Origin of the sequence: Paenibacillus radicis (ex Xue et al. 2023), assembly GCF_024722015.1 — a bacterium.
In the GTDB taxonomy this organism is placed as follows: Bacteria; Bacillota; Bacilli; order Paenibacillales; family NBRC-103111; genus Paenibacillus_S.
Genome location: NZ_JANQBD010000009.1, coordinates 115,343 through 230,685 on the forward strand (window position 1 = coordinate 115,343; position 115,343 = coordinate 230,685).

101 protein-coding genes and 2 pseudogenes (2 of these 103 running past the window's edge) are annotated in these 115,343 nt (G+C 41.7%); 102 read left to right on the forward strand and 1 reads right to left on the reverse strand.

Going from position 1 to position 115,343, the window contains the following annotated elements; all coding sequences use genetic code 11:
* The 102 genes and pseudogenes from nuoI to argH all read left to right on the forward strand — a co-directional run.
* Window positions 1-29: the final stretch of an NADH-quinone oxidoreductase subunit NuoI gene (nuoI, locus tag NV381_RS14055; RefSeq protein WP_258213921.1), read on the forward strand. The gene continues 415 nt to the left of window position 1, outside the view; only the last 29 of its 444 coding nucleotides appear in the window; its start codon lies beyond the left edge, outside the window; it ends in the stop codon at window positions 27-29.
* A 1-nt stretch (window position 30) separates the two neighbouring features.
* Entirely contained in the window at window positions 31-555 is a 525-nt protein-coding gene (locus tag NV381_RS14060; RefSeq protein WP_258213922.1) for an NADH-quinone oxidoreductase subunit J, read from the forward strand.
* The gene (nuoK, locus tag NV381_RS14065) at window positions 552-869 is read left to right on the forward strand and encodes an NADH-quinone oxidoreductase subunit NuoK (RefSeq protein ID WP_258213923.1); all 318 of its coding nucleotides are present in this window, start codon (window positions 552-554) and stop codon (window positions 867-869) included. Before NV381_RS14060 ends, nuoK begins: the two co-directional genes overlap by 4 nt.
* Before the next feature lie 35 nt (window positions 870-904).
* Window positions 905-2,788 carry an NADH-quinone oxidoreductase subunit L gene (gene nuoL / locus NV381_RS14070; protein ID WP_258213924.1) on the forward strand — a complete coding sequence of 628 codons (1,884 nt, stop codon included), beginning with the start codon at window positions 905-907 and terminating at the stop codon, window positions 2,786-2,788.
* Window positions 2,778-4,412, forward strand: a complete 1,635-nt coding sequence (locus NV381_RS14075) for a complex I subunit 4 family protein (RefSeq protein WP_258213925.1) — start codon at window positions 2,778-2,780, stop codon at window positions 4,410-4,412. Before nuoL ends, NV381_RS14075 begins: the two co-directional genes overlap by 11 nt.
* 43 nt (window positions 4,413-4,455) lie before the next feature.
* Window positions 4,456-5,931: an NADH-quinone oxidoreductase subunit N gene (locus tag NV381_RS14080; RefSeq protein ID WP_258214058.1), complete on the forward strand. Its 1,476-nt coding sequence runs from the start codon at window positions 4,456-4,458 to the stop codon at window positions 5,929-5,931.
* A gap of 476 nt (window positions 5,932-6,407) precedes the next feature.
* Window positions 6,408-8,942 carry a S8 family peptidase gene (locus NV381_RS14085; RefSeq protein ID WP_258213926.1) on the forward strand — a complete coding sequence of 845 codons (2,535 nt, stop codon included), beginning with the start codon at window positions 6,408-6,410 and terminating at the stop codon, window positions 8,940-8,942.
* 30 nt (window positions 8,943-8,972) lie between these two features.
* On the forward strand, window positions 8,973-9,224 hold the full coding sequence (locus NV381_RS14090) for a DUF1146 family protein (RefSeq protein ID WP_258213927.1): 252 nt from the start codon (window positions 8,973-8,975) through the stop codon (window positions 9,222-9,224).
* 180 nt (window positions 9,225-9,404) lie between these two features.
* Window positions 9,405-10,733 (forward strand): UDP-N-acetylglucosamine 1-carboxyvinyltransferase, encoded by a 1,329-nt coding sequence (gene murA / locus NV381_RS14095; RefSeq protein WP_258214059.1) that lies wholly within the window; start codon window positions 9,405-9,407, stop codon window positions 10,731-10,733.
* A 153-nt stretch (window positions 10,734-10,886) separates the two neighbouring features.
* Window positions 10,887-11,921, forward strand: coding sequence for a stage II sporulation protein D (gene spoIID / locus NV381_RS14100; protein ID WP_258213928.1), 1,035 nt, complete (start codon window positions 10,887-10,889; stop codon window positions 11,919-11,921).
* Between the two features lie 77 nt (window positions 11,922-11,998).
* Window positions 11,999-12,730 (forward strand): M23 family metallopeptidase, encoded by a 732-nt coding sequence (locus tag NV381_RS14105; RefSeq protein ID WP_258213929.1) that lies wholly within the window; start codon window positions 11,999-12,001, stop codon window positions 12,728-12,730.
* Between the two features lie 186 nt (window positions 12,731-12,916).
* Entirely contained in the window at window positions 12,917-13,204 is a 288-nt protein-coding gene (gene spoIIID, locus NV381_RS14110) for a sporulation transcriptional regulator SpoIIID (protein ID WP_133233977.1), read from the forward strand.
* Window positions 13,205-13,393: 189 nt separating this feature from the next.
* Window positions 13,394-14,392: a rod shape-determining protein gene (locus NV381_RS14115; protein WP_171653271.1), complete on the forward strand. Its 999-nt coding sequence runs from the start codon at window positions 13,394-13,396 to the stop codon at window positions 14,390-14,392.
* Between the two features lie 51 nt (window positions 14,393-14,443).
* A complete protein-coding gene (locus NV381_RS14120; protein WP_258213930.1) occupies window positions 14,444-15,343 on the forward strand; it encodes a flagellar hook-basal body protein in 900 nt (299 codons plus the stop codon).
* Between the two features lie 64 nt (window positions 15,344-15,407).
* Window positions 15,408-16,277, forward strand: a complete 870-nt coding sequence (locus NV381_RS14125) for a flagellar hook-basal body protein (protein ID WP_258213931.1) — start codon at window positions 15,408-15,410, stop codon at window positions 16,275-16,277.
* A 28-nt stretch (window positions 16,278-16,305) separates the two neighbouring features.
* Window positions 16,306-16,524 (forward strand): DNA-directed RNA polymerase subunit beta, encoded by a 219-nt coding sequence (locus tag NV381_RS14130; RefSeq protein WP_258213932.1) that lies wholly within the window; start codon window positions 16,306-16,308, stop codon window positions 16,522-16,524.
* 112 nt (window positions 16,525-16,636) lie between these two features.
* Window positions 16,637-17,161, forward strand: coding sequence for a CDP-alcohol phosphatidyltransferase family protein (locus tag NV381_RS14135; RefSeq protein WP_258213933.1), 525 nt, complete (start codon window positions 16,637-16,639; stop codon window positions 17,159-17,161).
* 268 nt (window positions 17,162-17,429) lie between these two features.
* Window positions 17,430-17,861 (forward strand): 3-hydroxyacyl-ACP dehydratase FabZ, encoded by a 432-nt coding sequence (gene fabZ, locus NV381_RS14140; RefSeq protein ID WP_258213934.1) that lies wholly within the window; start codon window positions 17,430-17,432, stop codon window positions 17,859-17,861.
* 82 nt (window positions 17,862-17,943) lie between these two features.
* Window positions 17,944-19,647 (forward strand): phospho-sugar mutase, encoded by a 1,704-nt coding sequence (locus tag NV381_RS14145; RefSeq protein ID WP_258213935.1) that lies wholly within the window; start codon window positions 17,944-17,946, stop codon window positions 19,645-19,647.
* Between the two features lie 18 nt (window positions 19,648-19,665).
* Entirely contained in the window at window positions 19,666-21,729 is a 2,064-nt protein-coding gene (locus NV381_RS14150) for a DUF5693 family protein (RefSeq protein ID WP_258213936.1), read from the forward strand.
* Window positions 21,702-22,814, forward strand: coding sequence for a polysaccharide pyruvyl transferase CsaB (gene csaB / locus NV381_RS14155; protein WP_258213937.1), 1,113 nt, complete (start codon window positions 21,702-21,704; stop codon window positions 22,812-22,814). Before NV381_RS14150 ends, csaB begins: the two co-directional genes overlap by 28 nt.
* 206 nt (window positions 22,815-23,020) lie before the next feature.
* A complete protein-coding gene (locus NV381_RS14160; RefSeq protein WP_258213938.1) occupies window positions 23,021-24,130 on the forward strand; it encodes an MraY family glycosyltransferase in 1,110 nt (369 codons plus the stop codon).
* A 552-nt stretch (window positions 24,131-24,682) separates the two neighbouring features.
* Window positions 24,683-28,120, forward strand: a complete 3,438-nt coding sequence (locus NV381_RS14165; protein ID WP_258213939.1) for an S-layer homology domain-containing protein — start codon at window positions 24,683-24,685, stop codon at window positions 28,118-28,120.
* 77 nt (window positions 28,121-28,197) lie between these two features.
* Complete coding sequence (locus tag NV381_RS14170; RefSeq protein ID WP_258213940.1) at window positions 28,198-28,800, forward strand: hypothetical protein; 603 nt, start codon at window positions 28,198-28,200, stop codon at window positions 28,798-28,800.
* Window positions 28,801-28,887: 87 nt separating this feature from the next.
* Window positions 28,888-29,154: an alpha/beta-type small acid-soluble spore protein gene (locus tag NV381_RS14175; protein ID WP_258213941.1), complete on the forward strand. Its 267-nt coding sequence runs from the start codon at window positions 28,888-28,890 to the stop codon at window positions 29,152-29,154.
* A 349-nt stretch (window positions 29,155-29,503) separates the two neighbouring features.
* Window positions 29,504-30,709 carry a methionine adenosyltransferase gene (gene metK / locus NV381_RS14180; protein ID WP_258213942.1) on the forward strand — a complete coding sequence of 402 codons (1,206 nt, stop codon included), beginning with the start codon at window positions 29,504-29,506 and terminating at the stop codon, window positions 30,707-30,709.
* A gap of 238 nt (window positions 30,710-30,947) precedes the next feature.
* Complete coding sequence (locus tag NV381_RS14185) at window positions 30,948-33,569, forward strand: stalk domain-containing protein (protein ID WP_258213943.1); 2,622 nt, start codon at window positions 30,948-30,950, stop codon at window positions 33,567-33,569.
* Between the two features lie 127 nt (window positions 33,570-33,696).
* Window positions 33,697-34,851, forward strand: coding sequence for a sensor histidine kinase (locus NV381_RS14190; RefSeq protein ID WP_258213944.1), 1,155 nt, complete (start codon window positions 33,697-33,699; stop codon window positions 34,849-34,851).
* 2 nt (window positions 34,852-34,853) lie between these two features.
* Window positions 34,854-35,579 carry a response regulator gene (locus tag NV381_RS14195; RefSeq protein WP_258213945.1) on the forward strand — a complete coding sequence of 242 codons (726 nt, stop codon included), beginning with the start codon at window positions 34,854-34,856 and terminating at the stop codon, window positions 35,577-35,579.
* A 108-nt stretch (window positions 35,580-35,687) separates the two neighbouring features.
* Window positions 35,688-36,086, forward strand: a complete 399-nt coding sequence (locus NV381_RS14200; protein ID WP_258213946.1) for a hypothetical protein — start codon at window positions 35,688-35,690, stop codon at window positions 36,084-36,086.
* 23 nt (window positions 36,087-36,109) lie between these two features.
* A complete protein-coding gene (locus NV381_RS14205) occupies window positions 36,110-38,044 on the forward strand; it encodes a DEAD/DEAH box helicase (RefSeq protein ID WP_258213947.1) in 1,935 nt (644 codons plus the stop codon).
* Between the two features lie 290 nt (window positions 38,045-38,334).
* Window positions 38,335-38,832 (forward strand): ComF family protein, encoded by a 498-nt coding sequence (locus NV381_RS14210; protein WP_258213948.1) that lies wholly within the window; start codon window positions 38,335-38,337, stop codon window positions 38,830-38,832.
* A 109-nt stretch (window positions 38,833-38,941) separates the two neighbouring features.
* Complete coding sequence (locus NV381_RS14215) at window positions 38,942-39,295, forward strand: hypothetical protein (RefSeq protein WP_258213949.1); 354 nt, start codon at window positions 38,942-38,944, stop codon at window positions 39,293-39,295.
* A gap of 74 nt (window positions 39,296-39,369) precedes the next feature.
* Window positions 39,370-39,792 (forward strand): flagellar protein, encoded by a 423-nt coding sequence (locus tag NV381_RS14220; protein ID WP_258213950.1) that lies wholly within the window; start codon window positions 39,370-39,372, stop codon window positions 39,790-39,792.
* 106 nt (window positions 39,793-39,898) lie between these two features.
* Window positions 39,899-40,171: a flagellar biosynthesis anti-sigma factor FlgM gene (gene flgM, locus NV381_RS14225; RefSeq protein WP_258213951.1), complete on the forward strand. Its 273-nt coding sequence runs from the start codon at window positions 39,899-39,901 to the stop codon at window positions 40,169-40,171.
* A 30-nt stretch (window positions 40,172-40,201) separates the two neighbouring features.
* Window positions 40,202-40,702, forward strand: a complete 501-nt coding sequence (locus NV381_RS14230) for a flagellar protein FlgN (RefSeq protein WP_258213952.1) — start codon at window positions 40,202-40,204, stop codon at window positions 40,700-40,702.
* Between the two features lie 39 nt (window positions 40,703-40,741).
* Window positions 40,742-42,325 (forward strand): flagellar hook-associated protein FlgK, encoded by a 1,584-nt coding sequence (flgK, locus tag NV381_RS14235; RefSeq protein ID WP_258213953.1) that lies wholly within the window; start codon window positions 40,742-40,744, stop codon window positions 42,323-42,325.
* A 36-nt stretch (window positions 42,326-42,361) separates the two neighbouring features.
* Entirely contained in the window at window positions 42,362-43,255 is an 894-nt protein-coding gene (gene flgL / locus NV381_RS14240) for a flagellar hook-associated protein FlgL (RefSeq protein WP_258213954.1), read from the forward strand.
* A gap of 21 nt (window positions 43,256-43,276) precedes the next feature.
* Window positions 43,277-43,846 carry a DUF6470 family protein gene (locus NV381_RS14245; RefSeq protein ID WP_258213955.1) on the forward strand — a complete coding sequence of 190 codons (570 nt, stop codon included), beginning with the start codon at window positions 43,277-43,279 and terminating at the stop codon, window positions 43,844-43,846.
* Between the two features lie 46 nt (window positions 43,847-43,892).
* Window positions 43,893-44,348 (forward strand): flagellar assembly protein FliW, encoded by a 456-nt coding sequence (fliW, locus tag NV381_RS14250; protein WP_258213956.1) that lies wholly within the window; start codon window positions 43,893-43,895, stop codon window positions 44,346-44,348.
* Window positions 44,348-44,575 (forward strand): carbon storage regulator CsrA, encoded by a 228-nt coding sequence (gene csrA / locus NV381_RS14255; protein WP_258213957.1) that lies wholly within the window; start codon window positions 44,348-44,350, stop codon window positions 44,573-44,575. Before fliW ends, csrA begins: the two co-directional genes overlap by 1 nt.
* A 295-nt stretch (window positions 44,576-44,870) precedes the next feature.
* Window positions 44,871-45,200, forward strand: a pseudogene (locus NV381_RS38455) (flagellin); the annotation flags it as partial.
* 2,175 nt (window positions 45,201-47,375) lie between these two features.
* A pseudogene (locus NV381_RS38460) lies at window positions 47,376-47,627 on the forward strand (flagellin); the annotation flags it as partial.
* 108 nt (window positions 47,628-47,735) lie between these two features.
* Window positions 47,736-50,555 carry a flagellin gene (locus NV381_RS38465; RefSeq protein WP_419182269.1) on the forward strand — a complete coding sequence of 940 codons (2,820 nt, stop codon included), beginning with the start codon at window positions 47,736-47,738 and terminating at the stop codon, window positions 50,553-50,555.
* A 123-nt stretch (window positions 50,556-50,678) separates the two neighbouring features.
* On the forward strand, window positions 50,679-51,275 hold the full coding sequence (locus NV381_RS14280) for a hypothetical protein (RefSeq protein ID WP_258213958.1): 597 nt from the start codon (window positions 50,679-50,681) through the stop codon (window positions 51,273-51,275).
* Window positions 51,262-53,160: a motility associated factor glycosyltransferase family protein gene (locus NV381_RS14285; protein WP_258213959.1), complete on the forward strand. Its 1,899-nt coding sequence runs from the start codon at window positions 51,262-51,264 to the stop codon at window positions 53,158-53,160. Before NV381_RS14280 ends, NV381_RS14285 begins: the two co-directional genes overlap by 14 nt.
* 5 nt (window positions 53,161-53,165) lie before the next feature.
* Window positions 53,166-53,807, forward strand: a complete 642-nt coding sequence (locus tag NV381_RS14290; protein WP_258213960.1) for a pseudaminic acid biosynthesis-associated methylase — start codon at window positions 53,166-53,168, stop codon at window positions 53,805-53,807.
* Entirely contained in the window at window positions 53,807-54,862 is a 1,056-nt protein-coding gene (locus tag NV381_RS14295; RefSeq protein WP_258213961.1) for a Gfo/Idh/MocA family protein, read from the forward strand. Before NV381_RS14290 ends, NV381_RS14295 begins: the two co-directional genes overlap by 1 nt.
* Window positions 54,859-56,157, forward strand: a complete 1,299-nt coding sequence (locus NV381_RS14300; protein ID WP_258213962.1) for a DegT/DnrJ/EryC1/StrS family aminotransferase — start codon at window positions 54,859-54,861, stop codon at window positions 56,155-56,157. The genes NV381_RS14295 and NV381_RS14300 overlap by 4 nt, the downstream gene beginning before the upstream one ends.
* Complete coding sequence (locus NV381_RS14305; protein ID WP_258213963.1) at window positions 56,129-57,139, forward strand: hypothetical protein; 1,011 nt, start codon at window positions 56,129-56,131, stop codon at window positions 57,137-57,139. Before NV381_RS14300 ends, NV381_RS14305 begins: the two co-directional genes overlap by 29 nt.
* Before the next feature lie 37 nt (window positions 57,140-57,176).
* The gene (locus NV381_RS14310) at window positions 57,177-57,752 is read left to right on the forward strand and encodes a GNAT family N-acetyltransferase (protein WP_258213964.1); all 576 of its coding nucleotides are present in this window, start codon (window positions 57,177-57,179) and stop codon (window positions 57,750-57,752) included.
* Window positions 57,745-58,662, forward strand: coding sequence for a class I SAM-dependent methyltransferase (locus NV381_RS14315; RefSeq protein ID WP_258213965.1), 918 nt, complete (start codon window positions 57,745-57,747; stop codon window positions 58,660-58,662). The genes NV381_RS14310 and NV381_RS14315 overlap by 8 nt, the downstream gene beginning before the upstream one ends.
* Before the next feature lie 19 nt (window positions 58,663-58,681).
* Entirely contained in the window at window positions 58,682-60,430 is a 1,749-nt protein-coding gene (locus tag NV381_RS14320; protein WP_258213966.1) for an HAD-IIIC family phosphatase, read from the forward strand.
* Window positions 60,431-60,432: 2 nt separating this feature from the next.
* Window positions 60,433-60,654: an acyl carrier protein gene (locus NV381_RS14325; protein ID WP_258213967.1), complete on the forward strand. Its 222-nt coding sequence runs from the start codon at window positions 60,433-60,435 to the stop codon at window positions 60,652-60,654.
* A gap of 29 nt (window positions 60,655-60,683) precedes the next feature.
* Window positions 60,684-61,421, forward strand: a complete 738-nt coding sequence (locus NV381_RS14330) for a glycosyltransferase family protein (RefSeq protein ID WP_258213968.1) — start codon at window positions 60,684-60,686, stop codon at window positions 61,419-61,421.
* 19 nt (window positions 61,422-61,440) lie between these two features.
* Window positions 61,441-62,460, forward strand: a complete 1,020-nt coding sequence (locus NV381_RS14335) for a UDP-N-acetylglucosamine 4,6-dehydratase family protein (RefSeq protein WP_258213969.1) — start codon at window positions 61,441-61,443, stop codon at window positions 62,458-62,460.
* Between the two features lie 24 nt (window positions 62,461-62,484).
* Window positions 62,485-63,465: a PseG/SpsG family protein gene (locus NV381_RS14340; RefSeq protein WP_258213970.1), complete on the forward strand. Its 981-nt coding sequence runs from the start codon at window positions 62,485-62,487 to the stop codon at window positions 63,463-63,465.
* A complete protein-coding gene (locus NV381_RS14345; RefSeq protein WP_258213971.1) occupies window positions 63,462-64,550 on the forward strand; it encodes a DegT/DnrJ/EryC1/StrS family aminotransferase in 1,089 nt (362 codons plus the stop codon). Before NV381_RS14340 ends, NV381_RS14345 begins: the two co-directional genes overlap by 4 nt.
* Window positions 64,547-65,272 (forward strand): glycosyltransferase family protein, encoded by a 726-nt coding sequence (locus tag NV381_RS14350; RefSeq protein ID WP_258213972.1) that lies wholly within the window; start codon window positions 64,547-64,549, stop codon window positions 65,270-65,272. The genes NV381_RS14345 and NV381_RS14350 overlap by 4 nt, the downstream gene beginning before the upstream one ends.
* A gap of 17 nt (window positions 65,273-65,289) precedes the next feature.
* Window positions 65,290-65,955 carry a class I SAM-dependent methyltransferase gene (locus NV381_RS14355; protein ID WP_258213973.1) on the forward strand — a complete coding sequence of 222 codons (666 nt, stop codon included), beginning with the start codon at window positions 65,290-65,292 and terminating at the stop codon, window positions 65,953-65,955.
* Between the two features lie 13 nt (window positions 65,956-65,968).
* On the forward strand, window positions 65,969-67,159 hold the full coding sequence (locus tag NV381_RS14360) for an ATP-grasp domain-containing protein (RefSeq protein ID WP_258213974.1): 1,191 nt from the start codon (window positions 65,969-65,971) through the stop codon (window positions 67,157-67,159).
* Window positions 67,160-67,162: 3 nt separating this feature from the next.
* Complete coding sequence (gene pseI / locus NV381_RS14365) at window positions 67,163-68,215, forward strand: pseudaminic acid synthase (protein WP_258213975.1); 1,053 nt, start codon at window positions 67,163-67,165, stop codon at window positions 68,213-68,215.
* Between the two features lie 21 nt (window positions 68,216-68,236).
* On the forward strand, window positions 68,237-69,184 hold the full coding sequence (locus NV381_RS14370) for a dTDP-glucose 4,6-dehydratase (RefSeq protein ID WP_258213976.1): 948 nt from the start codon (window positions 68,237-68,239) through the stop codon (window positions 69,182-69,184).
* Between the two features lie 35 nt (window positions 69,185-69,219).
* Window positions 69,220-70,425 (forward strand): UDP-4-amino-4,6-dideoxy-N-acetyl-beta-L-altrosamine transaminase, encoded by a 1,206-nt coding sequence (gene pseC / locus NV381_RS14375; RefSeq protein WP_258213977.1) that lies wholly within the window; start codon window positions 69,220-69,222, stop codon window positions 70,423-70,425.
* Between the two features lie 55 nt (window positions 70,426-70,480).
* Entirely contained in the window at window positions 70,481-70,864 is a 384-nt protein-coding gene (locus NV381_RS14380) for a flagellar protein FlaG (protein ID WP_258213978.1), read from the forward strand.
* A 21-nt stretch (window positions 70,865-70,885) separates the two neighbouring features.
* The gene (gene fliD / locus NV381_RS14385; protein ID WP_258213979.1) at window positions 70,886-72,394 is read left to right on the forward strand and encodes a flagellar filament capping protein FliD; all 1,509 of its coding nucleotides are present in this window, start codon (window positions 70,886-70,888) and stop codon (window positions 72,392-72,394) included.
* 22 nt (window positions 72,395-72,416) lie between these two features.
* Window positions 72,417-72,818: a flagellar export chaperone FliS gene (gene fliS / locus NV381_RS14390; protein WP_258213980.1), complete on the forward strand. Its 402-nt coding sequence runs from the start codon at window positions 72,417-72,419 to the stop codon at window positions 72,816-72,818.
* On the forward strand, window positions 72,815-73,144 hold the full coding sequence (locus NV381_RS14395; protein WP_258213981.1) for a flagellar protein FliT: 330 nt from the start codon (window positions 72,815-72,817) through the stop codon (window positions 73,142-73,144). The genes fliS and NV381_RS14395 overlap by 4 nt, the downstream gene beginning before the upstream one ends.
* Window positions 73,145-73,167: 23 nt before the next feature.
* On the forward strand, window positions 73,168-73,353 hold the full coding sequence (locus NV381_RS14400) for a hypothetical protein (RefSeq protein WP_258213982.1): 186 nt from the start codon (window positions 73,168-73,170) through the stop codon (window positions 73,351-73,353).
* 398 nt (window positions 73,354-73,751) lie between these two features.
* On the forward strand, window positions 73,752-73,949 hold the full coding sequence (locus NV381_RS14405) for a cold shock domain-containing protein (RefSeq protein ID WP_133233880.1): 198 nt from the start codon (window positions 73,752-73,754) through the stop codon (window positions 73,947-73,949).
* Between the two features lie 197 nt (window positions 73,950-74,146).
* Window positions 74,147-74,689 carry a ribosome hibernation-promoting factor, HPF/YfiA family gene (gene hpf, locus NV381_RS14410; protein ID WP_258213983.1) on the forward strand — a complete coding sequence of 181 codons (543 nt, stop codon included), beginning with the start codon at window positions 74,147-74,149 and terminating at the stop codon, window positions 74,687-74,689.
* Between the two features lie 161 nt (window positions 74,690-74,850).
* Window positions 74,851-77,358: a preprotein translocase subunit SecA gene (secA, locus tag NV381_RS14415; RefSeq protein WP_258213984.1), complete on the forward strand. Its 2,508-nt coding sequence runs from the start codon at window positions 74,851-74,853 to the stop codon at window positions 77,356-77,358.
* Between the two features lie 115 nt (window positions 77,359-77,473).
* Window positions 77,474-78,593, forward strand: a protein-coding gene (gene prfB, locus NV381_RS14420) for a peptide chain release factor 2 (RefSeq protein ID WP_258213985.1) whose coding sequence is annotated in 2 segments (ribosomal slippage) — window positions 77,474-77,545 and window positions 77,547-78,593 — 1,119 coding nt in all. Because the reading frame shifts where the segments join, the coding sequence is not laid out codon by codon here.
* Between the two features lie 293 nt (window positions 78,594-78,886).
* Window positions 78,887-79,744 (forward strand): YitT family protein, encoded by an 858-nt coding sequence (locus NV381_RS14425; protein ID WP_258214061.1) that lies wholly within the window; start codon window positions 78,887-78,889, stop codon window positions 79,742-79,744.
* 204 nt (window positions 79,745-79,948) lie between these two features.
* A complete protein-coding gene (locus tag NV381_RS14430) occupies window positions 79,949-80,710 on the forward strand; it encodes a tyrosine-protein phosphatase (RefSeq protein ID WP_258213986.1) in 762 nt (253 codons plus the stop codon).
* Window positions 80,711-80,952: 242 nt separating this feature from the next.
* Window positions 80,953-83,367, forward strand: coding sequence for an S-layer homology domain-containing protein (locus tag NV381_RS14435; protein ID WP_258213987.1), 2,415 nt, complete (start codon window positions 80,953-80,955; stop codon window positions 83,365-83,367).
* Window positions 83,368-83,478: 111 nt separating this feature from the next.
* The gene (locus NV381_RS14440; RefSeq protein WP_258213988.1) at window positions 83,479-84,240 is read left to right on the forward strand and encodes a YveK family protein; all 762 of its coding nucleotides are present in this window, start codon (window positions 83,479-83,481) and stop codon (window positions 84,238-84,240) included.
* Complete coding sequence (locus NV381_RS14445) at window positions 84,221-84,910, forward strand: CpsD/CapB family tyrosine-protein kinase (protein WP_258213989.1); 690 nt, start codon at window positions 84,221-84,223, stop codon at window positions 84,908-84,910. Before NV381_RS14440 ends, NV381_RS14445 begins: the two co-directional genes overlap by 20 nt.
* Window positions 84,911-84,935: 25 nt before the next feature.
* Window positions 84,936-86,759 carry a polysaccharide biosynthesis protein gene (locus tag NV381_RS14450; RefSeq protein WP_258213990.1) on the forward strand — a complete coding sequence of 608 codons (1,824 nt, stop codon included), beginning with the start codon at window positions 84,936-84,938 and terminating at the stop codon, window positions 86,757-86,759.
* Between the two features lie 143 nt (window positions 86,760-86,902).
* On the forward strand, window positions 86,903-87,364 hold the full coding sequence (locus NV381_RS38205) for a DapH/DapD/GlmU-related protein (protein WP_308861871.1): 462 nt from the start codon (window positions 86,903-86,905) through the stop codon (window positions 87,362-87,364).
* A 6-nt stretch (window positions 87,365-87,370) separates the two neighbouring features.
* Window positions 87,371-88,807: a flippase gene (locus NV381_RS14460; RefSeq protein WP_258213991.1), complete on the forward strand. Its 1,437-nt coding sequence runs from the start codon at window positions 87,371-87,373 to the stop codon at window positions 88,805-88,807.
* Window positions 88,804-89,943, forward strand: coding sequence for a glycosyltransferase family 4 protein (locus tag NV381_RS14465; RefSeq protein ID WP_258213992.1), 1,140 nt, complete (start codon window positions 88,804-88,806; stop codon window positions 89,941-89,943). The genes NV381_RS14460 and NV381_RS14465 overlap by 4 nt, the downstream gene beginning before the upstream one ends.
* 20 nt (window positions 89,944-89,963) lie before the next feature.
* Window positions 89,964-91,358, forward strand: a complete 1,395-nt coding sequence (locus tag NV381_RS14470; RefSeq protein ID WP_258213993.1) for an O-antigen ligase family protein — start codon at window positions 89,964-89,966, stop codon at window positions 91,356-91,358.
* Window positions 91,345-92,376 carry a glycosyltransferase family 4 protein gene (locus NV381_RS14475; RefSeq protein ID WP_258213994.1) on the forward strand — a complete coding sequence of 344 codons (1,032 nt, stop codon included), beginning with the start codon at window positions 91,345-91,347 and terminating at the stop codon, window positions 92,374-92,376. The genes NV381_RS14470 and NV381_RS14475 overlap by 14 nt, the downstream gene beginning before the upstream one ends.
* Window positions 92,377-92,415: 39 nt before the next feature.
* Window positions 92,416-93,609 carry a glycosyltransferase gene (locus NV381_RS14480; protein ID WP_258213995.1) on the forward strand — a complete coding sequence of 398 codons (1,194 nt, stop codon included), beginning with the start codon at window positions 92,416-92,418 and terminating at the stop codon, window positions 93,607-93,609.
* Window positions 93,599-94,411: a PIG-L deacetylase family protein gene (locus NV381_RS14485; protein WP_258213996.1), complete on the forward strand. Its 813-nt coding sequence runs from the start codon at window positions 93,599-93,601 to the stop codon at window positions 94,409-94,411. The genes NV381_RS14480 and NV381_RS14485 overlap by 11 nt, the downstream gene beginning before the upstream one ends.
* A 166-nt stretch (window positions 94,412-94,577) precedes the next feature.
* Window positions 94,578-95,867, forward strand: coding sequence for a nucleotide sugar dehydrogenase (locus NV381_RS14490; RefSeq protein ID WP_258213997.1), 1,290 nt, complete (start codon window positions 94,578-94,580; stop codon window positions 95,865-95,867).
* Window positions 95,851-96,411 carry a sugar transferase gene (locus tag NV381_RS14495; RefSeq protein ID WP_258213998.1) on the forward strand — a complete coding sequence of 187 codons (561 nt, stop codon included), beginning with the start codon at window positions 95,851-95,853 and terminating at the stop codon, window positions 96,409-96,411. Before NV381_RS14490 ends, NV381_RS14495 begins: the two co-directional genes overlap by 17 nt.
* The gene (locus tag NV381_RS14500) at window positions 96,408-98,378 is read left to right on the forward strand and encodes a heparinase II/III family protein (RefSeq protein WP_258213999.1); all 1,971 of its coding nucleotides are present in this window, start codon (window positions 96,408-96,410) and stop codon (window positions 98,376-98,378) included. Before NV381_RS14495 ends, NV381_RS14500 begins: the two co-directional genes overlap by 4 nt.
* Window positions 98,375-99,613 (forward strand): glycosyltransferase family 4 protein, encoded by a 1,239-nt coding sequence (locus NV381_RS14505; protein WP_258214000.1) that lies wholly within the window; start codon window positions 98,375-98,377, stop codon window positions 99,611-99,613. Before NV381_RS14500 ends, NV381_RS14505 begins: the two co-directional genes overlap by 4 nt.
* Window positions 99,614-100,489, forward strand: a complete 876-nt coding sequence (locus tag NV381_RS14510) for an SDR family oxidoreductase (RefSeq protein WP_258214001.1) — start codon at window positions 99,614-99,616, stop codon at window positions 100,487-100,489.
* A 127-nt stretch (window positions 100,490-100,616) separates the two neighbouring features.
* Window positions 100,617-101,297 carry an ABC transporter ATP-binding protein gene (locus NV381_RS14515; protein ID WP_258214002.1) on the forward strand — a complete coding sequence of 227 codons (681 nt, stop codon included), beginning with the start codon at window positions 100,617-100,619 and terminating at the stop codon, window positions 101,295-101,297.
* 1 nt (window position 101,298) lies between these two features.
* Window positions 101,299-102,528: an ABC transporter permease gene (locus tag NV381_RS14520; protein WP_258214003.1), complete on the forward strand. Its 1,230-nt coding sequence runs from the start codon at window positions 101,299-101,301 to the stop codon at window positions 102,526-102,528.
* Between the two features lie 57 nt (window positions 102,529-102,585).
* Complete coding sequence (locus NV381_RS14525; RefSeq protein ID WP_258214004.1) at window positions 102,586-103,341, forward strand: hypothetical protein; 756 nt, start codon at window positions 102,586-102,588, stop codon at window positions 103,339-103,341.
* A gap of 306 nt (window positions 103,342-103,647) precedes the next feature.
* On the forward strand, window positions 103,648-104,625 hold the full coding sequence (locus NV381_RS14530) for a copper amine oxidase N-terminal domain-containing protein (protein ID WP_258214005.1): 978 nt from the start codon (window positions 103,648-103,650) through the stop codon (window positions 104,623-104,625).
* Between the two features lie 244 nt (window positions 104,626-104,869).
* A complete protein-coding gene (gene argC / locus NV381_RS14535; RefSeq protein WP_258214006.1) occupies window positions 104,870-105,919 on the forward strand; it encodes an N-acetyl-gamma-glutamyl-phosphate reductase in 1,050 nt (349 codons plus the stop codon).
* A 90-nt stretch (window positions 105,920-106,009) separates the two neighbouring features.
* Complete coding sequence (gene argJ, locus NV381_RS14540; protein WP_258214007.1) at window positions 106,010-107,236, forward strand: bifunctional glutamate N-acetyltransferase/amino-acid acetyltransferase ArgJ; 1,227 nt, start codon at window positions 106,010-106,012, stop codon at window positions 107,234-107,236.
* A gap of 677 nt (window positions 107,237-107,913) precedes the next feature.
* Window positions 107,914-108,705, forward strand: coding sequence for an acetylglutamate kinase (gene argB / locus NV381_RS14545; RefSeq protein ID WP_258214008.1), 792 nt, complete (start codon window positions 107,914-107,916; stop codon window positions 108,703-108,705).
* Between the two features lie 24 nt (window positions 108,706-108,729).
* Window positions 108,730-109,920 carry an acetylornithine transaminase gene (locus tag NV381_RS14550; protein ID WP_258214009.1) on the forward strand — a complete coding sequence of 397 codons (1,191 nt, stop codon included), beginning with the start codon at window positions 108,730-108,732 and terminating at the stop codon, window positions 109,918-109,920.
* A 139-nt stretch (window positions 109,921-110,059) separates the two neighbouring features.
* Complete coding sequence (gene argF, locus NV381_RS14555) at window positions 110,060-111,019, forward strand: ornithine carbamoyltransferase (protein WP_258214010.1); 960 nt, start codon at window positions 110,060-110,062, stop codon at window positions 111,017-111,019.
* Window positions 111,020-111,059: 40 nt separating this feature from the next.
* Window positions 111,060-112,295 (forward strand): argininosuccinate synthase, encoded by a 1,236-nt coding sequence (locus NV381_RS14560; RefSeq protein WP_258214011.1) that lies wholly within the window; start codon window positions 111,060-111,062, stop codon window positions 112,293-112,295.
* Window positions 112,296-112,441: 146 nt separating this feature from the next.
* Window positions 112,442-113,857 carry an argininosuccinate lyase gene (gene argH / locus NV381_RS14565; protein WP_258214012.1) on the forward strand — a complete coding sequence of 472 codons (1,416 nt, stop codon included), beginning with the start codon at window positions 112,442-112,444 and terminating at the stop codon, window positions 113,855-113,857.
* Window positions 113,858-114,221: 364 nt separating this feature from the next.
* Here the strand turns inward: argH and NV381_RS14570 are convergent, their stop codons facing one another.
* Window positions 114,222-115,343, reverse strand: the 3' portion of a protein-coding gene (locus NV381_RS14570) for a VanW family protein (RefSeq protein WP_258214013.1). 345 nt of this gene lie beyond the right edge of the window; 1,122 of the gene's 1,467 nt are visible here — the last part of the coding sequence; its start codon lies beyond the right edge, outside the window; it ends in the stop codon at window positions 114,222-114,224.

The following is a 115,343-nucleotide window of genomic DNA, read 5'->3' on the forward strand; positions in this document are numbered from 1 at the left end:
CAGCGCTTCCGAAAGGTGGGGCCAAGTAAGATGTTAGCTAATATTGGAGCTTTCATGTCCAGCGGCGAAAATATTGCGTTTTTCGTATTTGCATTACTGGCCATCGGTGGCGCTATCTTTATGTTAAGCTTTACTAAAGTGGTGCACATGGTAGTGGCGTTAGCATTGACGTTTATAAGCATGGCAGGCTTGTACGTAATATTAGACGCTGAATTTGTGGCTTTTGTACAGGTGCTGATTTATGCTGGTGCGATTTCGATTCTGATGATATTCGGGATTATGATGACGAAGCATCAAGGGGAGGAAGAAGAACCTAAGCGTCCCGTGTACAATACACTGCTTTTTATCGGGGCAGCCGGTTTATTCGGAATTATCTTCTACGTGATTCAGACGGCGACTTTGCCTACGGGAGAGTTCAAAGCGCCGGAGGATAATACAATGGAGATCGGTAAGCTGCTGTTTAACCAGCATGTTATTCCATTTGAATTAATGTCGGTTCTGCTGACAGTAGCCTTCATTGGTGCAATTGTTATCGCAAAGAGAGAGGAGGATTGACCTTGTCCGGATTAGCAACTCCTTATTTAACGCTTGCTGCCATTTTATTCTGCATTGGGCTCTATGGAGCATTATCCAAAAAGAATGCGGTTATCGTGCTTCTATCTATTGAATTGATGCTTAACGCAGTAAACTTGAATCTTATAGCTTTCTCCAAGCTCGGTGTTAACCCGGGACTGACAGGTCAGATTTTCTCCTTGTTCAACATTACAGTCGCCGCTGCGGAAGTAGCTGTCGGCATTGCGATTCTAATTACGCTGTACCGGAATAAAGGAACGACTGACGTGAATGAAATGGATTCGTTAAAACGATAGCCAGCTTACGCAAGCTTGAAGGAGGACATAAATTCATGATATCGGCCTACTCGCAGTATGCCTGGCTTATACCTTTATTTCCATTGCTATCGTTCTTGATCCTGACGGCAATGGGACGTCAATTAAAAGAGGCAGGCTCCTACATAAGTATAATCGCTATGTTTGCTTCTTTTATTGTAGCTATGCTCATTTTTATTGAGCGGTTGGGCGGGCATATCGAAGATTATACTTGGAATAAGCTCACTTGGCTCAAGCTGGGCTCGGCTTCCTTGAACTTGGGCTTTGAGATTACCAATTTGAACGCCTTAATGCTCGTAATTGTTACGTTGGTCAGCTTGCTGGTTAATCTGTATTCCAAAGGTTACATGCAAGATGACGAGCGCATTAATGTATTTTTTGCATACATAGCCTTGTTTACCTTCTCGATGCTAGGATTGGTAATATCCGAAAACCTCGTGGAGCTGTACATTTTCTGGGAGCTTGTTGGTGTGTGTTCCTTTTTATTGGTCGGCTTCTGGTATTCGAAGCCGGAGGCGCGCGCAGCTGCGAAGAAAGCTTTTATTGTAACGAGAATTGGAGATGTCGGGCTATTAATCGCTATCTTGCTGTTGTTCTGGGCAATGCCAAACCATGCGATGGATTTCAGTTCCATTCATAATGCGTTTACAACCGGCAAAATTTCAGGAGGCCTTGCAACCTTAATTGCTATTCTTATTTTTGTAGGAGCTGCAGGAAAATCGGGTCAATTCCCACTGCACACATGGCTGCCGGATGCAATGGAAGGCCCGACGCCAATCAGTGCTCTGATCCACGCAGCAACAATGGTTGCGGCTGGTGTGTATTTGGTTGCACGTACATTTGATGTTTTTCAGGCATCACCGACGGCGCTTACTGTTGTAGCTTGTATTGGGGGCTTCACAGCAATCTTTGCGGCAACAATCGGTACTTCACAAAATGATATTAAGCGAATTCTTGCTTATTCTACGGTAAGTCAGCTTGGATATATGATGATGGCTTTGGGAATAGGTACGACGGTTGCTTATACGGCAGGTATATTCCACCTATTTACTCATGCGTTCTTTAAAGCACTGCTGTTCATGGGAGCAGGCAGCGTTATTCATGCTGTACACACTCAGAATATCCACGAAATGGGTGGAGTCGGCAGTAAAATGAAGATTACGGCGTGGACATTCGGAATAGGCACTCTGGCATTATCCGGAATTCCGCCATTTTCAGGCTTTTGGTCCAAGGATGCGATTTTAGCGGAGGCTTATACGCATAATCAATTGTTGTTCTGGGTGGGGCTTGTAGCTGCTTTTTTCACCGCATTCTACATGTCCAGACTGTTTTTCCTGGTTTTCTTCGGAAAGCCACGGCACCAAGCCCATGTTCATGAGTCACCAGCTACGATGACGATTCCGCTTGTGGTATTGGCGGTTCTTGCCGTTGTTGCGGGCTTTGTATTCACACCATTTAGTCCATGGCTAGGTACTTGGCTGACAGGGCATACGCAAGAGGAGCATGCTAATCTAGTCGTGATGATACTGTCAACACTTGCAGGTCTACTGGGCATTGGGCTTGGTTATTTGGTTTACATCAAGCGAACGATTCCAAGCGATTTGGTATCAGGTCCTGCACCATGGCTTTACCGCTTGCTTAATCGTAAATATTATATCGACGAGTTTTATGATGCAGTAATCGTAAAGCCGCTAAAGGGACTAGGCGAAGTGCTTCACCTGTTTGATACCTTCGTTGTAGACGGGGTCGTCCGGCTGATTAGCTTCTCGGTAGTAGGGATTGGACGTCTAGGCTCAAGATTGCAGAACGGCCAAGTGCAAACTTATGGATTAGTCATGCTGCTCGGGCTGCTCATATTGGTGTTGGCTTTAGCGGGAAGGAGATTTATCAATGCCGGATAATATACATATTTTGTCACTGATTGCCTTCTCTCCACTGCTGGGTGTGCTAGTACTGATGTTTATGCCTAAGCATCAAGGACAATGGATTAAAACTATCGCAATCATCGCAACACTGATTCCGTTGGCATTATCAGCATGGCTGTATGTCTCATTCAATCATCAGCTTCCAGGACCGCAGTTCTCCGAGGAACTGGGTTGGATTCAAATACCGCTCAATCATGAAGCTGGCGGATTGAATCAATTGACGTCCTTCTTTTTTGAATTTAAGTATGTGATGGCTGTGGATGGCCTATCCTTGCCGCTTGTATTTCTAACAGCTCTGGTCAGCACTATGGCTGCTCTGGCGTCTGTCTACATCAAGAAGAGATGGAAGTCTTATTATATCTTGTTCTTGCTGTTAGAAACGGGAATGTTCGGCGTGTTCATGGCACAGGATTTATTCTTGTTCTTCGTATTCTTCGAAGTGACGCTTGTTCCGATGTTTTTCCTAATTGGAATTTGGGGCTTCATTGAGCGTGAACGAGCGGCAAACAAATTCTTGATTTATAATGGAATTGGTTCTGCTATTATGCTGGTAGCTTTCTTGATTCTCATTAGTACTGCAGGGTTCGGACAAATTTCCAACGATGCCGGAACATCACTTTATTATAGCGGCAACTTGCATCTGATTATGGAAAATTTATTCCAAGGTCAAGCTTCTTTCGTTAACCAGAGCACTTTGGGAGAGGGGCCTAGCCCATTTTACCTTAGCGATGCTATGAAATGGACGCTGTTCATTATGCTGCTGGTAGCTTTCGGCATTAAGCTTCCGATATTCCCCTTTCACACCTGGATGCTTAAAGTGCATACGGAGGCTCCAACTTCCGTTGTTATGATCCACTCGGGGATTTTGCTGAAAATGGGTGCGTACGGTATGATTCGGTTCGGCATCCTGCTCTTCCCTCAGCAGGCCACGCAGTGGGCTACGGTGCTTGCGATCTTGGGAGTTATTAATATTTTGTACGGAGCTGTACTTGCTTTGGTGCAAAAAGACTTCAAGCTGGTACTAGCTTACTCCAGTATCAGCCATATGGGGATCGTTTTGCTGGGGCTTGCTGCTTTTAACACAGTGGGTATGGAAGGCGCTGTCTTCCAATTGGTATCTCATGGGCTTATCTCAGCGCTTATGTTTTTGTTAGTGGGTGCCATCTATGAAAGAACGCAGACTACGATGCTGGATGAAATTGGCGGTTTGGCCAAGAGCATTCCTTTTATCTCGGGCATCCTGCTCGTATCAGGGATGGCGTCGCTGGGACTCCCAGGCTTGTCTGGCTTTGTGAGTGAGTTCCTGGCCTTCGTTGGTTTGTTCGAAACAGCAAAAGTAATAACGGTCATTGGTACCTTAGGTGTAATTTTAACAGCGATATATGTATTGCGCGGGGTACTCAGCATAACCTATGGACCGCTCAAAGCTCCATCAGAAGTTATGAAGGACGCAAGGCTGATTGAAGCCATACCAATGATAACGTTAGTAGCTTTTATTATCGTGCTTGGGATTTATCCGGCAGTATTGACGGATCCTTTACATCAAACTGTGAGCAGCTTTGATCAATTCATCAAAAGCGTCGCTAAAATAGGAGGTTAGACCGGTGGAACAACTACGTCTCCAATGGAGCGATCTCGGATATATGGCGCCGGAGCTGACTCTGGTTATAGCTGCTGTGGTGTTGTCATTGCTAGACCTGCTGCTGCCGAAGCAAACGAACCGTACTCTGCTAGGCTGGCTTTCGCTGATTAGTATCGTAGTATCCGGACTTTTTGTGGTAAGCTATCTCAACCCGGTGGAAACGAAGCAGCTGCTTAATTTAAGCTATCGAATTGATGATTTCGGAAATATTATTAAGCTTGTCTTGTTGACCGGTGCAGGCTTCGTCACTTTTATGAGCATCGGTTCCTTGAAAAAAGATGAAATTCCGCATATTGGGGAATTTTATTATCTGCTGCTTCCGGCAACGCTAGGCGGTATGATCATGGCTTCTTCGGGAGACTTGATTACTCTCTTCGTTGGCTTGGAACTCTTAAGCATTACCTCCTACATCCTGGTGGCTATGCGTAAGAAAGATCACCGGTCTAACGAGGGAGCGTTCAAGTACATTGTCCTGGGAGGTATTTCCTCGGCAATAATTTTATACGGAATGTCCTTTCTGTACGGTATATCCGGCTCCACTAACATATCAGTAATCAATACAGTCATAGGTCAAAATGCGGAAGCGATATTGCCGTTCATCTACTTGTCTTTCTTCCTATTGTTAGCGGGCTTCTGCTTTAAAATTGCGGCAGCTCCGTTTCACATGTGGGCACCCGATGTGTATCAAGGCTCAGCAACGCCGGTTACTGCGTTTCTAGCTGTCGTCTCCAAGGCTGCTGCATTCGCCGTTATGTTCCGCATCCTTTACGGTGTATTTGGAATCGGACAATTAATGGAGCTTCCTGTTCATAAGGATGTATTGCTCTCTCTAATGGTAGTTGCTGCTTTGGCAATGGTGCTCGGTAACTTTGTAGCGCTGCGCCAAACTAACCTGAAGAGACTTCTGGCCTACTCAGGTATCGCTAATTCTGGATATTTACTTGTACCGATCGCCACTCAATTTTCGATGGTGCATTTCTCCAACTTTTCGGAGTTCGCTTTTTATCTGATTGCTTACTTGTTTATGAACATCGGGATTTTCGCTGTACTGATGATTGTTGAGCATTCTACAGGAGATGAGCAGATAAGCGGGCTGGCAGGTCTTTATTATCGTGCTCCAGGTACTGCGGTAGCTACGGTACTGCTCGTTCTATCGCTTGCGGGACTACCGTTATCGGGTGGCTTTTTCGGAAAGCTGTACATTATGCTCGGAACGCTGCAGACTCACAATTACTGGTTAGCGGCTATCATGATCGGAACAAGCGTAGTCTCCTTCTACTACTACTTTGGTTTTATTAGGCAAATGTTTATGCGCAGCGATTTTGAATCACGTGAGATTAATGTGCCGCTGCCATTGGGAATAACCTTGTGGTTATGTGCGGGGATCAGCGTGCTGCTGGGTATTGTACCGCAGTTGGTGCTGAGTTGGATTGAACGTATCTTCTCCTTAACGCAGGACTTGTTCTTTTTTGGCTAGAAGCCAGACAGAAGAAGCAGAAAGCGAATATGTATTCGCAATTACGGTTATTCGGGAAACTGATGGAACGCCACCTCTTCCCCACCCTACAAAGTGAAAATTAGGTGTTGTAGAGTCATCGGAGAGACTAGGTGGCTAGGTAATGTATGAAAAAAAGCTCAGCGATCTGCATATTGCAGACCGCTGAGCTTTTTTTTATAGATAAGAAATTATAAGTTTGCGGGGTCCCTCTAAACGTACAAATGTAGATCGAACAAGCAGATGAAAAAAGAAATAAAGGGCAGGTTTATGTGTAATGATCTTATAAATGGGTAATAGATAGGGAGAAAATAGAAGATAGCTTCTGTCCACCCGAGTTTGTTCATAAAACTTCCACTTTTTACTACGTACTTTCTATTTATCTTTTGCAGGGAAATGGTAAGGTTTTATCGAACAGTATAAGGCTACTCCTAATTTAGCGTAAAGGATCATGGACAATGCAGTATAAAAAGATCATTCATCATTTCATACGTTATGGGGTTGCAGGAATTATCGTTTTCATGGCTTTTTTAGGGTCTATTTACGCGAAGAGTCCGACCGTTATAGCAGCGGCTGCAGACGATCCGTTTGTCCCCAAGCAAACATATTTAGAGCAAATTCATGTAAATGAAGCTTGGGACGTTGCAACAGGCAACACCAATATAACTATAGCCATTGTAGATACTGGAGTCGATTTAAACCACCCGGATCTTAAGCCGAACCTGGTGAGCGGTGTTAACTTAATTAATCCAAGCCGTCCGCCTCAGGATGATAACGGTCATGGGACGAATGTCGCAGGCGTCGTTGGTGCTGTCGGGAATAACGATAGGGGTGTTTCGGGGATTTTGTGGAAAGCCCGAATTATGCCTGTTAAAGCGTTGGAAGCCGATGGATCCGGAGGAGAAGCTAAGCTAGGCGAAGGCATTCGATATGCTGTTGACCATGGGGCCAAAATTGTTGTTTTGTCACTTGGTTTGAATAAATATTCCAATTACATGAATGATGTGGTGCAGTATGCAGAGGAAAAAGATGTACTGTTAGTTGCTGCAACCGGCAATGAGGGGAACAGAGTGAAATATCCTGCCGCATACCCAACAGTGCTTGCCGTAGGAGGCATGACGACAGGAAATACCGCGGATTCACGTTCCAATACAGGCCCGGAGATTGACCTGGTTGCACCGTGGGATGTGTTTACCACCGCAAGGGGAGGCTCCTATGAATATAAGGATGGCACCTCTATGGCTGCGCCTCAGGTTGCGGCTGTCGCTGCATTGGCTTGGAGCAAATACCCGGGCATGAAAGCTTATCAAATACGCCAGCTTCTAAGGCAAACCGCTGATGATCTGGAGGCGCCCGGCTGGGACAGCTCTACCGGTTATGGCTTGCTGCGGGCAGACCGTGCTTTAAAGGAAATGCCTTTGGCCGATATGTACGAACCTAATAATCGTAAAGATCAAGCCAAATCAATCTCTGTCAGCAAAATGATTTCTGCCTCGTTTACGGATGGCGCAGATCAAGACTGGTACTACTTTGATGCTCCATACAACGGTAAGGTTAACTTCACCTTTGACATTCCGGAAGGGCAGCAAGTAGCCATCCAGCACACCGATGCAAAGGGTACTTTCACCAGTCTAACGGCCAAGCCGGGGCAGCCAGCAACCGTTCAGGTGAGTAAAGGACGAAGCTATGTGCAGCTGCAGCTAGCCAACCGCAATTTTAAGCAAGAGGTACTCTATAAGCTAACCACTTCTTTTGATATTTACCGGGATCAATTCGAGGATAACGACCGTCAATACAGCGCCTATGTATTACCGTCCAGGAGCCAGACCCTCAAGGGGACCTTTCATCAAATAGGTGATCAGGATTGGTTTGAACTGCCTATAAAGCAATCAGGATCTCTTAGCATTAGTTTAAGCGTAGATACTGCCAGGATCGATCCTGTTCTGTTTGTACAAAAGCAGGGGGAGAAATCTTATACAGTAGACGAAGGCGATGATGGGATTACAGAATCGTTGATATTACCTGAAGTGTTTCCAGGAAGCTATTATATTCGCGTATCGAATGTGAAAGAGTATCAGTTCCCGGTGACGGGAGAGTATACATTGACTATAGACTATGACGTTAAACAAATAGACCCGAATGAACCGAATAATCGATCCTATCAAGCTACGACCGTTTCGCTGGAAACAGCGTATTATGGCCTCATAGATAAGTTGGATGATCAGGATTGGTTTCAATTCAGGGTCTTGGAGGATAGTCTGGTTCAAATCAACCTGACGGACATTCCGGATGACGTTACCATGTACATGTACTTGTATGACGGAAGTATGCGGTCTATGACAAATACAGATGGATGGAATGCGGTTCAGCTTCAACAACGGCTGCCGGCAGGCACCTATTACGTAAAGTTAACTGCGAATCAGGCATTTGATCGAAATCTGTATCAATTTAAAGTGAACGCCAAGCCGCTAATGGGTAATTTTACAGATATTCGGGGACACTGGGCGCAGGCCAGCATTCTGGAAATGAGCGGGAATAAAGCTATAGAAGGGTATGACGATTATACATTTCGTCCTAATCAGACGATAACCCGAGCTGAAGCCACTACCATCTTGAGCCGGGCGTTTAACCTTACTAAGCAAAAGAATATCGCTTATACGGATCTTTCACCGAAGCATTGGGCCTTCGTTCACATTGCCAGGGCAGCACAAAGCGGTATTATTGACGGCTATCCAGATCAGTCATTTGCACCCGATCAGCCAGTCAGCCGTATGGAAATGATCTCCATGTTTGCACGCAGCTTGAATAAAACGGGGAAACAACGGGGAGACGTCCCTTTTACGGATGTGGATAATAATTACTGGGGCGTTGGTATTTTGAAGCAGTTGAAGGCCGAAGGTTGGATTGGGGGCTATGCGGATGGAACGTTTCGCCCCGACCAGCAAGCCACGAGGGCTGAGTTTGTAACTATGCTGGCCCAAATGACGCCATAACCTTTTAATAAAGAAAGTAGGGATAAATGAATGGATTATGCAGAACAAATGAGTACTTCCATGGGCATGAATGGATTGTTGAATATAGTCATCGTATTGATATGCATAGGCTGCTCCTGGTGGGCGCTTCAAGAGATTCATCTGGAAAAAATACTGAAACGCCCGAGAAGCGTGCAAAGCAAGCTGCTTCAAATCTTGCTTTCTATTGCCTTGGGGTATCAGGTTGCTCGCTTTGTTATTGATTATTTTCATTGGTCAACTTGGCTTCCAGGGATGTTTTAAGTGATTTCAGAATAACCAAGGTGAATATTGTCAACAATGGATAGTACGACCGTTGTAAATCCTTGTGTTAGCTCCGAATACTATCGTGACCGGTTTTTCACAAATTGAAAATTTACATGCTGAGGGTTCAATGCTAAACTGTTACAGTGTGCAAAGAATACAGCGCGGAGGGGGACCATGATGAGCAAAATTATCGTCCGCGGCGGCCAAAGGTTGTCAGGCAGAGTTAAAATACATGGCGCAAAAAATGCGGTGCTTCCAATTATTGCCGCCTCTATATTGGGTTCAGACGGAGAAAGCATGATTTATGATGCACCTCCATTGGATGACGTCATTGTAATTAATAAAGTTTTAGAAAGCTTAGGTATTGAAGTTGAATATAAGAATGAAACGATACGTGTCAACGCCCAAAATATCCAGACATGCGAGGCGTCATACGAATTAGTCCGGAAAATGAGGGCTTCCTTTCTTGTGATGGGACCTTTATTGACCCGTATGGGTCAGGCTAGAATCTCGCTTCCGGGTGGGTGTGCTATTGGAACTCGCCCTATCGACCAGCATCTCAAAGGTTTTGAGGCAATGGGGGCTGAAATTGAGTTAGGCCACGGTTACATTGAGGCTAGGATCAATGGCAGGCTCAAAGGCGCCAAAATTTATTTGGATGTTGCTAGTGTTGGCGCGACGGAAAATATTATGATGGCTGCGTCGCTCGCAGAAGGAATTACCACCATTGAAAATGCGGCGAAAGAACCGGAAATTGTCGATTTAGCGAATTATTTGAATGCTATGGGTGCCAAAGTTCGCGGGGCTGGAACCGGATTGATTCGCATCGAAGGCGTCGAAAAGCTGGGCGGAACTGTACATACGGTTATACCGGATCGAATCGAAGCAGGTACTTACATGATTGCTGCAGCAATCACTAATAGCGATGTTTATATTGAAGGAGCCATTGGCGATCATTTGCGTCCGGTTATTTCCAAGATGCAGGAAATGGGCGTGCAAATCGAGGAAGATGAGAATGGACTACGTGTATATACAGACAAGCCGCTGCGTACGGTTGATGTGAAGACGTTGCCTTATCCTGGATTTCCTACCGATATGCAGTCTCAGATGATGGCGTTGCTGTTAACGGCAGATGGCACCGGTATTGTAACAGAGACGGTATTCGAAAACCGTTTTATGCATGTCGAGCAGCTGGTCAATATGAATGCTCAAATCAAGGTCGATGGCCGGACGGCCGTTATAAGCGGAGGCAGCAGACTGCGTGGGGCTAAAGTATGCGCAACAGACCTGCGCGCAGGAGCGGCATTGATTTTAGCTGCGCTTGCAGCTGAAGGTGAGACCGAGGTCACGGGTACTCATCATATCGACCGGGGTTACGTGGATATTGCGAACAAGCTTAGATTGCTTGGAGCGGATATTCAACGTATGTCCATGGAGGTAGTTGCCGAGGAAGAAGAAGAGGAAGCAACTATATCAATCTTCGCCGTAAGTCCGAGCATGGCTTAGGAGCTTGATCTTTCCAAACGAAGAGGAGATTCTCTGCATGATAGAGAGTCTCCTCTTTTCTATGTCCGGGTTCTATTCTATCTTTTTGGCTCATATGATGATGTTACCTGTCATTATGGAATCTAGCGCCGACAGAAAGACGGAGGAACCAATATGGACAAAAAGAAAGCAATTCGATGGGCAGCAATATGCCTGTCCAGTTTTGTTGCCGTAGTAGTGATCGTTCCTTCCATTCTTGTAAAAAGCAATACACGTGATCCTTCATCCGCAGGTGTACTGCCCCCGCCAAGCTTGCAGCAGAGCCAACTGGCGGAGCAGCCTGCTTTTCAAATCCCCGTTTATATGTCCAAGCAAAAGAAGGTAGAAATGCTGCTTCTGGAGCAGTATGTCCGAGGCGTGCTCGCGGCAGAAATGCCGATAGAGTTTGAGCTGGAAGCGATGAAGGCTCAGGCGATAGCAGCAAGGACTTATATCATTCGGCGAATGATAGAGCAGGACTCCAGTAATGTACCGGTTGTAGGCGCTTGGGTTACCGATACCGTAGCTCATCAAGCGTATGTAACAAACGAGGACTTGAAGAAACGTTGGGGCCCTGAAGCGTATAAGGCGAATTCGGACAAGCTGGACCATGCAGTGAACGAAACGAAAGATTTGATACTGACCTACAAGGATAAGCCGATCCAAGCCAACTTTTTTTCAACAAGCAATGGATTTACGGAAAATTCCGAGGATTATTGGAATGAATACATTCCTTATTTGCGAAGCGTTCCGAGTCCTTGGGATATTAAGCTTTCTCCAAGATATAAGGAGACAATTACGGTTCCGTTTAAGGATCTGCAGCGGAAGCTAGGGACCACAGGAGTTCTTCCTGTCTCTACAAACAGCAGCAATGGGTTAAAGGTACTGGAGATGACACAAGGCCACCGTATCAAGAAAATGGTTGTTGGAGGTAAAACGTTTACAGGTCGCGAGGTTCGCGAGCGGCTTGGCTTGAATTCCTCTCAGTTTCAATGGAGCTGGAAGGGCTCAGACCTTCAAATTACTACCTTCGGCTACGGGCATGGGGTTGGTATGAGTCAATGGGGAGCCAATGGAATGGCGAAGGAAGGGAAAACCGCGGAGCAGATTGTGAAGTACTATTATACCGGTATTGAAATAGATAGAGCATCAAACCTAGTAAAAAAATAAAAGTTTCTAAAAAAATAAGCTGTTTATGCGTATAAATCTCGTAACCGTGGCAAGAATGGTTAGCGAGGTGATAATCTATGAATGATCAAAAAAGAGATTTACAGAACAATGAAGAGGCTCCTAAATCTAACGAGGGAGTGCAAGGCAGTCCAGCTTTTTCTTGGAAACGATTTTTGGCAAAGAAATGGGTTTTTCCTGCAACGTACATGGCAGCTGCGGCAATTATCTTAACGTTAATGTGGGTATACCAGGATGCCGGCAAGTCGGCTCTTAATGGTGAACTGGGCTTGGATGGCAAGTCTACCACAGTAACGAATAATGTTATGAAGCCGGAGTCAGTAGCTGTTAATACCGTTACAGAGACAATGCAACTGCCGTTTAAGGAAAAAGGTGAGCTGGATGTAATTCTGCCGTACTTCGATAGTAAAGCATCCAATGAAGTGCGCCAAGCTGCAATGGTTGAGTATGGAGATACCTTTACACCGCACATGGGAATGGATTTTGCGAAGCATGACAATTCTGTGTTTGATGTACAGGCTGCGATGAGCGGTAAAGTCACGACCGTGGAGAAAAATCCGGTTGTTGGCAACTTGGTTGAAATTACGCACAGTAACGGTCTCGTAACTGTGTATCAGAGTTTAGCTGAAATAAAGGTTGCTAAAGACGCTGATGTTAAGAAAGGCGACGTTATCGCCAAGGCTGGACGCAATGAACTGGAAAAAGATCAAGGCGTACACCTTCATTTTGAAGTAAGGCAAGGGGAGAACGGAGCATCCGTCAACCCGGAGCAGTTCTTCGCTGAGCATTAAGTTTAAGCAGAGTTACAAGCGGGAGCGTATACGCGCTCCTTCTTTTTTTGTATAAAATCATGCATTTATTGCTTGTCCTTGAAAATAATTGTGGCTTATAAAGCTTGTCACGCTTGGAAACAAAGAATATAAGTAAACGCCCCTCATATAATGTACCAAACTAACTCGAGTAGGGAGGCGAGGGGAGTGCACGATTACATCAAAGAGCGAACCATTAAAATCGGACGTTGCCTGGTGGAAACGAAGCATACGGTTCGCACAATCGCGAAAGAATTCGGTGTTTCCAAAAGTACGGTGCACAAGGACTTAACCGAAAGATTGCCTGAGATAAATCCGGATTTGGCTAATCAAGTGAAGCACATTTTGGAGTATCACAAATCGATTCGCCACCTGCGGGGCGGGGAAGCTACGAAGATTAAGTATCGGAAGACACGCAATCCTAAAGCACAAGAGAAGTTGGTGACAGCTAAGTAAGGTATAAGTTCTGATGGTATTCCCCCTTACCGATCCAAACCGACAGAAGGAAGCGATATTTGTCGAAAAAAAAGGATAAAAAAAGAGGATTTTGCAAATTAATAGCGAATTTACTTAAATAACGATAATAATTGGAGTACCGCTTCTTTTTTTAGGAATGGACGGTTTTGTTTAGGGAGGAACTTTTTAATGTTAAGCAAGGATATAGGCATCGATCTGGGGACAGCGAACGTCCTGATTCATGTGAAGGGGCGCGGAGTTGTTCTGGATGAGCCGTCTGTTGTCGCTATTGAAAGCGATACGAAGCGAGTGTTGGCTGTGGGCGAGGAAGCATTCCGCATGGTGGGAAGAACGCCAGGGAATATCATAGCTACTCGCCCATTGAGGGATGGCGTTATCGCTGATTTTGAAATTACGGAAATTATGCTTAAGCATTTCATAAACAAGGTAGGAGGCAAGCGGTGGTACAGTCACCCGAGAATTTTGATCTGCGCTCCGACTAACATTACGTCCGTGGAACAGAAGGCGATTCGTGAAGCGGCTGAACGGAGCGGGGCGCGCGAGGTGTTTTTGGAAGAGGAGCCTAAGGCTGCTGCCATTGGTGCGGGCATGGATATATTCCAGCCAAGCGGCAATATGGTTGTGGATATTGGTGGAGGTACGACGGATGTAGCCGTATTATCAATGGGCGATATCGTCACCTCCTCTTCTATTAAAGTCGCGGGGGACAAGTTCGACTCGGCCATTATGAAATTCATTAAGAGCAAGTATAAATTGTTGATCGGCGAGCGGACGTCAGAAGATATTAAGGTCAGAATCGGAACTGTATATCCGAATGGCCGCAGAGAAACGATGGATATACGCGGCAGAGATATGGTGAGCGGATTGCCGTTGACAATTAGCATCAATTCAGAAGAGATTTATGAAGCGTTGTGGGATCCCGTTTCCTCGATTGTGGCTTCGGCTAAGACAGTACTGGAACGTACACCTCCGGAATTATCTGCGGATATCATTGATCGCGGCGTCATTCTTACAGGTGGTGGAGCTTTATTGCACGGCATTGATCAACTGCTGGCGGACGAGCTTAAGGTGCCTGTCCTGATCGCAGAGGATCCCATGCATTGTGTAGTTAAAGGAACTGGGATTATGTTGGACAACCTGGATAAGGTTTCGAAGCGCAAGTTTTAATTCGACTACAATACAATTAACCGCCGACCGTCGGGGAGGATTCTATTCTATATGTTAAGAGGCCTATATACTGCTGCATCAGGAATGATTTCACAACAGCGCAAGCATGATATTGTAACGAACAACATTGCTAACGTGAATACACCGGGATTTAAGCAAGGGAACGCATTGAACCGTTCATTTCCGGAAATGCTGATCTCCCGGGTTCGCAGCGGTCAAGGTGAGGGAGCATCCATTCCCGTCGGTCGTCTGAATACCGGTGTTATGGCGGAGGAGAATGTATCCGTCCATGCGCAGGGTGATATACAAGAAACGTATAACCCGTTTGACTTCGCGCTTGTTTCTAACATTCAAGTGCCGGGGGCGACGTTCGATGCTTCCGGAAAGTATATCGATGCCAACGGCCAGCGGATTATTCAGCCTCAAGCTTTTTTTACGGTTGAAAATGCGAATGGCGAACAGCGTTACTCACTGAACGGTAAATTTTCCGTAGATACAAGCGGTGAATTAACTACGGCTGACGGTTATCGGGTAATGGGCAGAGATGGACAGCCTATCTTGCTGTTGGATCCGACGACTAGGACCCCCATCAGTAATTTTCATATTACCAAGCAAGGACAGCTTACGAACTCGGATGGAATTTTTATACTAAATGCCAACAATGAGCCGATGAGCTTGCTTGTCAGCCGTATTGAAAATCCGAATCATCTGGTACGTGAAGGTAATGGACTTTACCGCCTCAATGCGGGTGAAGAAGGCTTGGCGCGTGCGATTGATGTTACGGATCAAGTAGAAGTAAGGCAAGGATTTGTGGAACGGTCGAATGTAGACTCGAGTCAATCGATGGTAGATATGATGTCTGCAATGAGGGCTTATGAAGCCAACCAAAAGGTCGTACAATATTATGATCGAAGTATGGACAAGGTTGCTAACGATGTAGGCCGCGTATAAATAACGGTACGATCTTACGAGTTGGTTTTTGTATGGTAAAACCGCAAGCTCTCAGGAGGCTATTATGAACCATTCGATGATTAATTCATCTGTATCCATGCATGCGTTGCAGCAAAAGCTGGATATGTTATCCAACAATATTTCTAATATTAATACAACAGGCTACAAGCGCAAGGAGGCATCGTTTCAAGACGTGCTAACCAGTGTAAAACAGCAGCCTAGAGGTTTTGAGAAGGAAGGCCGGCTATCTCCACTAGGGTATAACCAAGGCTGGGGTTCTAGGCTCGTGCAGGCTCAGTTGAATATGGCGCAAGGCTCCCTGCAAGCAACGCAAAGTCCTTTGGATCTTGCTATTGAAGGTAACGGCTTGTTTGAAATCAATAGCTTTACACTTGATGCCAATAACAATTTGGTGCCGCATACGATTTGGACAAGGAACGGCTCGTTTCAACTGTCCCCTTCGACAGATCCGGCAAACCGTGATAAGTTTTTAACTACAAAGGATGGTCAATATGTGGTGGACACAGACAACAAACCCATTCGCGTCCCTGTAGATCACCGTGTGCAATTCCAGCCAGATGGCAAAGTTCTTGCCTATAGCGAGATCGACAAGCTAGAGCCACCGATAGATATAGGGCAAATTAAAATGGTACGTGTTATTCGTCCACAAGTATTGCAGCAGATAGGTGATAATCTATATGATTTACCGGATGGTATCGCTAACCGTGAAGAAGTGCTGCAGACCCTTGACGCGAACAATAATATAGTTGACCCGATACTGGTGAGACAGGGCTTCTTGGAAAATTCCAATGTTACACTGGCCGATGAAATGACGGATTTGCTGCAAGTGCAGCGCGCATTTCAGTTAAATTCACGAGCAATTACTTCTTCGGATACGATGATGGGCCTTGCGAATAACTTGCGCAGCGGCTAACGGAACGATTGAAGTGAGGTAGGTAGGTATGGCGGAAACGGAACAGAAAAAGACTAAGGCTCCGTCTTCTAAAAAGCGGAGACGAACGATCTGGCTGATAGCCCAATGGGTAGGTATTCCCCTGCTGTCTATAGCGGCGCTTGCTGTCGGATTAGTAATGGGTTACGTCTATATAGGTAAGCGTCCATTGGAAGATGTGTATGAAATTGAAACGTGGCGTCACTTATATGACTTGGTATTTGCGTAACAGAATAGAAACACTCGAACTCCCTGGGCAGGGAGTTTTATTTTTGCCCTAACAACGCTATAATGTAAGGATGGGATGTATACCCAATTTACATGGGGGGAGACAAAAAGAGATGTGGAACCTGCCCAATTTATTAACGATATGCCGGTTTTTCCTCATTCCCATGTATTTATTTGTATTTGAAGCCGGTTATATTAAGACAGCTTTTTTCATTTTGTTGTTGGCAGGGTTAACAGATGTGCTGGACGGGTATCTTGCACGGAAGCGGAGACAAATAACGCAACTGGGCAGCATGCTGGACCCATTGGCCGATAAGACAATGATGATAGCAGTCATCCTCTCGCTTGTGTTTTCCAAGATGATACCCTGGGAAGCGGCGGCAGCTATGTTTCTGCGTGACGCGGGTATGATAGTTGGCTCGGCCTTCTTTCATTTCCGGGGGAAGCAGACGGTTCCTGCTAATGTAATGGGTAAGTTGACAACTGTACTGTATTATCTGGCTATCCTTCTAATTATCTTCGAATTTCCCTATGCAATTGCGTGCTTATGGATCGTAATCATTATTTCTTTTCTAACTTCGTTTATTTACATTTTTCAATTTAAAAGCCTCAACAAAAACGAGAGTGAAAATGCCTAGTCGTAATGCAAAGATAGTTTGCTTTGACTTAAAAGCCTGCTAAGGAAGAGAGTTTCTCCGACATGAGCCTTAATTTCCAAACAAACGTTGTCCTTGTGATTTAATGTGCTGTTAATTTAAAAAGAGCTTAGGTCCAGTTCGCCACTCTGGGCAATTCTGTACATAAGCTCCCTTATATCAACCTTCTTTACTGCAGATCAGAAGGGATACCCCTAGTGTAAGTTGAATGGACAGATTTTATACTAAACCGCGAAAGGAGCATTTAACAATGTTAGATGCAACACAGATTCAAGAGATAATACCACATCGTCATCCTTTCTTGCTAGTCGATCGAATTTTAGAGGTGGAGGCAGGGGTAAAAGCAACAGGCTTGAAGAATGTAACGATTAACGAGCCGTTCTTTGCAGGACATTTTCCATCCTATCCGGTTATGCCAGGTGTTCTTATAGTCGAGGCTTTAGCTCAAGTGGGTAGCGTTGCTATGCTGTCTCTGGAAGCGAATCGCGGGAAGTTAGGTTTTTTTGCAGGAATTAATGATTTTCGTTTCCGAGGACAAGTTGTTCCAGGGGATACTTTAATTCTTGAGGTGACTATCACTCGTTTGAAAGGCCCAATCGGTAAAGGACAGGCAGTGGCCAAAGTCGGAGATAAAGTAGTGGCAGAAGGCGAATTGATGTTTGCTCTTTCCGATCCTAAATAATAAGTGTTGCAATAATTGCTTGGCATTAATATAGCCGTGTTTGAAAACACCAAAAAATCTAATGGGATAAGGGAGTTAGATCATGACTATAGAGATTCGAGTTCAGGAACAATATCAGCTATGGATGAACGACCCAGCCATCGATGACCACACCAAATTGGAGCTAAAAAATATTGCTGGCGAACCCAAAGAAATTGAGGATCGTTTCTATCGTGACCTTGAGTTTGGTACGGGTGGTCTCCGCGGGGTTATAGGGGCAGGTACGAATCGTATTAATTTATATACGGTTGGAAGAGCGACGCAAGGTCTGGCGCAATTTATTAATAAGTCACAGAAGACCAGCCGCTCTGCGGTTATAGCATACGACTCCCGCAATCAGTCTCCGGAATTCGCTTTAGAAGCCGCCAAGGTATTGGCTGGCAACGGTATTAAAGCCTACCTTTTCGAATCTTTGCGTCCTACACCTGAACTCTCTTTTGCCGTAAGAGCTTTGAAGGCAGATGCAGGTATTGTGGTTACAGCGAGTCATAATCCTCCGGAATATAACGGTTATAAAGTATATGGAGCAGATGGCGGACAATTGGTGCCAGATCAAGCAGAGCAGGTTATAGCTGAAATTCAGAAAGTTCAATCTTTCTCTGACGTGCAGCGGGAAACTCGGTCACAAGCAGAGTCTAGCGGGCTTCTTCAGTGGATTGGTCAAGATCTGGATGATTCATACACCCAAGCTGTTACAGCGGTTAGCCTCAACTCGGATATCGTCAAACAGATGAGCGATAACTTCCGTATTGTATTTACTCCTTTACATGGAGCAGGCAATTTATCGGTAAGGGCAGTGCTGCAAGCAATTGGGTTTGAGCAAGTAAGTGTGGTAGCGGAGCAGGAGCTGCCAGACGCCAAATTTAGCACAGTAAAGTCACCGAATCCGGAAGAAAAGGACGCTTTTGCTCTTGCAATTCGCCTGGCTAGACAGATTGATGCTGACATCATTATCGGGACAGATCCTGATTGCGACCGAATGGGCGCCGTTGTGAAGGACGCTAGTGGGGAGTATTTCGTATTAACCGGTAACCAGTCGGGTGCTATTATGGTCGACTATTTACTAAGCAGCTTAAAGCAGCGCAAAGCATTGCCTCAGAACGGTGTTGTTATAAAAACAATTGTAACAAGTGAGATGGGTGCTGCTGTAGCGAAGCATTATGGTGTTGAAACCTTAAACACGCTGACGGGCTTTAAGTATATCGGAGAGAAAATGACGCAATTCGAAGCAACGAAGGAAGCGGAATTTTTGTTCGGATATGAGGAAAGCTACGGCTATTTGGCAGGCAATTATGCGAGAGATAAGGACGCTGTTATTGCCTCTATGTTAATCTGTGAAGCCGCAGCCTATTATAAGAATCAAGGTAAAACCTTGTATGAGGTATTGCAGGAGTTGTATGAGCGGCATGGCTATTTCCTCGAAAAGCTGGAGTCACGGACTTTGAAAGGTAAAGACGGGGTCGAGCAAATTCAATCGATTATGGAAGATTGGCGCAGTAACCCACCTGTTGAAATTAATGGACAGCAGGTCGTTAAAGTGGAAGATTTCTCGCAGGAGCTGTACGGATTGCCGGTTGAAAATGTATTGAAATATACGCTTGCAGACAACTCGTGGTTCTGCTTGCGACCTTCTGGCACAGAGCCGAAAATTAAAGTATATTTTGCTGTGTGTGGTGCCTCTGCACAAGCAGCAGATGATGCGATTCATGGACTGGTAAACGTAGTAATGAGCCGGGTAGATCAATAATAACAATTAGGAGTGGGCATGTTGAGCGGGCGTTACTTACAATGGAACCGGTTAGGCTTAAAATGGTTATGGTGGCTTGTAATCCTCGGGGTTTTGGCCTCCCTTCCTTTAGCTTATAACAGATATGAAACAGAAGAAGACACAGCGCGTAAAGTAGAGTTCGCATTCGATTATCGGGACTTGCTCGAGATCTCCAATTTTCAAACCGATCCGCGTGCGTTTGTTACGGACCAGTTGAAGCAGCTGCAAAAAGCAGGTGTGCGTTCCATGGCCGTATATGAGGCAACACTCTCAGAACTGAGGTTGTCCCGACGTATTGAGGTGTTCTCCTCTCATGAAGCAATGGCATTAACTCAAATCCCGATTTCGCCTAATGAGAATTTTACTTACATCTTATTTGCTGAAAAGGAATCACAGGACAAGCTGCAGCCGCTAATAATGGAAACCTTCTCTGCATTAAAAGTAAAAACGCGTCCATGGAGCTTTAAGAACCAGGCGGGAATGATTATCGAGATGGGACAGGAAGAAGCCATGCTCCAAACGATGGATCCTGATCCAATTTCTCTTCAAATGTTGAAGCAGCAAGGTTTTCAAATTATCGTTAGGTTATCCAACCGCAGGCCGTTCGATGCCGTACGTATGGACAATCTGTTAGCCCAGCTTCAACAGTATGGAACCAAGAGATTTATTATCGACGGTGAGACGGTTCCAGGTTACATTAACGATAAGAACTTGGATAATATCGATACCATGGCTGAACTAATGAAGAAGCATAATATGGGATTAGCCAATATTGAATTGCAAAAGACGCAGCAAAAAGGATTTAACCGACTTTCGAAAATGCTCGGCTATAACGTGGTCCGTCTGCATTCGTTTACCGAAAGAGACGGCGAGAAGCTTACGGAAAACCTGACCGAGCAGGAATTGAAGGAACGCGTCCAAGGAGTTGCGGACCGGTTTGTATTGGCGGTAAAAGACCGTAACATCCGGATAGTGTTTCTGAATGCAAGAGCGGTAAAAAATCTTGACAAAGGAAAAATTCTTCACCCCATGGAAGCTATTTATGATAGCCTAGATGGGCAAGATGGGGCTATTCCGCGTATTAAGGAAGCTGGGTTCACGATAGGAATTGCTGAGAAATTCGTGCCTATGTATCCAGGCTGGCTCCAAGTTGCCAAAGGCTTCGTATGGCTAGGAGCCGTTGCGCTAGTTGCGCTGACGATTTCTTATTTCATATCGGAAATCACGCTGCTTGTCTTCATATTAGGGATGATTGGATCTGCAGGCTTGTATGTACTTTCGCCCAGCTTGTTTGCGCAAGGTCTTGCGCTTGCCGCGGGGACAAGCGCACCTACTTTAGCAACGATGCTTGCAATTCGAACAGCGAGGCAAAAGTTTAAAGCGAAGAAGACAGGCTCTCAGTTGGGCTTCGCTATCCTACTTTTACTGCGTACCTCTCTTATTTCGGTAATGGGAGCCTGCTTTATCGTAGGCCTGCTCAATCAGATTACTTATTTTCTTGTGCTGGAGCAGTTTAGAGGCGTAAGTGCTTTGCATTTGGCTCCAATCGTTTTAGTCGCAATTTACTGGCTGCTGTTTAGTGATGATTTATCGCATCAAGATAAGCTTGCCAAGGGTAAAAAGCTTCTTTCTTCTTATATTAGTGTGCTTTGGATGATCGGAGCAGTCGTAATAGCGGCTGTAGGCTTCTATTACTTATCCAGAACAGGCAATGAGGGGCAAGCTTCTACATTTGAAAAGCTGTTCCGCTCGTTTTTGGAGAATACGCTCGGCATACGCCCGCGTACCAAAGAATTTTTGATTGCGCACCCGTTATTTTTACTAGGAGCTTACTTATGTGTAAAATACCGCAGTGCTGTGCTTCTTGTATTGGTCGGCGTTATTGGACAAGCCTCTATGGTGGATACATTCGCTCATCTCCACACACCGCTGCAGATTTCTTTTATCCGTGATATTTATGGTCTATTGTTCGGGATACCGATTGGTATTGTTGTTATTTTAGTGTGGGAGATTGTTACAAGGAGTTGGCGTCGTTGGACACCATTGCTACAAAAAGGATAGTATTGTCCGGCTACTACGGTTTTGATAATAGCGGTGACGAAGCCGTTCTTCAATCAATCCTGCTAGCATTGGAGGAGCAAGGGCAGGCCCAGGGCATTCGATTTATTCCTGTGGTGCTGTCCATTGATCCCGCCAAAACGCAGAAAACCTATGGTGTTGAAGCAGTACACAGAATGAAGCCTGGAGAGCTGATTAGGGCGATTCGAGGTGCGGATGGGCTAATTAGCGGTGGTGGGAGCCTGCTGCAGGATGAAACAGGCTTCAAAACTATCCCTTATTACCTAGCCGTACTGAAGCTCGCACAATGGCTGGGCAAACCGACATTTATATACTCGCAGGGGATCGGACCTGTTCATCGGCCTATGTTTTTCAGCTGGATTCGGGGAGTTTTTAATCGGTGCAGATTTGTATCCGTTCGTGATCAGGAGTCAAAGCAGCTGCTGCAGCGAATGAATGTCACCCAAGAGGTGATAGTCGTGCCTGATCCTGTAATGGGAATGCCGTTAGCATCTTCGGGACATCAAGCAGAGGGATTGTCAAAAGAAGCAGCTTCTGTTGTAGGAGTCTCCTTGCGTTTTTGGAATCAGGATCGTTCAGAGCTAAAAGTTCTTTCAGAAGCATTAGCGTCGATTTTGGAGCAGAGTGATGCGCATATTCGTTTTCTGCCGTTTCATCTTCCTTCCGATACAGCGGCTTCGGAGTATGTAATCGGGCTTATGGACTCTAAGCACCATAATCGCATTACGATTGCAAATAATGTGACCCATCCACAGCATATGCTTTCAGAAGTCAGCCGCTGCCACCTGTTGATTGGGATGCGGCTGCATTCCTTAATCTATGCCGCTTCTCAGCAGGTTCCGATGATCGGCATTTCTTATGATCCGAAGATTGACCAATTTTTAAACCGGCTCGATATGAAGGCTGCTGCTGATACTAAGATGATCCGTGCAGAGGCAGTAGTATCGGAAGCATTGCGATTGTTGAAGGACAGAGAAGCGTGGCAGCAGGAGAAACGGCCGCTTATCGACCGTTTGAAGAGCGAAGCGCAGAGGCCGGCCCAGCAAATTGCATCTTTTTTCAAATAAATGCTGTTGGAGAATAAACAAGACCTCGATCCGGCACTCTAAGGTTAGCTACAGAAAGAAAACTTGCAGAAACCTTGAAAATAACTATGAAAACGACCCGAAAGCCCATTTTTTTACTTAAATTGATGGTGGTATTACGGGCTCAAACCGAGTATAATTTGAGATGTTTGGGGCTTTTTATAGAAAAAGGGGCTGTGTTAATAATAATGAACGTATTGTATGGAGTTGGCTTTGTTGCCGCTTGCTTGATTGCCCTCCTGATGACACCTTTAGTTAAACGTTTTGCATTCTGGGTGGGTGCCGTTGACGCGCCTAATCATCGAAAGGTACATAGCCGTATCATGCCTAGGTTGGGTGGGCTTGCTATTTTCATGGCCTTTGTGGGAGCCTATTTTGTAGTTTCACCAGCTATGAGCTCAGTTAATACGGATGTGGCATTAGGTTTATTGGTTGGAGGAACGATCATAGTTATTTTAGGCGCTTTGGATGATCGATTTGATCTGTCCCCCAAAGTAAAGCTGCTCGGACAAATTATCGCGGCCTGTGTTGTTGTATATTCGGGTGTAGTGATTGATCTTGTTAATGTCCCTTTTGGCGACTCGACGATATCTTTGACCTGGCTGGCCGTCCCGCTTACGATTTTCTGGATTGTAGGTGTGACTAACGCAATTAATTTAATTGACGGACTGGATGGATTATCAGCTGGTGTGTCTGGTATAGCTACAACAACAATTCTTATTTTAGCCTTAATGATGGGGAATGTTACGGTTGTGCTGCTGAGCGTTATATTGCTAGGGAGTATTGTTGGATTCCTGTTCTATAATTTTCATCCCGCTAAAATCTTTATGGGTGATTCGGGATCTTTGTTCCTTGGGTTTAGCTTAGCAACCTTATCGATTCTTGGTTTTAAACAAGCTACCGTATTGTCCTTATTAGTTCCAATTATGATACTGGGCGTACCTTTATCTGATACGTTCTTCGCTATCCTAAGACGCTGGGTTAACAAGCTTCCTATTTCTAGGCCTGATAAGAGCCATTTGCATCATTGCTTGCTACAGCTAGGCTTCAGCCATAGGCTGACCGTGTTAATCATATACAGTATCGCTTCTGTTTTCGGAGTTTCAGCTGTCCTCTTGTCTTATATGTCTGACAAAGAAGTTATTTGGGGCGTTGTGCTCTTAATAGTGGTTCTTGTTGCAATTCTGGTTTTGGGAGCAGAGGCTATCGGCATCATCAGTCAGACGAAAAAACCAGTTCTGAGATTTTTACAAAAAGTTCGTGTTATGCTGGGTGCGCGCTCGCGTATGACGAAATAAAATATAAATGAATGAACCCCAAACCGGTTTCGGTTTGGGGTTCATTCATTTATATGACGGTTATATATAGAAGGAGGCCAATCATTAACTGTTTAATTGGAAGCTTCTTCAGAGCTGCAAATGCTTATGTAATGCGGGTTTAACTATTTATTCGTGATGGAAAATAGTGAGTGATGACGGAAGTGATAGATCGGGTGTATACTAAGTCCTGTAAGCGAGCGAGACACACGAAAGTGATAGACAAGGTGAAAGGTACTCGCAAACAGCGTGTTGAAGAAAATTAAAAAAGTTTTTTTCAAAGAGCGCAACTTTTCAAACGACACTGCGTTTAATACATTGAAACACAAACAAAAGGCTAAAGACCAGTTATTGTTGGATAAATTTCACAAAATAACCTCTTTACCTTACTAGTTTCGCAGTGTATAATGTATGAGGGCGCGCTAGTGCCTAGCCTACCATTCTTATTGTTTACTAGTTTCTGTGATCTTATACATCACAGACCTTAAATAATTAATCATTTCGCTCAACTCTGGAAAGGGGGTGAATCGGCTAATGAGGGAATCGAGCTATAATTTATCTAAACAAAACTCTCAACAACCGAAAGATATTCGAGGAGGAGAAAAAAAGGTTATGAAAAAAAGTTTATCTACGATTTTATCCCTTGCTATGGCGTTCTCAATGTTTTCTTCCGTAGCACTTGCTGCTGATGCAGACAAAACTAAGACATCTGCTGATTTCAGCGATTTGAAAGATCTTGATGCAGCAACAAAAGCTAAGTTCGACGCTTTGATCTCTGCTGGCGTATTTGATGGCGTTAAAGAAGGTACATTTGGTCTTAAAGACGAAATGAACCGTGCTCAATTCGCTAAAGTAGCAGCTTTGATCTTCGGTTTGAAAGTCGACACTTCCTTGAAAACTTCCAGCTTCTCCGATGTTAAAGCTGACGATCCAGCTAACGGATACGCTCTTGCTTACATCGAAGCAGTTAAAGCAGCAGGCATCACTGATGGTTATGCTCCTGGTCAATTTAACCCAGCTGGTAAAGTAACTAAAGAACAATTGGCAGCTTTCTTGATTCGCGGAATCAACAAAGACGCTGACGCTAAAGCAACTCCAGGCGTTAACGATGCAACTGTATCCGATTGGGCTAAAGGTTATGTAGCATTGGCTCTTAACTTGAAATTGTTGTCCAATGGCGCTGACGGCAAATTTGGCGGTACTTCCAACGCTACTCGTGACCTTCTAGTATTGGGTGCTTACGAAGGTAAGAACCAATTCAAAGGCGCACCTTTCAACGGTAAATATGCAATCAACTCCTTCAAAGCAACTGACGCTAACGTGTTGACTCTTACACTTAACGGCGCTTTGACTGAAGATGCTGCTAAAAACTTGAAAATCGAAATCAAAAAAGACGGTAATGTTCTTACATCCGGTTACACTACTAAGTGGGATGACAAGAAAACTGTTGCTACTTTGACATTTGAATCCAAGTTCCAAGACAACAGCTTTGATGCTACAATCAGCGGTGTAAGCAATATCGATGATACTGCTAAAACATCTAACGTAAAAACAACACCAGAAAAAATCTCCAAAATTGATTTCTTGACTGCATCGGATACAATTCCTTTGGCAAGAGACAAAAATGATAAACTTCTTCAAAAAGTACGCATTGATTTCAAAGCTACTAACCAATATGGCGTTAAATCTTCATTGAACGCTAGTAACTTTGATATTCGCGTAAGTGGCGGCAGTTCTTTCAACACAATTGCTGGCGAGCAAGCAATTGAGTTGACTCAAGAGGTTGGCACAGAAAGAAATGATAGAATTTCCGTAAGTATTCTTCATACTGACAGTGGTTCCCAAGTAAGCAAAATCTTTGCTGTTGGTGACGAGTCTATGGTTTCCAAAGTAGAAGTTGGCGATTTGATGAACTCAACTGGAACTAAAGTTGATAGCATTGAAGCTCAAGGCGTTGCATACTTGGATATTAAAGCTTATGACCAATATGGTTTCCGCATCCAAGATAAAGAAATCTTGAACAAGGATGTAACAGTTAATCCTTCGGATAGAGATCTTAAAGTTGGCGATGATGACAAAAATGCATTTGTTGATAATGTTATCGGTGATAACGCTGCTGATCTTAAACTTCAATCCACAAACAATGAAGAAAAAGAAATTACAGTTACTGTCTTCGCTCGTGGCGGTCAATCCGTAACTAAAACTATAAAAGTTCTTGCGCAAAAACTGCCAGCTTCCATCGAATTTGGTGCTTATAACTACACATTGGCAGAGAATGACAAACCAACTGGCGACGAAGATATGGATCAAAAGTTCTATGTTCCTTTGATCTTGAAAGACTCCAAAGGTCAAGTGTTGGATGCAACTGATATCGTTAATGCTTTCCAAGGCGCTGGCGACTCCAGAGGCAAAAGCAAGCTTAGAATTGACTCTTACGGTGGTATTGACGTAGCTAGAAATGCTGAAATTGAAGTTACCGGTGCTCATAAAGGTCAAATCAAAATCAGCGGCGTAGGAAGAAAAGGTTCTGCTTATATCAGAGTTAGCTTGGAAGATAAGCCGACTGTAAGTGCACAGCTTAATATTTCCGTTGGTGACCCTCGTACAGTTGAGCAAATTAAGTTCTCGACGACACCTAAGAAATATATGCTTGCAAATACTGATAATGAATTCAAATTAAAGTTCTACGATCAAAATGGATCTGAGATCAAATTTAATACTGATACTGACGCAGACAAATATTATGTTCGTTTAGACTACAGTGGTACGCTTGCTAATAGCGTTAAACCTGTTGCGAACTCATTTGAGGCTGGGAAAAAAGTTGAAGGTAACTTAGTATACGTAGCAACGAAAGAAAAAGCTGCTGCTGGTGTTAATGACGCTTATGATAATAGAAAAGTAGTACTTTCAACGGTTGCTGGCGCAACGTACGCAGATTTTGATCTTAACAAAAATAATGATGAGTATACGTACGCATATCAAAATGTTTATGACAAATCATTCAAGTTCTACTCGCCTTCAACAGCAGTTCCGGGTAGCTACACCTTGAAAGCTACTTTATTCAAAAACCAGAAAAATGGTAAGAATAACCCGATCGAAGTTAGTTCTGTAACAACTACACTGGATTTGATCAATCCTGCTACTCAACCTGAGAACAGATTGACTTATGAAGTGTATCTTGACAAAGGTGTAAACAACAATACAATTCTTGCAACAGATGATTTCCTTTCTGATGGCGCAGGCCTTGGTGTAACAGGCGCAACGTATGTATACGATTATTTCAAAAAAGCAACAAAAGAAATCAAGGTCAGAGCTAAAAGAGCTGGTGGCGAAGAAGTTGCAATTAAAACCGAAGTTGTTAACGCGACTTCCAGCGATCCAAACGTAGTTGCAATTCCTAGTTCTGCTGGTAACTTTGTGGCTGGTCTTAATGAAGGTAAAGCAAGAGTTAGCGTAACATTTAAAGATGGTAAGAAAGAACAATCAACTGGTTATGTTGATGTAACTACTAAAAACGCTGGTCCTGAAGTAGCTAGCATTGCATTGAGAAGAACTTATAAAACAGTTTCAGCTACTGACCTTCTAGCAGGCTTGTACTTGACAGATAACAGACTTGCTGAAAAAATTACTGTTAAAGATCAATACGGCGATGAATTCGTCAATGAGTACAGTCTTCCAGCTGGTCAAAAGAATGAAGAAAGAACCGATCCGGATCAATTCTTGTTCAATTATGGAAAGACAGTGACTGTTGGTGGTTCCGTCAAAGCTGTTAACAATGGTAACACTCTTCTTAACCTGAGCCTGTACATTACTGATGCAGACTCCAGCAAATTTGATAATGAAGCTCTTAAAAAAGGTCAAATCAAATTGCTAGACGCAACATATTCAGGTAGCTTCACAGTTAACGTACTTGCACCTAACGGTAAATCCGCTGCATTTACAGTTACTGTACCAAAAGTAACAACACCTTAATACTTTTCCAAAAGAAGACCCTTCGGGGTCTTTTTTTTTGTTTCTAACCAAGCTATACTAAACGGTGAGGTGAAATCATGAGAACAGCTGCAAAAATTGCTATTAGCGCCTGCCTACTCTGGTCATCAACCATCATCATAGCGGATGCAGATGGAGCTACTAACAACACTCAGGCCGGCACCATTGATGACCCGGTTATTACGAAAAGCTATTTTGAGCAAAATATTAGCTTAAAGGTAGCAGAAGAGATGAACAAGCAAACGATTACGGAAGATAAAGTAAAACAGATCATAGCTGCAGAACTTGGAAACAATAAAGGTGGTTCAAGTGGATCGACAAATCCGCAGCCGCCCCCTGCAGCGATAACAGATTCGGCAAGCACTAGTTTGAGCGTTCTTAAGCTTGAGCCTGGACAAACTTTATATGGTACTACGGGTACAGAAATGATTGTTCGGAGTGGTAAAGTTACCATTATAAGCTCAGATGAAAATGGAGTGCCGGACGTAACATCAGGTAAGGATATTTTGGCTGGATCGACAGTTGAACTTAATCATTTACTTATAATTCCAAGAGAAGGTAGAGGCATCAAGTCAGACCCAAAAATAAAACAAGATATTTATGTGATGGTTCGCGGATCCTTTTTGCAGGTTAATGCAGATGGTTCTAAGGTAACACCATAAATTTTACCCATCTTGACAACAGTTTATACGACTTGTACTGTCAGGCGCGGACATACTATGGTTACATCACTTATGGAGGTGGATTTCATGGCAAAAGGAAAAAAAGTAGTGCCGGAAAGTCATCAGGCCTTGGATGCCCTAAAGTATGAAATTGCTGCAGAGATGGGATTGCCAGTTGGTAAGTCAATATCAAATTCTAATGTTGAATTTGCAACAGAGTTAGGCTCAATACCCGCACAATCTGTTAAGGAAGATTATTGGGGACATATTGCTTCGCGAGATGCTGGTGCAGTAGGTGGTGCTATCTCCAGTCGGCTCATTCGTAAGGCGGAAGAAATTTTATTGAACTTATAATTTAAAACTTTATTAATTTTTCAGTGAACTTAAGCAATTTTATTGACAGCCCTAGACAAATCCAGTAACATATTTAAAAGAAGGTCATGCTAAACCTTTTCCCATGGGAAAAGGTTGATTTTTTTGTATGCGAGCTTTTAACCCTAATGTCATGGCCAAATCTTCATCGAAAGTGCTTCGTTTTGAAGCTTTTCTTATAATATTAGAAAGTATAAGTTTGAACCAGAGGTTCATCTTTCTAATATTGCAAGAAAAGTAACCGCTAAGACACGAATGTATCTTCATCGAGATAGCTTCGAATAGAAGCTTTTCTTAATAAAATCCAACTACTTTTTAGGAGGTCGATAGTATGACAATACCACGCGGTCGACGCTTATTTACATCTGAGTCCGTAACTGAAGGGCATCCCGATAAAATTTGCGATCAGATTTCCGATTCCGTTTTGGATGCGTTTCTTGCAAACGATCCGAACGCTCGTGTAGCATGCGAAGTTTCAGTTGCAACTGGTTTGGTTTTGGTTATTGGTGAAATCTCAAGCCAATCCGAGTATGTAGATATCCAGTCCATTGCTCGCCAAACAATTAAGGAAATTGGTTATACTCGTGCAAAATTTGGTTTTGACTCGGAAACATGCGCAGTATTGGTTTCTCTTAACGAGCAATCAGCTGATATAGCTCAAGGTGTCGACAAAGCTCTTGAAGCAAGAGAAGGTTTAATGACGGACGAGCAGATCGAAGCTATTGGTGCAGGTGACCAAGGGATGATGTTTGGTTTCGCGGTTAACGAGACTCCAGAACTTATGCCACTACCTATTTCCATTGCGCATCAATTATCCCGTCGTTTGACTGAGGTTCGTAAAAATGGAACTCTTCCATACTTACGCCCAGATGGTAAAACTCAAGTAACGGTTGAGTATGAAGGTGATACTCCTGTACGAGTTGATACAATCGTTGTATCTACTCAACACAGCGAAGACGTTACTTTGGAGCAAATCCAAGCAGACATCAAGGAACATGTTATCAAACCAATCGTACCTGAGAAGTTCTTGGGTGAGGATACTAAATATTTCATTAATCCAACAGGCCGTTTTGTTATCGGCGGTCCTCAAGGAGATGCAGGTCTGACTGGCCGTAAAATTATTGTAGATACTTATGGCGGTTACGCTCGTCATGGCGGCGGAGCTTTCTCCGGTAAGGATCCTACAAAAGTCGACAGATCCGGCGCATATGCAGCAAGATATGTAGCTAAGAACATTGTAGCTGCAGGCTTGGCTGATAAATGTGAAGTACAACTTGCTTATGCAATTGGTGTAGCTCAACCGGTTTCGGTTGCTGTTGATACATTTGGAACAGGCAAAGTAAGTGAAGAGAAGCTGGTAGAAGTAGTTCGTAAGCATTTTGATCTACGTCCTGCTGGCATTATTAAAGCATTGGATCTTCGCAAACCAATTTATAGACAAACTGCTGCTTATGGACATTTCGGCCGTACCGATGTGGATCTTCCATGGGAGCGTACAGATAAGGCAGAGCTCTTGAAACGCGATGCTTTAGCATAAGAATAATCATTAGGACAAACCCGGTTCAATTGAATCGGGTTTGTTTTTTGTTGTAAACGTAAAAATTGCTTTGTTCCAATCCAAACGAGCTACTGTTTGAACTTAAGGCATGCCGTTCATTTTGCTCTAATTTTGTCGATTTTGCTACTCTATTAATTTTCGCCATATTATCGTAACTTTTTCAATAGTAATAGAGTCTATAATAGAGGAGAGTGGGATAAGAAGGGAGAAATACAACGTGAGTAAACATAAAGTATGGGTTTCAGTATCATCTTTAGTATTGTCTGCTTTGATCGGTTTATCACCGATATTGTCGACGGCTAATGTTTATGCTGAAACAGCAGAGCCATCAGTTACGATGGTAAGTCAAGATATTTTAACATCAGGCGCAATTTTGAAAAAATATGTTTGGAAGTCGATACGCAATAAAAAAGAAATTATGACTAATGCGAATGTGGTGGAAGTGGATCTTACAAATCCTAATGTTAAACTGGATGTAATGTCGGGCACTGATAATCAGTTCACAAAGAAACAAAGTGTATTGGGCATGGCTACAGAAACTAAAGCGGTGGCAGGGGTTAACGGAGATTTTTACAACACCCAGGCTGAAGGTGTGCCTATGGGGCCAGAGATCGCTAACGGACAGCTTATGGCAACACCACCTTATTTACCAGGCTTTTATTCATTTGCTATATCCCAAAATAATGTTCCTATAGTCGATTTATTTACTTTTGCAGGTTCGGTAACGGCTAAGGATGGTGCCAAATTCACGCTGGGCGGAATTAATAAAACCTACTATTGGTTTGAACCCGGTGGCGAGCACAGTCATGTTGATGCCATGTTTATGTACACCAATGCTTGGGGCCAGGTTGATCGCTCTAACGATGGTGTGACCGTTCCAACCGAAGTGTTGGTCCAGAAGGGAATTATTACGAAAATTGCCGAAAATACAATTATCGATATGATTGCACCGAAAGATGGATATATACTGCGTACTTCAGGATTAGCAGCGGATTTTGTCAAACAACATTTAAAGATTGGCGACCCGCTTGTAGCCGATTATCAAATCCTTCCTCAGGATTCCAGCAAAACGTATGATGCGAAAAATTTTAAAATGATGATAGGCGGCCATACGATTATGGTGGATGAGGGACAGCCTACGGAGTTTTCCAGAGAAGTGGGTAGTTTATGCTGCAACCGTTCTAGAACGGCTCTCGGATACTCTAAGGATCAAAAGACAGCCTATGTCATTACCGTGGATAATAGTGGAGACAGTAAGGGTTTAAGCATGACGGAGTTACAGCAATTTATGATAAAAGTTGGTGTATGGAAAGGTTTAAATCTGGATGGCGGCGGTTCGACACAGATGGTAGCACGTCCTCTCGGGGAATTTAGTCCTGTGTTGATCAACAAAACGGAAACGGGCATTCAACGTAAGGTGGTTAACGGGGTAGGAGTGTTCTCTACAGCACCGCAAGGTGAGGTTAAAGGACTTTTTATCCAGGCTCCAAATGTATTGTTCGTTAATGAGCAGGCTCCCTTACAATTTAAAGCCTATGATGAATACTACAACCCTGTGGTGACAGATAAAGTAGCAGCCAATTGGACAGTGGATAGTCAATCAGGTTCTTTTAAAGATAATATATTCACTCCTATCAAGCCAGGTATCGCCAAAGTTACTGCAGCATCGGGAAAAGGAAGTCAATCAGCTGATGTGGAAGTAGCGGGAAGAGACCAAATTACCGGACTGAAAATAAATGCTGCAAATATTGCTCTAACTGAAGGGGAAAACTACAGACTACCCGTAATAGCAACAACGAAGTCTGGTAAAACAAGAGAAATTCCGGCAGGTCTTATCCAATGGGAAGTTATTGGTATGAAGGCTGAAATAAAGGATGGTATCCTGACGGTTAACAGCTTGCAAGGAACTACTCAAGCCCAACTCATTGCACGTTATGATGGTTACAGCACGATGCTGACGATTGCTGTCGGAAAAGACAAGGTATGGTATGATTTAGACAACTTTGCTGTAATGACAATGTCGAGAGGACTGCCTGAAGGTGTTGCAGCATCCGTATATATCAAACAAAATGAGGTCAAAAATAAATATTTGGAATTGAACTATGATTTTACAAAAGGTACGGGTACCAAGTGGGCTTACGCAGATTTGGATTCAAGCATTCAAATAGATGGTGAGCCGCAGCTTATTAAGCTTAAGGTTAATGGAGACGAGAGTTTAAATACACTAAAAACAGAAATTAAGGATAACAGCGGTAAAGTGTATTATGTTGAAATCGTTCCGAGCATTAATTGGAAGGGCTGGAAGCTGGTATCCGCAGATTTATCCGAGTACAATCTTAAATACCCTATATCGGTGAAAAGTGTATATGTGGTGAATGAGGAAATAGGGCAGGATGAGCGCGCGGCAAAGGGTAAAATCGAGATTGACGACATTACCTTTAGTTACAAGGGTCAGGTAACGGCTCCTGCTAAAAGCTCAGTCAATTTGACGGTTAATAAGACTGCCGTGTCTGTAAACGGGAAGAATATGACATTAGAACAGGCTCCGGTCATTGAAAAAGGGAATACTTTGATCCCGATTCGCTTTGTAACGGATGCATTGGGTGGGACCGTTCGTTGGGATGATAAGGAACGCAAGGTCACAGTTATTCGCGGTGATAAAATGGTAGACCTGTACATCGACAATCCGGATGTAATAGTTAACGGTCAACGGATAACGGCAGAGGTTGCACCTAAAATAATGAAAGATCTTACCGTGGTGCCTCTTCGCATTCTTTCCGAGAATTTGGGCTGGAAAGTGACCTGGGATGGGAAGACCCAGCAAATTACTCTGCAATAATTAGTCCTAATCTCCTCTTACAAACGTGGCGAAATATGTTACTATATTGCATAAGAGCCTATTCCAGTAGGAATAAAGACTGGGTAGGCTTTCTTGGTTGAATCGTTCGAGAAGGAGCCTGACCTGAATGCAAGTGGATGCTTTAGACCGCATTATCAAAAATGCGATTGACGTCATGGAGAGTAGCAAATATCAGATTTTCGAAATCTGTGAAAGTGTTCGGTCAGAACGCAATGCTCTGAATAATGAATTACAGCAAGTTATTGACGCAACAACGCAAACCATTGAGCAAGTTGACCGGGTTGAAATGGAATACCGCAGGGCACGTGTGCGTCTAACGGAAGTAAGTCGCGATTTCAAGCGATTTACTGAGGAAGACATTCGAACGGCCTATGAATTGGCTACTCATTTGCAAACTCAGCTTGCTATGCTTAGGGAGAAAGAAGTTCACTTGAAAGCAAGGCGGGATGATTTACAGAAGCGGATCAAAAATGTGGACAAGCAGTTGGAAAGAGCGGAATCCGTCGTATCCCAAGTAAACGTAGTGCTTGAGTATTTGTCTGGAGACCTGAATCAAGTTACTCGATTGCTGGAATCCGCCAAAAATCGACAGCTTTTGGGCTTGAAAATTATTCTGGCGCAGGAAGAAGAACGCAAACGGATTGCCCGGGAAATACACGATGGTTTGGCACAAACAATGGCCAATGTAGTTTTGCGTACGGAAATTGCTGAGAGGATGCTGTCCAAGCAAGCCTTTTCTTCGGTTAAGGAGGAGCTTATTGATTTAAAGGGGCAGGTAAGAAGCGGCATTGAAGAGGTTCGGAAAATTATTTTTAATCTGAGGCCAATGGCTCTTGATGATCTGGGTCTAATTCCCGCTTTACGTAAGTTTGTCCAAGACTATGAAGAAAAATCGAAGATACGGACGAGGTTCGAATTAGTAGGCAAAGACACCAGGCTTCCTTCCGGAATGGAAGTGGCTATATACAGGCTGGTGCAAGAAGCATTCTCTAATGTTTTAAAGCATGCTCATGCGTCACATATTACTTTAGAAGTAACTTTTCAACAGCAAATGGTTAAAATAGTCGTAACGGATAACGGGATCGGCTTTGCTGTAGAAAATATTGATAAAAAGATTGAAAAAGGCAGTCATTATGGATTAATGGGAATGCGAGAACGTGTGGAACTGCTGGAAGGAAGAATGGAAATCCAGTCAGTTAAGGATACAGGTACTAAAGTATCACTCCTCATTCCAATAAAATCAGAGTCAAAGGAGGATTAATTATGGACATAATAGGAACCTCGAAGCGTAATATTAAGCTAGTTCTTGCTGATGATCATCAATTGTTTCGTGAAGGGGTTAAACGTATCCTCAATATGGAGAATGACCTGGAAGTAGTAGGGGAATGCGGGGACGGCATCCAAGTCATAGAGCTCTGTAATACATTGAATCCTGACATCGTATTAATGGATATTAATATGCCTGTAGAAAATGGTGTTGTTGCAACTGAGAAGCTTAAAGAAATATTTCCCGATATAAAAGTTATTATTTTGTCGATTCACGATGATGAGAGCTATGTATTTGAGACACTTCGTAAAGGTGCTTCCGGTTATTTATTGAAAGATATGGAGGCAGAGTCACTTATCAATGCAATTCGGTCTGTTGTAGCAGGTCACGCGTACATACATCCTAAAGTAACTGGTAAGCTAATCAACCAGCTGCGCCGTATGACTTATTTAGATGAAGTGGGTGTTGCTGGGGCAGGTGCGGCTCCGAAAGAAGCTGGAGTTAAGTATATCCATACGGATACGAGTCCACTGACCAGACGGGAAGCGGAAGTGCTCCGTTTGATGGCTGAAGGAAAGAGTAATAAAATGATTGGTGAATTTTTGTTTATTAGTGAGAAAACGGTCAAAAATCACGTGAGCAGTATTCTTCAAAAAATGGAAGTGGATGACCGTACACAAGCTGTTATTGTTGCTATTAAAAATGGGTGGGTAACGTTGTAATAAACATACCTAGCTAACTCGCGCGAGTCGTCAAAGATCTATTTTACATCAAGAGAGGAACCGACCAACCTGTAGCCGCATATAATGGGTTTAAGGGAGGGAGCCGCGATGGTGTTAGGATTGTTGTGGATCTTTGGCAGCTATGCTGCGAGTATCGCCTTAGTACATTGGTTTTACCGGCGTCACCGGAATGAGGCTAGAGAGGCGACGCATTTCTTATTGATTACCTGTAACAGTCAGATGCAGGTTGAATGGTATATCCGGTCCTTATTTTTTTTCTCGCGGCTGAAGGGCAGGGAAATTCAAGTTACTTTATTCGATGAAGGCTCGACAGATGATACGCTGGCAATAGTTGAGAGAATGCGCAGAGAATATCAAGTGGATATTAGCGGTTTTGAAACAGCCGGTTCTTTAGAGGAATGGATTGAACAGCATGAGGATAAGCAAGTTATTGTTGTGCGGCTTGGACAGCAAGAAGGATTAGTAACCGCTTACAAAATGTTTTGAAAATGGATTATAGGTGGTGAGCGATGAAGGTTGTGTTGTATTCAGTCAGGCAGGATCGCACAAGCTCGTGGCATATCTCTTTGGATATAAGGGCGGATTTGATGCATTGGTTCGGTCAGCATAAAGATTCGTTAAGGATCTGGCTGGTGGAACCTTCCATTTCGTATGGACAAGCTGTTAGTTTGTGTGAAAAACTGAGCTCATTAGAAAGTGGAAGGAAGCTAATACGTTCTGAATCGTTACTCCGTGCCATTGCGCAGCAAGCGGCGGTAATGGGAATCCCTCTGACTAATGGGAATGGAAGTGGATGTGAGTCGCGTATAGTGGAGTGTGATTTTGAACAGTGGGAAGCTTATCGAACCAGCCAGACTGAAGGTCGGCTGCACCTCGAGGAGGACCAGCTATCAGTGCTTGTAGAGGCCATGCAGGGTCGAAGTTTGCTTATGGACGAGGTAACCCAGTTGATGGAGCATTACGGCCTTACAGGAGCAGTAGCTGAACCGATGGCTTATGTGCAGACCGCATACCTACGGGGGTTCCTTCAACTCAATCAGGGAGTTCAAGCTCAAAAACAACAGCACAAGCTCAAGCTGCCATTCTTTCATAAAGAACCGGAGTATCAGTGCCATCGATGTGGCGGCGTGGACAAGCAGTTGGCTTTCACAGATTGTATCTTTTGCGGAACGGCATGTCCTTATTGTGAGCAGTGCTTGACGATGGGGAGATCGCGTTATTGTGCCATAATGGTCAGCGCTTCTTTGCAGGATGTAATGTTTAATAAGTCGAAAGCTGGTAATCAAGGAGAAACGAAGCTAGAGCAGTCATTATTATTAGATACCTATATACAACCCTGGGGTCTCAGTGAGATTCAAGCTGAAGCATCCTTGGAGGCATTGATGTTTTTGAAAGTAAATGATTTACAAACAGCAAAAGCCAATGCAGCAGCTCTTGAGCCACGGAAATTTCTGATCTGGGCGGTGACCGGAGCTGGTAAAACCGAAATGATCTTTCCATTGATTCAATACACCGTTGCCCAAGGCGGCAAGGTTGTGGTTGCTACGCCAAGGCGAGATGTGGTACTGGAGCTGAAACCGCGATTGGAGAAAGCATTTGCGCCAACTCCGGTCGTTACCTTGTATGGAGGAAGCGAGCAGCGATGGGATTCTGGAATGATTACTATTGCAACGACACACCAGCTTATGCGGTTTCGGAATGCTTTTGACCTCGTAATTATTGATGAACTGGATGCTTTCCCTTATCATAACAATCCAATGCTGGAATACGCCGCACGGAATGTATGTAAGACAAATGGCGCTACCATATTATTATCAGCAACACCCCCTAAACATCTTCAGAAGGCGGCTAAGTGTCGTCATTTACCCCATGTAAAAGTAGCAGCAAGGTTCCATCGCCATCCGCTGCCGGTGCCTCTCCTCATGAGCAGCCCTTCACTAGCGCAGCAGCTCAAACAGTCATCCCTATCTATCAAGCTAAAGCATAGAATGATAGCCTCTTTACAAAGAGGTGCACAGGTTTTTGTATTTGTGCCCAAGATCCATCTGGTTGAACCTTTAACGCAGCTTTTAAGTCGGCTATTCCCCGAAATTGTAATACAAGGGACCTCGTCAAAGGATGACAATCGTACGCAAAAAGTAGGAGATTTCCGCAGCAGACAAGTACGAATGCTAGTTACAACAACGATTCTGGAACGTGGAGTTACCATTCCTAAATCGGATGTGTTTATTTTGGATGCAGATGCACCCATTTTCGATTCGGCTGCTTTGGTTCAAATGGCTGGAAGGGCGGGACGTTCGGCGGATGACCCCGCAGGCAGTGTGTTTTTTGCAGCAAAGGAAAGGACGCGCGCACAAGTCGAGGCTGTTCGACAGATTAAAGGGATGAATGCGTTGGCTAGAAAGAAAGGATATTTACGTACAAAGGAAGTGACGAAATCGTAAAAAACTTATCAACCAATCGCCAGCGTTTCTCTATACGCCAGTGGTTTCAACGAACGATATCCAAAGCAGAGCTTATGCTCGCCCCCAGTCGCTTGATCTGCATAGCTTGCAACGGTGCTTATACAAATCCGTGGGAGCTCCCCTTATGCCGTAATTGTGGAGATAAGATCCCTTGGATCCTGCAAGCAAGCTGCGAAACCTGTGGTCGCCCGGAAAAGTGTACCGATTGCGTACGGCGTAAGGACCCTTACTTCGAGCGGAATCGCAGTGCGGTTAGCTACAATCCTCAAATGAAAGAATGGTTAGGCCTATACAAATACCGTGGTCATGAAGGAATACGTCAATTGATCGGCTCGATGCTGATTCATGCTTACAACCTGCATAAACAAGAGTATCCACTCGACACTACTGACTGTTCAGAATATATAACCTACGTCCCGCTAAGTGATAAAAGGCTGTCGGAACGAGGCTTCAATCAATCTCAACAGCTTGCTGAGGAGTTGGGACGTAAGACGGGCCTTCCAGTCATTCAGCTGCTCCAAAGAATGCGTCATACGGATAAGCAGAGCTTTAAGACCAGAGGGGACCGACTGGAGGATTTGCAGGGTGTTTTTGCAGTAGCTCCTTCCGCCAAGGACAAGCATCAAGCTCTGTTTACAAGCTCCAAGGTTACTCTATATGTGGTTGATGATGTCTACACGACAGGCAGCACTTTAAATGAATGTGCTAAAGCGATTAAGAAAGAGTTCCATTCTGTCGATATATGTGGAATAAGCTGGGCGAGATAAACCGCTAGGTTATTTTCATTGTACCTAAACCAGTAAGATACTATAATGAGAGAAACGATAATAGGGGTACGGAAATGACAGATAGTTTGTATAAGAGGGGGGATAGTTAATGAGTGATCAAAAGCTGGATCTAATAATGGACATGCTTGTCGGATTGAAGACAGATGTGGATGGTTTGAGAACGGATTTGCAGGTTGTGAAAACCGATGTGAAGGGGCTGAAAACAGATTTACAAGCTGTGAAAACAGACTTACAAGCAGTAAAAACAGATTTACAGGTTGTAAAAAGGGAGCAGCAGCAGCAAGGAGATATTCTTCATCAGCTTGTCAAAATGGTAGGAGAAAACAATAAGAATCATGTCAAAATAATCGATGAACTGAGTACACACGAGCACAATATTGAAATCTTGAATAAAAATCAATTGAAGCTTGAAACAGAAATTAGCAAATTGAAAAACCGGTAACACGTTATCGATATTCAGCATTTTTTCTTAGACAATCATTTATCTATTTTTTCATTATGTAAGGGGGAAGCATTATGAGTTTAAACGTGGATAATTGTAACCGCTGTGGTAAAGTCTATATAAAAAATACTTATGGGATTTGTGGAAATTGTATTAAGAGTATAGATTTGCAGTATGAGAAATGTTTAAAGTATTTGCGCGAATATCGTTCTTGCTCTATTAATGAATTAAGTGAAGCGACTGAGGTTTCGGTTAGTCAGATCACCAAGTTTATTCGCGAAGGCCGGATTTCCATTAAAGGAAATGCGAATATGAGTTATGACTGTGAAGTATGTGGCACACAAATTCGTGAACATACGATGTGTGAGCCTTGCAGGTCTAGATTGGCCAAGGAAACGAATCAAATGCGCGAGGACGAGACTCGTAAAAAGATCCAGGAAGTTCAGAGCAACAAAGCTACGTATAACATAAGGGATCGTCTGAACGATCGTCTTTAATTAAGGGTTCACCAAATTTAATATAAACTTTTCCTATAACTTCACCGATAAAAGTAATAACGCTTTTACGGTGGAGTTATTTTTAGTTGAAAACGAGGTGTTTAATATGAAGATAAATGGAACGAACAGGGTCGGTGCGGTGAACCAATATCAGAAGAATCACGATGCCATGTCTACTTCAGCAGCTGGGAAAACCGGTAAGAAGAAGGACCAGGTCCAGATCTCAAGTGAAGCCAAGGAACTTTTAGGCTCGAACAACTCAGCAGCGGCAGAACATTCGAAAGAACAGATAGATTCGCTAAAATCATCGGTTGCAGCAGGCACCTATAAGGTTGATTCCAGGTCGCTGGCAGAAAAGCTGTTTCCTTTTATAAAGTAACACTCAATCTGGATAATTAGGTGGATGAGCATGGCATTTCAAGCTTTGATTCAAACGATGACGGAACTAAATGAGATACACGACACTTTGTTCGAATTAGCTGAGCTGAAGAAGCAGGTGCTCATCCGCAATGATGTGGAGCAATTGACGCAGATTGTATCCAAAGAAAACAAGCTAGTGAAACACATTGGCGAGTTGGATCGGCAGCGGGTTGAAGTGATCGGACAATTTTTAATTGAGAAGGGCTACAAGCCCAATCCCAAAGTAACGGTAAGTGATTTGACTAAAATTATTTTCAATATTGACGATAAGAAAACCCTTTTGGGGCTGCAAAAGCAGCTTCTTGCAACAATTCGTAAGCTAAGAGAGCTGAATCAATTGAATCAACAGCTTATTGAGCATTCTTTATCGTTTATTGATTATTCATTGGATCTTTATGTCGGACCTCCAGAAGATGACATTATCTACAGTAAGCCCAGGCAGAATACTAATGGAAACAAAAGACTGGGTATATTCGACACAAGAGCATAGACGATGTAAATAAACAGGTTAGGGGAGGAGACTTTATATATGCGTTCGACATTCAGTGGCATAGAAATATCGAAGCGTGCCTTATTTACACAACAGGAGGCACTGGCTACAACTGGTCATAACGTGGCTAATGCCAACACTCGCGGCTATTCCAGACAGGTAGTGAATATGGTTGCAGCGAAGCCGACAGAAGCTCTAGGACTACAGAGAAGCACGGTTCCAGGTCAGATGGGACAGAGCGTTGAGTTCACTTCGATCACGAGGGTTCGTGAGAGCTTCTTGGACTCACAGTTCTATAATGAGAATAAAGCCTCAGGTGAATGGAATATACGTCAGGATACGCTTGATAAGCTTCAGGCTATCATTAATGAGCCGTCCGACACAGGTGTAAGACAAGTCGTTCAGAATTTCTGGAATGCGTGGCAAGAGCTTAGTAAAGCTCCGGACAATCTTACGGCACGCGCAGTTGTCAAAGAAAGTGCACTTGCTATGGCTGATGCATTTAATCACACGTCCAAACAATTAAGCGATCTTACCAGTGACTTAACAGACAATATCAATGTAAAAACCACTTATATCAATTCTACTACACAACAGATTGCGGCTTTAAACAACGAAATTTATCGGGTTGAAGGCTTTGGGAATAACGCTAATGATCTTCGCGATCAACGGAATGTTCTTTTGGACGATCTATCGAAAACCATTAATGTTACAGTTCAAGAAGATGCTAATGGATATAGAGTTTCAATGGGAGGCCAAGTACTAGTAGATGGCTTTAATGTTGCGTCGACAGTAACCCCTGAATCGCTTGAGGGCAGCTTTGGTGGAGATCTCGCTAGCGGAGAAATTTACGGCATGATCTACTCCCGTGATAAATTGGTTGCGTCTTACCGCAATGAGATTGATACCATGGTTAAAACGATGGTTGAGGGCGATATTAAGATTACACTGCCTGTAGGCTCGGTTTTGCCAGAAGGAACTGTTGTTGGAAACAAAACCTTCACAGGATCAGTGGCGAATAGAACCTTGCAAGATACCGATACCAAAGAAATTACGGTTAAAGGCTTTAATGGACTGCATAAGTTGGGCTATGTTCTTAACAATGATCAATTTGCATTAGGCACTGACTTCTTTGTAAGCGATGGAGCCACTCTTTCTGCCGCAACACTTAAGGTGAATCCAACCATTCAGAACGATGTTTCCAAAATTGCAGCTTCTCTTAGAACCTATGTGGACCCTGTTGATAACGTGGAGAAGGTTGTTCGCGGTAACAATGATATGTCATTGCTCATCGCTGGATTGAGAGATAAGCCTTTTAACTTTGACCCAACTGGTTCAGGCGCTGTGGTGTTGAAAGATGGAACGATTGATGAGTTCTTCCGTGCTGTAGTTGGACAGTTAGGTGTTCAAAGTCAAGAAGCGCAGAGACAGGCTACGAACCAGCAGGTGTTGGTTGAACAGGTGGAAGCCAGAAGGCAGTCGGTTAGCGGTGTTTCGATGGATGAAGAAATGGCGAATATGATCAAGTTCCAGCATGCATACAATGCAGCGGCAAGAGCAATGACCTCATATGATGAGATATTGGATAAAGTCATTAATAGCATGGGCATAGTTGGAAGATAGTAGGCACATAATTCCTTGAAGATATGAGGTGTACACATGCAAAGAATTACTCAAGGGATGCTCGGTACCCAATTCTTGCGCAATTTGAATAATAACTTGAAGGGCATGGACAATCTGCAGAACCAGATGTCAACCGGTCGTAGATTGAACAAGCCATCGGATGATCCGGTCGGCATCAGCTTTTCAATGCGTTACCGAAGTGAGATCTCCGCTAATGAGCAGTACCAAACCAACACGAACTCTGCTACTTCCTGGATGTCTTTTACAGATACGGTAATGGGTCAGGCAGGGGACGTTATTCAGAAGCTTCGCGAGATGGCAGTTAAAGCTTCCAATGGTACGAATCCTCAGGCTGCGTTAGATACAATGAAAGCAGAAGCTGCCCAATTGTACGAGCAAATGGTCGATATTGGCAACAGTCAATTCAATGGCAAATATGTTTTTAATGGTGAACAAACCAATATTAGGCCTTACACATTGGAGAATGCAGTAACAGAAGAAGCTGATACAGGACTCATTGATTTTGAGATTGGTGTTGGTGTTAAAATGTCAGTTAATGTACCTGGAAATCGGGTGTTTGGTGAGCAGACGGATACTGATAACATCTTTAAAATCACTCAAGATTTTATTAAGGCTCTAGGCGATGGCGATTTCCAAGCAATTAATAAGGGAATTGGAGATTTTGATTCACGGATGAACAAGTTTTTGGATGTACGTGCGGATATCGGAGCTAAAATGAATCGTATCGAGCTTATGGACGAGAGGCTGAAAGACATCAATGTGAATGTGACGAGTCTACAGTCCAAGACGGAAGATGCGGATATGGCCGCTGTTATTACGAATTTGAAGGTTGCGGAGAATGTTTATCAAGCTTCGCTGTCAACTGGGGCCAAAATCATACAGCCTACTTTGGTTGATTTCTTGAGATAATGATGACAAAGGAGGCCTGACATGTCACCTGTTCCTCAAATTCAATATCGACAAGAGCATGCAAGCTTCCGCATAGACGCTGATTTAGGGCAATACCAGATCAAGCAGCCTCGTCCGACACAGGAAATTAGGCAAGTAGCTGCTCAAATGGATATTAAGCAGCCCAAGGGAGATCTGGATATAGATCAGAGTAAAGCATGGGATGCCCTAGGTAAGGCTAATAATCTGGAAGTAATGCAGCGGATTTATTCTCAAGCCAAAGATATCGCATTGCAAGGCATTGGCCGAAGAGTGGAAGAAGGTAACCGGATGGCGCAGATCAAGAATCCGGGGAATGCTTTTGCTGAAATTGCGCAAAATATACGAGTTAGCTTTCCTGAGATGAAATTTGAGGGAGAAGCCTCTTATGATAATGTGGATATCCACTACACCGCGGGGAAACCGGATATTCAGGTTCAAGAAGGCGGAGCTGAGATTACGGCACAAGTAAATCCACCGGAGATAAACTACGAACGGGGTAAATTTGACTTCCAAATGTTAAGTTACGCCAAGATAGAGTTTACTCCGCCGCAACTTGATACTAGACTATAGATCAGAGGATCTATAGTTTTTTAATTTTTAGGAGGGATCATTGAAGATGTTAATAAGTACTGTTCGTTTTGGGGAGATTGAGATTCAGGAGTCGGAAATTATCGCATTTCCTGATGGGATTCCAGGTTTTGAACAACTCAATCAATTTATCATTATAAAGCCTAACCAGGAGCTGCCCTTTTCATTTCTACAATCGGTGGAAGAGGGGGCAGTAGCTTTTATCATCTCAAATCCCTTCGTATTCTATCCGGAGTATGAGTTTGAGATTTCTGAGGAAACGAAGCATGAGCTGTCTATCGAGGCCGAGCAAGATGTGCTTGTGTGGAACATTATATCCATACGAGATGATTTGGAGAATGCCACCATTAATCTGCTTGCACCTGTAATAGTTAATATTAAGGAACAGGTAGGCAAACAAATTGTACTTCAGGGGACTGATTATACAGTTAAGCATAAGCTAATCCTAACTCAACAGGTTGCCGCGGAAGGGGGAGATATGTAATGCTCGTTCTTGCTAGAAAAAAAGGTGAATCTATCATCATTGGAGATCAGATCGAATTAGTTGTGCTGGGTGTAGAGGGCGACGTTGTTAAGCTTGGTATTCAGGCGCCTAAGAAGGTGCAGGTTTATCGTAAAGAAATATATGATGCGATCAAGGAGAATAACAGGGAGGCGTCTTCGCAGTCGCTGGATATGGAGAGTTTGAATAAGCTGTATAAGAAGGAATGAGATAATTGGGGGGGGATTTTTAGTCGAATTTTGCGGACGGAAAGAAACAAAAAACTATTTAATACTCAACGGAGCCGCGGAAATGTGGCTTTTTTGTCTTTTCTAATAAAATTAGATAAAAATTTGAAAAATGCTATTAATTTTTATTGTCGAATATTCGATATAGTCTATAGGCACTATTTCTGCTCAGGAACGGCCGACCTGATCGGATAGTATGTCAGACAACCCCACATGGATGTGGGTAAACCTTTCAAGGAGTGAAAAAACAATGAGAATTAATCACAACTTAGCAGCAATGAACACTCACCGTCAGTTGACTAACAACACTGCAGGTACTAACAAATCCTTAGAGAAATTATCCTCCGGTTACCGTATTAACCGTGCAGGCGATGACGCTGCCGGCTTGGCAATTTCCGAAAAAATGCGCGGCCAAATCCGTGGTTTGGATCAAGCATCCCGTAATGCTCAAGATGCTATCTCCCTAGTTCAAACAGCTGAGGGTGCAATGAGCACTACTCATAACATTTTGCAACGTATGCGTGAACTTTCCGTACAATCTGCGAATGATACTTCCACTGACTCCGATCGTGCTCAACTTCAAAAAGAAGTTGAACAGTTGAAATCCGAAGTAGACCGTATTGCTTACACTACTGAGTTCAATACTAAGAAATTGTTGAACGGCAGCTTAACAGCGACTAAAGCATTGCAAGGAACGGTTGCTAATTCAGCTAAAGTTGATGTCCAGGATCTTGCTGCAAGCGCAGGAACGGCAGTTGGCGGTGCTTCCATTACTGAGCGCGGTGCAGTTCAAACCGTTACAGGTAAAGGATACTCCGAAACAGCGTTTAACGAGTTGAGTGAGACAACTGTTATTAAAGCAGGTATCAATGATAGGTTCACATTCTCGGTTAATGGTGTTACCCACTCTTCAGGTACAATTGCAGCAGGCAGCTATAGTCAGGATCAATTTGCAAAGGCTGTGGAAGCTGCAGCGAACGCTGTTCTTACAGCTTCGGGGGTTGCCACCGAAAGACATAGTCTGAAAGTAGACGTGGTTGATAACAAATTGAGATTTTCAACTTCAGAAGCAGGTAGAGACACAACACTAGCAATTACTGTGGCTTCAGGTGCTGGTAGTGCATTAGCTACTTTTGGTACCGCAGGAAATCAAGATTCTATAAAGAGTTCTGCAGCTGTAGGGAATGTTACCTTTGCTAGCGCGGCTTCAGGTGCGTTTGATGTGGTACTAGGAAATGTAACCCAAACGATTCAACTCACTACTGGTAAAGCTTATAATGCTGATACACTTGTTACAGATATTCAAGCACAATTGGATGCGAAATTTGGCACGGGAGTAGCATCTGTTACTAACAATGGTGGCAAGATAGAGCTTAAGAGTAATTTGCGTGTTGACACTTTCTTAGTATCCGGTCTAGCATCAAGTCAAGCAATGAATATAGCAAATGGATCCACGGGGGGAATTATTAATCCGGGTTCAACAGTTAAAACTGCTGGAACCAATACAGTTCTAGGATATAGCAATGGCATCAACATAGCTAAAGGTGTTAATGACCAATTGAGTCTTACAGTTGACGGCGCCAATACTGACACGTTAACACTTTCCGCAAAGCTTTATGCAACTAAAGAAGATTTGGTGAATGAACTTAACAACCAAATCGGCAGTTCATCAGCTCTTACTGGTAAAGTTCAAGCAAAACTGGACGATAGTGGGAAAGTTGTATTTACTTCTGTTGCAACAGGTTCCAGTTCATCGGTAACTGTAGGCAATCCGGGGACACTAGCTCAATCAGCTCTAGGAGCTATTGGTTATGGAGCGACTGCTGGAAATATCAGTGGTGTTAACATTTCTGCAGGTGTAAGCATTGATAATACTAATCTCGCTAACTTTAAGTTGAATGTTACATTAGGCGCCAAAACAGCTACACTTAACCTTTTGGATCAACCAAATATTAATAATGTTGGCACTTTTGCGAACAATCCAAGCACAAAAGATGCCGTAGTTAAAGCGTTACAAGCCGAACTGGATAAAGCATTTGGCAAAGATGCTGTAAACGTAAGTACAATTGCCAATGCAGCAGGTAATGATACAATAAGGTTCACGACCAAGTCTGCGACAGATGTTTTTGCAATTTCCGGGGCAACTGGTGCTACTGTTAATCTAGCAAACACATTGTTAGGAGCAACGTCAGTAGTCGCAACTCCTGGTACAAACCCAACGAATGTAACAACAACAGGTAAGGATGCAGTGGATAATAAACTTGCTACTAATTCATTGTTGAAAGATATCACCGATTCCGATAATAGAAACCTTGGGTTAAGTAAAGGGAATGTTATCTCAATTTCAACAACTCAAGACGGCAAAGAGTATAAGGCAAGTCTTACAGTAACCGAGAATTCGACTATTGGTGACTTGCTTGGAGCGGTTCGCTCTATCGATGCATTTGCCGGTGCATCTGTTGCTCTTGATATTGAAAAAGGCCAAATCAATGTCGTTGGTAAAAACGGAGAGAAGTACGATATCAGCAACATGAAATTCTCCGCTCAAAAATCCGCTACTGATACAACGGCTATTGGTGATTTCAACAGAACATTCGGAGACTTCAAGGTAACGCAAAAAGCACAAGATGCTGCAAGTGATGCTTCCTTGTCGATGCAAATCGGTGCAAATCAAGGTCAAACTGTAGCTGTTGACATCAACAACGTCAGCGCCTCTTCCTTGAAAATTTCCAACATTGATGTAAGCACAAAAGACGGTGCACAGTCCGCTATCAGCGTAGTGAACAATGCACTTGAAGTTGTTTCTCAAGAGCGCTCTAAGCTTGGTGCTATCCAAAACCGTTTGGAATACACAATCAACAACTTGGGAACATCTTCGGAAAACTTGACTGCTTCCGAATCCCGTATCCGCGATGTAGACATGGCGAAAGAAATGATGGACTTCACGAAGAACAATATTCTTTCCCAAGCAGCCCAAGCGATGTTGGCGCAAGCGAACCAACAGCCACAAGGCGTACTGCAATTGCTCAGATAATCATCCTTTTCATCATGGAAAAGACTCTAGTAAATCTAGAGTCTTTTCTTTTATGAGCCTAAGGGCAGTTTAAATTCCAAAGGGCTGATTGAATGAAGGGGGGATTATGTGAGAATTAATCATAATATGTCGGCAATTAATACGCATCGACAGTTAACGGATAATAACACGACCATGTACAAGTCCGTTGAGAAGCTATCCTCCGGACTGCGTATTAACCGTGCTGGAGATGATGCTGCAGGATTGGCAATTTCCGAGAAAATGCGAGGTCAAATTCGTGGCTTAGATCAAGCATCAAGAAATGCGCAGGATGGCATATCGCTTATTCAGACTGCTGAGGCCGCTTTAAGTACAACCCATAATATTTTAGGACGAATGCGAGAGCTTGCGGTGCAGGCGTCTAATGACTCTTATACTGATTCCGATCGGCAGCAGTTGCAGAAGGAAGTGCAGCAGCTTAAAGCGGAAATTGACCGTGTCGCATATACGACCGAATACAATACTAAGAAACTATTAAACGGCAGTCTGACCGCGGCCAAAGAATTACAAGGAACCAAGGCTGTTTCCAATGTGGTTGCTGCAGCCGATCTTATGGGTTTGGCCGGTAAAGCGATAGGCGGCAGTGCAATTACGGAAAGAGGCTCATTGCAGACGATTACCGGTTATGGATATTCGGAAACCGCGTTTAATGCTCTGGATGAGAAAATTGCCATTGTAGCCGGTGTGAATGACAACTTTTCATTTAATATTAACGGTACAACAACTGTTTCAGGCGCGTTTCTTGCAGCCAGTACAGGAAGCGGATACACACAGGATCAATTTGCCAATGCTGTAGAAGAAGCGATTAATTCGTCTTTGAAAGCTTCCGGTTTTTTCGTTGAAAAGAATCAGGTACAAGTATCCGTAGAAGATGGTAAGCTTAAAGTTACAACGAAGGAAGCAGGAGACCAAACTCAGTTTTCATTCGGATCCGGCGCGTACAACCGTTCTGCACTTTCTGCGATGGGATTCAGAGGATATCAGGATAAGATTGCAGGGGCACTCGATATGAGTAACGGCATCAATATTACAAACGGTGCAGCTTCTGGGCAATTTGTTGTGAATCTGGGCAGTGGAAGCGCAACGGTCACTTTGAATAATAATACCAGCTATACATTAATCACACTGAAGAGTGAAATTCAGAATCAATTGGATAGCGCATTTGGAGGCGGTGTTGTAAAAGTAGATGATAGAGCAGGAAAGTTGGGGTTAACATCAACTGTTAAGACCAACTCGTTTAACGTGACTTTATCAGCTGGGTTAAGCAATTTATTCGGACTAGCCGCTAGTACTTCCGGAGGGATCATTCATTCTGGTTCTACGATCACAGCTAATGGTGTTAATAGCATTATGGGATTTGCAAAGGGCATCAACATTGCTTATGGAGTTAACGACCAATTTCGGCTGGCGGTAGATGGCGGTGAACAGAGAACAATAACACTATCATCTAAGCTCTATGCTACAAAAAGTGATCTTGTTAATGAGATTAATAATCAAATTGGTAGTGATGCTGTTGTTACTGGAAAGGTTCAAGCTCGACTTACAGTCGATAACAAAATTGAATTTGAGTCTGTGACCACCGGATCGGCATCTTCTGTTGCTGTGCTAGCACCCGATGCTTCCGATCAAAGTGCTTTAGGGGTTTTAGGCTTCAGTGCTGTAGTAGGAGGTATCTTAGGTGCTAATGATATAGCTGCCGGAATAAATATAAGTGGTGTTGCGAATAACCCAGATCAATACAAGCTTACAGTTGTTCTGGGCAACAGATCGGCTATGATCAATTTATTGGACCAACCTAATATTGAAAGAGCTACTAATATAGGATCAGGACTAACTACACGTGATGCAGTCGTGAAAGGTTTACAGGCAGAACTGGATAAAGCGTTTGGTATAGGCGCACTACAAGTGGTTTTACACGTCAGCGGAGCGATCGAGACTTTGCTATTGAATACTTTAACTGCGACATCGAAGTTTTCAATCAGTTCTATTACAGGTGCTTCAGGCGTCAGTACGATGTTCGATAGTTCAGTGGCCGCTGGTGGGACGCTTAAAGCTATTCTTGGAACAACACCGACAAATGTTCGAACGACAGGTATAGACGCACAGAATCGTTCTCTTGCCGGCAACACGTTGCTGTTAGACTTAACTGATCGCGATCACAACAATCTTGGATTGACCGTAGGTAACATCATTGCCTTTAATGGTACTCAGGACGGAAAAGGCTTCAGCACTTCTGTGGAAGTGAAGCAAGATACGACAGTGGGGGATCTCATGGCCCTTATGCGATCAGTTGAAGCGTTTAATGGAGCTTCAGTTGGATTGGATCTGATGAAAGGAACTATCAGTATCGAAGGAAAAAAGGGTGCCCGGTACGATTTAAGCAACCTTTCTCTTTCCGCTCAGCAATCCTTTACAGATTCCACTCCTGTAGGTGGGTTCAATCGCCCGCTTGGGCAATTCCATATAGTACGACAGGCACAAGATTCTTCAAGAGACTCGTCCGTGCTTGTACAGGTTGGAGCGAACCAATGGATAACCGATTCTATCGATGTGAATAGTGCCGATACGGGCTCGTTACGGTTGACAAACATTGATATCAGCACATCCTCACAGGCTCGTTGGGCTACGTCAGTAATCGATAATGCTATGGATCGAATATCGGATGAACGTGCAAAGCTCGGAGCTATACAAAACCGTTTGGAGAATACAATTTACGATCTAAGTATATTCTCTGAGAATTTGACTGCATCGGAATCACGAATTCGGGATGTTGATATAGCAAGAGAGACGATGTCCTACGCCAAAAGCAGCATTCTTTCCAATGGTGCTGGTACTATACTGGCAAAGGCTAATCTACAATCTATGCAAGTTCTTCTCTTAATAAGGTAGTTTATTTCGATTAACAGACCCTGATCGAGAAATCAATCAGGGTCTGTTAATATTCTCCCTACAAAAAGACAAAGACAAAGCCGATAATAAAGTAGAACAGTATACTTTGATGGGGGTTTGCGTATGATTTTGGAACTGATAGGAAAGCAATATGAATTTGAAAATAACACGGAAGAAATCCCTTCCATCCTGCAAACAATTGAATCATCAGTTTCAACTCACAGTTTATATGTCCAAAGTATTGTAGTGGATGAACAAGAGGTACATGTACCGTTAGATGATTATATTTTAGAACATATAGAGACTGTTGACCGGATTGAAATAATTACGGTAGATCACAAAGAAATGGTTAGTTCTCTGGTAAGTGAAGGTACAGATTACCTTGCACGAGCATTACCTTCAATGAACCGGTTGGCAGACCTTTTTTATCAAAATCCTGATAAAGAAACTTGGGCTCGCTTGGATCATTTTTTGGAGGCCATCGGTTGGTTTGACACTATACTGGGAACATTGAGTCAAGTGTTCACAGAAGATACTAATATTGATACAATAAGAAATGACTTGCAAGCCAGATTAGTTGATTTTCAGGAGTCCTTGTTAAACCAAGATACGGTTTTGATCGCGGACATGATTATTTATGAATTTATGCCGTTATTCGAAAATCTTCAGACAAGTCTGGATGCTATAAAGAATGAGGTTAAAGAATATGATACTAATTGATAATGTGGCGTATTTGAAAAAAAGACAGCCAAATCTTTGGAAATTTTTTAAAGCAGTAGAAGACGAGGTGAACACCACTGATTATGCTGTTTCAGCCAGTAAAGCAGGGAACTCTTGTTTAACAATTACGTTAGATGGCAAAGAGAACTATATTCACAGCAAATATAATCCTGTTGAAGAAGCAGAACGTTGGATGCAAAAGTATGAAGAGAATATGGATAGTTATGAACATATATTTTTCTATGGAGTTGGGCTTGGATATCACATTGAGACATTGATGGAACGTTATCCAGATAGAAGCTATTCGCTTTATGAACCGGACGTAAATGTATTTTACCAATTGATTTGTTCTAGAAAGCTGGATAGCTTTCCTACGAAAAACTTAAAAAATTTCTTTGTAGAATTCATGGAACCATTTAAAACTTTAGCGATTGAACAAATGGTTAGTTTGATGCTAAAAAACGTTCTTATTATTGTTCATCCGGTCTATGAACGATTGTTCGCGGAACAAACGAAATCGTTTCTGCAAAATTTTAAAAATTCACTTCTTAAAAAGTATAGCATTCAGTCTGCCACTAAGATGTATGAACGGTTATGGACAGTTAATAGTCTTTACAACTTCACTAAGGTTTTGGAAACTCAAAATATATTCCGAGAGAAGAAACACATATTTTCAGGTAAACCAATTGTAATGGTAGCGGCGGGACCCTCCCTTGAAGATGAAATAGACAATCTGAAAAAGATTAAAAATGAAGGACTAGCTTATATTATCTCAATTGGATCAGCTAATAGAGCATTGATTAAGAATGGTATTTTTCCGGATGCAGTAACAACATACGATCCTAATACTAATAATCATCTTGTTTTCGAAGAAATTATTGAGGATAAATTGGAAATACCGATGATATTCGGTACGAGCGTAGGCTACAAGACTGTACAATTATACCCTGGTCCTATGTTATACATGATTACAAATCAAGATCCTGTATCGTCATATTATTTAAAATTGGAACCGGGTGAGATAGTCTCTGATGCGCCAAGTATCGCTACGGTCACCGTGGAGTTGATGTACAAATTGGGGGCAGAACTAATTGTGTTGGTAGGGCAAAATTTTGGGTACAGAAACGATCAGTTCTATGCTAAAGGGATTGAATACTCGTATCGGGAGAGTGAGCAATTATCTGAAGCAGAGAAAGAAACACTAATTCTTGTCGATGGTGTTGAAGGTGAGCAGGTCCAATCGCATTATGGACATAACTTGGCTAGACATCAAATGGAACACTATATAGAGAATATGCCAGGTATTAGAGTAATAAATACTACCAAAGGCGGTGCAAAAATCAAAGGAACTGAATTCCAAGCCTTAGAAGAAGTGATGCATACTCATTTCCTTAAAAAAGTAGTAGACGCTGCTTGGTACGAAGGAACCAAAACAAAATATGACACTGAATCAATGCAAAAGCAGATCAATCGGATGAAGGCAGAGTATGAAAGTTTTCATGGCCTATTTGATAGGGTTGTGAAATTATTGCGTAAGCTGGATACCTTAAATAAATTTAATGAACTAAATCAACTTGCTAAGTTATTTCCAAAATTAGACGATGCTTTTAAAAGACTTACCGCTAATGATTTCTTTAATGTTTACGTTAGGCCGATGGTAAAGGCAGAACATGAAATACTTGCTAGACAAGCACAAGTGGTTAGAGAAAGCTGGGATATTCAGGAAAAATCTATGATTACTTTAGAGGCTTTTAGTCAATATTTGTATTCGGTACAAGAAGCGTTTGTATCAATTGAAGATATGTTTCTAAAATTGCAAACCATTATTTCCATGACTATTGAGGAAATGAAAGAAAATCAATCGTTTGTAAAAAAAGGAGAATGAGTTGAGTGGTTACTGAACAGATGGAATTCTGGCAAGGAAAGTTTGGACAAGAGTATACGGAACGCAGTACTTTTACACCAAAAGAGATAGATCTGCTATATGTAGAGCAATATGGTATTTCCCGAACCGATATGAACAAGAGTTTTTTGGATAGCCAATCTATTAACCGCATACTGGAGGTTGGATGCAACACAGGAAATCAATTATTGCACTTACAGTCCAATGGCTATGAACATTTGTATGGCATAGAACTGCAGTCTTATGCCGTTGAGAAATCGAAGGGACTGTCTCAAAGAATCAATATTATCCAAGGGTCAGCTTTCGATATCCCTTACAAGGATAGTTATTTTGATTTAGTTTATACTTGTGGAGTTTTGATCCATGTTGCTCCTGATGATATTAACAAAGCGCTTCAAGAAATATACCGGACAAGCAAGCGTTATATATGGGGGTTTGAATATTACTCTGGAGAATATGAAGAAATTAATTATAGGGGTCATGAAGGTAAATTATGGAGAACAAATTTTGTTGACTTATATTTGAAGCTGTTTCCTGATTTGAAATTGATAAAAGAACAAAAGTATCCTTATCTGACCAAAGAGAAGCATGTTGATCAAATGTTTTTATTGGAGAAGCCACAAAGCTAATGAATTCTACAAAATTCACAAAAAAAGTGAGTGAATTTATGAATAGAAAAATTAATTGTGCTGTTATTGGGTTAGGGAAAATCGGTTTATTGTATGACTTAGAATCAAATAGAGAAAAACCATCGAGTCATACATTAGCCTATCATCTAAATGATAACTACAATTTGGTGGGTGCTGTAGATCCCTTGGTTGAAAAAGAACTCATATTAGAAAAATTTGTTCCCTCGGCAAAGTTTTATCCGAAAGTAGAACAATTATTTTATAATCACGCAATAGATGTGGTGAGTGTCTGCACACCTCCTTATAATAGATATCATTTAATCCAAAAAATATTGGAATACAGTAGTCCTAAAATTATTTTCTGTGAAAAACCTATCGAAAGTTCTTTTGTAAATGCAAAGAAACTGATCTCTTTAATAAATCAAACAGATACAATACTGATCCCTAATTTTTCACGTCGTTGGAACCAAGGGATGCAAAAGGTTCGCGAATGCATTATTGATAACGTATATGGGAGACCAATCAAAATTCATGTTAGATATACTCGAGGAATCTTTAATACTGGTTCGCATTTATTTGATCTCATAAGATTTATGCTTGGAGATATAGAAGAGGTAAGAGTGTTGGAGAAAATTACAACAAGCGCAGAGGAAGAAGGTGAATATTCGTTCACGTTCCACTTTCGTGTTAACTCTAATATCATTGGTTATGCAGAGGCCTTCAACGATCAGAACTACTATATGTTTGAAATTGATATATATTTTGAATATGGGAAAGTTGAAATCATGAACAGCGGTAACGAAGTAAACTATTATAGAACAGGAGATCATCCATTATTTGAGGGGTGGAAAAGTCTTCAGAAAGAAACAACACAAACTAATTTACTGCAAGATTCAAACCTGAAAAATGCTATGTGTCATATAGCCGATATATTATTATACAATGAAAAGCCTGTGGCTAACGAATCTGATGGAATTTACCCATTAATGGTTGCGGAAGCATTAATGAAGTCATTTATTAATAAGGGTTCATTAGAAAAGGTGGAACAATTATGAGTGAGCTTGCTTTGTTTGGTGGAAAACCTATTAGAAATAGACCGCATCCTTGGGTAAATACAATGGGAGAAGAAGAGATAAATGCGGTTAACGGCGTGATGAAATCAGGAATTGTTTCTGCGTTTCTTGGCCGGTCAGGAGAAGGCTTCTTAGGAGGTCCTAAGGTTCAAGAAATAGAGAACTGTTTTTCGACAAAATTTGGAACTGAATTTGCCATTTCAGTTAATTCTGCAACTTCTGCGTTGCACACCGCTGTTGCCGCTTGTGAGATCGGTCCCGGAGATGAAGTACTAGTTACCCCTTATTCTATGGTTGCCACAGCTAGTGCTATTTTGATGAATGGCGCTGTGCCTATTTTTGTTGATATTGATGAGCATACATATAACTTAAATCCAAAAGAAATTGAAAAATGGATAACACCTCGTACTAAGGGGATCATTGTTACCAATTTATTTGGTCTGGCTGCAATGATGGACGAAATTATTTCTATAGCACGAAAGCATAATCTTTACGTAATTGAAGATAATGCTCAAGCCCCCGGTGCAAAAATAAATAACAGGTATTCCGGTACAGTAGGAGATATCGGAGTATTTAGTTTAAACTATCACAAAATTATCCATAGTGGTGAAGGCGGCATTCTTTTAACTAGAGATGAGAAATTAGCACGTCGTTGTCGGTTGCATCGTAATCATGGTGAAATGGTTGTAGATGACGAGAAGGATTACGAAACCATTACTCTAGGAAATAATTACCGGATGAGTGAGTTGCATGCAGCGATTGGCATAGAACAATTAAAAAAATTGGATCATTTGTTGAATTTGCGGAGAATATTGGGGGAACAAATTACGAGTGGTCTGCAATTATTTGAGGGTTTGAAAGGGGTTCATATCCCGCAAGGTTTTGAGCACACCTATTATGCATATCCAATTCAATTCATTCATCAAGTGTGGGGTATATCGAGAAAAACATTTTCGGATGCGATGAATGCAGAGGGCTTTCCACTTGGTACTGGCTATCAAAAACCAATATATCTCCTCCCTATGTATCAGCACAAAAAAGTTTTCAATCATACAAACTATCCGTTCTCTCTTATAGAAAAACCTGTACAACAGTATGAGCGAGGAATATGTGCTGTAACGGAGAAAATGTATTTCGAAACATTATTGATTGCAGATTTATGTAGGTTACCGTATGAATCGTACGATATTGAGACGTTTATAGAAGCGATTCAAAAGGTTTGGAATGAAAGAGGGAGATTGGCTCATTATGAAAGAAATTATACTCCTATGCCATGATCCTGGTGGTTTTGATGTCATTAATCCAGTTTATAAATATTTTGTTGCCAACGGAAAAGAGAATGTTAATTATTACTGTGTAGGTCCAGCTGCAAAGTTAAACCCTCTTAACGGACAAAAACAGGAATCAGTAATTAAACTTCTTAATCAAAAAATTGAGAAAAACTCACTTTCTTTGCTTGTGACAGGTACAAGTTGGGGAAATGATATTGAACTACAAGCAATAGAACTTTGTAAACAATCTGGGATAGTCACTGTAGCAATATTAGATTATTGGTCAAGCTATTATTCAAGGTTTCAAGCGGATGAAAGAACGATATTTCCTGATTATTATATAGTAATGGATGATATTGCACAAAGCGAGGCTGTAAATGAAGAGGTGCCTAAAAATATTATTAAGGTACTAGGGCATCCTGGATTAGACCAATTTATCAAATATTATAAAGGGATGAGTAAAAAAAATGATAAAGGAGATAAAAGGAAGATACTCTTCCTTTCTCAACCAATATCATTAGTATATGGGGACATGTATGGATATACAGAACACAAAGTAATTAATGATTTAATTTCTATTATGGATATATTGCCGCACTATGAATTAGCTATAAAATTTCATCCAAAAGAAGATCCAACATTAATTAAAAACTATGCATTCTTAGAAGAAAAGGGAGACTTAAGTGATTTAATTAAAAATTTTGATATTATCATAGGAATGGCTACAATTGGACTCTTGCATGCAGCGCTAATGGGGAAAGTTGTAATAAGCTATCAGCCGAATATTCTTAAACCAGATGGATGTATTACTAATAAACTAGGTATATCTAGTTTAATAAACAATTATGAGAAGCTGCATGATGTACTGAAATTTATCGATTTGGACAATACCACTTCTAATTTAGACAAGATATTAAACCAATTCATCTGGTCTGATGGTGAGTCAACCCACAGAGTATGCCAATTTTTAAGCTTTCTTAATAAATAGTTTGTAAAAAAGGTGATTAAGGAGGAAATTAAAAGGCGTGAAAAGAGACAAAGACGTTTTTCTCCAAGGGAAGTATGTGGCTTTAAAAGCGTTAAATGAAAGTGATGTTGAAAATAGTGACTGGTATGATTGGTTTAATGATGAAGAAACAACGAAATATATGCAAAAACATTATTATCCAAATACAAAAGCTGAACAAATGGATTATTGGAAAAACCATATCAAGGGCTCTAGGGACCGACTGCAGTTAGGTATCTATGATACTAATGGTGGTCCGTTGCTGGGTTGTGTTGGTTTGTATCCGATTGATTATATTAATAGAAAAGCGGAAATATCAACAATAATCGCTGAGAAATCAACAAGAAATGTCAAATATTTTTTTGAATCTAATAAATTGATTTTACAGCATGCATTCTATTCATTGAACTTGTATAGAGTTTATGGGGGCTCTATAGTTAAGGAGTTTGCTGAAGCTATGTGTAAGTTTTATGGTTTTGAAATCGAAGGTGTTATGAGATCTGAAGTCTATAAAAACGGGAAGTATCATGATACTTATTTGATCGGATTAATGGAGTCGGAATTTAAATTCAGAAAGGAATTTGTAGATGAATAATTCAAGTTTACTTGATCAATTAATTCAAGAAGTATCTGCTATTAATCCACTACAAAAGAAGAGTTTAGACCAATATTTTACACAACTAAGCTCTGAAGAAAAACAGGGGATGAATAACTTTGCGGATGATTATATAAGTTATTTGAAGAAAAATAATTATACAATTGGGGAGATAGCACAAAATTATTCGTGGATGTGCAAAGAGGTTCTAAGGGAACAAATTTATTTTAAACGGAATGGCCGATATAGATTTGACAAGCTAGAAGACACTTATAAGAATGTTTATTCTAATGAGGGGTATATGGAAAAATATATGATCGGTGTGGGCGTATCCCAGATGCTTTGGAAAAATCATCACGACATGTTTTCGTTTTGGTTAAAGCATATCTGTTCTGTCCAATTAGACAAGTATTTGGAAATTGGTGTAGGTCATGGGATGTTTTTTAAAAATGCTATAATTTCAGGTAATTTCTCTGAATATTGGGGAGTTGACATTAGTGAGACTTCACTTGCTATGGCAAAGGATGTCGTAAATGATGTAGCGTCAAATAAACAAGTTAATTTTATGCTTAAAGATGTGCTGGAAGTTAACGAGTTTGATGGTTCGATTGACTTTGTCACTATGGGAGAAGTATTAGAGCATGTAGAGAAACCGGAATTGCTTGTGAATAAAATTGCAAAGATGTTGAAGAAAGACGGAAAAGCCTATATATCAACATGCGCTAATGCACCGGTTATCGATCACATCTATTTATTTAATAATATTGAAGAGATCCGACAACTCTTTTATAGCAGTAATTTGGAAATTATGGATGAAGTCATAATATGTAATGATAATACTCCAAAAGACCAATGGGATAGCGAGAGAGCAAATTTAAGTTATGCTGCGATTGTAGTGAAAAATAAGTAATGCAGGGAGACATTTGTTGATGCTCAAAGTTTCAAACTTAGCAGATTTTATGTCACAAATTCGCCAAATGGAGAATAATGCCTCTACTTTTGAAGCATATGGTAATATTTATTTTTTGAAAAATTTTACGGTAGATAGAATTGATCCGTTTCTAAAGTACTATTTACTAAATGAAAAAATAAGGCCTAATATAGTATACGGAACTTACGATAATATAACACAAGAGATACTGGATGATGGTTCAAGCCTTCATACAACTAACCCGGATGTTGTTGTGCTTTCGTTGATGCTCGAAACATTTGATATGAGCTATAACCGTGAGGGTTGGAATTATGAGGAGACAAAAAAGTCATTAAAGTCCCTATATGAACTTATTGCCACCAAAACTAAATCCTTGCTTGCAATCAATACTTTTATTCCTCCTTTTTATAATGAAGCCGGACTTATTCGAAGTGTTCAAGACCGCTATCATCAAATGTTACTAATAAATCAATTTGTGCGTGATTATGCGGTAGAGCATAGCTCTCGCTTTTTCCTCATGGACTGGGAGCACATGATCCGTCAACTAGGTGAGCAGGAAAGCATAGATTATCGATATTGGTATACTTCCAAGGCTCCCTTTAAAAGCAGCTTTCAAAGCTTATACGCTTTAGAGATAACGAAAATCGTCAGAGCGCTTAAAGGAAAAACCAAGAAATGTATTTTGCTTGATTGTGATAATACACTTTGGGGTGGAGTTGTCGGGGAAGACGGAGTAGAAGGAATCAAATTAGACAGCAATCATTATCCGGGAAAGGCATATTATGACTTCCAAAAAAGTGTGTTGAATCTAATTAAACGCGGTGTAATGGTAGGGCTAGTAAGTAAGAACAATGAAGAAGATGTCTGGGAGGTACTAAGTTCTCACCCGGATTGTTTGATAAAAAAGTCAGATTTGGCAGTGTGGCGGATAAATTGGAATCAGAAAGACGAGAATATTGCATCCATTATTAAGCAACTCAATATTGGTGAGGATAGTATTGTATTTGTTGACGATAATCCGATGGAATGTGAAATAGTAAGACGATTACTTCCAGAAGTTAGGGTGCTCCAAGTTCCTGAGAAACTGTATGAATATCCGAATATTCTTTATAAGGAAGGATTGTTTGACAAGATTACGGCAAGTCAAGAAGATCAGGATCGCACGAAAATGTATCAAGACGAGACTGCAAGAAAATCAGAGCAATCTAAATTTAGCAACTTAGAACAGTTCTTGTCTTCACTAGAGCTACAGGCAATAATCCATCCTGCAAAAACGAATGAAATACAACGAATTGCACAATTAACACAAAAAACAAACCAGTTCAACGTTTCGACCAAAAGGTACTCTGAAGAGGAAATCAAGAATTTAACGGAATATCCAAACTGTGTATACTCACTTAGAGTTCAAGATAAATTTGGCGATTATGGCTTGACAGGCGTATTCATTGCGAAGTTATCACAGAATATTGGATATATTGACACCTATTTGTTAAGTTGCAGAGTACTTGGAAGGAATGTCGAACTTGCATTTATCCATCAGTGCATGAATGATATTGAGCAGATGTTTGGAATAAAAACATGGGAAGCAAGCTATGTACCTACGAAAAAAAATCAGCAAGTTTCAGATTTTTGGGATAGAATTGGCTTTGACTTAGAAAAAACTATTGATGATGAAAAAGTATATGGATTAATCAAGCCTAATAGAAAAGTGGAAAATATATCTTATATTAAGATTACGGAGGAATGATCATGGAACAAAGAATCAAAGAAGTAATGAGCAAAGTGTTTGGTTTGAATATTGCGGCAATTAATGAAGACTCGTCTCCGGACACAATAGATGCATGGGATTCTATAAATCATATGACACTGATTTTATCCCTGGAACAAGAGTTTGGCATCGAATTTAATGATGATGTACTAGACAACACGTTAGACTTTAGAAGTATTTTGAATTATTTATCCAAACATTAGGTTAGTCTATCTTGAAGTGGAGCAAAAATATGAAAATAAATGCTATTGTAGCCACTCGAATGACCTCATCACGATTGCCTGGTAAAGTTATGATGGATTTATATGGTCAGCCGGCATTAGTTAGGTTAATAGAACGTCTCAGACAATCGAAATTTATTCAAAACATCGTAATTGCAACTACAACCAATAATGAGGACGATGTTATTGAACAAACCGCAGCAGCTCAAAACGTACTATTTTACCGCGGAAGTGAAGAGGATGTCCTTGCACGCACTGTAGAGGCTGCTGAAGCAATTGATACGGATTATATTGTACAAGTGACGAGCGATTGCCCGCTTATTGACGCGGAAACAATTGATACAGTTATCGGAAGAATGCTTGAGCATCCTTACTTGGACTATGTCGGTAATGATCTGATCAGAACGTATCCACTCGGATTCGGCGCGGAAATTTTCAGAACAAAGACATTATCCGAAATTAATAAAATTACCCAAGATGCTGCTGATCGTGAGCATGTTTCTTTGTATATTTATGAGCGACCTGAAAAGTATAAACTCTCTAATGTGGAAGCACCTGTTTATCTGAGACACCCCGAATACCGTTTAACTTTAGATACAGTGGACGATTATAACCTGATCAAACATATTTTCGAGAAATTATATCCGTGTAAACAGCATTTTGGACTTTTTGATATTGTTAAATATTTTCAAATCCATCCTGAGCTAGCTTTAATGAATAAACTCATCCAGCAAAAAAAGCCAAGGTAGATCAGGAGGGCATAAAGGTATGGACGGTTATTATAGAGGTAAGAAGATACTAATTATCGGAGGCACAGGTACAATTGGGAAGAGCCTACTACAGACCATGTTGTTGGATCGGCCCGACGTTATTAGAATATTAAGTCGGGATGAGTACAAACAATTTAAGTTACAGCAACAGTATTCCGAGTATACAAATATTCGTTATTTAATAGGCGACGTTAGAGATGCAGAGCGTGTGCAAAGAGCGATGCAGGATATTGATTATGTATTTCATGCAGCTGCAATGAAGCATGTTCCTTCGTGCGAATATAACCCGTTTGAAGCTGTTCAAACCAATATTATTGGCACACAAAATGTTATCCAAGCATCCTTAGCGGCAGGTGTAAAGAAAGTAATATTCACAAGCACAGATAAAGCGATTGCACCGACCAATACATACGGTGCTTCAAAATTAATGGCGGAACGATTAGTGGCATCTGCACAATACTCGAGAGGGTCTCGCGGGACTATATTTGCTGCGGTACGTTTCGGAAATGTTATGGGATCTAGAGGATCGGTTATCCCCCTTTTTAAATCACAGATTGAAAGTAGAAGGGCGATAACGATTACAGATCCGAATATGAGCAGATTTATGATGACATTGAAACAAGCCACGGAATTAACATTGAAGGCCATGAGTTTTGCTCAGGGTGGAGAGATATTTGTTCTAAAAATGCCAGTTGTTCGTTTAAGCGATTTGGCAAATGTTGTAATAGCTAAGATGGCCAATAAATTAGGGTTGTGTGGAGAAGAAGAAATAAAAGTAGAAAGTATAGGCCTACGTCCAGGAGAGAAAATGTATGAAGAACTCATGACGGTTGAAGAGTCTAAAATCGCAATTGAATTGCCTGATATGTATATTATAAGAAATGTATACTTCGACTATGTTGCTGCTTATGAGGGGGGCGTACCGGCGCCAATTCAAGAATACAGTTCTCATAAAGTTGAACGTGTTTCATTAGAGGAACTATCCGATATGATCAAAAGCACCGGCGTCTTTGAATAGTCTTTAATCGAAAGAGAGCCGATAATGAACATAAAAATATTAGTTGGCGCAAGTAAAAACATCGGATTAGGTCATCTCTCAAGATGCGGCATGCTTGCGTCTTTCATGGAACATAATGACTTGAAAATAGAGTTGTATGTTTTGAGGGATCCGTCCCCGGGTAACCAAGTTGAATTAAATTATCCAATAGTAACTTACGAAGAGTTCTACCAACTATGCACAAGGAACTGTCCCGAAGCTATCATCTTCGACATGCCGTTACAAGTTCTGCGGTTGGAATTTATCCAAAAAATAAAAAAACTGGGTATTCAAACCATTATTTTTGATGATGATGGAGAACTATGCGATAAGGATTATTGCAGTATTCTTATCTCATGCAGTGTGAAGTTCTTGAATATTGATTCAAATATTATCCGTAAAGGGCCGAACTATATCCTGCTGAATCCTTCTTTTCGTGAAATTAGGAAAAAAGAAAAATTAATTAATAACGAAATAAAGAAAGTGTTGCTTTCTTTCGGAGGATCTGATCCTAATCAGATAACACTTAAGGTGTTATCAATGTTTAGGGGTTTTTCTGACTACAGCTTTGATATTACAGTAGTTTTAGGAAAGTTATCTGATGAACTACCTCCAAATTTATTGGAAAGCCATCTTAATGTTAAGGTGTTACGTAATGTTTTAAATATGTCGGAGCAATTGGTTGATACAGATTTAGCTATACTCTCCGGTGGTATGACTATGTATGAAGCGTGTTGTGTTGGCACACCTGCAATCATCATTAGTCAAAATCAGCAGCAGAATCAAGAAGCCTCATATTTACATCAACAGGGTTGTGTTTTAAATGCTGGTATGCACGATCACATAACTGAACCTGTTTTGAACAAAGTTATTAAAGAGCTTCAGGACAAAAACGTTAGGATGCAACTTTCACAATACGCTGCACAGTTAGTGGATGGAGAAGGTCTTGCCAGGGTTACTAACATAGTCAAGGATGTGCTGAGATGATTCCTTTAGTTGCACCCAGAATGGAAGACGATGACATTCAAATATTCAGGTTATATCATGGGCCACAGGAAAAACTGACACAGTATGTACAGCAATTCGAAGAAAAATTTTTAACATATATCGGGAAAAAATATGCTTTAGCCGTGAACTCGGGGACATCTGCATTGCATCTAGCGTTGCTCGGGCTAGAGATTGTGCCCGGCGATGAAGTGATCATACCATCGTATACTTGTACTGCATTATTAAACGCAATCCTTTATGTACAAGCTATCCCCATTCTTGTGGACTGTGAATTTGACGTTTCCAATTCTCTTTATACATTATCGGTCGAGAAAGTGAAACACTGTATTACCTCCAAATCTAAAGCAATTATTTTTCCTCATATGTTTGGTAAAGCAACTGTTATTGAACCTTACTTACAGTTTGGTTTACCTGTTATAGAAGACGGCACATTATCTTTAGGAGCAGTTGATGTATATGGTAGCCGAGTCGGTTCTAAAGGCACGCTATCTATTTTTTCAGTTCATGAGTCTAAAATGATCTCCGCCATATCTGGAGGTATCCTGCTTACGGATGATGAAAAGATTTTTTTTCGAATGAAAGATTATTTGGAGAACAGTGACCATGAGAAAGTTTACTCTGTTAGATATAATTACACATTGCCTTCAATAAATGCGGCTCTAGGAATAAATCAACTTGGAAAAATTGATAGTTTTATTCATCGACGCAGATATCTTGCAAATTATTACTCACAACGCTTGTCGTCATATGAGTGTATAGAACTTCCCAAGGTAACAGAGGATAATGTATTTTTTCGATTTATGATTAGATTGAAGAATGGGATAAGACCTGAGGATGTATTAAAATATGGAGAGTCAAAGGGTATTCAGTTTGGAAGAGGGGTTTACCCGCCGCTGCATCGATATTTAAATCAAGATCAAGATTTATTTCTGAATTCTGAAGCAGCAGTTCAATCCGTCATTTCTATTCCTACACATCCTTCTATTGCAAATAACGAAGCTGAGTACATAATGGATGTATTGGAAGAACTGTTACAGAATAGGAAAAGTGGTGAATTGGTGTGAAAGTAGTAGGTATTATTCAGGCCCGTACAGGTTCGACACGTTTACCAAGCAAAGTACTAATGCCGCTAGGAAACAGAACTGTTTTAGAGGTTGTTATTGAAAGAGTAAGAGCGGCTTGTAATTTAGACCAAGTTATTGTTGCAACAACCGTGGAACCGAGAGACCAAGGAATTGCAGAGCTTTGCGAGAGATTGAATATACTTTGTACAAGGGGGTCAGAGTCCGATGTGCTTGAAAGGTATTATCAATCGGCAAAACAATATGGTGCGGATGCCATTATTCGAGTAACATCCGATTGTCCCTTAGTGGATTCGAATACTATCGATGAAATAGTTCGGATTCATAGGGCGTTACCCCATTATGATTATATTTTAAAAGATAAGATGCCCATTGGACTTACATCGGAGTTATTTACTATGAAAGCTCTGGAAGACGCATTTATGAACATGAACGCTGATCACCACCGCGAGCATATCGTCACTGCTTTTACGGAATATACAGATCGCTATCGAAGCTTTATATACGAATGTCCTGGATTATTAAATAATCCTCAGCTAAGATTAACATTAGATACGCGTGAAGATTATGAACTATTGAGTACATTATTTCATGTTTTTAGCGAATCCGCCCCGTTAATTTCTGTAACAGAAGTTGTTGCATTTATGAATAACCAACCCGAGCTAAAGGCCTTAAACGATTCTACAAAAAACAGCCTTCCATAGAAGGGTAAGGAGAGTACATGTACATCGACATTCATCAAAAGAAATGGGACCAATTACACGAAAAAAATCAATTTCGTTTAAAGTATCCGAATGAAATGGTTATTCGATTTATTAGGGGGAATTTCCCTAGTCCTGCAGAATCCCATGTATTAGACTTGGGATGCGGGGCAGGAAGACATGTCATTTGTTTAGCGTCGGAAGGCTATCGAATGACGGGCATCGATTTTTCAAAACCTGGGTTGGATTACACTCAAGGAATTCTTCATTCGTTAAATTTAGAAGCTCAGCTAGTACAGGGCTCAATCACCGAGTTACCCTTTGAGAACGGATGTTTTGATGGGATAATCTCGTTTAGTGTTATTTATTATTTTACAACTTCGGATATAAAAGAAATTATATCTGAAATGTACCGTGTCCTTAAAAAGGGTGGAAAGGCTTTTCTTGTTGTTAGAGCTACTGATGATAAAAGATATGGACAAGGTGAAAAAGTAGAAAATAATACGTTTATGTTGAATACTAATCACACTAATGAAGAAGGTTTAATAATGCATTTCTTTGATGAAGAGGAAGTTAGGGGATTGTTTTCTTCCTTTTCACATGTGAGCGTGGGCTTTACAAAGGAAAGCATGAGCAGTACAAATGAGAAGTATAATTCGGATTTATTAATAACTGTTGTCAAATGAGTGGAGTTTTAAAATGAAAAAATTGCTGGTACTTGGTGCAAGCCGTCTGCAAATACCAATATTAAAAAAAGCAAAAGAAATGGGAATTTATACAATAGCTGTAGATTGGGATTCATTAGCACCAGGCAAAAGTGAAGCGGATGAGTTTCATCAAATAAGCACTAATGACGTAAAGAAGCTCCATTTATTCGCAAAAGAATTGATGATTGACGGAATAATTACAAACTCGGATTTTCCCATGAGAACCGTGAGTGTTATTTCACGCGAACTAAGATTGAACGCAATTTCACCTATTTCAGCTCTATTAACAACTAATAAGCTACTGCTCAGGGAAGTATTACATGAGTCAGGCATAACAGGGCCTAAATTTGCTAAAGTCTCTTCCATTAGTGATGTTTTCTTCAAGTCGGAAGAATTAGGCTTTCCTTTTATCTTGAAGCCTGTGGATTCTTCCGCAAGTAGAGGAGTTTATTTAATCCAGAATCATCAAGGGATAGAATATGCGTATGAGAAGGCTATCCAATATGCTAAAAATAAGATATTAATTGCTGAAGAATATATTTCAGGCAGAGAATTTTCGGTGGAAAGTATTACTTATGAGAATAACACCGATATTATTGCAATTACAGAGAAGATAACCTCAGGACCACCAAATTTTGTTGAAACTGGTCACATTATTCCGGCTAATATCACATTAAGTGAGGGCGAATCAATAAATGAACTCATTAGAAGTTCAATTAATGCACTAGGAATAAATAATGCAATCACTCATGCCGAAGTGAAAGTAAATCCAGAAGGTTGCTTTATTATAGAAATTGGTCCTAGATTAGGAGGGGATTATATATCCACCGATTTAGTTCCACTAGCAACTGGATATGACCTAGTGGAAAACGCCGTTCGAATGGCTATGAATTATGAAATGAGATCTTTTCCAAAACTAAATCGTGCAGCCTGCATAGGATTTATGGTAGCTCCACCAGGTATTTTGCAAAAAATAGAAGGGTTGCCCTCTGAGGCTTCACCTGAATTAGTACGAATGGAGTTGTTTGTGAAAGAAGGACAAAGCATTAATAGTCTAAGAAGTAGTCTGGATCGTTTAGGATACATTCTTGTGGAAGGAAGCTCAAACGAAGAAGTTAAAAATAAAATAGAAAATCTGAGTGCTGGTATTAAATTTCATGTCACTGAATTGAACGGAGGATGAGTCATGACTGGTTTTCAAGTAACAAGTAAATATATCGGTGCCAATCATCCACCCCTCATCATAGCCGAAATGTCAGGCAATCACAACCAGTCGTTGGAACGCGCACTAGCGATTGTGGATGCCGCGGCGAAAGCAGGGGCGCACGCGCTGAAGCTGCAAACGTACACTGCAGATACGATGACGCTTAATCTAGCTGAGGGCGAGTTTTATATCGACGATCCGAATAGCCTGTGGAAGGGCAACTCTCTGCATGAGTTGTATCAGCAGGCGTACACCCCATGGGAGTGGCATAAGCCTATATTCGACCGATGTAGCGAACTTGGAATGATCGGATTTAGCACACCTTTTGACGAGACGGCTGTAGATTTTTTGGAATCGCTCAACGTTCCCATGTACAAGATCGCATCGTTTGAAAATACCGATATTCCGCTTATTCGCAAAGTGGCGGCTACAGGTAAACCTATGATCATCTCCACCGGGATGGCTACGGTAGCGGAATTGGATGAGACGGTACGCGCAGCAAGAGCTGTCGGATGTAAAGACTTGGTACTTTTGAAATGTACAAGCACATACCCTGCGACACCAGAAAATACGAACATTTTAACTATCCCGCATCTTAAAGAGCTGTTCCAATGTCAAGTTGGACTTTCCGACCATACGATGGGTGTTGGTGTTGCTGTTGCTAGTGTGGCACTCGGAGCTACCGTGATTGAAAAGCACTTCACACTTCGGCGCGCAGACGGTGGGGTCGATTCGACTTTTTCCATGGAGCCGGAAGAAATGCACTCGCTCGTGATCGAATCGGAAAGGGCATGGCAAGCATTAGGCCAAGTAAGCTATGGGCCAACGGAGAAGGAACGAGCATCATTGGTATTCCGCCGTTCCTTATATATCGCTCAAGATATGCAAGTAGGAGATAAGTTTACAGTAGAAAATCTTCGCGCCATACGACCAGGATTCGGCATGCCTCCTAAACATTATGAAGAGTTGCTTGGTAAAGTCATCAACAAAGATGTGAAAAAAGGAACTCCGCTTTCTTGGGACTTATTATTGTAATTTCAAGGGGGACATATCATAATGAACATTTTACTAACCGGTGGAGCGGGATTTATCGGCAGATGGGTCACCAAGCGCCTTCTTGATGATGGACAAAGCTTGACGATACTGGACGATTTGTCCAACGGCCGTAAGGAAAATCTAGATGAATTTGCCGGGCACCCCGGACTTAAGCGCTTCATAGAAGGCGATATCAAGAATGAGGCTCTTTTGACGGAGCTTTTTAACGAAACGGCTTTCGATATTTGTTATCATCTAGGAGCCTCTATTAATGTTCAGGATTCTATTGATGACCCTCGGACAACTTTTAATAACGACACGATAGGTACCTTCTATGTCATGGAACAATGCCGTAAACACAATACCAAAGTTGTCTTTATGAGTACTTGCATGGTGTATGACCGTTGTACAGATGAGACTGGAATTACGGAACTTCATCCGATCAAACCGGCATCGCCCTATGCTGGAGCTAAGATTGCCGCGGAGAATATGGTTCTCTCTTATTACTATGCTTACGGTTTACCTACGGTCGTGATTCGGCCTTTTAATACATATGGCCCATTTCAAAAAACAGGCGGCGAAGGTGGAGTCGTAGCTATCTTCATCAAGAATAAGCTTGCGGGTCTTGATGTGAACATCTATGGAGAAGGGACTCAGACAAGAGACCTGTTATATGTAGAGGATTGCGCAAGATTTGTTGTTGAAGCAGGATTCACGGATAAAGTGGATGGACAAATTGTAAATGCGGGACTAGGTAGAGATATAAGCGTTAATGACCTAGCCAAATTAATTATTGGTGATGAATCAAGAATTAAGCACGTTGAGCATATTCACCCACAGAGCGAGATTCAAAAACTCTTATGTAACTATAGCAAGGCAAAAGAGCTGCTTGGCTGGGAGCCAAAGGTTACTTTAGAAGAGGGCATAGCTCTGACAGAGAAATGGATTAAGACTAGCTATTTGATGTAATCCCGTAGGGGGATCACGAAACGGAGGCTCGGCATATGGAAAAGCTTGCGCTGCACGGAGGACAACCGGTCCGCAGTCAAATGCTGCAATACGGTCAACAGTGGATTAATGAAACAGATGTAGAAGCCGTGGTGAAAAGCCTAACGAGCGGTTATATCACGCAAGGCCCAGCGATAGAACTGTTTGAGAAGGCGGTTGCTGACTATGCAGGCGTGAAATATGCGGTAGCGTTCTCCAGTGGGACCGCAGCATTACATGGGGCTTGCTTTGCTGCTGGTATCGGTGAAGGCGATGAGGTTATCACGACTCCGATAACTTTTGTAGCAAGCAGCAACTGCGTTTTATATCAAGGGGGCAAGCCTGTATTTGCTGATATTGATGCCACTACCTACAATCTCTGTCCTCATGACACAGAGCGTAAGATTACGGAACATACGAAAGCAATCGTTGCAGTGGATTTTACCGGACAACCGGTACAGATGGAACGTTTTCGCGATTTGGCTAACCGACATGGACTCATTATTATTCAAGACGCTGCTCATTCGCTAGGTGCCCTATATGACGGGAAAAAGATCGGAACGCTTGCAGACATGACTATGTTTAGCTTTCATCCTCTGAAGCATGTGACAACCGCTGAGGGTGGGATGATCGTTACGGATAATGAGGAATTTTATCAAAAGCTCGTGCTGTTCCGCAGTCATGGCATAACTAAAGACCCTGAACTGCTGAATCAGAATGATGGACCGTGGTATTACGAAATGCAAGCGCTTGGCTATCACTACCGGATGACGGATCTGCAGGCATCGTTAGGCACTTCACAAATGAATAGACTAGATGAATTTGTAACCAGAAGAAGAGAAATTGCTGCGCTATATACAGAGGCATTTCGTGATATCCCGGGAATAGTTGTACCCTATCAGCTTGAAAAAGCCAATTCAAGTTGGCATTTATATGTTCTTCGTTTCGATAAGAAATCATATCCGGTCGGCAGAAAAGAGCTGTTTAATGCTTACCGTGCAGAAAATATAGGTGTTCATGTACACTATATTCCTGTGTATAATCAACCGTATTATCAAGAGCTGGGATATGCCCAAGGACAGTGTGCGAATGCGGAAAGCTATTATGAAGAAGCACTTACACTACCGTTGTTTCCCAAAATGACGGATCAAGATGTTCAGGATGTCATAGATGCAACGAAAAAAATAGTTGGGTCTTTTAGGAAAAATCCGGTTTCTATCTAATAATATCCATTTTTTATTCCGATATACTTGTATAAAGGATGTTGGAGGGATGAGCATGGAAGCAAATTTCAATACAACAGGGACGGTAAATCAAGGAGTCGCGACTAGCATTCCAGTTAGAACTGAGAAAGCGACGACAGAATCGGTGGCACCAGCGGTTCAGAGCTTGAGAGAAATGAAGACGGCTGAGTACAAGGGAGAGCATATCCCTATAAGTGAGGAACAACTTATTAAAGCGATTGATAGAGCCATTAAAGCGGCAGAGGGCAGTGCTACATCCTTGGAGTTCTCCATTCATGCACAAACCAAGCAAATTATGGTGAAGGTACTGGAGAAAGACACGGGAAGAGTGATTCGCGAAATTCCGCCGGAGAAGACTATGGATATGGTAGCAAATCTGTGGAAAATGGCTGGCATTCTTGTAGATGAAAAAAGATAAAAGTCAGGTAGGTGAGCATTTATGGTTATGCGTATTAGTGGATTGTCCAGCGGCTTCGATACGGATGGAACTGTAACTAAACTGATGCAGGCCAAGCGAGTGCCCTTAGACAAGTTAGGCCAAAAGAAGCAAACCGTTGAATGGCAAAGGGATGCTTATCGGGAAATTAATACGAAGGTTACAGAGTTTCGTAACACTAAGCTTTTTAACTTCAAGGCGGAAAGCACCTTTAATGCCAAAACAGTTACCATAACAGGAAATACGGATGCAGTTACGGCAAAGGGAACGGCGAGTGCGATAAACACCAATCTTTTGATTAAAGTTGATGGTCTGGCAGTTGCGGCATCCAAGGTTAGTGAAGATACAATTACGACAGATGGCTTCAACCCTACTGCAACGTTAGCAAGTCAAAGTGCCAAATTTGTAAATTCCCCCGTAACAGGTAATTATTCGATAAAGATTAATGGAACGCAAATTTCTGTAGATTCTTCGAAAGACTCTTTGAACGATGTTATTTCAAAAATAAACAAGAATACGAATGTAACCGCGTTTTATGACTCTGCTGAGAAAAAGATTTCTTTCATGTCTAACGCCACTGGGAAAACAAATGGAGCAGACGGTAAAGGGGATGTCATCACATTTGAAGGTAGCTTGCTTACTGATGTTTTCAAAGTCAACACAAACCAAGCTACTGGTCGTATTGCGGGTGCCGATGCACAGGTTACAATTAATGGGCTAAGTACCACCCGTACCAGTAACGTATTCACCTTCAATGGTGTTGAAGTTACACTCAAAAAATCCGGAGGATCCGTTTCAACAATCAGCACCAAGCCGGACACAGACAAGATAGTGGAGTCGATCAAGAGCTTTATTTCCGATTACAATGATATCCTCAAAATCGTAAATGATAAGAGTACCGAAACTAAAAACTCGGATTACGCACCATTGACAGACGCACAGAAAGAAGCGCTCTCTGAGAAGCAAATTGAAAGCTGGGAAAACAAAGCTAAGGCCGGACTTCTACGTAATGATCCTATCCTTGCAAGCATAACCCGCACCTTGCGATCTAATATTTCGGCTATCGTTGATTCAGGATCCAGTAAATATAACTCGCTAGCTTCCATTGGTATTGATACGGGTCAATATTTTGAAAACGGGAAGTTATATTTAAATAATGAGACCAAGCTCCGTGAAGCGATTGAGGCTAATCCAGAAGCGGTGAAAGCAATATTTACTGGAGATGCTACGGATGATAATCCAGCCAAAGCAGGGGTCGGTGAAAGATTATACAGCCAGTTAAATACTGGACTTACTTCGCTGACAACGAAAGCCGGTCTTGCTAATATTTCTTATGATGACAGTCTATTGTCGAAACAAATTTCACTTATAGCTAAAGACATGACAGTCATGCAAAAACGACTGGCTACTATTGAAGACAATTATTATAAGCAGTTTTCAGCTATGGAGACGGCTTTAGATAAATTGAACTCCCAAGGCTCACAATTGATAAGCCAAATGGCAGGTAAATAAGGATGTAGAAGGAGGCCATCTAATGATTAATAACCCACAGGCCAATAAGTATTTAGAAAATGCCATCCAGACTGCTTCGCCGGCTCAATTATTAATCATGCTGTGCGATGGTGCTATCCGTTTTAGCAAGCTCGCTATCCAAGATATACAGAAGCAGCAGTACGTAGAAGCGAATTTGCATATAAACAAAGTTCAGGATATTATTAATGAATTTATCATCACACTTGATAACTCGTCTCCAGTGGCTGAAGGCTTATTAAGGCTATATGATTATTTTCTCTACAGGTTGCTTCAAGCGAACACTAAGAAAGAAGTTGAACCTATAGAAGAGGTTATACAATACTTTGTAGAGTTAAAAGAAACGTGGATTCAAGCTGCGAAAGCTAGCAATGCGGTGCGCCCAACGGCAGGGACACAAGCATGAGCAAGGCGGAAGGAATTCTGCTGCAGGTTGAAGCATTGACTTACCAGATGGTTCAAAATCTGGAGTTTGCAGATTATCACGACTTATCTGAATTTGTTTTTGAGCGAGAAAGGCTTCTTGCGGAAATTAAAGAGGAGCCTCTAGCTGAATACGAGCCGAGAATCAACCAAATCCTTGACCAGGATAAACTGATAGGCGCTAGAATGATGGTGGTTAAGGAAGAAGCTCAGAAAGCGATTGACAAGTTTCAAACTGCGGATAAATACAAACAGGCTTATGATAAGGACTATACACTGGATAGTGTTTTATTCAATAGAAGAAAGTAATTAGTTGCGGAGGGTGAGGATAAATGAGTTTTAATATTGGCGGAACGCCAGTCAAAGGTGTTGTGGTTAATGCTATTGAAATAGGTAAATCAAATGCAGAACAGGTGGTCAATCAGCAAATCAAAGAAGTGCTCAACGACCCCGCCAAAAATACTCGTACTATGCAGCAGCCGTCAGGCCTAAGTTCATTTATGGATATTAAAATCTAAGCTTCCCAATTAAACACTTACCAACAACACCGTACAAACAGGTTTGTGCGGTTTTTTGTTGTGTCCATTATTGAAAATTATTACAACCTTTATTGGGAATACATTCTCAAAACCATCACTTATATCCCATCATTTTGTGCATAAGCCTTGTTTGCCCTGTGGACAATGTGGATAACTCTGTGCACAACTCTTTTGAAAACATCGATGTAAGCTTGCTAGAAGGGCGTTTTTACCTGTGAATTAGTTATTAAGATGATGTTAATACTTGAATTTTCTAAATATTTGGCTAACAATGGGTGGAGATAATTGACATTCTTAATTTGGGGATGATATATTCAAAATGTGGGCTCAGCCCTTATTCCAATTGATTTTATTTGATAATGAAGGGAATGTTTGGCATGCAAGGTAAAGTGAAATGGTTCAACGCAGAAAAGGGTTACGGTTTCATTGAGCGCGAAGACGGAGGGGATGTATTTGTACATTTCTCTGCGATTCAAACAGAAGGCTTCAAGACATTGGAAGAAGGTCAGTCCGTTGAGTTTGATATCGTAGAAGGCGCACGCGGACCGCAAGCTGCTAACGTTACCAAATTATAATTATTCGGTAATTTCGGCAATATTTTGCCCTAATGGTATAGAAGCTTGAACGCTACAGCACCCTGGTTTTTCCGGGGTGATTTTTTTTGTTCACTAAATTGATAGAAAATTCTGAAATATGACAAAAAATAATAGAGGATTTTTGAAGGTGGTTGGGGAATATAGTATACTAGGTACATGAAAGGAGGAGAAGTACAATGAAATTCAACATTCGCGGAGAAAATATCGAGGTTACAGAGGCATTAAGAGACTATGTTGAGAAAAAGCTGACTAAGCTGGAAAGGTACTTTGAAGCTCCCCCCACTTCTGAAGTGTATGTAACGTTAAGCGTGATTAAAGGAATGCAAACCGTCGAGGTGACGATTCCATTAACAGGAGTCATGCTCCGCGCGGAAGAGAAGAATAATGATATGTATGCATCAATTGATCTGGTATGCGACAAACTAGAGAGGCAGATAAGGAAGCACAAGACCAAGGTAAATCGGAAGATACGCCAAGAAGGCGGTATTCGTGATATATTGAAAGTGGACACCCCCGTCCAATTTGAAGAAGATGATGATTATGAACTGGTAAGAACCAAGAGCTTCACACTCAAACCAATGGACATTGAAGAAGCGATTCTGCAGATGAACATGGTGGGACACAGCTTCTTCGTATTTTCGAATATGTTGACGGAGCAGGTTAATGTGGTTTACAAACGACAAGACGGCAAATACGGCCTTATAGAACCCGCCAAATAAATTAGGACATACAGGAGCTTGCCTAACCGGCGGCTCCTTTTTAGGTATAAAGGAAGGCAAATGGCAGAAAGATATAGCAGACAGCATCACAGTTCTTGCGACTCTTGTCGCAAACTGCTACAATTTAAGGCAAACCGTTCTTATAAAAGGGAGATGAGCCCATGTTAGGACTCGTTAAGAAAATATTCGGAGATTCCAACGAGCGTGAAATAAAGCGCTTGATGAGAACCGTCGAAGCTATCAATGAGCTGGAGTCGTCCGTTACGGGGTTATCGGATGAAGAGCTTCGTAACAAAACTGTGGAGTTTCGCGAGCGTTTAGAGAAGGATGAGACGCTGGATGATCTGCTGCCAGAAGCATTTGCAGTAGTGCGTGAAGCCTCCAAGCGGGTATTGGGTAAGCGGCATTATGATGTACAGCTGGTCGGCGGTATGGTGCTTCATGAAGGCCGAATCGCTGAGATGAGAACCGGTGAAGGGAAGACTTTGGTCGGAACTCTGCCAGTCTATTTAAACGCGTTGTTAGGCAAAGGGGTACATGTAGTTACAGTCAATGACTACTTGGCCCAACGGGATAGCGCGGAGATGGGAAGAATCTATGAGTTCCTGGGCATGACTGTAGGCGTTAACTTGAATAACTTGGAGCATCCTCAGAAGCAGGCGGCTTATTCTTGTGATATTACTTACGGAACCAATAACGAATTCGGATTCGATTATTTGCGCGACAACATGGTTATGTATAAAGAGCAAATGGTGCAGCGTCCATTGTATTTCGCGGTCATAGATGAGGTGGACTCCATCTTGGTCGATGAAGCGAGAACACCGCTCATTATTTCGGGACAAGCCGCCAAATCAACAGATATGTATTATCAGGCGGATCGTTTCGTGAGCCGGTTGAAGGATGAAGAAGATTACACCATCGATATCAAAATGAGGTCTACCACGTTAACTGAAGCGGGTGTTACGAAAGCCGAGGAAGCATTCGGCATCGAGAACTTGTTCGACCATGCTAATGTGACGATAAACCATCATATTACACAGGCTCTAAAAGCTCATGTTATTATGAAACGCGATGTGGACTATGTTGTTCAAGACGAAGAAGTTGTCATTGTAGACGAGTTTACAGGACGTCTGATGACGGGTCGCCGTTACAGCGAAGGCTTGCACCAAGCTATTGAAGCGAAAGAGCGTTTGCAGGTACAGAATGAATCCATGACGCTCGCAACGATCACGTTCCAGAACTACTTCCGGATGTATCGTAAGCTTTCCGGTATGACGGGTACAGCGAAGACGGAAGAAGAAGAGTTCAAGAAGATCTACGGGCTTGAGGTTATCGTTGTACCTACGAATCGCCCAATGATTCGTCAAGACAACCCGGATATCGTTTATAAATCGGTCAACAGCAAATTCCGCTCGGTAGTGGAGGAGATTGTAAAACGGCATCAGAATAATCAGCCGGTGCTGGTAGGTACAGTATCCATTGAGAATTCCGAGCGTTTATCTGAAATGCTGAAGCGTAAAGGTGTACAGCATAAAGTGTTGAATGCCAAGTACCATGCGGAAGAGGCAGAAATTGTCTCACGTGCAGGTCAGCCAGGCGCAGTGACGATTGCTACGAATATGGCGGGCCGCGGTACGGATATTGTTCTGGGTGAAGGTGTACATGATGCTGGCGGGCTGCATATTATAGGTACGGAGCGGCATGAAAGCCGCCGGATCGATAATCAGCTGCGCGGTCGTGCAGGCCGTCAAGGAGATCCGGGATCCTCACAGTTCTATCTGTCGATGGAAGATGAATTGATGCGCCGTTTCGGTGCCGAGAATATCATGGGCATGATGGACCGTCTGGGCTTCGAGGAAGATCAACCCATTGAGAGCAAGCTGATCTCGAAAGCCGTTGAGTCGGCACAGAAGCGTGTGGAAGGCAATAACTTTGATGTACGTAAAGTTGTTCTCCAGTATGATGATGTGATGAACCAGCAGCGTGAAATTATTTATAAGCAGCGTCGTGAGGTTATGGAATCCGAAAATATCCGTGATATTACACTGGGCATGATAATGCCTGTAGTAGAACGGATTGTCGAAGCGCATTGCCCGGCAGATTTAGTACCGGAAGAATGGGATTTGCAGGCGATTATTGATTATGCTAACGGAACATTCCTTCATGAAGGGCAGTTAACCGCAGATGAGCTGTGGGGCAAGGAAAAGGAAGAAATCGTCCAGCAGATCAAAGATCTTGTAATGCGTACGTATGAAGAGCGGGAGCAAGCAATCAGCGAAGAATTTATGCGTGAGTTCGAGAAGGTTGTCGTGCTTCGTGCGGTTGACTCCAAATGGATGGATCATATCGATGCGATGGACCAGCTTCGCCAAGGAATTCATTTGCGCGCTTACGGCGGTACCGATCCTTTGAGGGAATATCAGTTTGAGGGCTTCGAGATGTTCCAGGAAATGATTCAAAGCATCCAAGAGGAAGTTGCTACGTATATTATGAAAGCTCACGTAGAAGCGAATCTGGAGCGTCAGCCGGTGATTGAAGCTGATATGACTGTCACTGATGGTGAGCCAGCTCCCAAAAAACCGGTTGTAAATGAAGACCGAATCGGACGCAACGATTTATGTCCATGCGGTAGCGGCAAGAAATACAAGCAATGTCATGGTGAAGCTTAAGCAAGATCATGTATTGTATGAGGTCTGGAGGGTAGCCGGTGAAGTGTTGCCGGCCCCTTTTCGTATAACCGGAAAGTATAATTGCAATCTTGTGAATAATTAGGGAGTGGTCGGAATGTTGGATCCGGATGTGAAGCATGATTTACGAGAAACGGCTAAACGGTTAGCTGAGCTTAGGGGGTCTCTTTGACTTAGATCTGAAGCTGGAGCAAATCGCTAACTTTGAGGAAAAGATGGCGGCGCCGGATTTCTGGGATGACAATGAGGAAGCGCAAAAGGTCATCGCAGATATGAACGCTGTCAAAGGCGGTGTCGATCAAATTCAGGCGTTCTCGGCAGAATACGAGGATTTGGAGATGATGGCCGAGCTTGTTCAGGAGGAATTCGATGACAGTATGGCCGCGGACATTAAGCAGGGCATTAAAGCCCTGGTGGCTAAGCTTGAAAACTTCGAGCTGCAGCTGCTGCTTAGTCAGCCTTATGACAAGCTCAATGCGATCCTTGAGCTGCATCCGGGAGCGGGCGGTACCGAGTCGCAGGACTGGGCGGAGATGCTGCTTCGTATGTATCGGAGATGGGCGGAGAAGCGAGACTTCAAAGTCGAGGTGCTCGACTATTTGCCGGGTGACGAAGCAGGCGTGAAAAGTGTGACGCTGCTAATCAAGGGGTACAACGCCTACGGTTATCTGAAGGCTGAGAAGGGCGTGCACCGATTGGTGCGCATATCCCCCTTCGATGCATCGGGTCGCCGCCACACCTCCTTCGTATCCTGCGATATCATGCCCGAAATCGATGATGACGTGGAAGTGGATATTCGTACGGAGGATTTGAAGGTAGATACTTATCGAGCAAGCGGCGCCGGCGGACAGCACATCAATACCACGGACTCTGCGGTACGGATTACACATATGCCAACAGGAGTTGTCGTAAGTTGTCAGACCGAGCGCTCGCAGATCAAAAACCGTGAACGTGCCATGAAGATGCTTCGTTCCAAGCTTTACGAGAGGAAGATCGAAGAGAACCTGAAACATCTTGCCGAGATACGCGGCGAGGTATCGGATATCGCATGGGGCAGCCAAATACGCTCCTACGTGTTCCATCCGTACAGCATGGTTAAGGATCACCGGACTTTAGCAGAAACCGGGAATGTTGGTGCTGTAATGGACGGCGATTTGGATACATTCATCGATGCTTATTTGAGGCAGCAAATCAAACCCGAATCTTCGGAATCCTAGTTATACGGCACGTTTTATTGAATAGACAAACTCGCTCTTTCCTTGAATGGACGGCGCAATCGTTTATCCTCAGTTCATAATTTTAGTCTTTCAAGCAAATCCTACATGTAATGTCTAAACACATACCGCTAATCATAGGAATAGAGGGATAAGCCTCTGTAACTTGCAGCGCGCTATGTGTACGGGGCATCCGCATGTGGGATTTTTTTCGTGCAAGCTATTATGTACTGTACTGGGTATAAACGAAGGGGAGCGAGCCGCCTGTGAACGGTAAAAAGAAGCGAAACCAAAGCTTGAACCAGAATCACCGCACTCATTGGTACAGTGAATATATATTGCTGTTGCTTGGATCTTTGTTAATTGCAACAAGCTTTAATATGTTTCTAAATCCGAACAAGATTGCTTCCGGAGGGACTACAGGAATAAGTATCATAATCCGACAATTATTCGGGATAGAGCCGGCACTTACACAATGGGCCCTTAATATCCCTTTATTTTTAGTCGGTTTGTGGCTGCTCGGACGAAAATTCGGAGCAAAGACGGCAGTCGGATCCGTATTACTTCCGTTATTGGTTTTGCTTACTAGAGGGCTCCCCTCTTTAACAGACAATTTATTGCTGGCGAGTATTTATGGAGGTATTTTGATTGGAATCGGGCTCGGACTTGTTTTTCGGGGAAAAGGCTCAACAGGCGGACTAGACTTGGCTGCACAACTGGTGCATAGGTTTACGGGTATGAGCTTGGGGTTAGCTGTGGCCATGCTGGACGGAATGGTTATTTTGGCCGCGGGAATAGTTTTGTCACCTGAGAAAGCGTTATATGCGCTGATTGGTCTGTTCGTAACGAGTAAAACGATCAATGTCGTGCAAATTGGGTTCAACTATTCGAAGGTTGCTTTTATTATCTCGGGGCAGGCGGAAGTTATTAAGCAAGTCATTCTAACTGAGCTGGATCGAGGGGTAACTATGCTGCAGGCGACAGGCGGATATACGGGAGAAGCTAGAATGGTGCTGATGGTTGTCGTTGGGCAGACAGAGGTAAGTCGGTTGAAAGAGCTGGTGAAGGCGACGGATCCGGGAGCTTTTGTCATTTTGAGCGATACGAATGAGGTGCTAGGGGAAGGCTTTAAAATTCACGGTCAAATAACATAAAAAATCTACACTTCATTACTTGGCACTAATGGTCTATATAAAAACAAGTGGGTTTCATGTAGAATTATGAGTGTTTTAGTGCTTTATTATCATAATTTAGTCAAAAATATGTCAAATTTCACAGAATTATAGTTTTTTTATGTAGTATGATAGTACTTAGTATGGTTATATGTTTTTGTTGATTTGTTAAAGGAGCAGTAGAATATGATTGATATTCATTCACATCTTCTCCCCGGCATTGATGACGGCGCGTCTGATCTGGATGAGACGATTCGTATGGCTAAAATGGCTGTAGAGGAGGGAATTCATACAATAATTTGTACGCCACATCATGCGAATGGCCAATATATGAATCCTGGCGATGGTGTTAATGGATTGGTAAAAGAGGTTCAAATTGTCCTTCAAGAGAACAATATTCCTCTTACGATTTATCCAGGGCAAGAGATTCGTATCAATTTGGATTTTATAGACTCTTATAACGCGAAAGATATCATCTCATTGCATGAATCTAATTACATATTAGTAGAATTCCCATCCAGAGACATACCTAAGTATACCGAGGAATTGTTCCATGAACTACGTGTTCTGGGAATGACTCCTATCATTGCACATCCGGAAAGAAATGCAGAGATTGCTTCCGATCCGTCCAAGCTCGTTCGGTTAATTCAGTTGGGGGCGCTTGCTCAGGTGACCAGCCATTCCATTAATGGGCTGTTTGGCGCCAAAATCCAGAAATTAGCCATAAATATGTGCAAGCAGCAGCTGGTTCATTTTATATCATCAGACGCTCACAATTCGACAAAACGTGCTTTTGGATTACAAGCAGCTTATTTCAGCATTAACTCTCAGATCGGAAAGCAGCAAGTAGCCTACTATCAGATGAATGCAGAAAAGCTGGTTCGCAATGAGAGAGTAGAAACGGTAGTGCCTATTTGGAAGCGGCCCAAGAAATGGTGGTTCTTTTAAAATTTGGCTGGGATATAAAGAAAATTTTGCTATATTTTTTCCATATTTAATGGTATATTTTTGTCGAATCTATTAAAATGCTTGTAAACTTGATTCGACAGAATCTGTTATATTATGTTATATTTTAAAAGTTACTAAATTATGGGTATTTTTACATTGCGGATAATTGTTGGATATGTCTTGAAAATCAGTCTAGCAATGTAGATGCTTAGTATAATAAAAGTGAGAGAGGAATGACATTTATGAAGAAAAAGGTAATGGCGTCAACCTTATCAGCTAGTTTGGTTATTGGTTCTATTATGGGTTTACCGCTTAGCAGCTCTGGGGTTTTGGAGAAGGTTGGTATAAGCAAGGCTTATGCGGCTACTCCAGGCTTAGAGAATATTACGAATGAATTAGTCAACATACATAGCTTCTTGTGGAGCGAAGATGAAAAAGCTCCGATTCGCGCTGTACGCGATAATTTAGCTGGGTTGACTGATGTTAGTCTTGTGTCGGAAATTACGGATGCGATTGATGTTAAAATAGGTTCTAACACGAATACATACGATAAACTAACACATGCAAATATTTTGAAGCTCTTCAGCAGCTTGGGCTTGTTCTTCAATACTTCCAGTACTGAACTGACGAATGCATTGAACGATCCTGAAATTCGCGCGATTCTTGGCCAACTGGCTCAATTGTCCGGAACTACTCTGGATGCATTGAGCGTACAGGATGCGGCAGACTTTGCACTAGCAGTTAATGCAGCTATATCCGCACAGCTTGGTGCCAAAAGTTTTGTGGAGCTAGGTCTAATCGCCACTAGTCAGCAGTTGATGAAGGAAGAAATTAAGACAGCCATCACAACCGTAGTTGCTGGAAATAATAAGTTGAGCGTCGTTTTCCGTAACTTGGATATTCAAGCAGGGGATGTTTCAGCAGTTGCCAGCAAAATCATGGACGTAGCAGATGATGCGCAGCGCTCAGGAACAACGATGATAGCCCTTGCACTTCTTCGCTCAAAAGTAGTTGTTGCACAAACTGGGGAGTATCCTTCAAATTCCAGATCACAAGCTTATACAGTTACTGTTTTAGGTAAAACAATGCCGGATGTTCTAACACTAATTACTGATGTCTCAACTGGTACAGTTAAATACGAATCCGGTAGAATTGTTCTTAGCATGACTGCCAATGGTACACAAACCGGGCAAATTACTGGTACAATCAACGCTCCTACAACTCGCCTGGATGGGAAGCTGTTGTTCAAGAAGAATGTATCCTTAAGTTATTTTGTAAGTAATAGTGGTGGTAGTAGTAATAATAGTGGCAGTTCGCCTAATGGTGGAGGGCCTGCTCCTAGTACAGGATCGGGATCTGAAGGAAATAAAGCTATCAGTGATTTGAAAAGTGCTATAGAAAATGCAACCGGAGCTGCTAAGGATCAATTGCTGCAGCAAGCTAAGGCTGCTACAGAAGATGCTATCTCCAAGATTGCCAAAATTGACGTGTCCTCTGTTGTAACAGTGGCGGACGATAAGGCTATTGCCAAGTTGGATGTAACTGCTTTGGTGAAGCAGATCAGTGATATCAATGCAGAAGTGAAGAAGCTGACCGATGCCTTGAAAGAGCTTGATCCTAACGCGCCAAAAGCAAAAGTCGAATTGTCCTTTGATTTCGGTTCGATAAGTGCGAGTAAGATAGAGCTGCCAGTAGCCAAGGAAATTCTGGATGCTGCTAAATCTAACGGTGCGGATAGAATTGGCTTGAAGTTCAATGGTCTGACTGTATCGTTAGCGCCAAGTGCATTTACAGCAACAACTTCACTGAATATAGAGAAGAAGGCTGTGACTGAGGCAACTGATGTTACGAAGTTGCCTGTAGCATCCGATGTGTATGAAATTAACTTTACTTCAAACGGTGCACCATTGAATAATCTCTCAGTACCTGTAGAGCTGAGCCTTCCTGTTGGAGATGTTTCGAAGTTTGATGTAGAGAAGCTTACACTAGCCAAAATTATTGACGGTAAACTGCAAATCTTCGTTGGTAAATATAACGCTAAGGATAATCAGCTTCAGGCTAAACGCAGCAGCTTCTCGACCTACACAGTTGTAGAAAACAATGTTGTATTTAACGACACAGCATCGGTTAAAGAATGGGCAGGACGCCAAATTGAAGTAGCGGCTGCTAAAGGAATTTTGGAAGGACGAGCTGCAGGTGAATTTGTACCAAACGGAACTGTAACTCGTGCAGAATTCGCTAAGCTTATCGTGAACACATTTGGCTTGGAGAACCCAACTGCAACCGAAAGCTTTGATGATGTGAATGATTCCGATTGGTTCAAGCCTTATGTTGCGGCAGCTGTGAAGAGCGGATTGGTTAATGGCCGTACCGATACGAAGTTTGACCCGAATGGAAAGATAACTCGTGCAGAAATGGCAACGATCGCTGCGCGTGCTCTAACAAGTGTTAATCAATTAAATCCAGTGAGTGATGTGAACGGAGCATTAAAAGGCTTTAGCGATGCAAGCTCCATTAATGAATCATTGAAAGCGGGAGTTGCACTTTCGGCAGCACAAGGAATTATCGTTGGTGAAGCGGATGGTACGTTCAACCCTAACTCCGATTCCACTCGTGCTCAGGCAGCTGTAATCATCTATCGTCTACTCAATAAATAAAAAAATATTAAACATAAGATACCTCCTCTTCTGAATAAACAAAAGGGGGGGTATGCTTCTTGTTTACAAGATGTATTCTGAATATTTGTCACGATTGAATGGAGGATAATAATGGAACTGGATCTGAGAGACTATATTCGGATCATCAGGAAAAGGATCTGGCTAGTTATCATATTTGTACTGGTAGCAACCTTATCTACAGGAGTTGTCAGCTTCTTCTTTTTGACACCTGTCTATGAGGCTTCGACAAAGTTAATAGTAAATAAATCGAATGAACGCCAAGGGATGGAGCAAGTAGACATTAATTCTATCAACTTAAATCTGCGTTTAATAGATACATACAAAGAAGTTATTAAGACACCCCGAATTATGGATAAGGTGGAGAAAGATTACCCGCAGTTTGGGCTTACGGCAAGGGAATTGATCCGCAAGGTACAAGTAAGCTCGGTGAATAACACACAGGTAATGACACTAGCCGTTCAAGATCCTTCGTATGAAAAGGCGGCGAGTATTGTTAATGCCGTTTCACGTGTATTTCAAAATGAGATCCCGTTAATTATGAAGGTAGACAACGTATCCTTGTTGAATGAAGCGGATGTTGAGGAACGAGCACTACCCGTAAAGCCGAACAAAATACTTAATATTGCAATCAGTTTCGTTGTGTCATTGATGCTTGCGGTTGGTATTGCCTTTCTGATTGAGTATCTGGACGACACGATTAAGACGGAAGAAGATATTACTAAAGTACTAGAGCTTCCGACTCTAGCTATGATTGCCCGAATTAAAGAAGAAGACCTGATTAATGAAAGATCATCCTCATCATTAACCAAACTACAGGCAGGTGAAGCATCTCGTGTTACTGTCAACGAATAGCCGCCCACTTATAACTCATGAGAACCCTAAATCACCCATATCAGAGGCTTATCGGACGCTCAGAACCAATATCCAGTTTTCGGCTATAGATGAAGAGCTCCGAGTTCTTATGGTTACCTCTGCAGGCCCCGGGGAAGGGAAATCTACTACCATCACCAATTTAGCCGTTGTCTACGCCCAGTCTGACAAGCGGGTAGTCCTCATAGATGCAGATTTGCGCAAGCCGACCATGCATCATACATTCAATTGTACAAACCGTTGGGGAATCACGAGTGTTCTTTCCGGACAAGCCAATCTGTCTGAGGTAGTTAGGACAACAGCTATTCCTAACTTATCTATCATCACTTCAGGACCCATACCGCCTAACCCTTCTGAAATGCTAGCTTCTAAGAGAATGGTTGCTACCCTGGAGGAGCTTAAGGAACAATTTGACATTATATTAATTGATACACCACCAGCGTTAGCTGTTACAGATGCCCAAATCGTTGCTTCCAAATGCGATGGCGTTGTTCTGGTTATGGACTCTGGTAAAGTAAAACGTGAGATGGCATTGAAAGCCAAAGCCAATTTAGAGTATGTAAAGGCAAGAATTCTTGGTGTCGTTCTTAACAATATGGATCGCAAAAATGCGGAATCCTATTATTATTACTACTACGGAACCAAGGAGTAGTTGAGGCTGATTACGGGGGATGGATATGAGTTACGAGAAGCGAATTTCGCTGTTAATATTTATGGATATGTTGATTGTTTGGATTAGTATATATACCTCTTATTTACTTCGTTTCGATGGCCATATCCATCCCAATTATGTAAATCAGATATTATTGTACGGGATCATTTCAACATTAACCTGTATGATTAGTATGCGTTTTTTTAAGCTCTATAACCGGATATGGCAGTACGCAAGCATAGGTGAAATGATAGCCATATTTAAAGCTGTAACCCTTGGTGTAGTGGTAGCTTATATAACCGTGTATGCTGTAACTTTTACTAGAGTTCCTATTGCTGTTGTTCTTCGGAATTACGAGACACTATTGTTGTGCATAGCTGGTTCCCGATTTGCGTGGAGAATAGTTAGGGATAGACTGTATATCGCAAAGGGGAAGCATCAACGGAAAACCCTCATTTATGGAGCGGGTGACTGTGGGGCTCTTATTGCCAAAGAAATGCTCAATAATCACGATGCAGAGCTCCGTCCAATAGCGTTCATCGATGATGATCCGAGTAAACACAAGCAGCGCATTATGAATCTGCCGGTAATCGGATCTAGATCGAGTATTGTTGAAGCAGTTGAGAAGCTAGAGATTGAAGAAATAATTATTACCATACCGTCCCTTTCGAGGAAAGAAGCATCGGAAATTATTGACGTCTGCAAAATGACAAAGGCTAAGCTAAAAATGATACCAAGAATCAATGATTTAATTGATGGAAAAGTAACGGTTAATGAAATAAGAGATGTGGATGTGGAGGATTTGCTTGGTCGGGACCAAGTGAAGCTAGATCTTGAGGGAATTGCCACCTATGTTAAACATAAAACCGTTTTAATCACGGGTGCGGGCGGATCCATCGGTTCCGAATTATGTCGACAAATCGCGCCATTTCATCCAAAGCGGCTTCTGTTGCTAGGTCATGGCGAGAACAGTATATATACGATTGAGATGGAGATGAGAAGAACGTTTCCAGATCTGCAGTTAGAAACTATCATCGCTGATATTCAAGATACTGAACGGATAAATGAAGTATTTTCTACATACCGACCGGAGGTTGTTTTCCATGCAGCGGCTCATAAGCATGTTCCTCTAATGGAGCGTAATCCAGCCGAAGCGGTTAAGAATAATGTGTTCGGAACTAAGAATGTGGCTGAGGCAGCAGATCGATTCGGCAGTGAAAGATTCGTGCTAATTTCTTCCGATAAGGCAGTTAATCCAACAAGTATCATGGGCACAACCAAGCGGATAGCAGAAATGTTGATTCAATCCCTTGATAAAGCTAGTAGGACGAAATTCGTTGCTGTAAGATTCGGAAATGTACTAGGAAGTCGCGGTAGCGTTATTCCACGCTTCAAGGAACAAATTGTCATGGGAGGGCCGGTCACGGTAACTCACCCAGACATGATTCGCTATTTCATGACAATTCCAGAAGCAGTGCAGTTAGTTGTTCAAGCGGGTGCATATGCAGAAGGTGGAGAGATATTTATCCTTGACATGGGTGCTCCAGTTAGAATACTTCAATTGGCTGAAGACTTGATTCGGTTCTCTGGTTTTGAACCTTACGAAGATATAGATATTGAATTTAGCGGAATTCGCCCTGGAGAGAAAATGTTCGAAGAATTACTTACGAACGAAGAGGGATTGAGTTCTACCAAACATGATCGGATATTTATTGGTAAACCTGTGACAATAAATAGAACTGAATTAGAGTCTGAGATTAAGAAGTTAGAGAAGGTTTTGTCTGGGGATCAGAGTAAGTTAACAGAGGAATTAAAACATATCGTTCCTACATATTTGTATGTTTCATAAGAGGAATAGATGGATCTTTAGAGTTATGCTTTTATCTAAGGCCCCTAAGGAAAGATTAATTAATCTCTTAATTATTCGTCAATTAAATCGGCAACATATTCATAATGGTATAATATAAATATTTTAAACAGGTGGAATATAATATGAACGCAATAAATTTTTATCGAATTGCTAACAGAATATATAGATTGGGGATTCCTGTCGTACCAAAATTAATTATGAATGTTGCTTTTATTCTATTTAACTGTTATATCCCACCTAGTGCAAATATTGAAGAAAAAGTCAGGTTAGGTTATGGTGGAATGGGAATTGTGATAAGTAGATTTTGCAAAATAGGAAGCGGGACTTTTATCTCACAACAAGTTACAATAGGCGGTGCTGGAAGTCCTAATAACAATGGCGCACCCACCATTGGTTCAAATGTATATATTGGGAGTGGTGCAAAGATTCTTGGCGGAGTAGTTATAGGTAATAATGCAGTTATCGGTTCAAACGCTGTTGTGGTAAAAGATGTTGAGTCCGATTGTGTTGTAGGGGGAGTTCCGGCTAAAGTGCTCAAACGGGGGATAAATATTGAATTGTATATGCCTAAAGGTGGCGAATAAGAAATAATGTTTGAAACTAGATTGCGGTTAAATATACTTTATTCTATTTCTTCTAAGTTAATAAGTTTTCCGCTTTCATTTTTTAGTTTTATATTACTAGCAAGATATTTAGGAGAAACTGCACTAGGAGAATATAATTTTGCTTTTAGTTTGACTGTTATTTTCAAGATATTAATTGATTTGGGATTCTCAGGGCTTCTACCAAGAGAAATATCGATAAACAAAGAACATACAATGGAAATTCTAAAAAAGGTTACTTTAATTAAATGTATAACATCTTTTATATTTCTTATATTATTTTATTTTTTTCTACTGTCGTTAGATTTAAATAAGGACTTATTTTTAATAAGTTATTTTTTCAGTATCTATACAATTACATTCTCACTTTCATCAACAACTGATGCTATTCTCCATGGATTAGAAAAAATAAAAAGTTATTCAATAATTTCAGTTCTGTCAAGAATTGTTGAGTTCATATTAGTGCTTGTATTTATATGTTCAACTAAAAGTCTATATTTTATTTGTTTAAGTATGTGCATTGGTAATATACTTAGGTTTTTTCTATCATATATAGTTATTAAAAGGAGCGAGGCTTTTAAAGTTAGTTTAACTAAACAACCATCTCTTTCTAATAAACAATTAGTATCAGGTGCCTTACCATTTTTAATTGGAATGGGTTTGTTGGATTTCTACAATAAAATTGATGTAATAATGCTTTCAAAAATAATGAACGTTGCAGAGGTTGGTTTTTATTCTGCTTCTTATAGAATTATAGAATTACCATTAATCATCCCCGGTGTAATAATGTCTGTGTTGTATCCTGCATTTTCTAAGTTGTATGTTGATGGTGATTTATTTGGGTTTATTAAGAAGAATGAATTGATTATCAAATTCTTAGTTGTAGTTGGTTTTTTTGCATTAAATGTCTTATTTTTTTTCAATGAAAAAATTATACTAATGTTATATGGTGAAAAATATATGCCCTCAATTAATATACTAAAAGTATTATCTCCATATTTACTATTATCATTCCTAAACATTGCATATGGATATATATTCAAGGCCATAGGTAAAGAGAAGATATGGATGATAGTTAGTATTGGTTCATTAATATTGAATATTATTTTGAATTGGGTTTTTATTCATAGGTTTGGCACTATAGGTGCAGCTTATTCCACAATAATAGCAGAGTTTGTTGTAATAACTTTATATATTTATCTCTTGAGAAAAACTATTAAATTTAATAAGATCGCTGTAGTTATAGTATTAAATAGCCTACTTTTTGTTGTCAGCCTATTATTGGAACAATATTATGGAAATAAGTATTTGTGTCTATTGGTGATAAGTTATTACTTTATTTTAATTGTGTTAAAGAATCCAATATATCGTATAAATTTTAATAGGATACTTAATTTGATAAGAAATCGGAGAGATAGTATTTGAAGGTCTTGTTTATTTCACACTCAAATGTTATTAAAACATATCAGCATAAGATATCTATAATATCTGAAAATGCTGATGTAGAGATACTATTGGTTGTTCCAAAAGAGTACAAAGAAAATTTGAATATTATAAGGGGAGAGGCACTGAATAATAATTATAAATTCAAAGCCTTAAATGCTGTTTTCGGAAGATCAGGGCGGCAGCATTTTCATTTTTACCCAAAACTGTTTAATGTATTGCTCAAATTTAAGCCTGATATTATCCATTTAGAAGAAGAACCAAGGAGCCTTATAACAGCTCTCACCATTTTTTTGTCAAAAATTCTAAGATTAAAAGCTAAAGTAATCTTCTATACTGCACTAAATATCAAAACTGATTGGAAAGAACGGTACAAGATAATAAATATAAGAAGACATGTTTACAGTATATGCCAATGGTACTCATTTAAACATTCGGATATTGGAATTGCAATAACGGATGAAGCAGGAAAAGTACTACATGATATGGGATTTGCAAAACAGATTGAGGTTATATCTGAAAATTGCGGAGTGAATCTTGAGCAATATAAAAGAAAAAAAGAACGTAAGGACACAAAAATAACAAGGATAGGGTTTGTAGGACGTCTTGAGTATTTGAAGGGATTGCATATCTTATTAGAAGCAATTTCAAAATTGGAGATCCCATTCCAATTGACAATAATCGGGGGCGGAGACAAGGAAAAGTACATTAAAATAAGTAAAAAGTTAAATCTAGAAAAACATATAATTTGGAAAGACCACGTTCCACATGAAATGATGTGCGATGTATACGAAAATATAGATATTCTAGTTCTGCCTTCAATTACTACGAAATATGTTAAGGAACAATTTGGTAGAGTGCTAGTTGAAGCTATGGCTTCAGGTGTGCCAGTTATAGGAAGTAATTCTGGTGGTATTCCTTATGTTATTGGAGATGCTGGATTAATATTTGAGGAGAACAATGTTGATGAGTTAAAAGAATGTATTGAAATTATTTCTTTGAAGGAAGGAATGTGGGAAATTCTTTCAGAAAAAGGTTTTGCAAGAGTAAAAGATAACTTTACTAACTATTCAATCGCGCAAAAGCTATCCAAAATATACAAGGAGTTAACGGAATAATTATAAAAGGGAGCAGTTACATGTATTTAGATATGCGTGGGGGTACATCACTTACGGTAAAAGCGTGTTTCTTTATATTAACTATGATAACCTCGGTAGTTTGCACATTTTTCCCTTATTATTCACTGGTAATTTTAAGTTTTGTATTATTAATACTATTAATTTTATTGATTGATTCTAGTAAATTTTCATTTGTTGTAATATTTCTTTTGCCATTCTCATTTCAATATGCAATTCAAGGGGTGCAGGCTTTAGGTATAGATTTTCCAACACATATTTTGATTGTTTTTTTACTTTTTAAAAAAATATATGAACATAAGGATAAAAAGATTATTGTATCCAAAAAGGATTTATTGGTGCTTATATTTTTTTTATTTTCTTTACTTATATCTTTAGTGAATAGTCAAAATATTTATGTTACTTTAAAGGCAATTTTAAGATATTCTATTTATTTTTTCACAATTTTTCTTTGCTTCAGCGACATTTCAATGAAAAGAGATAACTTAAAGAAACTAACCTGGGTTATTATAAGTTCTATGCTTTTGCTTTCAATTTATTGTTTCTATAATTTAATAATCGTAGGGTTTGATTTGAATAGAAGTAATGAAATAGGCGATCCTTTTTTTTTGGAGAGAGGCTCATTAGCAGCATTTTTATCTTTTGGCTTGACAATTTCTTTTTCCTTAGTTTTATACAAAAAAAGCAAATTTATACAAATTTTCTTTGTAATGATATGTTTGTGGTTTTCGTTTATTATAATTATTACACAGACGAGAGGTGCTTGGCTTGGAATAATTGGTTTTATTGTACTGCATTTAATAATAGAAAGGAAACGGATTTCTAAGAGTTTATTAACAATCTTTTTATTAACTTCGGTTGTAAGTATTTTATTATTTAAGTTAGGACTATTAGATTCTTTCTTTCACAGATTTGACTCGATAAATAATATAAGCACTGACGGTTCTAATATCGAGCGATTAAATCGATGGATAGCAGCATTTAATATGTTTAAAGATCACCCTATTATTGGTCTTGGGTTCCAAACTTATAATGATAATTATTTTAGTTATAGAGATTATAACTATAGTACTGGTCTACAATCTGAAATGACAATGGGAGCACACAGTGAATATTTGAAATTGTTAGCTGAAACGGGAATAATAGGAGCATTAGTTTTTATATATATAATTTGGATAACATTAAAACGAGGATTCTTATTGAGTGAAATGATGGGTAGAACTTTTGAAGGTTTAGTTGTAAGAGGTTTTTTATATGGCTTTTTAACATATGTAATCCACGGCTCAGTTAATAACTTTTTACAAAAGGACAAAATATCTATTATGTTTTTTCTTGCTTTTACAATTATTTCATCATTTGAGCGAATTATAAGGAGTCAATATAATGAGAAATCTTAATATTATATTTGGGTCATGTCAAGCAGTCTCCTTATATGGAGATGCAGGTGGGATCCGAAACGAAATAGTGAGCAAATTAAATTCAATACAAGCTATAGGTCATAATGTGCAATTATTCAATCAATGGGAAAAATACAATTTTAAGAATATTGATATATTTCATATATTTGCAGCTGATTTCAGAACATATATTTTAGCAAAAGAGATGAGGAATATAAAAAACATTAAGTTGGTGATATCCCCCATAATAGATAAAACCTTATCAAATTTTACTATACGATTACTAAACAAATCAACGAGTATGATTCCTAAACTCTATACCAATCTTGGAGTTTCCCAAGAAATGTGTCAAATTGCTGACCTAGTAATTGTTAGATCTGATGAAGAGTACGAGAGAGTAACCGAAGCTTTTAATATCGCCCCCTCAAAAGTCAAAATTGTTCCCAATTATGTTGATGAAAAGTTTAAGTACGGAAAAGGAGATCTATTCATTAAAGAGTACGGAATTAAGGATTTTTTATTGACAGTAGGACAAATAGGAAATCCTAGAAAAAATCATTTGCGATTAATTCAAGCTGCAGGAGCCTTGGGAGTGCAGTTGGTAATTATTGGGACGATACTTAATAATTCATATGCAAAAAAGTGTATTGAAGAGGCGAGACGATTTCCCAATATTAAAGTTTTCGATTATGTTGATGAACACATATTACTTTCAGCCTATGCCGCTTGTAATACATTTATTCTTCCTTCAACTATGGAAGGAACAGGTCTTGCCGGGCTCGAGGCTGGTCTTGCCGGTGCGAATGTTATTATGACAATGAACGGTGGTACAAAATATCATTTTGGAAATTGTGTCGAATATGTAAATCCATTCTCGGTGGATTCTATAAAACATGTTATTAAATTAAACTTTGGAAAGCCGAAAAGTGAATTATTAAAAAATCATATTCTTAATCATTTTACAGTAGATAAAATAGGTAAGTTACTTGAAGGGAATTATTTTTCATTACTAAGATGATCAGGGTTTAGATTTTAGAGAATTTATGAGGATGAATTTATGAATATTTTATTCTTAACAACGGTACCACCTTTGCCTTCATACAGCGGATATCAACTGAGATGCTTTAATATTATAAAATTATTGTCTCAAAAACATCGAATATTTCTCATTTCTTTTGTTAGAAATAAAGAACAAGAAGAAAACCTTGATTTAATGAAAAAGTATTGTGCAAATGTTTATTCAATAAATGGAGGGAAAACAAATGTTTTAGAGGGGATTAAAAATTTATTTTCTATTTTGCCGTTTCATGTTTCTTCCCATAATAGCTTAGATATGAAAAATTTAATAATAAAATTACAAAAAGAGGAGAAAATCGATGTATTCTACTCAAATATAATTTATTTTGGACAATATATTAGTCTTATGGATAGGGCTAAAGTACTTACTGTTCTTGACCAACATAATCTGGACAGAGATGTTTGGGGTAAGATGTCATCTAATCATCCAAACAATATATATAGACTATATTGCAAACTAAATCTGTTTAAGACGAAAGCATACGAGAATAAAATTTATAAAGAATTTGATGTTTGTTTTTCAGTATCAGAACAAGACTTGAAAGGGGGGAGATGTTTCTCAAAAAGCACTAATTTCGTATTAGCGCCTAATGGAGTAGATATAGAATACTATTTTCCACAAGAAGTTTCACCTGAGAAAAATTCAATAATATTCACAGGTTCTAATGCCGAAAGAAATATACAGGCCTTAAAAAAGTTTTATTTTGAGATCTTTCCATTTGTCAGAGAAAAAGTTTCAGATGTTAAATTTTATGTAGTAGGTAATATTTCCTTGGGAAAATTAAATTTTCTGTCTAACGATCCTAGTGTAACTATAACTGGAAAAGTCGAGGATGTAAGACCTTATTTCGAAAAAGCAATGGTTTATGTTTCTCCTTTTACACTAGGTGGGGGGACAAAACTAAAGATACTTGAAGCAATGTCTATGAAAAAATCGATAGTATCTACTACAGCTGGTTGTCAAGGAATTAATGTCCTTGATGGGGAGAACATTATCATTAGGGATAATGAAAAAGAATTTGCTGAAAGTATTATTGAGTGTTTCAACAATTCAAGCTTAAGAGAAAAATTAGGACTCAATGCAAGACAACTAGCGGAGAATAATTACGATTGGTCAATAATCGTGAAAGAAATTGATGGAAATTTAAAAAAAGGAAGCTATTATGGTACATAAAATGGTATATATATTTATTACTCTTTTATTGGTCAATTGTGTGTCAAATGTAGATGTTAAACCACATACACCGGTGGTATTAATAATAGCTGCACACCCTGATGATGAAACTATAGGAATGGGTTTAAGCATTATTCAAAAGAAAAAGTTGGGTCAAGAGGTTAACGTGGTTGTAGCTGTTGATGGAGGAAAAGAAGAGGGTACTCCAAATCGTGAAACAAGAGTTAATAGAAGAATGGAAGAAAGTAAATCCGCCTTAAGATTAGCGGGGTTGAAAGACCAGGAAATGATATATTTAAAATATCCCGATACGAATGTCAGCCATTCTATTGAAGAGTTATATAATGATCTATTGAAAATTATGAAGGAAAAAAATCCGGATGAAGTTTACATCCAAGCTTGGGAAGCAGGAAATATTGATCATGATGCTGTTCATTTTGCTGCAGCACAAGCCGCAAAGAGCTTGAAAATACTTGAGAGAACCTATGAGTTCACCGAATATAATGCATTGCATCAGCCTAAACTCCGGAATCCTCAAGGAATTGGATTTGCGGCGTTAACGGATTTACCTGGGATTAAAGTGAATGCTTCTGAAGAAGATATTAATTTAAAAAACAAGATGCTAGCACAGTATTCTAGCGAAGGGGCTTTAAGTATATTTAGAGATTGGCCTGAACTATATCGGCAATTACCTGCTCATGATTACTTAAAAAAACCTTATGAGAAACAGGCGTATCCGCGGTTTGATAATGAGTTGAAGCCTGAAATCGAGAAGTTTTTTGAAAAAAAAAATCTCAACTAAATTCAAAAGAAGTATAGCGTTCAATCTAATCTAGTCTTGTCTGTTTTTCCCCCTTAATGTGCTTTTTATATTTGGAATGCTGAAAAAAATAAATTGTGTCGTTTAGTTATTTATCTTACTACTACAAAAATAACCAATTAGAGTGCAACCGGATAGGGGAGTCAATATGAAAAAAAAAATCTGCGTTCTTGGGATGGGCTATATCGGTTTGCCTACTTCCGCTATGTTCGCAAACCATGGACATGAGGTTATAGGTGTCGATGTAAATGAGAACGTCGTCGGTGCTCTCAATCACGGTGAAATAACTATAGAAGAACCCGGTCTGCAGGGATTCGTCCGTTCAGCAGTCGAAAAAGGAAATCTTCGTGCACAATCACAGCCGGAGAAAGCAGATGTTTATATCATAGCGGTTCCAACACCAATATCTCAGGAACAAAAAGCTGATTTGTCTTATGTTGAGGCTGCGACTAATGCGATTGTTCCATTTGTATGCAGTGGAAATATTGTTATTGTGGAGTCTACGATTCCACCCCGAACAATCACTGATGTAGTCAATCCGATACTGAAACAGACCGGATTAGAATTAGGAACTGAACTTTATGTAGCCCATTGCCCGGAGCGCGTTCTTCCTGGACAGATTTTAATAGAATTGGTGCATAATAATCGCATTGTGGGTGGCATTAACGATATTTCGGCTCATAAAGCAGCGGAAGTCTACCAGTCCTTTGTAAAAGGTGAAATATACAAAACAGATGCAACCTCAGCAGAAATGGCAAAGTTAATGGAAAACACCTTTCGCGATGTAAATATTGCACTTGCGAACGAATTGACGATGATCTCGGAACGATTAGGGGTCAATGCATTAGAGGTCATTAAGATGGCCAATAAGCATCCTCGTGTGAATATTCACCAACCTGGCCCTGGAGTCGGTGGTCATTGCATCGCCGTAGACCCTTATTTTATTATTGAGAAGGCACCCGAAGAAGCCAAGATGATCATGTTGGCTAGGGAAATCAATAACTCCATGCCTATATTTGTAGTTGATCAAATGCATAAAATTTGTCATGTTAATCCAAGAAAGGTTGCCGTCCTAGGTATTACCTACAAAGGAAATATTGATGACGTCCGTGAAAGTCCAGCCTTAGAAATTCTAGAAATCTTACAAAATGAAGGTATCTTATTTTCTATATACGACCCACATGTGAAACATTTTCACGAACGGCTAGCACAATCTCTAGAGGAGGCTTTAACTGGAGCGGACTGCGCTGTTATCTTAGCTGATCACAACGAGTTCAAGCAGGTTAACTATGATGATTTGGCTAGATTAATGAGTACTCCTATTATACTGGATACTAAAAACTGCATATCAAGTCCATGTATAAAAATGCAAGTGCATAGACTTGGAAATTATGATAACCGTTTAATGGAAGGTGAGGTAGTTGAAAAAGTTTATTGATATAAGTCTATCATTAGTAGCCCTTCTTCTTCTTCTTCCCATATTTATTATTATTTGTATCGCTATTAAATCAGATTCTAAAGGTCCTATTGTATTTAAACAACAACGAGTTGGTATTGATAATAAGCTATTTACAATTTATAAGTTTAGAACCATGCGTACAGATACCCCTAATCTTCCCACTCATTTGTTAGCAGATCCTTCTGTGTATATTACACGAGTAGGGCGGGTTTTGAGAAAGACTAGTTTAGACGAAATACCTCAAATTTTTAATATTATCCGCGGCGAAATGAGTTTGGTCGGACCGAGGCCTGCATTGTACAATCAAAATGAGTTAATTCAAGTCCGAAAAGAATTGGGAATTCATCAAATTCCTCCAGGGTTAACGGGATGGGCGCAAATCAACGGTAGAGATGATATCTCAGAGGAGCAGAAAGCACGACTAGATTACTATTATTTGAAGCATCAATCTATTTGGTTTGATTTCAAGATTATGTTCAAAACGGTCTCTTCTACGATTGCAGCCAAAGGTGTCAAAGCATGAAGGGCATAATGAAGTTGAAGAGGCTATATGAAACAACCAGACATCTAAGTAGAAAACAAATTGCACATAGATTTGCTTTTATGGGTAAGCGTAAAATCGTTTATCCTCTTCGATTAATCCGAATGAAGCAATATTACCGAGAAATACTAAAGAGTTCTCCAACAATAAAAACAGATTTTATCGGGTTGCCTGTTGTTGAAAGAGAATTTCACACAATCATTAATCAGGCATATCTTGAGGATTTGAAAAAAGAGGTTCGTGAAATCAATTCAGGTTCTTTTACATTTATTAATATGATGCATAATTTTCCAGGTAAATTAGGATGGAATGATTCAAAGTTACCACATTTATGGAGATATAATTTGCATTACTTTGAATATGGCATAACTTTGGGCTGTTACTGGAGACTCTTTCCTTCTAACCTAGATAGTTACAATCAATTTAAGCGTTATGTGCTAGATTGGATTAATCATAATGATCAGATTGGAATCGGAGATGGTTGGCACCCTTACACGATTTCTTTAAGACTTGTTAACTGGTCTTATGCTTATGAGTTATTTAAACCGTTGATTTTGAAGGATGCTATTTTGAGGGATGTATTTACTCAAAGTTATTTCATTCAATCATTATTCTTATCCCGAAATTTAGAATGGGATGTTATGGGAAATCATTTGATCGAAAATGGTAGAGCTTTGGTGTTATCTGGGCTATTGCTAGAACATCCACTAGCAATTAAGTTTTTAAACAAAGGATTAAGTGTATTATGGAGCCAACTACAAGAACAAGTATTAGAAGATGGTGGGCATTATGAAAGAACGCCTATGTATCATCAAATCGTTCTTAGGGACTACTTAGAGATTATTCAGATTTTGCAGCTTAATGGGAAATCTGTTCCGGAGAATGTTATTTTGAAAATAAAGAGTATGGTGGAATTCCACAATAAGGTGTTACATCCAGATGGGGAAATCCCTCTATTTAATGATTCTGCGTTTGGAATTGCACCATCTCCTGGAACCTTGCGCATTCATGCTAGCAGTCTTGGTATTGGAGAGGCCTTCCAAGATGATATACTTGAAAATGTGGTTGATTTTTTTCTTATTAATACTCAGGATGTTAAAAGATCTTCTGCTCAAGAGGCAACGAACTTCAATGCAAAAGAAAGTGGATATTATGTGTATAGAAATAACAACATTTTTCTAATTGCGGATGCTGGAGTACCTTCACCCGATTTTCTTCCTGCTCACGCTCATGCGGATTTTGGCTCCTATGAACTATCATTGTTTGGAAGAAGGTGGGTCGTAGACTCAGGTATCTATGAGTATCAAGGGGAAGAACGGAATATATTTAGGGGTACTCGTGCACACAACTGCTTAATACTTGATGGAGAGAACCAAACAGACGTCTATGGTAACTTTCGGATGGCTAGAAGAGCGAAGCCAGTACAAGTAGAAAATAAGGTTACTGATAATTTTTGGGTTCTAAAAGCAGTACATGATGGTTATAAATACAAAAATTTATATCCTACCAGATTAATTTTTATTATGGAAGATACGATGATGCTAGTAATCGATGAGCTAGAGGTAAGTGGTAATCATAAGCTGGAAAGTTATATTCATTTTGATCCTAATGTAAACTTGTATGCTCAAGGTAATAGCTTCGTAGCAGAATGTGACGGATGCAAGGTTGGGATTACTCCTTTTTCATCTCAGGGAATGAATGTCAAGTTGCTTCAAGGGCAGTACTCCCCGGAATTTAGTGTGAAGCACCCTAATCTGTATCTAATGATGGAGATGCAAGTTAATCATGGGAACCATTTTATTGGCTATGTAATTGATTTAAAGGGTGATTTTGTGTCAATTAATAAAAAAAATAGTAATTATGAGATCACTTATACAAACTCAACTACCCTTCTTTCTTATGATCATGAACTACAGTATCGGGTAATTGAAGAAGGGAATAGAAAATGAAAATAGCTGTAATCTGTCATTACTTCTATCCCGAGATTGGTGCTCCGTCCGCAAGGTTATTTGAAATGGCAAAGAGATGGGTGGATCATGGACATGAAGTAAGTGTTATTACTTGTTTTCCGAATCACCCAACAGGGAGAATTCCATCTGAATATAGAGGAAAGTCTTTTATGGTGGAGATCGTGGAAGGGATTAAGATATATAGAAATTATGTTTATGCTACTCCTAATGAAGGATTTGTTAAGAAAACGTTAGGACATTTATCATTTATGGTTTCTTCTGTTGTTCTGAGCATGTTTCGAATTGAAAAGCCCGACATCGTAATTGTAAGCTCACCTACATTGTTCTCAGTTGTTTCAGGATATTTATATAGTGTTTTTAAAAAAACACCATACATTTTTGAGGTAAGAGATCTATGGCCTGATGCGATTGTAAAACTCGGCATTCTTAAAAGTAGAGGGATAATTCGTGTCCTCGAATCATTGGAAATGTTCCTTTATCACAGAAGTAAAAAGGTTGTTGTGGTGACGAGAGCATTTAAAGATCAGATCGCTATGAGAGGAATTCCTGAAAGCAAAATCGATATTGTAACAAATGGTGTCGATATGGAAATCTTTAATAAGAGACTTAATCTTAAAGATGCTAGTTTAAGGAAAGAATTCGGATGGGGAAACAAAAAAATTTTTTTGTATGTGGGAGCCCACGGCATATCACAAGGGCTATCGACGTTGATTCACGTTGCCAAGAGAATTGAAAATGTTAAAGATTTTTTAATTGTTTTTGTTGGTGAAGGTTCTGAGAAGAAAAAATTACAGCTTATGGCTGATGAATTAGCTTTAAGTAACATTCAATTTATTTCTTCCCAACCTAAAGAAAGAATACCGGCTTTTTATGCGGAAGCAGAGTTGAGCTTCGTACCACTGCGTAATTTGCAAATGTTCAAATCATATATCCCCTCAAAAATGTTTGAGATCCTCGGAAGTGGTTGTCCTATAATAGCTTCATTGTCTGGGGAGGCAGAGGAAATATTAAGAAATTCGAAAGGTGCAATTATCGTGGAGCCTGAAAATGTAGATGAAATTGTAGATGCTACGTTGGCGATTCTTGAAGACCCCATGCTCAGGGAGAATCTAAGTGAGAATGGATATAATTTTGTGAAGGAGTATTATTCAAGGGAAGCCTTGGCACAAAAGTACTTAACCATCATTGAAGATTTGCATGGAGGTGTTATTTAAATGTTACTCATTACAGGGGCAACCGGTTTTACAGGTAGTCACCTGATTAAAAAACTTGTACAAAAAGATGTGGAAATTCGCTGTTTTGTTAGGGAAACTAGCGATATCAAGTCACTAGATTTAAATCGGGTAGAGGTGGCTTACGGTTCATTTGAGGACACAGAAACCTATCGAAAAGCATTAGAGGGAGTCCACACCTTAATTAACATTGCTTCTTTAGGATTTGGACATGCACCGATTATTGTCGGAGAAGCGCAAAGAGCAGGAGTTAGACGGGCGGTTTTTGTGAGTACAACTGCATTGTTCACAACTTTAGAAGCTAAGACCAAAGTGGTACGTATAGCAGCTGAGAATACTGTGAAAGGAAGTAATTTGAACTATACTATTATTCGGCCTACCATGATTTATGGTACAGAACGTGATAGAAATATGTGCAGGCTTATTAAAACTCTTAATAAATATCCAATGATTCCGATCGCTGGAAATGGGAATTCATTGCAACAACCGATCCATGTAGATGATCTTGCCGATGCAATTTTGAAAGCTGTAAACACAGAGGAAGCCATTCGTAAAGCATACAATGTTTCAGGCAAACAACCAATTACTTATAATCAAGTCATTGAAGAAACGCTTGAAGCTTTGAATAAAAAAGCTGTTAGGTTACATATCCCTGTTAAAGCAGTACTTCCTTTAATAAAATTTTATAGTAAACTTTCTAAAAATCCAAAAATCAAAGCAGAACAAATTTTGCGTTTAAATGAAAATAAAGCGTTTGATCACTTTGAAGCTAAAAGGGATTTCGGCTTTTCTCCTAGATCGTTCTCGGAAGGTATAAGTCAAGAAGTAAAGCGAATGAAAGATTTGGGGATTATTTGATATTAATATTTCTTTGAATATATTTGAAAAAGTGGAAACATTTCATTGAGATATCTCGTCTTGATGGAAGTAGCGTGTAGTGATGACTTTTATAGAATAAACAAATACAGTTGCATGGAGGAAACTCTTGATAGAATTAAGCAATATATCTAAGGAAGTACTGGAAGCCGGCACGAGAATTCCTATACTTAATAGAATTAATTTATCTATTCATAGGGGAGAGTTTGTTTCAATTATGGGCCCTTCTGGTTCGGGAAAGTCCTCACTTATGAATATATTAGGTTCATTAGACGTACCAACATCAGGTGATTACCTATTCGAAGGAACAAATATACAGCGATTGGGTGGAAAGCAGTTAGCGGATTTCAGAAATCAAAGGCTAGGTTTTGTATTTCAATCATTTATGCTAATTCCTCGACTAAGTGTGAAAGATAATGTGGAGGTTCCCCTCCTCTATTCTACATATAATAAAAAAGAAAGAAAACGCAGGATTAAAGAGGCCCTGGAGCAAGTAGGTATGATCCACAAGGCCAAGGAACCGATTATTAATCTATCGGGGGGACAGAAGCAGAAGATTGCCATAGCGCGCGCCATTATTAATGACCCCGATCTCCTGTTGATCGACGAGCCTAGTGGGAATTTGGATGCTGCTTCAAAGGAGGAAGTCCTAGAAATATTTCTTTCTTTAAATGATAGAGGAAAAACTATTGTTCTGGTAACTCATGATCAGGAGGTAGCACGTATTGGTAAGCGAATCCTCATCTTGAAGAACGGTGAGTGGTTCAAGCCAGAGAAAGGAGAGCAATGATATGAGATCTCTTCGGACTCTTGTAATATCAATGCGTGGCTTGTGGAGTTATCCAACACGGACTTGGTTAGCGGTCTTGGGGATTACTATTAGTACCTTACTTATAGTTTTTTTATTATCTGTCCTTTATAATTTTAAAATCAGTTTGGTAGGACAAGTGGAAAGTGTAGGTGTCCAGCAAATAATTGCCGCACCAGGAAAGATTCTGAACAGTGGGAAGACAATCAGTCAGGCAAATTTATCGAGTCTTCTATCATTTGCTTCTGTGACGAGTACGCTTACTTATAAGGATGCAGAGGATGTAAAGGAAAAGCTTCCTGAAATTACGGGAGCAGCTCCACAGATGGAGACAGTTACTACTGTTCAAGGGATAAGTAAGACTGTTGAAGCAATGTACACCGGCACAACTCCTGATTATATGAATATGTTTACCTTACAATTAGAAGAAGGCAGATTCTTTACGGAGGAAGAGACTAAACAAGAAGCACCTGTAATTGTTCTCGGACAAACTATAAGACAATTGCTTTTTGAAAATGAAAACTCTTTAGGGGAAAAAGTAAAAATCAAAGGAATTGATTTTACGGTAATTGGTGTACTAAAAGAGAAGCAGCTTATTGGGTTTAACTTTGATGAGAGAGTTTATACAGGATACCCGATGGTCTCTAATTCGGCTAATCTGAAGAATGCTTCGATGATATTCTTTACATTCCAGTCAATGGATTCCTTGGATACAATCAGAGATAAAATAGGTCAAGTTATGAAGCCTAATCATGGTGGCATCATAGACTTCGGTTTGTTGGCTGCGGACGGAGCAATCCACATTATCAATACCATCGCTGACCTAGTCACAGCCATAGCAGTAGGAATCACCGGAGTTTCCTTCCTAGTCGGAGGAATAGGCATTATGAACGTAATGCTGCTAACCGTTAAGGAACGTACCCGCGAAATTGGAATTCGCAAAGCGGTAGGCGCCAGATGGTGGGATATACTGCTGCAGTTCCTTATGGAAGCGACGTATATCAGTGTTTTAGGATGCGTCCTTGGATTAGCTGGTTCATATGGACTGTTGCGACTTCTTCACAGCTTCTTCCCTGTACTATCTACTAAATTTCCATTGGAAATGATTCTATGGTGTTTGTTGTTCTCAGTCGTTCTAGGGATTCTGTTCGGGATTTCACCTGCCATAAAAGCATTGAGAATTAAACCAATAGATGCATTGCGGTATGAGTAAAGGCTTATGGTTAGAGGGCAGGTTTTTCAAAAGTTATAAACTTAAGGAGGGGACATCATGAAGAAACCATATTTTATAGCAACCATGATTGTCGGCCTTCTTGTTATTACTGGCTGCGATGTCCAGTCTAAGCCATCCGAACTATCACAACAATCACCGGGTGAGTCAAAAGGAAAAGTAGAATCAGCGGCACCGACAACTGTTCCAGCCCCTCCATCAGAGTTGAAGCAAACGGATGGAGCTCCTCCTGTGTCTACTAATACATCGGATAATAACGGCAAAGCTGCAGACGCGGCCAAAACTCTTACTATCACAGAGCCGGAGGGCAATAAGCAAAAGGAAACGATGTCGCCACTGAAAGAAGAGCCAAAGAAAGCTGAAAACACCGGAGAGGTTAATACAGGGAATAAGGCTGAAGCTCCGTCCGAAGGAAGTCAGGCGCAGCCTGCCAAGCAAGAGGATAGCGCCGCGGTAACTGTAGAAACAGTTAAAGGTAAATATAACGGTCAGCTTTTGCAGCTTAAAGATTATTATGTGGGTAAATTGCAGACACAGTTGAATCAAGCGACACAAGCGAAGAAAAGCGGACAATCCAATACGGAGCTATTTAACAGCTATTCTCAGCAAATAGGGACCTTGCATGAAGAATCACAAGCCAAGCTTAATCAGATCCTGCTTCAAATGAAAAATGAGCTGCTTGAGAAAAGTTTGCCAACGGATAGTGTGAACGAATTCAGAGCTACATTTTATACAGAAGTGGATAAGACAAGAGAGAGTTTTACAGAGCAAGCCAAAAGCCAGCTCGTAAAATAATAGATTCCCTAGTACTAAAGTAATAGATAGATTGGCATCAAGTAATTAGGATGGTAAAATAATCCTTAGCCAATTTTTTTCAAAGGTTTCCGGCGTTTTTTGATATACCATTGCTTTTCTTCGGGATCGTATAACAATTGTGTGCCAAATAGTTCTAATGGGGTCCATATACGTTTGAGTGTGAGTAATGGCATGCTTTCAGCTCCTTGTCACGAAATTCAATAGGTTAATAGTACTAGTATAACATGTATTTGCTGTTCTTTATGGTTTATTTTGTTATTTTTATAATTATGAGGGGGAATTAAAGTGTTTCGTAAAATGAAATTATGGTGCGCATCAACTATGCTTTTGTTAGGAGCGGTAAGTCCGGTTTATGCAGAGCAAACTCCAACTCCGATCGATGTATATTATGCTCCTTTGCAATTCGTGATAGATAATGATGTGTTCGCACCGCATGCTGATCAAAAGGGCTTTATTTATGAAGGTAGCACTTATGTACCATTAAGGTTTATCTCGTATTCTCTTAAAAAAGCGGTTCGTTGGGATGGAGATACCTACACGGTGACAGTGGAAGAGCCGAGTACGACAGATCTCGTATCTATCAACGACTACAATGTGAATACAAAGGTACATGGCGCTGTCTCTAGTCAACCCGCGGATACATCTAGTTTAAACTCGACACAAATTGCGGCTTATAAAGAGAAAGTCAGTTACATATTTGATGGTAAAAGTAAAGAGATTGGTGCTGACCTGCCAGGATTCATATATGAGGGTTCATTGTATGTGCCGCTGCGTTTTTTCTCTGAGTCGGTAGGGAAAAAGATAGAGTGGGATGCGAAGACATATACAGTCTCAGCAAAAACACAAGAAGCCCCTAAGACAGAACCAGAGCCGGTTAAGCCTAGTGAGACGACAGTCACTACACCTGTAGTAACGGGTGGCGGAGGCAGTGGAGGCGGTGGCGGTGGCGGTAGCTCATCTGGCGGTTCGTCCAAATCAGCTGCTGAAGTTCAGCTTGAAGGCAAGCTGAGAGCTTTGGAAAATAGCTGTCGTGCGGACTTACAGGTTATAGTGAACAAGTATGATAGTAAAGCTATAGATGGGAAGACAGCGGTGGAGGAAGTTAAGAATATATCGGCTGGATGCAATAAGCAATTCGATGCTATTATTAGTGAGGGAGTAAGTTTGAAGATAAGCGATTCTGTATTAAAAAGCTATCAAAGCCAATTTGAACAGATGCAAACGGACTCATATATGGCGCTTTTAAAGAAGTACGGTAAATAAACGGTAGGCAAGGGCCCTTTTCTCGGGGCTCTTTACTTTGTTAAGGGTAAGGATCAGCAATCCCTAAAATTGAATGCAATTTCATCAGAAGAACCTGCATTAAAAACTTTTCTTATATAGGGACATTTTGTATATAATATAAGAAATTGCACAAAAAGCAGCATCAAATATAGTTAAAACTTAATTGAATTATTATGCTTTTAAATGTATAATAATACATAGTTTGCATGTGGAGGGAACGGATATGTCTACAAAATTAAGAGCGGCAATTATCGGATCAACGGGGTACGGTGGGGTCGAGCTGATTCGGCTGCTGCTGTCACATCCTAATGTCGAGATCACATCGGTGATTTCTTCGTCGAGTGCTGGAACGCCTATAGCGGATGGATACCCGCATTTGAATCAAATTATGCTGGATAAGCTGGATGGCATCGAGATTGATGAGATTAAGCGGAAAGCGGATGTTGTATTCATAGCGGCACCTCATGGTGTTGCTATTGAATTGGCACCTAAGCTGTTGGACGCAGGTTTGAAGGTCATCGATATATCAGGGGATTTTCGTTTGCAATCAGGTGAGGTTTACGAGAAATGGTATAAACATAAAGCGGCAGATCCTGCATATGTGGAGAAAGCGGTGTATGGGTTGTCGGAGGTTTTTGCCGATGAAGTGCGGGGCTCAGATTTTATTTCCAATCCAGGGTGCTTCCCGACTGCAACGCTGCTCGGTTTAGTACCGCTCATAAGCAATGGTTGGGCTGATTTGTCATCCGTTATCATTGATTCGAAAACGGGCGTATCCGGAGCGGGTAGAGGTTTAAATCTGTCCTCTCATTATTCGGAGGTTAACGAGAACTTATCGGCTTATAAAGTAAATAAACACCAGCATACACCTGAAATTGAGCAAGTGCTGAGCCGTGTAGCCAGGGAAGAAGTGGTGGTCACTTTTACGACACATTTGGTGCCTATGACTCGGGGGATTTTATCAACGATGTATGTTAATCTGAAGGAGAAGCATACAGAGGATGAAATTCTGGAGATGTTCAAGCAATATTATGAAGGACGCCGGTTTGTACGGATTCGTTCAAAGGGGAAATGGCCTGCTACGAAAGAGGTATGGGGCTCCAACTATTGTGATATCGGTGTTTCGTTGGATGAGCGTACAGGGCGTTTAACTGTAATTTCAGTAATCGATAACGTAGTAAAAGGTGCGGCCGGTCAAGCGGTTCAAAACTTGAATCTGATGATGGGCTGGGACGAAGGAGCCGGATTGGCTTTCACTCCGGTATATCCTTAAATAATATAGATGCAACGGCGTATGTTTAAAAAGGCAGCTTTCAAAAAGCGATAAAAACTTTTTAAACAACTTCTAATGGGTGAGGAGAAGATGAAGGTGAAGGATCAATTTACGGTTGTGCCGGAAGGTACAATCACCACGCCAATAGGCTTTCGTGCAGGGGGACTGCACTGCGGGTTGAAGAAGACGAACCGATTCGATCTCGGAGTGATCGTATGTGAGGTTCCAGCGCAGGCAGCGGGCGTGTACACGCTGAATTCATTTCAGGCGGCACCGCTGCGTGTGACGCAGGAGAGCATCGCTGTAGACGGCAAGCTGCAAGCGATGCTGGTCAACAGCGGCAACGCCAACGCGTGCACCGGCCAGCAGGGTGAGGACGATGCGCGCAGCATGCGTACCGCGGCAGCGGAAGCTTTTGGCGTAGCCGAGCACCACGTCGGCGTGACGTCGACAGGCGTGATCGGCGAGCTGCTGCCGATGCCCAAGGTGTTGGGCGGCATAGAGAAGCTGCCGACGCAGGTGAAGGCAGATGGCGGAGAAGACTTCTGCCAAGCGATTTTGACGACCGACCTCGTGCAGAAGATGACTTGCGTGCGTCTGACCATTGGCGGGAAGACTGTACATATCGCAGGGGCGGCAAAGGGTTCAGGCATGATCCATCCTAACATGGCGACGATGCTTGGTTTTATGACAACGGACGCGAACATTGAGAGCGCTCAGCTGCAAAAGCTGTTGAACGGCGTAACGGACTCAACGTTCAATATGATTACAGTAGATGGCGACACAAGCACCAACGATATGGTCGTAGTGATGGCCAGCGGCTTGGCCGGCAATGACGGCCTTACTCCAGAGCATCCGGATTGGGCGGCATTCGAAGAGGGCTTTAAATATGTCGGCGAATATTTGGCGAAAGCCATTGCACGTGATGGTGAGGGCGCAACGAAGCTGATCGAAGTAAGCGTGTTAGGCGCTGCTTCACAGGAAGCGGCTCGTGCCATCGCGAAGACGGTCATCGGCTCAAGCCTGGTGAAGACCGCTTGCTTCGGCGCTGATGCGAACTGGGGCCGTATTATTGCTGCAGTTGGCCGTTCCGGTCAGCCGGTTAACACCGAGACTGTCGATATCCGCTTAGGCGATAACGTGGTTCTCGAGCAATCGCGACCTGTGAAGTTCGATGAGGAACGCGCAGCTGCTTACTTGAAGGGCGAGCTGGTTCAGATTGTGGTCAATCTTAACATGGGTAGCGAGTCGGCTACTGCTTGGGGTTGCGACTTAACTTATGATTACGTGCGCATCAACGCCGCTTACCGGACTTAAGACGGGTAATAGGATAGGGTCGGGTAGCAATAAGCTTCTATATAAAGGTTATAAGAATTAGAAGGCTTAACACAAACGAGAACTTGAAGAAAGTAAACAACCCGTTTCTGTTGCATGTTTAGCAGGAAAATCCCCCGTTAATAGTGGGACATTTGGGTTCAATACCATAAATAACGGGAAATCCTCCAGCTAATATAGTCCTTTACGGTGTTTTTTACAATGAATGCTACATTTTGATGGAGCTTTTCCAGTTAATCTCCTTTTTAACGATGTTAAGGCTGAATTAGCTGCAAAAATTCCAGTTAAATAAGATTTCTATGCAGGAGCACCTAATGTAGAGCGTGTCCCGTAGGGACAAAAGCGGCTGGTACCTGTTAAAGTATCTTAGCAGCATCAAACAAGTCTCCCACCCCAACCTAGCGGGTGTCCAGAGAGCGGAGCCCTTGGAGCCCTCCCGGCGGGGAGGGTTTGGGTGGGGGAAATTAGCATCAAACAAGTCTCCCACCCCAACCTAGCGGGTGTCCAGAGGGCGGGGCCCTTGGAGCCCTCCCGGCGGGGAGGGTTTGGGTGGGGGAAATTAGCAATAAACAAATCTCCCTCCCCAACACGGCGGGTGTCCAGAGGGCGAAACCCTTGGAACCCTCCCGGTGGGGAGGGCTTGGGTGGGGGAAAAGACGATGAGTGCCATGTGTTTCGTCATGAAATGCGGCGGCAGTACGCTGGCCGCGCTTCCGGATTCTTTTTTCAGTGATATGAAACGGCTGCAGGATGAAGCTATTATACCGGTTATTGTGCATGGAGGCGGTCCGGCGATATCGGAAACGCTAGCCAAGCTCGGGATCGAGACGGAGTTTGTTAATGGTTTGCGCAAAACGAATGAAGCCGTGCTCGATGTGGTTGAAATGGTGCTAGCAGGCCAGATTAACAAAGAGATCGTGCGTAAAATACAGCTTTCGGGTGCGAAGGCTCTTGGTCTATCCGGTGTGGATGGGCATCTTATTCAAGCGGAGCCAGTACCAAATGCCCACGAAGTAGGTCTTGTAGGCGACGTAACAGGAGTGAATGCGGAGCTGGTTCAAGGTATCATCAAGATGGGCTATATGCCGGTCATTGCGCCAATTGGTTTGGGGACTGACGGCGGACAGCGTTATAACATTAATGCAGATACGGCAGCTGGAGCGGTTGCTTCGCAATTAGGCGTGGAGCGAATGATTGTGGTAACGGATGTTCCAGGCATTATGAAGACCGTTAATGGGGAGAAGAAGGTTTTATCCTCTGTAACCGTTCAGGAAATTGATGAAATGATCGAGAGCGGTGAAATCTACGGCGGAATGATACCGAAGGTTCGTGCAGCTGTACAATGCATTCAAGGCAAGGTGCGTGAAGTGATCATAGTGAACGGGGCGGAGCCGGAGGTGCTGAGCCGGGTTATCAAAGGCGCAGCGATCGGCACACGCATTGTGAAATAATTATAATTAAGGAGTGATTCAAGCATGGGAGAGGGAGCTAGCTCACTGTTTCCGAATTATGGCCGTTATGCGTTGGCGTTCGTTAAAGGGGAAGGCAGCCGGTTGTGGGATGAGAATGGCAAAGAATACTTAGACCTCATGTGCGGACTAGCCGTTACTAATCTGGGCCATGCTCCCAAGCAGGTTACAGAACGCTTAAAAGAGCAGGTGGATACGCTCTGGCATACGAGCAACCTTTTTCATATTCCGAATCAGGAAAAGCTCGCTAAGCTTCTGACAGATAACAGCTGTGGAGACGCGGTGTTTTTCTGCAACAGCGGGGCTGAAGCGAATGAAGCGGCTATCAAATTAGCGCGTCGTTATTTTCAAAAAATTGTCGGCAAGCCCGATCAATACGAAATCATCACATTCCACCAATCTTTCCATGGACGGACTTTGGCGACATTGACAGCAACGGGGCAGGATAAGGTGAAGGAAGGCTTTGCACCTCTACCTGAAGGCTTTGTATACGCGCCTTATAATAACGCGGAAGCTTTGGAAAAGATGATCAGCCCGAAAACATGCGCAATTATGATCGAAATGGTGCAGGGAGAAGGCGGCGTTATTCCGGCCGAGCCTGCTTTTATACAGAAGGTAGCCGAGCTTTGCGAGCAACGCGGTTTGCTGCTGATTGTCGATGAAATTCAGACAGGTATAGGTCGTACTGGCAAAATGTTCGCCTACGAGAATTTTGGCATTGAGCCGGACATTTTTACATTGGCAAAAGGTCTTGGCAGCGGTATGCCGATCGGCGCAATGCTTGGTAAAGAGAAGCTTCGTCAAGCTTTTTCAGCGGGTAGCCACGGCTCCACCTTTGGCGGCAACTATTTGTCTACAGCGGCTGGAATTGCTACTATGGAGACAATGCTTGAAGAGAAGCTGCCGCAGCGCGCTGAAGAGCTGGGTGGATATATCGTGAGCACATTAAACGCTAAATTAGCGGGTAATCCATTGGTTAAGGAAGTACGCGGCTTGGGAATGTTGATTGGAATTGAGTGCACCCAGCCTGTAGCAGATCTGATCACTGTGATTCAAGAACAGGGTGTACTTGTTGTATCAGCAGGCCCGAACGTCATTAGATTAGCGCCAAGCCTTGTAATTGCCAAGGAAGATATAGACCGTGGATTAGAAGTAGTTTGTGCGGTATTAAGCAAGCAAGCTGCCGCTGCGGTATAAGGTATTAATTTAGAGCAAGAACGACCAGATAAAAATCCCGGATGAATATCTCATTCGTGCAGCAGTGAGTAGTCATTCTCCTTGAAAGACGTAACAGCAGCATGAAGGATATTCACGTAGGGCGAAAGGGGCGAGACTATTGGCAGAAACGGAAACAAAGCAGCAGCTGGCTGTTGAACTTAAAGGCAGAGACTTCCTCGGAATGTCCGATTTTTCGACAGAGGAGCTTCAGTATTTGATCGATTTGGCCATTGAGCTGAAAAGCAAGTTGAAAGCGGGCGAGACGTACCATCCACTTAAGGGGAAGACGCTCGGTATGATTTTTGAGAAATCCTCTACACGTACACGTGTTTCGTTCGAAGTGGGAATGTATCAGCTTGGAGGTCAGGCTTTATTTTTAAGCAAAAATGATCTGCAGCTGGGTCGAGGCGAGACAGTCTATGATACTGCACAAACCATGTCCCGTTATTTGGACGGCATTATGATTCGCACCCACGCTCATCGCAAGGTCATTGATCTGGCTAGAGGGGCGACGATTCCTGTTATTAATGGCTTGACTGAGCGTTCACATCCATGCCAAGCTTTGGCGGATTACCAGACGATTCTGGAGCATAAAGGACGTTTGCGCGGGCTGAAGGTAGCTTACATCGGGGATGGCAATAACATGGTGCATTCCTTGATGATGGGTGCTGCGAAGCTTGGAATTGATTTTGCTGTGGCATCGCCGCAAGGCTATGAACCGGATAAGCGGATTATCCAATCGACGCAGGATGTTGCGAATCAGAATGGGGCTAAGCTCTACGTAGGTTACGATCCTAAAGAAGCTATCGAAGGTGCGGATGTTGTCTACACGGATGTGTGGGCGAGCATGGGCTTTGAAGAAGAGCAGAAGGATCGCGAGCTCGCATTCCAGAACTTCCAAGTAAACGAAGAGCTGGTGAAGCTGGCGAAAAAAGATTATCTGTTCATGCATTGTTTGCCTGCGCATCGCGGTGAAGAAGTGAGCGAGGGCGTCATTGATGGTCCAAATTCAATTATTTTCGACCAAGCTGAGAACCGTCTGCATGCTCAAAAGGCTATCATGGCAGCAATTATGTAAGTTATTCGGGATTATTTCAGACTAAAAGGAGACCAGTAAAATGGCAAAGCAAAAAATCGTACTCGCCTATTCAGGCGGTTTGGATACATCGGTTATTTTAAAATGGTTAAAAGAAACTTATGATGCGGAAATCATCGCATTCACGGCAGATATCGGACAAAGAGATGAGCTGGACGGACTGGAAGAAAAAGCTCTGGCTACCGGTGCTTCCAAAATTTACATCGACGATCTTCAAGAGGAGTTTGCTAAAGATTTCATCTACCCGATGTTTCAAGCAGGCGCTCTCTATGAAGGGCAATATTTGCTCGGTACGAGTATTGCTCGTCCACTTATTGCTAAGCGTATGGTTGAAATTGCTCGCATGGAAGGTGCAACTGCAATCGCTCATGGTGCTACTGGCAAAGGAAATGACCAAGTTCGCTTCGAGCTGACAGCGGCTGCTTTGGCTCCTGAGCTGGAAGTTATTGCTCCTTGGCGTTTGGATGAGTTCCGCGAGTCATTCCCGGGACGTGCGGAAATGATCGCTTATGCGGAAAAGCACGGCATTCCGGTAACCGCATCTGCTTCCAAGCCGTATTCGACAGACCGCAACCTGCTGCATATCAGCTTTGAGAGCGGCATGCTGGAGGATCCTTGGTTTGATCCAAGCGCAACGGATAACAAGGATATGTTTGTGCTGAGCGTTGATCCTGAGGATGCTCCCGACCAAGCTGAGTATGTAGAGCTTAATTTCGAGCAAGGGAATTGCGTTGGTCTGAACGGTGACCGTATGGAGCCGCTGCAGGTTATGGATCGCTTGAACGAGTTGGGCGGCAAGCACGGTGTAGGCCGTGTTGATATGGTTGAAAACCGTTTTGTCGGCATGAAGAGCCGCGGCGTGTACGAAACTCCGGGTGGAACGATTTTGTTCACAGCTCACCGCAAAATGGAATCATTGACCATGGACCGTGAGGTTATGAGTCTGCGTGATTCCTTGATCTCCCGCTATGCTACGTTGGTGTACAACGGCTTCTGGTTCGCGCCAGAGCGTTTGGCTGTTCAAGCTCTGGTAACGGAGAGCCAGAAAAACGTTACCGGTACGGTGCGTTTGAAGCTGTACAAAGGCAATGTAATCGGAGCAGGCGTACAAAGCCCTGTTAGCTTGTACAATCCGAACATTGCGACAATGGAAGCGGACCCGACACAAGCTTACAACCAAGGTGATGCTACAGGGTTCATCCGTTTGAACGCGCTACGCCTTAAAGTATCCTCCGGGGTACAGCAAAACGCGAAATAAGCAATGAAATGCGCTGCTGCCGAGATGCAGTAGCTTAGCGATGCAGGCTTTCCTACCCCAAGTAGGGAGGCCTTGCATTGTGTATACGAATGTACATGGACAGTAAGTTTTTCCTGATGGAAGACGTTTAGAAAGGGGCAATAAAAGTGTCAAAGCTTTGGGGTGGACGATTTACGAAGAAAACAGATCAGCTGGTAGAGGAGTATACAGCCTCTATTTTATTCGATAAGGAGCTGGCCGAGGAAGATATTCAAGGCAGCTTGGCTCATGTGACGATGCTTGGTAAGTGCGGGATTTTGCCGCTGGATGATGTGGAGAAGATTAAGGACGGACTGCACAAGGTTCAGAACATCATTCGCCGCGGCGAAATGGAGTTCTCGGTCAGCGACGAAGATATTCATATGAATATCGAGAAGGCTTTGATCGACGAGGTTGGGCCGGTAGGCGGCAAGCTGCACACTGGACGCAGCCGCAACGATCAAGTGGCAACCGATATGCATCTGTATTTGCGCAAGCGTGTGGTTGAATTCGTCGGCTTGCTGAACAAGCTGCAGGATGCTTTGATCGAGCAGGCGAAGGGCAACCTCGACACGATTGTGCCGGGCTACACCCATCTGCAGCGTGCGCAGCCAATCTTGTTCGCCCATCATCTGATGGCGTACGTGTCGATGTTCCAGCGCGATATCGAGCGCTTGCAGGACAGCTACAAGCGCATTAACGTGCTACCGCTTGGTGCAGGGGCCCTGGCGGGAACAACGTTCCCGATCGACCGCCACTACGTAGCGCAGCAGCTTGGCTTCGATGGCGTGTACGAGAACTCGCTCGATGCGGTGAGCGATCGCGATTTCATCATCGAATTTCTGTCGAATGCTTCGATGATCATGATGCACCTTTCCCGCTTGTCGGAGGAAATGGTGCTGTGGTCAAGCACCGAGTTCCGCTTCGTGGAACTCGATGACGCCTTCTGCACCGGCAGCAGCATTATGCCGCAGAAGAAAAATCCGGACGTGCCCGAGCTTGTCCGGGGGAAAACTGGCCGCGTATACGGCAACCTGTTCGGCCTGCTGACCGTGCTGAAATCTTTGCCGCTAGCGTACAACAAAGATATGCAGGAAGACAAGGAAGGCATGTTCGATACCGTCCGTACTCTGCAAGGAGCGCTCCAGTTGTTCGCACCGATGGTCAGTACGATGAAGGTGAACAAGGACCGGATGCGTCAAGCCGTGAATCAAGACTTCTCCAATGCGACAGACATTGCCGATTATTTGGTAAACAAGGGACTTCCGTTCCGTCAGGCGCATGAAGTCATCGGTAAAACCGTGCTGTATTGTATCCAGAACCAGAAGTTTTTGCTGGACTTGAAGCTCGAGGAGTACCACCAGTTCTCCAAGCTGTTTGAGCAGGACATATACAATGTGCTTCAGCCAGAGCAAGTGGTGAATGCTCGTAACGTGTATGGCGGCACAGCGACTAACCAAGTGAGTGAAGCTATTGCTCGTGCTGAAGCCGTGAAGGATCAGATGAATGAATGGTTCGAGCAGTTTTTTAACAAAAGCAGATAAGGTACCTACTTATCTGGCTCCTTTCCAATAATAGCCCAAGCAGGGAATAACTCCTGGCTTGGGCTATTTGTTATTGTTTAACTGTTCACAATATATAAAGGATGTGGATATGTTGTGGACAGAAACGGGTATTTTGTTGATAACTTTGTGGATAAGTCTGCAACTTGATCATTCTTATCCACAAAACGATTATTGTTTGATTCATATCCATCAATGCTGCTACAGACGGAACATCTATGCATGACCTGAGTCCACAGCGGGAGGGGGCGCTCCAGATCCAGCATCGACCTCCGGTTTCACCGCTTCAATAGGTTCAAATACAATAGTCCTCATCTGAAGCGTAACTATACTCTCTTGCACACGCCTATCTGAAAACAGGTCCTTTAATCCCGTCTTCAAGCAAAGGTGTCTGCGGTTGACGCGAAGGATTCGGAGCCTCCTGCCCTTCAGGTACACCCGCTTGATTTCTTGCAATCACAGTAGGCTGAGCCGAGTAAGTGTCGCGTGAGATACGTTCTTGACTGACGGTAACCCCGTCTTTCATTTTATAACGGTATGTTTCTACTATGTAACCTGGCTTGCCATCACTAATTTTTTCTTGTTTTCCGTTAGGCAGTCTCGGATTCACTACGTATTTGAGCGGAGAGGGCAAGGTTTGAACAGTTTTTGACTCGATGGTATAGGACAGATCGGCCGGGATTTGTCCGAACAGTTTAACGGTAATCTTTTGTTCATCTGTCGAAGTGCGGATAAGTAAATAATTGGGGGTGCTGTTCCGAAACTTGAAATTAATATATCCGCTGGCAAAGGTGGCATCTTGACCTAATGGAACATAGCTAACCGGCAGCGAATGATTACGTCGTTCTACAATATCAAGCCCAGCGCGCAGAACTGCGTTATAAAGAGTGGAGGAAACCTGGCAAATGCCGCCTCCTATCCCCGGTACAAGCTTGCCATTCAAAATAACGGGGGCTTCCTTGAATCCAAACTTTTGCTCCGTTTCAGCAATATAGGTAGCGTAGTCGAATACATCGCCTGGTTTCATGATCAGATCATGGATGGAGGATGCGGTGGAACGGATGTTATGAATGCGGCCTTCTCCATTTTGCAGAAAAGTGGTTGTAAACTCGCTGATTTTGCGCTCCACCTTCTGCGACTGCAGCATAGGGACGGTAAGCTTGGGCTCCTCCTTAATAAAAGGTAAAGCAATTGCAAGGGGCGACTCTTCCTTCTTGGCAGCAACAGCCTCTATAGGGGGGATAACTCCCCTCAACTGCTTCAGCAGTTCCTGCTCATCAATCCGCATTACGGGAACTTCAGGGACGTAGCTGACTGCATCATTGGGGCCTATGATTCTTTGAGCATCCTGGGGCTGTGCCTCATAAAGGGCGGGAAACCCTCTTTTTAATGTTTTCTGCAGTATGGATGCATCCATGTCGAAAGAGAGCGTCCACTTCTGATCGCGCAGCTTCCACCGATATACGGC

What these genes read in the sequence shown, in the direction of transcription:
- NV381_RS14220 (WP_258213950.1), top strand. Translation starts at nt 39,370, where the DNA reads ATGAGTTTAAACGTGGATAATTGTAACCGCTGTGGTAAAGTCTATATA.
- NV381_RS14490 (WP_258213997.1), top strand. Translation starts at nt 94,578, where the DNA reads ATGAAAAAAAAAATCTGCGTTCTTGGGATGGGCTATATCGGTTTGCCT.
- csrA (WP_258213957.1), top strand. Translation starts at nt 44,348, where the DNA reads ATGCTCGTTCTTGCTAGAAAAAAAGGTGAATCTATCATCATTGGAGAT.
- hpf (WP_258213983.1), top strand. Translation starts at nt 74,147, where the DNA reads ATGAAATTCAACATTCGCGGAGAAAATATCGAGGTTACAGAGGCATTA.
- NV381_RS14475 (WP_258213994.1), top strand. Translation starts at nt 91,345, where the DNA reads ATGAGAAATCTTAATATTATATTTGGGTCATGTCAAGCAGTCTCCTTA.
- NV381_RS14105 (WP_258213929.1), top strand. Translation starts at nt 11,999, where the DNA reads ATGAATGATCAAAAAAGAGATTTACAGAACAATGAAGAGGCTCCTAAA.
- NV381_RS14480 (WP_258213995.1), top strand. Translation starts at nt 92,416, where the DNA reads ATGAATATTTTATTCTTAACAACGGTACCACCTTTGCCTTCATACAGC.
- NV381_RS14430 (WP_258213986.1), top strand. Translation starts at nt 79,949, where the DNA reads ATGATTGATATTCATTCACATCTTCTCCCCGGCATTGATGACGGCGCG.
- murA (WP_258214059.1), top strand. Translation starts at nt 9,405, where the DNA reads ATGAGCAAAATTATCGTCCGCGGCGGCCAAAGGTTGTCAGGCAGAGTT.
- nuoL (WP_258213924.1), top strand. Translation starts at nt 905, where the DNA reads ATGATATCGGCCTACTCGCAGTATGCCTGGCTTATACCTTTATTTCCA.
- fabZ (WP_258213934.1), top strand. Translation starts at nt 17,430, where the DNA reads ATGTTAGATGCAACACAGATTCAAGAGATAATACCACATCGTCATCCT.
- NV381_RS14130 (WP_258213932.1), top strand. Translation starts at nt 16,306, where the DNA reads ATGGCGGAAACGGAACAGAAAAAGACTAAGGCTCCGTCTTCTAAAAAG.
- NV381_RS14340 (WP_258213970.1), top strand. Translation starts at nt 62,485, where the DNA reads ATGAACATAAAAATATTAGTTGGCGCAAGTAAAAACATCGGATTAGGT.
- NV381_RS14510 (WP_258214001.1), top strand. Translation starts at nt 99,614, where the DNA reads ATGTTACTCATTACAGGGGCAACCGGTTTTACAGGTAGTCACCTGATT.
- NV381_RS14230 (WP_258213952.1), top strand. Translation starts at nt 40,202, where the DNA reads ATGGCATTTCAAGCTTTGATTCAAACGATGACGGAACTAAATGAGATA.
- NV381_RS14190 (WP_258213944.1), top strand. Translation starts at nt 33,697, where the DNA reads ATGCAAGTGGATGCTTTAGACCGCATTATCAAAAATGCGATTGACGTC.
- NV381_RS14115 (WP_171653271.1), top strand. Translation starts at nt 13,394, where the DNA reads ATGTTAAGCAAGGATATAGGCATCGATCTGGGGACAGCGAACGTCCTG.
- NV381_RS14135 (WP_258213933.1), top strand. Translation starts at nt 16,637, where the DNA reads ATGTGGAACCTGCCCAATTTATTAACGATATGCCGGTTTTTCCTCATT.
- NV381_RS14200 (WP_258213946.1), top strand. Translation starts at nt 35,688, where the DNA reads ATGGTGTTAGGATTGTTGTGGATCTTTGGCAGCTATGCTGCGAGTATC.
- NV381_RS38205 (WP_308861871.1), top strand. Translation starts at nt 86,903, where the DNA reads ATGAACGCAATAAATTTTTATCGAATTGCTAACAGAATATATAGATTG.
- NV381_RS14335 (WP_258213969.1), top strand. Translation starts at nt 61,441, where the DNA reads ATGGACGGTTATTATAGAGGTAAGAAGATACTAATTATCGGAGGCACA.
- argC (WP_258214006.1), top strand. Translation starts at nt 104,870, where the DNA reads ATGTCTACAAAATTAAGAGCGGCAATTATCGGATCAACGGGGTACGGT.
- pseI (WP_258213975.1), top strand. Translation starts at nt 67,163, where the DNA reads ATGACTGGTTTTCAAGTAACAAGTAAATATATCGGTGCCAATCATCCA.
- NV381_RS14450 (WP_258213990.1), top strand. Translation starts at nt 84,936, where the DNA reads ATGAGTTACGAGAAGCGAATTTCGCTGTTAATATTTATGGATATGTTG.
- NV381_RS14560 (WP_258214011.1), top strand. Translation starts at nt 111,060, where the DNA reads ATGGCAAAGCAAAAAATCGTACTCGCCTATTCAGGCGGTTTGGATACA.
- NV381_RS14325 (WP_258213967.1), top strand. Translation starts at nt 60,433, where the DNA reads ATGGAACAAAGAATCAAAGAAGTAATGAGCAAAGTGTTTGGTTTGAAT.
- NV381_RS14175 (WP_258213941.1), top strand. Translation starts at nt 28,888, where the DNA reads ATGGCAAAAGGAAAAAAAGTAGTGCCGGAAAGTCATCAGGCCTTGGAT.
- flgM (WP_258213951.1), top strand. Translation starts at nt 39,899, where the DNA reads ATGAAGATAAATGGAACGAACAGGGTCGGTGCGGTGAACCAATATCAG.
- pseC (WP_258213977.1), top strand. Translation starts at nt 69,220, where the DNA reads ATGGAAAAGCTTGCGCTGCACGGAGGACAACCGGTCCGCAGTCAAATG.
- flgK (WP_258213953.1), top strand. Translation starts at nt 40,742, where the DNA reads ATGCGTTCGACATTCAGTGGCATAGAAATATCGAAGCGTGCCTTATTT.
- NV381_RS14085 (WP_258213926.1), top strand. Translation starts at nt 6,408, where the DNA reads ATGCAGTATAAAAAGATCATTCATCATTTCATACGTTATGGGGTTGCA.
- NV381_RS14460 (WP_258213991.1), top strand. Translation starts at nt 87,371, where the DNA reads ATGTTTGAAACTAGATTGCGGTTAAATATACTTTATTCTATTTCTTCT.
- NV381_RS14505 (WP_258214000.1), top strand. Translation starts at nt 98,375, where the DNA reads ATGAAAATAGCTGTAATCTGTCATTACTTCTATCCCGAGATTGGTGCT.
- NV381_RS14435 (WP_258213987.1), top strand. Translation starts at nt 80,953, where the DNA reads ATGAAGAAAAAGGTAATGGCGTCAACCTTATCAGCTAGTTTGGTTATT.
- NV381_RS14145 (WP_258213935.1), top strand. Translation starts at nt 17,944, where the DNA reads ATGACTATAGAGATTCGAGTTCAGGAACAATATCAGCTATGGATGAAC.
- NV381_RS14315 (WP_258213965.1), top strand. Translation starts at nt 57,745, where the DNA reads ATGAATAATTCAAGTTTACTTGATCAATTAATTCAAGAAGTATCTGCT.
- NV381_RS14330 (WP_258213968.1), top strand. Translation starts at nt 60,684, where the DNA reads ATGAAAATAAATGCTATTGTAGCCACTCGAATGACCTCATCACGATTG.
- secA (WP_258213984.1), top strand. Translation starts at nt 74,851, where the DNA reads ATGTTAGGACTCGTTAAGAAAATATTCGGAGATTCCAACGAGCGTGAA.
- NV381_RS14370 (WP_258213976.1), top strand. Translation starts at nt 68,237, where the DNA reads ATGAACATTTTACTAACCGGTGGAGCGGGATTTATCGGCAGATGGGTC.
- NV381_RS14125 (WP_258213931.1), top strand. Translation starts at nt 15,408, where the DNA reads ATGAACCATTCGATGATTAATTCATCTGTATCCATGCATGCGTTGCAG.
- argB (WP_258214008.1), top strand. Translation starts at nt 107,914, where the DNA reads ATGAGTGCCATGTGTTTCGTCATGAAATGCGGCGGCAGTACGCTGGCC.
- NV381_RS14320 (WP_258213966.1), top strand. Translation starts at nt 58,682, where the DNA reads ATGCTCAAAGTTTCAAACTTAGCAGATTTTATGTCACAAATTCGCCAA.
- NV381_RS14500 (WP_258213999.1), top strand. Translation starts at nt 96,408, where the DNA reads ATGAAGGGCATAATGAAGTTGAAGAGGCTATATGAAACAACCAGACAT.
- NV381_RS14300 (WP_258213962.1), top strand. Translation starts at nt 54,859, where the DNA reads ATGAGTGAGCTTGCTTTGTTTGGTGGAAAACCTATTAGAAATAGACCG.
- fliW (WP_258213956.1), top strand. Translation starts at nt 43,893, where the DNA reads ATGTTAATAAGTACTGTTCGTTTTGGGGAGATTGAGATTCAGGAGTCG.
- NV381_RS14215 (WP_258213949.1), top strand. Translation starts at nt 38,942, where the DNA reads ATGAGTGATCAAAAGCTGGATCTAATAATGGACATGCTTGTCGGATTG.
- NV381_RS14150 (WP_258213936.1), top strand. Translation starts at nt 19,666, where the DNA reads ATGTTGAGCGGGCGTTACTTACAATGGAACCGGTTAGGCTTAAAATGG.
- NV381_RS14405 (WP_133233880.1), top strand. Translation starts at nt 73,752, where the DNA reads ATGCAAGGTAAAGTGAAATGGTTCAACGCAGAAAAGGGTTACGGTTTC.
- NV381_RS14525 (WP_258214004.1), top strand. Translation starts at nt 102,586, where the DNA reads ATGAAGAAACCATATTTTATAGCAACCATGATTGTCGGCCTTCTTGTT.
- NV381_RS14440 (WP_258213988.1), top strand. Translation starts at nt 83,479, where the DNA reads ATGGAACTGGATCTGAGAGACTATATTCGGATCATCAGGAAAAGGATC.
- NV381_RS14295 (WP_258213961.1), top strand. Translation starts at nt 53,807, where the DNA reads ATGAATTCTACAAAATTCACAAAAAAAGTGAGTGAATTTATGAATAGA.
- fliD (WP_258213979.1), top strand. Translation starts at nt 70,886, where the DNA reads ATGGTTATGCGTATTAGTGGATTGTCCAGCGGCTTCGATACGGATGGA.
- NV381_RS14075 (WP_258213925.1), top strand. Translation starts at nt 2,778, where the DNA reads ATGCCGGATAATATACATATTTTGTCACTGATTGCCTTCTCTCCACTG.
- spoIID (WP_258213928.1), top strand. Translation starts at nt 10,887, where the DNA reads ATGGACAAAAAGAAAGCAATTCGATGGGCAGCAATATGCCTGTCCAGT.
- NV381_RS14360 (WP_258213974.1), top strand. Translation starts at nt 65,969, where the DNA reads ATGAAAAAATTGCTGGTACTTGGTGCAAGCCGTCTGCAAATACCAATA.
- NV381_RS14080 (WP_258214058.1), top strand. Translation starts at nt 4,456, where the DNA reads ATGGCGCCGGAGCTGACTCTGGTTATAGCTGCTGTGGTGTTGTCATTG.
- NV381_RS14400 (WP_258213982.1), top strand. Translation starts at nt 73,168, where the DNA reads ATGAGTTTTAATATTGGCGGAACGCCAGTCAAAGGTGTTGTGGTTAAT.
- fliS (WP_258213980.1), top strand. Translation starts at nt 72,417, where the DNA reads ATGATTAATAACCCACAGGCCAATAAGTATTTAGAAAATGCCATCCAG.
- NV381_RS14485 (WP_258213996.1), top strand. Translation starts at nt 93,599, where the DNA reads ATGGTACATAAAATGGTATATATATTTATTACTCTTTTATTGGTCAAT.
- NV381_RS14380 (WP_258213978.1), top strand. Translation starts at nt 70,481, where the DNA reads ATGGAAGCAAATTTCAATACAACAGGGACGGTAAATCAAGGAGTCGCG.
- NV381_RS14305 (WP_258213963.1), top strand. Translation starts at nt 56,129, where the DNA reads ATGAAAGAAATTATACTCCTATGCCATGATCCTGGTGGTTTTGATGTC.
- NV381_RS14550 (WP_258214009.1), top strand. Translation starts at nt 108,730, where the DNA reads ATGGGAGAGGGAGCTAGCTCACTGTTTCCGAATTATGGCCGTTATGCG.
- NV381_RS14165 (WP_258213939.1), top strand. Translation starts at nt 24,683, where the DNA reads ATGAGGGAATCGAGCTATAATTTATCTAAACAAAACTCTCAACAACCG.
- NV381_RS14170 (WP_258213940.1), top strand. Translation starts at nt 28,198, where the DNA reads ATGAGAACAGCTGCAAAAATTGCTATTAGCGCCTGCCTACTCTGGTCA.
- NV381_RS14245 (WP_258213955.1), top strand. Translation starts at nt 43,277, where the DNA reads ATGTCACCTGTTCCTCAAATTCAATATCGACAAGAGCATGCAAGCTTC.
- NV381_RS14205 (WP_258213947.1), top strand. Translation starts at nt 36,110, where the DNA reads ATGAAGGTTGTGTTGTATTCAGTCAGGCAGGATCGCACAAGCTCGTGG.
- flgL (WP_258213954.1), top strand. Translation starts at nt 42,362, where the DNA reads ATGCAAAGAATTACTCAAGGGATGCTCGGTACCCAATTCTTGCGCAAT.
- NV381_RS14280 (WP_258213958.1), top strand. Translation starts at nt 50,679, where the DNA reads ATGATTTTGGAACTGATAGGAAAGCAATATGAATTTGAAAATAACACG.
- NV381_RS14470 (WP_258213993.1), top strand. Translation starts at nt 89,964, where the DNA reads ATGTATTTAGATATGCGTGGGGGTACATCACTTACGGTAAAAGCGTGT.
- NV381_RS14210 (WP_258213948.1), top strand. Translation starts at nt 38,335, where the DNA reads ATGAAAGAATGGTTAGGCCTATACAAATACCGTGGTCATGAAGGAATA.
- NV381_RS14285 (WP_258213959.1), top strand. Translation starts at nt 51,262, where the DNA reads ATGATACTAATTGATAATGTGGCGTATTTGAAAAAAAGACAGCCAAAT.
- argJ (WP_258214007.1), top strand. Translation starts at nt 106,010, where the DNA reads ATGAAGGTGAAGGATCAATTTACGGTTGTGCCGGAAGGTACAATCACC.
- NV381_RS14520 (WP_258214003.1), top strand. Translation starts at nt 101,299, where the DNA reads ATGAGATCTCTTCGGACTCTTGTAATATCAATGCGTGGCTTGTGGAGT.
- NV381_RS14120 (WP_258213930.1), top strand. Translation starts at nt 14,444, where the DNA reads ATGTTAAGAGGCCTATATACTGCTGCATCAGGAATGATTTCACAACAG.
- NV381_RS14195 (WP_258213945.1), top strand. Translation starts at nt 34,854, where the DNA reads ATGGACATAATAGGAACCTCGAAGCGTAATATTAAGCTAGTTCTTGCT.
- metK (WP_258213942.1), top strand. Translation starts at nt 29,504, where the DNA reads ATGACAATACCACGCGGTCGACGCTTATTTACATCTGAGTCCGTAACT.
- NV381_RS14160 (WP_258213938.1), top strand. Translation starts at nt 23,021, where the DNA reads ATGAACGTATTGTATGGAGTTGGCTTTGTTGCCGCTTGCTTGATTGCC.
- NV381_RS14090 (WP_258213927.1), top strand. Translation starts at nt 8,973, where the DNA reads ATGGATTATGCAGAACAAATGAGTACTTCCATGGGCATGAATGGATTG.
- NV381_RS14345 (WP_258213971.1), top strand. Translation starts at nt 63,462, where the DNA reads ATGATTCCTTTAGTTGCACCCAGAATGGAAGACGATGACATTCAAATA.
- NV381_RS14060 (WP_258213922.1), top strand. Translation starts at nt 31, where the DNA reads ATGTTAGCTAATATTGGAGCTTTCATGTCCAGCGGCGAAAATATTGCG.
- NV381_RS14395 (WP_258213981.1), top strand. Translation starts at nt 72,815, where the DNA reads ATGAGCAAGGCGGAAGGAATTCTGCTGCAGGTTGAAGCATTGACTTAC.
- NV381_RS14355 (WP_258213973.1), top strand. Translation starts at nt 65,290, where the DNA reads ATGTACATCGACATTCATCAAAAGAAATGGGACCAATTACACGAAAAA.